Consider the following 93,559-nt stretch of genomic DNA (forward strand, 5'->3'; position numbering starts at 1 on the left):
AAGCCTGGCGAGATTTGCCACCAGTATATGGTAATTGGAAAAGCGTTTACAATCGATATAACAATTGGTCTAAAAAAGGCTATATCGCTGCGATACTGGCCGAGTTAAAAAAAAGATGGCGATCACGAATGGCACATTCTTGATGGGTCGATTATAAAAGTACATCAGGATGCCATGAGAAGTAGTTATGATAAAGCTGTGGAGGCAATCGGTCGTAGTGCAGGTGGACTCAGCACTAAAATTCATGCAAAAGTTGATTCCTTTGGGCAATTGGTAAATATTCTTTTAACACCAGGCCAGGTTCATGAGAGTCAAGTCGCTCACGAGATTTTTGCCGATGAGGATTGTGAGTTTTTTCTGGCAGAGAAAGCGTATGATATTGATGCTTTTCGGCAAAGTTTAGATAAAAAAGGTATAACATCAGTTATCCCCAGCAAACGAAACCGTTTAAATCCAACGACCTATGATTATCATATTTACAAAGAGAGGAACATTGTTGAGCGCTTTTTTCAAAAAATCAAGCGCTTTAGAAGAATTGCAACAAGATACGATAAAACTGCCAGAATGTATTTGACCGGCGTGATGTTTGTGAGCATATTATTGGCATTAAAATAAGATAGCATTTTTCGTGGTTCAATCTATTTTTCAGATAAAGCTTGCATGATGACTTCGATAACGGATGTGGTTTGTTGCAAAACATCATTGTTCCAAAACCGCAATACTTTAAAACCACGTGCATTTAACCAAACGCTGCGTTCCATATCATAGGCTTGATTCTCAAGATGTTGGCCGCCATCAAGTTCAACGATCAAGCGTTTTTCCAGGCATACAAAATCAACGATGTAAACTCCTAATGGAACTTGTCGCTTGAACTTAAACCCGAGCCGATTTGCACGAAGATTGTACCAAATATGCCTCTCAGCATCAGTACTTTGCTTTCGTAAATTTTTTGCACGCTGTCTCAGAATAGACTGTTCCATTCCCCTCTCCCCAACCCTCTCCCGCGAAAAGCAGCATCATACTATTCAAATTCCTTGCGCGGGAGAGGGGGCAGATTGGAGTAAATGAAAAAATAGGTGTACAGATTATAGTACACAAAAAACTTTAGGGACGTTGCCTAAAAAAAACCAGTATCCTTGTTAAAAATAAATTTCAATACGGTCAGTGAGTACATCTAAACTCTTTCACTGAAATTTAGTTTTACCTCGATCTATAAATCACCCAATACCACTAATCTGTAAAGATGCTGTAAAAATCACCTAAAATAAACCAATTTGTTCAACGAATGAATTAAAATGACTTAATCTTGTTTTGGAGAAATGATCATGGGTGTTAGCAAAAAAGAGATCGATAGATTACTTGAGTTAAAAAAGAAACAGGAACAATCCGAATTAGAAATCCTCGTTAAGCAGGAACTTTTGAGGCTGCAAGGGAGATACTGGCAATTTGCCACCATGAATGCAAAACAAATGGAAAAAGAGTTGCAGGAAAAAGGATATCCAAGCGAAATTCAGGTTAAAAGCAAGCAGATTGGCTCAATTGTTGATGATTATAAAGAAAAATACAGCAAAGAGAGTTGGTATAAAGAACCCCAAATAGAAGAAGGAAAAACAAATCTCGTATTCCCTTCAGATGAAGAGGTAGGAAATTTTTTTAAAGATCAGGCTCAAAACCATAAATGTTTTATAATAATCGATGGCGCTACAAACAAAGTGCTTGCCTATTCCAATGGTGATGGTGTTTTATACAACGGCAATAAAACAGTATACAATGGTGGGAAGTTCAGCCCTTCAGAAGTAGATTTTAGCAATTTTAAAGTGCCTAAAGCAGAAGAACAAACATCAGGGATGCAGCTCGCTTAACGTTAAACGCGACCACACACAATCCCCCATGTGCTATTGTACTAGACTTGAATGAATTGAATGTTCTTCTTTCTTAAAACCATTCAAGGTATTCTGCTTGAAAAAGGCAGGGGTATAGGTTGGCTTGAAATTCATCTCAATTGTTTCTGCTAGATGTTCTATCATATGTCCCAATATCTCTTTTGCATCAATATATTTTATCCATTTTCTAGCCAGTAATTCTTGATTAGCTTGTTGTTCAACCAGCTTAATTAGTCTAAAGCAGGGGGCATTGGGTGACATGGGAAAACAATGGTTTGCTGCAAATCGACTAAGCTCTTGAAATGCTCCTAATAAGCATTTGATTTGATCATTGGTATTGCTGTTTATTGCTAATTTATTGATGTCTTTTATGCTGCTAATGATGCGGAGCTGGGTTTGATAAACCTGTACACTGACATTAAATTGATAGCACATAAAAATATGGCTCATAGTCAATGCCTTATTGGATTCTGCCGTTGCTAAAAAATCAGCCGTGTTTTCACAATAATTGGTGATTGTTTTCGCAAAATGGGTTGTTCCTTGAGGATTCAATTCTTGCTCAGTTTTACTATAGGCGAATACTTCTCGGCTTCTTCGATTGGATTGTTGAAAAAAAGAATCCATGTAATGGGTTAAAATGTCATTAAGAATAAATCGTTGAGAGTTATATGCCATATCTAGAGTAAGAGCTTCGAAAATATTGTCTAACTCGATGTCAGTTACAGTGAATTGTTCCTGATTTGAATAAGTTTGGGACGATTGCACTTCCTTATTGAGTAAGAAAGCTTGATTGGCGATGTTATTGCATAGAATCTGTGGATCTTGGTTGAAGTGTTTTTTTATGAAAGCTCGAATTTGTAATTTCACTTCGTTACGAATGGTTTTGTTTTTTTTATCAGAAAGTGAAGTTAGCTCCTTCAATAATAATGTTCGATAAAGCAAAAACTCATCAGACACTTGTGCTGTTTGTATCAGAGGGTTAAGTCCTAAACCCGGTTTTATTTTGATGCACAAAGAAACTAAAAATGCGTAGGAATTATTCAATAATAGTTCAATGTTTTTGGTTGTAATTGGTTCATTATAATCTCGTCGTGCAATTCCTAGCATTTGTCGATAGTCCGGGTCCCCAAAAAACCGATTGTCTTCAGAATAAGCCGGCTCATGTACTTTGAATAACCGTAAAGCAGTATTGCATAAATGTTCATAAGGATTGGTTTTCTTGCTAGGAGAAAGATAATCTGGTGCTAAACGCCTGATATGGGCAAAGTCGGACTCGTTTCCAGCTAACCCACCCTTGTCTTCGGGAGAGTTGTAGAATTCCAACAGTTCTTGGGGAATGTATTTTACTTGGCTAATAATTTCTAACACTTGCTCTTTAATTTTTTGGCGTAACTCAAATTCCTTGATCACAGTTTGGTGGCTTTCTTCTTTAAGGTACTCCATGGTGCCTTGGACCCATTTGTGCACCAGTTTATGTTTATTACTATTGATTGCTTTAATCAATGTTTGTGTTTGTACTTTGCTTTGGGCGATTATTTTTTTATATTCATGCTCTAGATCGACTGAGATGGCTTTACTGTGCCTATAGCGAGAAGCATATTCTCTGAGCCAGCCGGAGATTGACCCTAAAGCAACGCTACTGCCATGAATGACTTGAATAAACTGTTGATTGATTTCCTGAAAATCTTTAGTGCTCTCAATGTCTTCTAGGGTTGTTTCTTTTACAAACGAACTTTCCTTTTTTAGTCGAATGTATTCATTGTTGATCATATCAATTGATTCTTGAATATGCTGTCGGTTATCCGAACTGCGCTTGTAGGTTAAGGCGCTCAATCTGGTGATTAGTACATGGCTTAAAATACTGGTTAAAGCAAAAACCAACACGGAAAATGCAAGAGCTGCCCAAATCATCGAGCCACCTAAAACAATCATCAAGGTAACGCCTACAATTGGAGCGAGGGTGATGCCGGCCAAGAGCGAAAATAGAGCGGGATAATTGGCTAATAACCCTTTCTGATTCATTTTCTCAACCAGGTAATCTCGAGCCAACATCATAAACTTCAATTGGATTTCTTGCGTGAAGGCAAGCCGTGTTTGTTCCGACTCGGAAATTTGATTTAGCCATTTAATAATTGGTGAATTCTGTTCACTTTGTATTTCCACCTCATGAACCTGATACAGTGAGTTAAAACCCGAGTTAAAAATTCGATTTAACTCGCTGACAAAATAGAGTTCAATTGACAAATGAATATACTCACGTTGTTCATTCTGTAATTCTGCTCGTTTGATAAAATCGTCTTTTGCATCTGGTTCTAAGGAGGATTGGCTTGTTCTACCCATGAATAACATTTCTCTAAAATGAAATAACTTAATGATTTCTATGGAGATTCGCTCGCATTCTTTTTTGATTAGGTTAGATAGTTCAGTATGTTTTTCAAGATTTTCATTAAACTCCTTTTGGACATTTTCAGGTGCCCCAAGAAATTCATGATTAAAATAGTCGAATAATACATCGCTAATGCCCTTGCCAAGGGCTAAAGAAAAAAGCTCTGCGGTGACCCCATTAAATAGGGAGTTTTCATCCATTCCTTTTGAATTAAAGAAAAAGTCCCTAATTGGCTGTGGGAATAACAGGGTTGCTTTGTCAAGATAATAGTTAATCCCAGTAGCTTCCTTTTCTAGTGCAGCAACGCTACTTGGTGCTCTACTTAGTGCGATGGTATCCAGATAAGAATTGACGAGTAAGCGAGTGTCAGCAATCTTTTCAAGCCAGGAATAGATTTTCTCTGGGTGTTCTGTTTGCTTAAGATACCCTGTAAATTGGGTAGTCATTTGATTTTCTAACTGTTTTTTGTGATTTTGATGAATGGCTTTAATAATACTAAGTTCTTTTACCTCCAAGTCAATCATGATGTGCTCCTGTTTAGAGTGATCACGTACAACTTAATGAGTTGAGTTTCCTTACTAAACGGCAAGCAAAAAGACTTTTAAATATCACAGGACTTACGAAAAACTCCAATCTCTTCGTTAAAAGACATTGGGGTTTTTCGTAAGCGTTTCAAGCACCAAGTGCTCTACATAAACTAGATAACTTCGAACAATCAACCCCTCATCTGCCCTTAGGGCACCTTTTCCCCTTTCCTGGGGCGAAGGGGAAGTTGAAGGGAGTTATTTAGAAGTCCTGTATCATCTAATCCAATAATCCTGGAAAAAGCAGTTGAAGTTTTCTGCGCGAGCTATGGGCACTGAATCTTCAACTGCCTTTTCTAGGATAATAATTTTTTACCAATAAATTCAATATAAATTTAGGGCTGTCGAAAAATGTTCTGTTTTGAACAACAAGTTTTAGTTCGTGCTGCTTAAGTTAGAGGTCATTTTAAGTTCTAGGAGTCAAAATTAGTACCTATTTTAATTTATCCTATTGTTTATTAATAGAAAATAATGATTGGATCCTATATTCCATCTATATTCTACCGTGTTAAGCTCGCGTGGTTTTTACATCAATTCTGATTCAAAGAAATAAGCCATTCTTAAAATTCAAAACGGAGTTATCATGCTTGAGAGAGTTCAAGAACTAATCAAAATGATGAGTTGGGCACGTAGTTTAAACGATAAATTATTTGTTTTAGAAGATGACTTAAGAAGGAACGGTCCCACTCATGAATGGTTTTGTGTTCTTGATGAACTGATGTTAAACCCTGATTTCAGAAAGGAAAAAAAATTTATTGCTCTGTATGAAGATGGCATTCACGTATTGTCACAACTATTAATGGAGTTATTCCGTCAGAAATTCATTCATATTGAAAATCCGATCACCAAAGAACAAGAAGAATTGATAAATAGTTTATCTTCTTTGGTCAAAAAAATAGAAATGCTGGAACAAGATAAAGTAAATACTGCAAACAAACAAAAAATCATTGGGTATCAAGCAAAAATCCTACACCGATTAGTTAATTACTGCATGGTTTATATTGACCCTCCTATTGAAGAGGTTTTAATTAGAAAAAAAGAAACCGCTCCTTCGCAAGCCGCAATGATTGATGCGTTGTTAGCAATGATTCTCATCATTAAAAATCAATCCTTGTTCGATCTAGAGTTATGTATTGCTCAATTACCAATGAACATCCTACCTGAAGTCATGATTGATGAGTTATCAAAATTAGTATTGGCACCCTTTGAAGAAAATGATTTTATCTATCAACGAACTGAATACGTAATCGATAAGAAAACGGAGCTCAGTACGTCAATTACCGTGAAAAAAACCTCTCGAGAGCAGTATGATCATTTTTTTGATTGGGTTTCAAGGTTTGTTGCAGCGGACATTTTAATCAAGAATAATCTAAATCTAAGTGTGGCACTTATTGCAATCAATCGATGGATCATGATTGCCAACACCCATTTAGAACACCATGACTTTGGTGGATTTAAGGCTATTTATTCTGCGTTCAGTAAACCTGCTGTAATCAGATTGATTGGGACCAGGAATCTTGCTACTGGTGATGAGCTGCGAGAAAATCTTACCGATGAAACTAGAGAGTTATTATCAAAACTCGATATAGCTTCTCGTACAAATCAGGTTCATAACCCGGCGCTAAAATCAGTAATTGATGGGATTGATCACGGGGATGTTGATAGTCGAGGAGATTTTCTATTTATCCCCGCAATTGATACTATTGTCCAAGCTATTGCCAAAGTTGATGGAGTAGCCTCTTTGCGAATGGCAGGAAATTTATACAAGCTCATTTGTTTAGGTAAAATCCTGAGTGACATGCAAAAGATTCAAGGACTTGATGGCCGCGGAATGCCTCTACCCGTAGATATGAAAGACTTTGTGGGTGATAGCTTGGCACAAATGAAAGAATTAGACGATGACGAGATGCATTACAAACTCACCATGTCCTTCTCGTATCAGCTTAAGAAGAAATCTAGATCAAATAGTATCAGCCCAGAAGAAATCCAAGAGGTGAAAGCAGCAAAAACAGCACAGCAAGAATGGACTAAAGCGAGACAAAATAGATCTAAATTAAAAAATTATGCCCCATCGCAATTACAAGTACATGTAGCTATCAGAGATAAACTTAAAGTGCTGGATACCACACAACCCCTGTCAAGAAAGAACAATGAAAAAAAGCTAGAAACTAGTATCGCACGAAATCTTAACAGCCTTATTACTAAATTGGATATGGAAGTGCTTGATATTCTTATGTATCTCCAAGCAAATGAGCATAGGCGAATTTACAAGCATTCCCTAACCTCAGCTCAACGCGAACAGTTACTGAAAGCAAGAAAAAAAATGCATTCATTTATGGACGACAATGAACCTATTCCTCCTGCACTAAAAATAACACAATCTGCTTCTCTTGAGTTTGTAGACGACAATCCGGGTGGGGAAGATGATCAAAATCCTATAAGTCGAATCCCATCAAATTTATCAACAACCGACAATGTTTCTAATAGCAGCATGAGTTTGATTACGGGTGACACGGCTGGGTTCCAACAACCAATAAAACAATATCAAGATGATCTGGATGGCATTATCATTCAAGAAGTATCGAACGATTTGTTATCAGTGGCGCCCGCACAACTCGAGGATGTGAATAGCAGCGACATGAGCAAGGAGGGTAATCGACTGAGTCTGCCGTTTCCAAATACGATCGATCATGCTGCTGATGGGCAAGGTGAGTTACAATCGACCACAGCACTTCTGAGTACACTCTCAAACTCAAGATTACATTATACTAAAAATCATGAATTCAGAGCAGGTGCAAAACGATTTTTTGAATTGGCAGCGAAAAAAAGCCAGAAAAAAATGGGGGATAATGATCCAGTTGAACTCGCCTTAATGAGTAAATTAGATCCCATTGCTCGTGGTGCAATTGAAGAGTTTTTTCAATCGGAGCAAAAGTTTCATCAGATCATACAGCAGTTTGTTGAGGTCATTGATGAACACATGCTTCCAAATAGTGAGTTTTCAGAAAAGGTACAATTTACCTTAACTTATTTGTTAGCCCCTTACCGGCTTTGTATTCATAATCCTTTTTTGGTGGTTGATACTTCAGGATCACTTGAAGCGGAATTATTATCTAAACTGAACATCATTAAAAGCACTTTAAATAATAACAAATACTTTAGGTCCATGTTAAAAGGGATCGAATTTTGTACGATTAATTATGATTTATTGAATCAATTGATTCGAGAAAAAAAACCAATTTGGTCCAAATCATTGAATAAAACGAGCTCTATTTTTTCATCCATTGATAGAAAATTGATGGAATCACAATTGAGGTCTAATCGTCCTGCTTTTAAGCTTGCTGACGCACATATAGTTCCGACGCAACGCTTAATGCGTATCAAGTTGTTATTAGTACAAATTCTTGGCGAGCCTAAAATGGAGCGCGGGGTCCTTATTTATAAAAATGGACTCAATGGATTGCTAAGACGCTTGAAAAATGAGCTGGATACGATTACTGAATCGGAGGAGGGGCCGGATTTAACCACTAAAAAACAATACGTATTGGCGGAAATAAAAGCTTGTGGAGGTTTGTGTGATGAATTCAATGAGGTGATGAATTTTATTGATTATGAAATATCCAGAATAAACCAAACAAAAGATGTGTATAAGCATTCATTTGAAATTAATCATGTCATTGATTTTATTATTAAATTTGAAAAATGTAATTCCAATGACATTGAATTGCTCAATGATTTAAAACGAAGCATAGAAACAATTCGTGATCGACGATTGGCTGAGGAATTATCAGTTAACTCCACAATGGGCTATCATCAAGCAAACATACGTTATTTGAAGGAAATGAATTTAGTGCTTCAAGGGCAAAAATGGCATTTTCAAAATAAATCCATTTTTGATAAATTGGTATATCTTCAAGAATCAATCTACTCAACCCTCGGAAAGATTGAATTATCATTAGTAATAAAAATCGAGGAGTTACGCGCTCCAAACCCACAGCCAGTGAATCAACCGAACAATAATAACAACAATCGTAATGCACTGATAACTCCGGCTGGGACATCGACTCAGCATAATCCAGAACGATTTTTTTCTCTTAGTGATGAAGTTGAGTTTAATCGAGTTGCCCAATTAAGAAGGGAGCTCGGAGATAGAAGTCAAGTTGCAATAGAATATCCATTCCCAAAGCCTTAACAAAATTACCGATTTAGTTAGTTATGCGTTGCTTGTATTGGTCAGAGTGACAGCAATAGATTCTGCCGCCCTAAGATTGCTATTGCTGGAGCTTGATGCATGACAATAAATGAATACAAATGGTTCGATTTACGAGTGATTCAAAAACCAAAAACGCAGAACTGCGTAGAAATACGTATTAGTACATAATTTAATCAATCCTTAATAATCCCTACGTATAATTTTTTAAAGAGGAGATTTTTCCAGGAGGTATCACTCAAAAAAGTAGATTAAATCATGTTTAAAAATATTTCATTTTTCGGTTTAAGACAAAAACCAGCAGTATCCTTTAGTAGACCCTATAGCGACTTCCAGCTAGTAACAGATAAACATGTACCAGCAACAGATGTAGTCTGGCATCGAGTTCATGGACAAGTTTCGGAAGCGGTTTTTAAAGATGGTTTTTCTGGAAGGGAGAATTTACCTACAGATAATCTAAAATCTTATATCGCCTTTAATACGAAATTTGGTGGATTCGGAGGGACAGTGAGTATTGAAAAGGCTGTAGAGTTTGCTAAAAGTGGAGCAAATAATATAAAGAACTTTGTGTATTCTTCTGTAAATCCTAATCAAAAAATTAGCATACCTGCCTTTATACGCGAAATGACCGATACAATCTCTGAATCAGCAACTGCTTCAAAAATAAACGAAATGGAAGTGATGGCGTTAGGCGATATAGAACCCGAGTTTGTTTTTTATGCCACAGATGACCTTGAAAATTTAGCTCGAGGCAACGAAGTAGAGAATTTAATGCACCGTGCTAATCCAAAATTACCTGCAACTTATAGAAGTAGTGATGTGGCTACACCTGCATCCATATTGTTGCACTTAGCAAAATCGGGATGTACTGATATTATTGCGGAGTTCGTACAGAAACAATTATTTAGTGTAGATGATTTGGTACAGCTTGCAAAACAAACAGGGTCCTCTGAATTATCTGGATGCCTTGACTGTATTCATCTTGGTGATAATTTTGGCAGATTAAGCGCGAATTGAAAATAGAAAATCTCACTACTGCCAGCCTAAAAACGTACTGATTTTTGGGCTGGTTAGTTCGGTTAAGACAGCGGGAGTGACAAGCATCAAACTTGCGACCCCTATCTCACGAATGATCAAGTACAAACATTGTATACGGAGGGGATATGTGTATATTTATTCGACCTAATGCGGACTTCATCCTAATTCCTCTATTTATATGGTCGGAGTGACAAGAATCGAACTTGCGACCCCTGCCTCCCGAAGGCGATCCCGATTGTTTCTTAATGTATTTCTATATATCTCCATGAACAATAACTCCTTGTAATACGAGGGTTAATGGCATTTTCATGATGTACAGTGATATATTGTTATGTTACATTCCACAATGAAAATGCACCCTGCATGCACCCTGTAATTAAAAAATAGGATTTTTATTACATGACTGTGATATTAACTATGATAAAGTCCAGGGTATTAAAAAAGCAAGGATTAAGCAGTAGAAGAATTTCGTTGGTGCTATAAACCAAAAAACCACCGAAAAGGTGGTTCTTGGTCAACTGCTAAAAGGGGCGCTTTCGCGGATCCCTAAAAGCTTACGATGTAATTATGAGTCATTTTACATGGATATGTCAAATTTTTGGGTTATTTTTTGGATAACTATTCTAATTTGATGCAACAGGATAGGGTATGAAAGAATATATTAGTGCATTATCAATAGATAGGCTTACAAGTTATGAAATATTATGTCCAAACAGAGTGGATACGGATATTATAGGGGCTTATCATTGGAATTTATTAATAAGCCAAGCATTTTATCCCTTTATACATTCAGTAGAGGTTGCATTACGTAATTCAATTCACAACGCAGCTACCAAAAAGTTTGAGGATGAATTTTGGTTCGATATCGTTCTAACTGATGGTAAGTCAAAATCAATTCTTGAAGATACCAAAAACGATTTACATCGCAGATTTGGGCAAGTAACAGCGTCAGACATTGTTGCAGGATTAACATTTGGATTTTGGACGAATTTAATAAAACAAAAAACATACACTGATCAATTTAATCCAAACCGACTATGGCCTGACCTGATTCCTTCGGTTTTCCCTCATTATGCAAGAGGGCATGATGATAGAAAGAATATTTCCAAGCGATTTGAGGAAATAAGGCTGATTAGAAATCGCTTGTTTCATCACGAGCCTATCTGGAAATTTAAAAATGCCCAAACACCGCAAGAATGTATCGCTGAATTGCGTCGTAAATTCAATGACACATTTAAAGCGATTGGCTGGATATCAAAATATAAACGAAATTGTTTAAGAGAATTTGGTTTTGTTGAATCGTTTAAAAACAATTGCACTCTTGAGATTTTGGAAAGCTATAAAGTGAAGGGTGCGGAAATATTACAAAAATTAGCAGATTAATTATGAAGGCAAAAATCAATAACACGCTTATTAAAAAACTACTTCCTAGAGATAAAGAATACGAAGTTCATGATCTTGATCTAAAAGGATTCATGATAAGAGTATTTCCATCAGGAACCATGCGTTACGTCTGCCAGTACAAAAGAGGCAAAAAAATTAATCTTGGAACAGTCGGGGTTATGACAGCAGCTCAAGCTCGTGAAAAGGCTATTGAAGTGCTAAGTAATGCTAATAAGGGGATTGAGCCAATTGCACAAAAAGGGATAAATAAACCTAAGACACTGCAAGAATTTATTGAGAGTGATTATAAGCCATGGGTTCTATCAACGCATAAACGAGGCCAAGAAACGCTAGCAGGGCTTATTAGATGTTACAAGGCTTTTTTTTCAAAGCCATTGGTTGAAATTACGCCCGCTCTTGTAGAACAATGGCGTGTTAAGCGTCTTAATGACGGCACTTCCCAGGCAACCTTAAATCGTAATATTACCATGCTGAAATCACTGATGACTAAGGCAGTAGAATGGGGCTTTATAAAGGAGAACGCACTTGGTAAGTTAAAACCATATAAAATAGATCGGTCACCTAAAATTCGATACTTGTCATTTGAAGAAGAGACACGTTTACGCGAAGCGTTAATCGAACGAGACAATCAACTTCGACTGATGCGAAAAAATGGAAATATCTGGCGAGAAACGCGAGGTTATGATTTATTGCCTGAGCTTTCAGAAGACAATGCCTGTGATTACTTAATGCCGATGGTGCTATTGTCGATTAACACAGGATTAAGACGAGGCGAATTATTTCATTTGACCTGGGATATGGTGAATTTGTCAGAAGGTTCATTGATTTTGTCTGGTGAAATCACTAAAAACAAACATTCTCGTTTTATTCCGCTTAATGATGAGGCTTATAAAATTTTGGATCATCTACATAAAAAAGCAGAGATAAAAGAAGGATTGGTTTTTCTAAGTAAAAATAATCAACCATTTAACCATGTGAAACGCTCATGGGGATCGTTATTGAAAAAAGCAAATATTACGCAGTTTCGATGGCATGATTTACGGCACCATTTTGCGAGTAAGCTGGTGATGGCTGGGGTAGATCTAAATACGGTTCGTGAGTTATTAGGACATTCCGATATTGCCATGACGCTGAGGTATGCGCATTTGGCGCCGGAACATAAAGTGAATGCCGTTAGAAAAATAGATTGGTCAATGCAGGGATAGGAAATGAATAGTCATACTTCAAAATATGCAGAAAGAAACAGGCCCATAAGAAAAGTTGAGCGATTTATTCTCAAGATAATGATTTTTGTGGTCATACCTATTAGCTGCGTATTGGGAATAGTTTATCCAACTGGCAAAATAAGTAACTCGTTACCGGTATTATTTTCATTAGCTGGTTTGATCCAACTCGAAGTGGCAGGCTTATTTGAGTATATAGATTATCTGGGTAAAGAATTAGAAAAAATATACGACGAATCTGGCCGTGTTCCTAGTAACATTACAAGAGCAATCTATGAGTATTATAATCCTGAGCCAACTGTAAAAGCATTTATTAATAACCAACTTTACTTAAATAAACGAGTTGGCTTCTATCTATTGTTGATTGGTGGATTGATTCAATTATTCACTATATGGCTTATATAGTGATTCCTTCTGTATTAATTGGGATTTGTGATCCATTCGTGTCGGAATATGCAGAAACGAGCTAGGTGATTTTAGGGGTAGTTTAGATTGATCGTTTGCCCTAGTTTGATATGGTATCAAATTTCCATCGATGCCAAATAACTGGAGCAATGGATAAAATTAAATCTGGCGAGATAACTGGATCACTGACTGAAGTTCTATTGTTATTACAAACTAATAAATATTTATCTTCACTTTTTATAAATCGTCGAAAAAAGATGCCTTCTGTGGTTTCGACTATACAATTATTACCTACGCATTGATTTTTTTTATCTTGATTTATAAATTTAATCCCACCAACAATGTCGCCAACCTTATACTCTGGCTCCATTGAATCATCTGAGATTCTTATAACAACAGCATTGGGGTTATTCGTTTTAAAGAAATCTATCTCTTTTTGTATGGCTTGTTCTGAGGCGATAAGATCACCAACTGTATCTGCAAGAGATGGATAATTTTGAAATTCATTTTCGATCACTGATGGGCCTTTTCCTATGCCTTCTAGTAACCAATCAATCGAACAAGTCACATCATATTGATGAAGTATTTCTATTAAAGAAGCAGCTTTGGTTTTATTTATTGGGTTTCTTCCAAGCTCCCATGATTGAAGTGTATGGATACTGATTCCATGCTTTTCTTCTAAATCTTTTCGAGATAAGCCAGCAAGCATGCGCGCTCTTTTGATGCGATGCCCCATTGCAGAACTATCTTCATTTACTTTAATAGCATTTTTCATAAATATGTATTTACATTTATACGTGATATATGTATATAATAAATCAATATACGCGATTTGCGTATATTTTATGTGAATTTATACGCGTTATAAGTGTAAGGATGCCTCTAAAATTAATTATTTTCAACACTTTAAACAAAATCAGTCTTTAAAGGTCAATTTCAAATAGGAATGTAAGTAACTAATGGACATGTCAATAAACCATGATGAGCTGGAAGCAATGAGTGGCTTACTTCATATCCAGCAATTGGCTTATTTAAGAGGAATTAGGCCGTATATGGATGTTAAAACAAGAATAACAGGTATCAAGCGGCGAATTAGTTATCAGTCGATATCTGAGCAGCTCTATATCGAGCCTCATCAAGGAATTAAAAGCCAAAATTTTTCACGTGATCAAGTTCGTCGAGCTGTTTATGGATTGGTTCGTGCTGGTTTGATTGAGGTTCAATCGGAAGGTATGCAGCTGATTTTAAAATGCTTATTGGCTTCTACGGATTATTCTGTCCGAAATAAAGCCGCCATAAACCCACCACAGAAAGCCACCACAAAGTCGCATGAGGAACTTATTGAAAATATTAGGTTTTCTGAAGATGAGACTTTGAAAGCCGACATAGCTAATACTCAGAAAGCCGCCATACCTCTAATAAAAGATAATTATATTTATTTATTACAACGCTTCGACCATTTTTGGCTTATGTACCCCGAGAAAAAGTCACGTGAGCGTGCTTTTGAAATTTTTCAAAAAATTAATCCAGATGAGCATTTACTGCAAACCATGTTGCAAGCACTGGATAGCCAAATTAAATCTCGTAAAACAAAAGAAGCGCATGGCGAATGGGTTCCAGCCTGGAAATTTCCAGCGAACTGGTTATCACAGAAGTGTTGGGAAGATGAAATCAGAATCGAATTAAAGCCGGAGAAAAGGAATGAGAAGTGTCGCACAAGTACTGGAACAGCCCATGATCCCTTCTGGAATCCAGAAGCAGAAGACTCAGCAAGCACCGGAGAGGATGAATACCAGCAAGACAATGTCGTCAGCATGCAACGCTATCGACAAGCGGATTGAGAACTTGTTTACCCGTTTTGCTGTCTTTTATGGGCATCTGTGGCGCAGCCAGTTTAAAAGCGATGGATTTTTAGAGTTTGCAAAAAAAGAGTGGTCGGAGGGTATAGAACCATTTAGCGATGAGATTTTGAATCAGGCCATTTTAATGTGCCGGGATTATTGTGACATGCCGCCTAGCCTACCCCAAATGATTGGATTTTGTCGTGGTATCAAAAAGCGAAGTTCCTTTTATGTTGCAAACAAGGGGCATAGGCCTGCCACTAAGGCTGTAGTCGAAGAACATATCAAGCAATGCAAAGCATATTTACTTTAATAAAAAAAGGAGAAACACCATGTTGGTTTTAACAAGAAAAGTCGGGGAGTCAGTGGTTATCAGTGAAAACATATACTGTACGGTGGTGGATTACCGGCACGGAGAGATTCGTCTGGCTTTTGATGCGCCCCAGACTATTCCTATTCATAGGGATGAAATTCAGCGCCGCATTTATCTTAATCGTGAACAAGAAGGGGGGTATTGCGACAACAAATCCAGTCAAGAAAGCGTGGTTGATCGCCTAATCAATCAATTCAAACATGGGGTGAGTCCAGCTCAGGGCCATCAATAACTGTATGAAGGTGAACCCAATGATAGAGCTGGAAGAACATGAAATATCGGTTAAAGACCGTGCCAAAGAAAAGCTGAAGCGTGATTTAGGTGAATTGATTGTAGGGACGCTTAATGATCCGAAAACAGTAGAAATCATGCTCAATGCAGATGGCAGGCTTTGGCAAGAGCGTCTGGGTGAAACGATGCGCTGTATTGGAAGTATTACCGAGGCGCGGGCGGAAAGCATTATCAAAACCGTCGCAGGGTTTCATGGAAAAGAAGTTACTCGTTTTAAGCCTTTGTTGGAAGGGGAGTTGCCTTTGGATGGATCTCGTTTCGCAGGTCAGCTGCCGCCTGTTGTCTCACACCCAACTTTTGCCATTCGTAAAAAAGCTTTATCAGTTTTTACTCTGAATCACTATGTTGAGTCAGGAATAATGACGGAATCTCAGTGCGAGGTCATTGAGCAGGTGGTGGTGGCACATCGCAATATTTTGGTCATTGGCGGTACGGGATCGGGTAAGACTACTTTGGTCAACGCCATTATCAATGAGATGGTTATTCATGCACCTGAGGAACGTATTTTTATCATTGAGGATACCGGCGAAATTCAATGTACTGCTAAAAATTGCGTCCAATATCACACCACTCTTGATGTCAGTATGACCCAGCTTTTGAAAACCACACTCAGGATGCGGCCAGACCGAATTCTTGTTGGTGAAGTTAGAGGTAGTGAAGCGCTGGATTTACTTGATGCTTGGAATACGGGCCATGAGGGTGGCGCTGCCACTTTGCATGCCAATAACTGTCTTGCAGGACTTCATCGCTTGAAATCGCTCATTACCCGTAACCCCGCAGCGCCTACTGAAATTGAACCTTTGATTGGTGAGACGGTTCATTGTGTGGTGCATATCGCAAGAACCCCGCAAGGACGCAGAGTTGAAGAAATTATATCGGTTAATGGATATGAAAACGGTCATTACAACATCGAACAACTTATTTAAGGAGAATATGAATGAATCAAGCAGTCAATATAAATTATCGAAGTCTATGGATGATGGGAGTGATTGTGTTATTGCTTCTGTTTATAACAGATCCTGCATGTGCCTCTAGTGCTGGTGGAGGCTTACCCTTTGACTCCTATCTCACCAAAATACAAAAATCCATTACAGGACCATTTGCATTTACCGCAGCGATTATTGGTTTGGTTGGCGCAGGAGCCACGCTGATTTTTGGTGGTGAAATGAATGGCTTTTTGCGAACCCTTCTCTTTATTGTACTGGTGCTTTCATTCTTGGTTGCAGCACAAAATACCATGACAGCAATTACAGGCAAAGGAGCCGAAATTGCTAAACCTTCCGTCTCAAAAATAGCTATGGAGACACAGCCATGAGTCTTCGCACCATTCCTATACGCAGATGTGGTAATCGCCCAAGCCTTTTTATGGGTGGTGACCGCGAGCTGGTTATGTTTTCAGGTTTACTCTCAGCAATTTTAATATTCGCAGCTCAGGACTGGCTTGCCGCACTTTTTGGTTTAGCACTTTGGTTTTTATCTTTAAAAGGTCTAAGGCTTATGGCAAAAGCCGATCCTTATATGAGAGCAGTTTATCTGAGACAAAGAGGCTATCAGGCCTATTATCCAGCACGTTCAACCCCTTTTCGTAATAATAAAGGGGGGTATTTATGATTGAATTCATTACCTTTTTGATCAGTATTACTGGGTTGTTGTTATTAGGTATTTTGTTTAGCGCAGCTCAAATGAAAAGTCGTAAACACCATGTCAAAAAACATCGAAGTCATACTGCAGGATTGGTTGATTTACTAAATTATGCTGCGGTAGTCGATGATGGCGTGATTATCGGTAAAAATGGATCGTTTATGGCAGCCTGGCTTTATCAAGGTGAAGATATAGCCAATACTACCGATGAAGCGCGTGAAATGATGGCTTTTCGTATTAATCAGGCATTGTCCTCCTTAGGTAATGGCTGGATGATTCATGTCGATGCCATAAGACGTGCTGCTCCTGGTTACAGTGAGCAGAGTGCTTCATACTTTCCCGATGTTGTATCAAAAGCTGTTGATGAAGAAAGAAGACAATACTTTGAAAGTATTGGTGCTTTGTATGAAGGCTATTTTGTTATCACCCTAACCTGGTATCCACCTGTATTGGCTCAAAAGCGTTTTGTTGAATTGATGTTTGATGATTCAGGGGAGAAATTAAACCACAAAGAAAAAACCCATCAATTGATTGAAACATTCAAGCAATCATGCAGAAGCTTTGAGTCTCGTATGAGTGCTGCACTTCACCTGGAAAGGTTGGGTTCAGAAATATTGAACAATGAAAACCATAAAGTCACTCAAGATAACTTTTTAAGACACATCCAATATTGTGTCACGGGAATTAACCATCCCGTTAATCTACCTAAAAATCCAATTTATCTGGATGCTTTAATAGGCGGTCAGGAATTAACTCCAGGTATAACACCCAAAATTGGCCGAAAGTTCATTCAGTGTGTTGCTATTGAAGGATTTCCCATGGAGTCTTACCCAGGTATTTTAACACTGTTGACTCAATTAGCTGTGGAATATCGCTGGAACTCTCGCTTCATATTCATGGATCCCCATGAAGCTGTAGCTCATTTCACTAAGTTCCGTAAAAAGTGGAAACAAAAGGTCAGAGGTTTTTTTGACCAAATGTTTAATACCAGCTCCGGTATCGTTGATGAAGATGCACTCAGCATGGTTAATGACGCGCAGGCAGCTATTGCCGAAACCAATTCAGGAATGGTGGGTCAAGGCTACTATACATCCGTTGTTGTATTAATGGATGAGGATAGAGCAAACGTTGAGAAAGCCGCGCTATTTATCGAAAAGAATATCAATGCGTTAGGTTTTAGCGCACGAACAGAAACCATTAATACCATGGATGCCTACATGGGCAGCTTACCAGGTCATGGTGTTGAAAACATCAGAAGGCCTCTGATGAATACCATGAATCTGGCTGATTTATTGCCAACATCCAGCATTTGGACAGGTGAAAATAAAGCGCCTTGCCCACTGTTTCCTCCTCAATCACCGCCTTTGCTGCACTGTGTCACCAGCGGTAATGCTCCATTTCGTTTGAATCTTCATGTCAGAGACTTAGGTCACGGCATTATGTTTGGTCCAACACGCTCAGGTAAATCAACCCATCTTGGTTTATTGGCATTGTCCTGGCGTCGCTATAAAGATGCGCGTATTTATTCTTTTGATAAGGGTATGTCTATGTATCCAACCTGTAAGGCAACAGGTGGGGAGCATTTCACTATCGCAGGCAAAGACTCACGCCTTGCCTTTGCGCCATTGCAGTTTTTAGAAACTAAAGCAGATCGGGCTTGGGCTATGGAGTGGATTGATACGATTCTAGCTTTGAATGGTTTGAATACCACACCAGCTCAGCGCAATGAAATCGGTCATGCCATTCTAAGCATGCATCAAAGTGGCTCTAAAACCTTATCTGAATTTGTCATGACGATTCAGGATGAACCCATTAGAGAAACATTAAAGCAGTACACCATAGATGGATTAATGGGGCATTTATTGGATGCAGAAAGTGATGGGCTTGGTTTTTCTTCCTTTATGACCTTTGAAATCGAGCATTTAATGGGCTTGGGTGAAAAATTTGCATTGCCTGTGTTGCTTTATCTCTTTAGGCGGATTGAAACCTCATTAGATGGTCGCCCCACCTTAATCTTGCTTGATGAAGCCTGGTTAATGCTGGCGCATCCTGTGTTTAAAAACAAGATTGCTGAATGGCTTGATTCTATGGCTAAGAAAAACTGTGTGGTGTTTATGGCAACACAACATTTATCTCATGCAGCCAACTCTGGAATCTTAGATATTATTGTTGAATCAACTGCCACCAAAATCTTTTTACCCAATCTGTATGCAAGAGATCCTGAGACCCGACTCATTTATGAGCGCATGGGCTTAAATCCACGCCAGATAGACATCATAGCCTCTGCCCAACCCAAACGTGATTACTACTACGTCAGTGAAAAAGGCCAAAGACTTTATCAATTGGCATTAGGTCCTTATGCCTTAGCGTTTGTGGGTGCAACAGATCCCGATTCGATTGCGCGTATGAAGCAATTGGAGTCGAAATATGAAGATGGATGGGTCTCTCAATGGCTTTCAGAAAAAGGTATTCATTTGGCTCAGTACGGAGAAGCAGCATGAAAAAAAGTATAACGAATAACCCCTACCTCAACGCCAGACGCACCTGGAATGTTCATACCGCAGGTCTTATGAAATCAGTACAAATTTGGCAATTAGTGGGATTAGGTAGCCTGTTAATCGCATTGGCAGCAGTTGGTGGGCTCATTGCGATAGGTAGCCAATCCAAATTTATCCCTTTGGTGTTTCAACAAGATGCCAATGGCAATACCTTGTCAGTTACTCGTGCTGATAAGGTTGGTGACGCAAGCATTGACGATTATCGTGCTGCAGCTGCCCATTTTATTGAAAACGTTCGCATGGTAAGCCTTGATACGGAACTGCAAAAGAAAGCAGTTTTTCAGGTGTATTCCTATTTAAATGCCAATGATGCGGCTTTAGCTAAGATTCAAGAGTTCTACAGTGACAAACAGCAATCTAATCCCTTTGAAAGAGCTGCCTTTGAGATTGTGAGCATAGACATTCGCTCAGTACTTCAAGAGTCGAATGAGACTTGGCAAGTCGACTGGATTGAAACGGTGAGAAATCGTGACGGATCGCTTAAAGAAAAGCCTCGCATGATGAAAGCGATGATTACGATGTATCAGGAGAATGAAATCAATGATGCCACCAGTGAGTCCATTTTGAAAAATCCCCACCTAATTTATGTACGTGATTTTAACTGGTCCTACGAATTAAAGCATGGAGAACAGCAATGAAAAGAATAATGCAGCTATTTTGTTTATTAACACCGCTCACAAGTTTTGCATTGGATAACACTATTCTGGCTGAACATTATTTTTCGGAAACTGTACCCAAGCTATCGAGTCAGGAAAAACAAGGTTTAGATATTGCGGAACGTACACAAAAAGGAGAAAAAACAAGTAAACCCTTTGCATCAAGCGATGGTTCAGTCAGTTTTATTTATGGATCAGGTCAAATCAGGGTAGTTTGTGCGCCTTTACAAGTGTGTGATATTGCCCTCCAACCAGGAGAGCAATTTAATGACATGAACGTTGGTGACCCACGCTTTGTCGTTGAACCATCCATCACAGGAGCAGGTAGCATGCAACAAATCCATCTGCTCATAAAACCTAAAGATGTAGGGCTTGATTCTTCTTTGGTAGTCACCACAGACAGAAGAACGTATCACTTTAGATTAAAGTCAGATAGAACCGAATTTATGCCTTACATTTCATTTACTTATCCTGATGAGGCAAAAGCCAAATGGCAGTTACTACAACGTATTCAGGCCGAAAGAAGAAAAGTAGATACCTTACCAGAAACCAATGAATATCTAGGCGATCTTAACTTCAATTATCGAATTCAAGGCAATGCCCGATTTAAACCAGTTAGAGTTTATAACAATGGTGTCAAAACGATTATTGAGATGCCAGGAACCATGGTTCAAAGTGAAGCGCCTGCGCTGCTAGTTTTAAGAGGTCGAGGACTATTTAAAAAATCAGAGACCGTGATGGTCAATTATCGACTTCAGGGTTGTCGTTACATCGTGGACGGGGTTTTTGATAAAGCCATATTGGTTATCGGCAGCGGTTCCTCTCAAGAAAAAATTACGATTACAAGGTGCTAAAGATGAAAAAATTAAGTGTTTTATTGGCTGCCGTCTTGTTATCAAGCTGTGCCAGCATGCGTTATGGCAATTTCACTCAAATGGCTCAGGGCAAAGATGCTTATTTGGCGACAGATGCAGCTACTCAATTAACCCGAGTCTATCCCCCTGCTCAAAATACATTTTGTATTGGTCAGGCAGTCAACGATGGCTTTGGCTTAAGTCTTATTCAAAACTTGAGAAAAAAGGGTTATGGCATCAATGAAAATCAATGCCCTAAGAATAAAGCTAATTTTTTCTATGTGCTTGATGAGCTTAAACCTCAAAGTTACAGAGTAAGCCTTTTTGTAGGAATACAAACATTGAGCCGTCTGTATGCAAAAAACAATAAAAATATCATTCCTGTCAGCGCATGGACTCATAAGGAGTAAGAACGATGAATCAAAACAATGATTATTTGTCACCAGACAATTCACCGCAAAAGCTTCAAACCACAGGTGTAAAACGAGTAAATAATGTGCCACTCATGATTGCAATTGGTATTTTAACTCTTTTTGTGGTGCTCATCGCATTAGTTGCCAATAAACGGGCTAATGCGCAAAACCAGCCACCAGAAATAGTAAAGGTTAAGAACCCTAAGAAAAATACCATGAGCCTTGCCAATGAGGTGGTAGGAAATCATAAAACAGCAGTGATTCCTCCCCAGAGTGACACAATAGCTAATAATGAAGCAGGTCCTTTGCCCATTCCTGAACGACTTCCACATCAAGGAGATGCTCTGACACAAGAGGTATCTGAAGCTGAAATCGAGCGTATTCGTCAGGAAAAAACTCAAGAATTTGAAGAGGCTGTCAAAGCTAAGTCATCCGTAATGGTAGATAACCCACGATTGAATAATCGCGACACTACTAAAACTTCCATGAATAGCAATGAGATGACATTAAACATCGACTCTTCATCAGCGTTTAAAGAGCAGCTCGCATTATTACAAGGAAGACAGGCCAAACCAATGCCACAAACTTTAGGTGGTGAAGAAAATGAAATACGCTGGCATTTAAACTCAACGCTGCAAAACCCAAACAGTCGATACGAACTAAGAGCTGGCAGTGTGATTCCAGGGGTAATGATTAGTGGTATTTCTTCAGAATTACCAGGTCAAATTATCGCTCAAGTATCACAAAACGTATATGACACCGCTACCGGAAAATATCTTTTAATACCTCAAGGAACGAAGATATTGGGACTTTATTCCAGTGATGTCCCTTTTGGTCAGTCTTCCGTATTAGTGGCTTGGCAACGCCTGGTGTTTCCAGACAGTAAAGCACTGGATATCGGCTCTATGCCCGGTGCTGATAGTGCTGGATATGGTGGTTTTCGCGATCAGGTAGATCATCATTATGCACGAATTTATGGCTCAGCACTTTTAATGTCAGGCATTATTGCTGGCATTACTTATAGCCAAAATACCAATCAATCTAATCAATTCGGTTATGCCCAACCCACAGCGGGCAGCGTGATGAGTCAAGCTTTAGGGCAACAGTTGGGCGAGGTCACTTCCCAACTGGTTTCAAAAAACCTGAATGTGTCTCCCACCATAAACGTTCGCCCAGGTTATCGGTTCAATATCATCGTGGTGAAGGATTTAACGTTTAAACAGCCTTATCGTCAGTTTGCATAACAAAAAAGAGGAAATGTGATGAAACTTCGAATTCTATTTGTTTATTTATGGTCATTTAATGCCTTCTCAAATATGCCAGTGTTTGATTTACCCAATTATGTACAAAATGGAAAAATGCTACTGAATCAGATTAAAGAGTATAAAACGCAAGTCGATCAATACAAGAATCAGATGGACCAATATCAAAACATGTTAGACAACACCAAGTCACTGACTTCGTTTGAATGGGATAATGCCAACTCAGTTATTAATAATTTGCTTGAATCGACTGATACCATTGATTATTACAAGCAGGAAGCTGGCAGCCTCCAAGGGTACCTTGACCGATTCCAAAGTCAGGAATACTACGAAAAGACTCCTTGTTTTAATGGTAATGGCCAATGTTCTTCTGAAGAACTTAGAAAAATCAAACAAAGCAGATTAGCTGCTTCTGTTGCTGAAAAGCGTTCCAATGACGCCATGCTTAAAGGGATTGATAAACAACAACAGAGCTTAAAAAATGATTCTGCAAAACTGCGCACTTTGCAATCTCAGGCACAAAGTGCTGCAGGCCAGAAACAGGCTCTTCAAGCAGCTTCTCAACTAGCTAGTAATCAATCCCATCAATTGCTTCAAATCAGAGGCGTGCTATTAGCGCAACAGAATGCCCAGGCAGTCAAAGATGCAGCGAGTGCCAACAAAGAAGCAATACAAACTGCTGGAGATGAGCATTTCAGATCTGGGGCATACCATAAAAGCTCAGGAAAAAAATGGTAATCCATCATAAATAAGGAGAGGAAATGAAAGTTATATGTTTATCAATTTTGGTTCTTACTTTTGTCCTGTCAGGTTGCGACAGCGCTGAAACCGCAGCTCAAAAAAAGGCTGAACATTTAGCTTCGCTAAGATGCGACAGTTCAAGAGAAGGTCGAACTAAAGAAGAACTCCAAGTGATTGGTGATGCGTGCTTCCGAGGAGGTAGTTATTCCAAAAGCTCTGGTAAGAAGTGGTGATAGTATGAATAAAAAAATAACTCCTTATTTTATCCTTTTCTGTTTACTTGGGTTTTCTGCTTGCTGCCATGCTCAAGGGCATGGCATGGATAGTCGTGACTTACTGGATAATATTTTACAACGGTTTGCCAGCACATCCGCGCTATGGAGCAAAACCATGTTGAGTTACGCAAGATATTTGTTCTGGTCTTTGGCCTCAATCAGTATGGTGTGGACTTACGGCTTGATGGCATTGCGAAGAGCAGACATTCAAGAATTCTTAGCTGAAACAGTACGGTTTTTTGTGGTTATCGGTTTTTTCTATTGGATTTTGGACAATGGGCCTGCAATTGCAAAAGCGATAATAGATTCCATGCGGCAACTTGCAGCCAAGGCTTCTGGGATTAATGAGCATGTCTCTCCTTCTGATATTGTGGATGTTGGGTTTGATATTGTTTCAAAAGCCATAGACAGCTCATCCATCTGGTCTCCTGCAGCAACTACAGTAGGATTACTCGTTGCAGGGGTTATTCTGATTATATTGGCTTTAGTCAGTATCAATATGCTCATTATCTTAATCACCGCATGGATTTTAACTTATGGTGGCATTGTTTTATTAGGGTTTGGCGGTGGCCGTTGGACTCAGGACATTGCAATTAATTACTACAAAACTGTGTTGGGGATTGCATTACAAGCTTTTGCCATGATTTTAATTATTGGTATTGGTAAATCCTTTGTAGATCAATATTACGCTGCAATGTCTGAAAACATCATGCTTAAAGAAATGTTTGTCATGCTGGTAGTTGCCGTACTGTTACTGGTTCTTATTGATAAAATTCCACCTGCTTTAGCAGGGATTGTGTCAGGAGGTGGTTCTGGTGGTGGCGGTGGACTCGGTCTGGGTGGTGCTATGGGAGCTGCTGGAATAGCTGGGGCTGCCATGGCGGGGGCTGCAGGTAGTGTACTTGCCCAAAGCGGTGGTGGATTATCTGCACTTAATGCTGCGTTTAAAGCAGCCAGTCAATCAACCAACGCTGGCGATACAAGTGCACTGCCAGGAATGGATAAAGGCTCTAAAACCGGTGGTTTAGCCGAAGCTATGGGAACAGCTGCCAAATTTGCAGGTTCTTTTGGTTCGCATTTAGCATCAGGCACTATGGATGTGGCTCGTGAAAAGGCAAACTCGATTAAAGAAGCAATTGCTGAAAAAATTGCTGACACAACGGGTGGGAAAATTGCCGAGGCAATTCAGAACAAGGTAGATTCACCTGTTTCTGAATCGCAAGAATCCAACGCACAAAATATTCTGTCTATGGGTACTCCTGCAGGTAGCTTTAGTTCAGGTATTGATACATCAGATGAGGTCAGTCAGTTTGTGAACCAAAAGGCATCTGGAGAGAGCAAATGAGCCTAAACAAACTGAATAAAGCCATAGGCCCTCAAGTCAGAGAAAAAAATCCCGGCAAGATAAATAAAACGTTAGTCTGGTTAGTGATTTGTTCGTTTTTAATCAGCATGCAAATTGGCACGCAGTTTTTCGCACATCAATTTCACTATGCTGATGTCTTAGGGACTTCATTCGCTCATATTTATAGGCCTTGGCAGATTTTTATTTGGGCTATTAAATATCAATCCTATTACCCAGATTCTTTTAATGCCGCCTTTGGTCTGATTGTCATGATTGGCTGTCTCTTTTTAATGATGATCGTGGTGGCTTCCAAATATTTTAAAAAGAACAATGTGAGTGATTACCTCCATGGTTCAGCCAGGTGGGCTAATTGGGAGGATTTAAACAGCGCAAGCCTCATTGGACATGATGAAGGGGTTTATGTTGGAGCATTCGAAGATGACAAAGGAGAGATTCATTATTTGCGCCATAATGGACCCGAGCATGTTTTAACCTATGCACCAACACGCTCAGGGAAAGGAGTTGGTCTAGTGATCCCTTCCCTTCTATCCTGGAAACAATCTTGCGTCATTACCGATTTAAAAGGTGAACTTTGGGCAATGACTGCTGGATGGCGGCAGAAACATGCTAACAACAAAGTCATTCGATTTGAGCCTGCAACGTTAAAAGGAAGTGCACGCTGGAACCCACTAAATGAAATCAGAGTAGGTACGGAATCAGAGGTCGGTGACGTGCAAAATTTGGCAACACTTGTAGTTGATCCCGATGGTAAAGGATTGGAAACGCATTGGCAGAAGACCTCTCAAGCCCTTTTGGTTGGTTTTATTCTGCATGCGATTTATAAACTGAAAACCCAAGGAGAACCAGCCACATTTCCCAACATTGACCGTATGCTCGTTGATCCCAATATTAATATTGCCGACCTGCTTATTGAAATGACGCAATACCCACATATTGAGGGCAAAACCCATCCTGTTATTTCAGCCTCTGCGCGTGACATGATAGACCGCCCCGAAGAAGAAGCAGGATCTGTATTATCTACTTTAAAATCTTATTTGGCGTTATACCGAGATCCAGTGGTAGCACATAACGTCTCGTCTTCCGATTTTTGTATTCGAGATTTGATGAACCATGAAAATCCCGTGAGTCTTTATATTATTACTCAACCTAATGACAAGGCCAGGCTTCAACCTCTGGTTAGAGTCATGATTAATATGATAGTAAGACTATTGGCTGACAAAATGGAATTTGAGCGTGTATCCGATGACAAAGGATTATCTTATGTGAGCGCTAAAAAAACGTATAAACATCGACTGCTTTGCATGATTGATGAATTTCCTAGCCTTGGAAAACTCGATATTCTGCAAGAGTCATTAGCCTTTGTTGCAGGTTATGGTTTAAAGTTTTACTTAATTTGCCAGGACATTAATCAGCTTAAAAGCCGTGAACGTGGCTATGGCCCTGATGAGACCATTACTTCTAATTGCCACATCCAAAATGCTTATCCACCCAACCGAGTTGAAACGGCAGAACATCTTTCCAAGCTGACAGGTCAAACGACGATTGTTAAAGAACACATCACCACCAGCGGTAAACGTTTTTCTACGTTCTTAAATCAAATATCAAAAACCATTCAGGAAATATCGAGACCACTTTTAACCGTTGATGAGTGTCTTCGCATGCCAGGGCCTAAAAAAGATTCTAATGGCTTGATTATTGAAGCTGGTGATATGGTTGTTTACGCAGCGGGCTTCCCTGCTATTTATGGTAAACAACCGCTTTATTTTAAAGATCCAGTCTTCATGGCTAGGGCTTCTGTAGAGGCTCCTGCTCACTCAGATATTTTACGTGTTCGATTAAGTGAAAATGAGGTGATCAGGTTATGAAAAAACTGTCCATCATAATCGCTATTTTTCTGATAAGTACTATTGCTGCAGGCATGTTGTTCCATTCTATGGGCTTTCGGATAAACCTGACTGAATCAATTCCTGTAGGCTTATATCGCATCACCGGCACAGAGCCGCTAAAAAATGCTTATGTGATTATTTGCCCAGATGATAGGCAAACTTTCAGATTAGCCAAGAACAGAGGTTATATAAACCATGGTCTTTGTTGTAATGGGTATGGCTATTTAATGAAAAAAGTAGTGGCTGTATCTGGCGATATCCTCTCTGTGACAAATGAAGGGGTTTATGTGAATCAAATGTTAATTCCTTATTCAAAACCAAAATTACAGGATGGAATGAACCGCACTTTACCTCAATGGCAGGTAATGAATTATCAACTTCGAGAAGATGAAATCATGACGATGACCAGTCAAAGCGAATGGTCATTCGATGGTCGATATTATGGTCTTGTTCACACAAGACAAATCAAGGGAATGATCACACCCATATGGGTAATTAATAAACGGGAGAAAACCACATGAGTCAAGAAACCGAGTTAATGGATGTGATTTCAGAAAAGTTCGAGGATTTAGTAATCCCTGGCTTTCTTGTCGAGGTCAGTCCGATAGAAGCAGACATCATGGGCGCTTTTTTTGAAGATGCACTCAATGAGGCTGACGCGATGGAGGCCATTTATGACTAAAATGCCTTACCATCAAGTTGTTGCCAATCAAATTATTGAAAGCCTGAAAGCAGGAACAGCGCCCTGGCTAAAACCATGGGAACCAGGTACAGGTAATGATCAAGTTCCTTATAATCCGATAACAGGTAAACGTTATCGCGGGATTAATGCATTGTATTTAATGCTGAACCAAAGTGATGACAACCGCTGGTTAACTTACAAACAAGCACAAAGCATGGATGCTCAGGTTCGTAAGGGCGAAAAAGGCACCACAATTCAGTATTGGAAATTTCATGAAGAACAAACCAAACACGATGATGCTGGTAACCCTGTACTTGATGCGCAAGGTAATTCATTAAAAGTGCAGGTGAATCTTGAGCGACCCAAGGTGTTTTATGCAACGGTATTCCATGCCTCGCAAATTGATAATATGCCTGAACTCATTCCAAAAGAGCCAGACTGGTCCTTAATTGAAAGAGCAGAAAAACTATTGCATAACTCCGGCGCTACCATTATTCATTCTGAGGCTGATAGAGCCTTTTATAGATTGTCGACAGATAGCATCCATCTCCCATCGAAAGACCAATTTAAATCCGCAGCGAACTATTATGCTACTGCCCTGCATGAACTAGGGCATTGGAGCGGTCATCCTTCAAGACTGGATAGAGATTTAGGCCACCCCTTTGGTTCAGATGCTTATGCCAAAGAAGAATTGAGAGCAGAAATTGCAAGCATGCTTTTAGGTTCTGAGCTTGGTATAGGTCATGACCCTTCACAACACACTGCCTACATCAAATCATGGATTCGAGTTCTGGAAAACGAGCCTTTAGAAATATTCAGGGCATCCGCAGATGCGGAGAAAATAGTGAATCACCTGTATGCGTTAGAGCAATCCCAAGACATTCAACTAGCAGAACTCATTGAAATCAAGGATGAGAAACTTAAAGAGGTAGCCTTTATGACGTCTGAAAACATCACTTCTGAAAAGGTCTGGTTAAGCATTCCCTTCAAACAAAAAGAGATAGCTAAATCCACAATAGGAAAACTCCCTGATGGAACACCAGGTATTGCCTGGGATAAAGTTCAAAAATGTTGGTATGCAAATCCTGGTGTTCCTGTTGAGAAAATCAAAGCCTGGCTTCCTGAAAATCAAATACTGACTCAGGATAAAGCGCTTATACCTGCCGATGAATTTAAAGCAGCATTGATAAACCTTGGTGCTATTGTTTCAGGTGGGCATCCAATTATGGATGGTAAACCTCATCGCATAGCTACAGAGGGTGATAAAAACGGTGAAAAGGCAGGATTTTATGTAGCCTATTTAGATGGTATTCCGGCTGGATATATTAAAAATAATCGAACTGGTGCTGAGCTTAATTGGAAATGTAAAGGTTACATTTTAACTGATGAACAGAAGGCAACACTCAAAACAGAGGCGTTTGAGCATCAACAGACTCGCCAACGTGAGCTTGAAGCTAAACAAAAAAATACTGCATTAAGACTCAAGGAAAAATTATCTATGATGGCAGAGATTGTGGAACCAACACCTTATATGCAGGCCAAGGGTATTGAGGTTCATTCTGGCGTATATACTGATGAAGAAAGAAAACTAACCTGTATTCCAGCAACAGATTGCGAAGGAACACTTTGGACTGTTCAGTACATTGCCGAAGATGGAACCAAACGCTTTGCAAAAGATTCAAGAAAGGAGGGTTGTTTCCACGTGCTAGGTGGTTTGGAAAAGCTTGCTGATACACCTGTAATTATAATTGCCGAAGGTTATGCTACTGCTGCAACGATAAAAGAAGCATGTGAGCTGCCTGCTGTCGTTTCTGCCTTTGATTCAGGGAACCTAAAAGCAGTAGCTAAAGTATTGCATGAAAAGTATCCACATACTCCAGTTATCCTGGCCGCGGATGATGACAAGCATCTGGAGTTATCGAAGGGTATTAACCCCGGTAAAGAAAAAGCTGGCGAAGCTGCTGATGCTGTCAATGGTTTTATTGTGCTACCAACCTTCGCATCGAATGAGCAGTCATCAAACCCTAAAAAATTCAGTGATTTTAATGACTTGGCAAATCATAGCAAATTGGGTTTCGAAGGGGTTATACGTCAGATCAAACCAAAGGTTGAAAAAATTGCTAAACGGTATAATCGTATGCGATTGTCAAAGAACAGTAATGTAATTCATATTTCCTAGATTCAACATAATGGGTAAAAGTTCAAGCCATCAGGTTTGAACCTTTACCTGTTTTATTACAATGAGCCATTACTAACTGTTATTTCTCCGTCTTCACAAAATGAATAATTACTCAGAAACTCTTCCAGATATTCAATGTTTAATACCAGTATTGAAATTGAGTCAAATTCTCTTTCATTTTTGGGAGCAATATATAAATTATTTTTAGTTGGTATTTTATGTAAAGCCCATTTATATTGGCTAACTTGTGGGGCTGAGGAATTATTGTAATCAATAACCCATAACTTAGCATTTGTAATAATAATGGGGATGATGATGGGAAAGTCTCTTGATTTATTTTTATCTACATCTGTTACTGATATAGCCTTTATAGCCGACAACATTTGATTCTGAGCCTTAAAGAAATTATTTTCAAAGTCATTCTTAGCTGCTTTTTTTAGTTGATTACCTGTTTTATTAAAAAAATCACCAGTAAACGTAAAAAAATACTGATTTTCATCTGGTTTGAATTGAGCAATTCGATAGTTAGAATCCTTAATAGCATGTCGCCTTGTATTATACATTTTGGGGTCAATGCCATTATCTTCTTTAATCAAAATCAGATATGATGAGTTTGCGGCCCCTTTACACTCAATTAGCCATTCCCTACCTTGATATTGCGCTGCTTTAATATCGACCTCTACAAATTCATCCTCATTCTTTATTAACTGATTCATTAAAACAGAAAAACTCTTTTCTTCCAGTATCTTTTTTGCTCGGAATTCTAAATTAAAACCATAGCTATTAGCCGCATCCAAAATTAATTTATCATCGTCCATAGTTTTCCCTAAGTTACTTAAAACCCTGGTTATTCATAATATCAGTGTGGTTTTTCTTAATTACCCCATCTAATAACTATAGGATAGATGGAAAATTAACCCCAATTTATTTATTTTTGCGGCTTTTGCTTTTGTCATTTATTCCAAAAATTTTCCATCGCACATGGTTATCAGATTTGAATCCTTTCCGCTCCAGGTGATCATGTGCATTATCCGGCAATAGCACTTGACCTCCTCCGGTGAGCTGAACCAGATCGCATTTGGACAAGTTTCGCAAGCTGTCGTGATCTTTGGCTGGCGAGCCTTGTCTAATGCTGAAAGAGTTGGGCTTTGTACTCCCCCTTCTCTTTCCAGTGGCTGTTCCAGCAGCCTCATGGCCTCCTGAAGTTCTTCCTCGATGGCTGTGTCGGTTTGCTCTTGATTGATCATGGGATTTCTCCTGTTCAAAATTTAGTTTTTGACGTTGATTTTCCAAATCCAAATCAGCAAAAGTGATTGGCATTTGATATTGAATAACAATCTGCAAGATAATCTTTTTAAATAATGGAGACCCATTCACACAAATACAGTCACCATAGCGCTGTCTTGCCATTTCCAAGGCTCTTTTAAGCGCAGGAATAGACCCGCCTTTAGAAATGATAATTTCCTTTCCATTGTCCCTAATAACACTGTTATCTTTTTTATAAATCTCAGTACCTTCTTTAGTAACAGAGTCGATTTGTTCAAAATTTGAAGAGGAAGAAAAAGAAGAGCCTGATCCTGAAATGGTGTAATTATGCTTATTTTTACGATTACGATACCTCATTGCCATTAAAGCATCCTGGTTGCCACTCTGTGCTTTTTGTTTCAGCCAATCAGCCCAGGTTTTGTTTTGATGAGAACCTAATAACTGGCAACGTTCTTTTGCATAATTTTTCCTTATGTTCTCAATCTCATTAAGCAGCGTTTTGTTTATGTGCTGATAAAGGTACTTTTTCTGTGCTTTAGAAAGGTTCATTAACTTCAAAGCAGCTCGTTTAATTCGACCTCGCTTTTTCGCCTTTTCAATAAGTTTTTTTCTGGCCTCACGCAACTTTTTAAGTTTGTCTGAAACAAAACATTTATTGTGTGATTTTTCATGCTGATATTTGGCATATAGCGCGGAACCAAGTACCTTTTTATTTAATGGTTCATAATGATAAACATTTGATGCAGGTCCATCGTCTTCTGGGTAGGATGGTACGAATGAACCTAGCTTGGATTCGAGATTTTTTTTAGAAAAGGTTCTGGAAATTGAGCTTGCTTTAACAGTAAGCCCTTGGACATTGTGGAACACAAAACCATTGGCTTTAATACGAACCATCAACGCATGTTCTGCCAAAATACTATGAATCTCTTCCCAACTACTAGCTGCCTCTATTTTTTCTTTACAGTGACGCTTCATCCAATTAATTAAACTTTCAATACCAGAATGATGTTCCATATCGTCAGCAAGATTCTCTGAATGGTTTTTACGGGTTTGATGATTGGTTATTTGAAGACCTAATTCAATTTCTAGCTTGGATGCGACCTCAGCAAAAGTCTTATATGCTCTGAAAGGTTCAATCATATTAAAGGTTTGAGGATGAATTTTATTAATCGCAACATGAATATGAAGATTGTCTGTATCATGATGAGCAACTGAGATTCTTTGATGTTCTTTAAATCCAATCGACAATGCCACTCTATCTTCAATTTCCCGTAAAACTTGTGGGGAAAGGTTTTCTCCTGGAGCGAAAGAAATAAGCATATGGTAAGTTTTATCTCCGGTGGCTCTTTGGTTTTTAGTTTGTGTTGCTAATACCTCTTGAACAGCCCAAATAGGATCGAGGCTATTACAGTTTGATAATCTGATTTTACCCACTCGCTCCTGTTTGTTTTGTTGATTACACAGGTATTGAACAAGGCCGGAAAAACTACTAAGTCTAGTTTTTTTCATAGGTATATGGCGAATAATCATATTTTTTTCACCACTGCCAACATTGCATCCTGAGTGGTTTGAATACGATTTAATAATGTTTTTACTGTTTGGAGGTCAAAATGCGCAACGCGTTTATCTTGAGTCAACCATAGTTTTAACAATCCACCAAGACGTCCTAAGTCTCCATTAATTTTGACTAGTTGCAGTACATAATCTTTATCAACACTACTTTGAATTTGATATCCGAGACTGATCCGTCTTAAGTACTCGGCAATTGAAAGGCCAGCCATTGCTGCATTCGATTTAATTTGAATTTCTTCAGAAGGCAAAACAGGTACGCGAAGATGGCGACCATTTTTTCTGGTAGGGGTTTTCTGTTTCTCGTCCATAAGGATGCCGACCTCTTAATTAAGTGGTTATGCAATCCTTTGGGTATTGATTTGACCTCAAAACACAGGTTTTTCGTTGAGCACCGAAGGTGCGAATAAGACTTGTGAGGTTTGGTAGCCAGCTTGCTGGTTAGCTAACTTCACCTATCTTGCCCTGCGTTTCCAGATCACTTTTAAGAATCATAGCAGGAACTTTTTGGAATTTGCAATGATTTTTAAGGAACTTTCACCTTAATAGAATCAAATTAATCCTAATTATTCCTAAAAGTTCATTTATTAGAATTATAAAATCATTTTAATATCCCGTAAAATTCCTTTTTGCTCCAATTTATTCTTTTTCCTTGTTCGAACTCAAATTATGATTTAGACTTTTTAAAATAAAAAAAATAACGCCAAAGAAGAATGAAAAAACCACTTTCCGAACGAGTAATCCAAAATCAGTCAGAAAAAAGGAATGGGCGAACCAATGCCAAGATTCAATTTATTGCTCTGAAAGAAGATATTCGAGAAGCCCTTGAAAAGGGCTGTTCGATGAAAGCTGTTTGGGAAACTTTATCTGATGAAGGCCAAATAACATTCGGCTACAAGGCATTTAGACATTACGTACTTAAGTTAATTAAGTCAGCGCAGGAAAATACCAGGGATGATAAACTGAGCAAAAGTAAAGCTACAAATGCAATTAAAGGTTTTACTTTTAATCCAATACCCAACCCGGAGGAACTCTTGTAATGGCAAAAATACATATCACGATGCAGGGCAAAGGTGGTGTCGGTAAATCCTTTGTCTCGGCGACTACCGCTCAGTACAAATTTAATAAAGGACAATCTCCTCTGTGTATTGATACTGATCCAATTAACGCCACTTTTCATGGGTTTAAGTCACTTAAAGTTGAACGCCTGAATATTATGGAGGGCGATGAAATCAATCCGCGCCATTTTGACGTTTTAATTGAAAAAATTGCAAATACGCAAGACGACGTAATTATTGATAATGGTGCCAGCTCTTTTGTGCCTTTATCGCATTATCTCATCACCAATCAGGTGCCTACCTTGTTAAAGGGCATGGGGCATGAACTTATCATCCATACCGTTATCACTGGTGGTCAAGCGTTGCTGGACACAATAAACGGCTTTGCTCAGCTGGTAAACCAATTTCCAGAAGATGTTCGATATGTTCTATGGTTAAATCCTTATTGGGGAAGGATTGAGAGTGAGGGAAAATCATTTGAGCAACTGAAGGTATACAAAGAGACAAAAGACCGAATCGCAGCAATAATTAATATCCCTGATTTAAAGGAAGAAACTTTCGGCCATGACCTCTCAAATATGCTTCAACAAAAAATTACATTTAATGAAGCAATCGATTCCCCTGAGCGAAATATTATGACCAGGCAGCGATTAAAGCTAATACGGGATCAACTATTCAACCAGATTGATAACGCCATGGTGCTCTAATGTCAGATACAATTAATGAAGCCATTAAAACCATTGCAGTAAAACATGGTGTGGTTTTGGGAAAAGATGATCCGATACTCATTCTCCAAACCATGAATGAAAAATTGCTAGAGGAAAACCGAAAGGCTCAGCAGGTTATGCTAACTCAGTTCAAAGAGGAAATGGAGAACATTTCCTCTCAATGGAAGGTTGATGCTAAAGAAAAAGCAGAGAAACTACTCAATGCTGCATTGGCTAGTAGTAAAGAAGCTATGAACAAGCTACTGAGGGATGCTACCAATGAATTCGTTCATGCTATGAAAAACGTGATATCAGATTCATTGGCAAAAGCAAAGGATTTGACTCAACAGACGAGCAAAGCAAGTCGATTTACATGGTTAACATCAGTAACAATTTTTGCTGTTTCTTGCACATTTATGCTGTTCATACTTATTAATTTTTTGAGGTAACTCATGCATTCAATTGGAACAAAATATGAAAAATGAAAATAATAAAAAGATAGAAAATCTGAGTACATTTTCATGGTCCATAGCTGAAATACTGCGAGGTGATTTCAAGCAGTCTGAATATGGTAAGGTTATCTTGCCATTTGTTGTTTTGCGTCGATTGGATTGTATTTTAGAACCTTCTAAAGATGCGGTAGTTAGTGCGAACGAAAAGTTACCTGAAGGGATAGATGATCATACTAAAGACATGATGCTATTTAGTGCTGTTGGAGGTGGTCTGAAAGTTTATAACTACAATACACTCACCTTTAGTAAAATTCGAAATCAAGATCCAGGTGATGTACATAAGAATTTATTAGACTATATTACCAGTTTTAATAGTAGTGTTCGTGATATTTTTCTTGAAAAATTCCTCTTTACTGATCAGCTGAAGCGCTTAAAGGATGGAGGAATTTTATGGCAAGTATTCGATCTCTTCTGCCAGATAGATTTGCATCCTGATAATATTTCCAATATTGAGATGGGGTATCTCTTTGAAGATTTGATTCGCCGTTTTTCTGAAATTTCGAATGAAACAGCAGGGGAACATTTCACACCTCGTGAAGTTATTCGTTTGATTGTTGATCTTTTGTTGATTAATGATGCTGAAGCATTGGCTGGTTCGGGAATCATTCGCACAGTTTATGATCCTGCCTGTGGAACAGGTGGTATGCTTGCACTTATGGAAGAGGCAATGAAGGAATATAACTCTAAAATTCGTGTTGAGCTCTACGGGCAGGAACTAAACCCAGAATCCTTTGGTATCTGCACATCTGACATGTTGGTGACAGGTCATAACCCAGAGCAAATTGCTTTCGGTAATACGTTAACAGAAGATGCTCACAAGGATAAAAAATTTCACTACATGCTTTCCAATCCTCCGTATGGGGTAGATTGGAAAAAATACCAAGATCCTATTAAGCAAGAAGCACAAGAAAAAGGTATGGATGGTCGTTTTGGTGCTGGATTACCCCGCATATCTGATGGGCAGTTGCTTTTCTTGCAGCACATGATTTCAAAAATGCGAGATGATGAAGTAGGCTCACGCATTGGTATAGTGATGAATGGTTCGCCTCTTTTCACTGGTGGGGCAGGATCTGGCGAGAGTGAAATCCGCCGATGGATGCTGGAAAATGATTGGGTAGAGGCGATTATCGCATTACCTACTGATTTGTTTTACAACACCGGCATACAAACCTATGTTTGGATGCTTACGAATAAGAAGGACAAGAACCGTTGGGGAAAGGTACAGCTAATTAATGCAAGTAGTGAACGATTTTGGCAATCCATGCGAAAAAGCCTTGGTAGCAAGCGTCGAGAGATTCCAGATCATGCACGTAGTGAAATAGTGAAAATTTATTATGAAATGCTTAATGGTGGTGGTGATTGGAGCGAATTTTCTAAAATTTTTGATAGGGAAGAGTTTGGTTATCGAGAAATACGCATTGAGCGACCTTTGAGGCTAAATTTTGAAGGGAGTAACGAGCGCTTAGAATTGCTTCAACATGAAAAAACGTTTCTAAATCTTTCTAAAATTGAGCAACAAGAGCTAATAGTAGCACTTAATCACAATACATTAAAACAGCAATTCAAAAACCGGGATGCATTTGAAGAAGCACTTAAAACATCATTAAAAAATTTAAGTTTCAAGTTAACTACTCCATTGAAAAAAGCGATTCTTTCAACTCTTTCAGAGAAAGATGAAACTGCTGATATTTGCTATGATGCTAAAGGCAATCCTGAGCCTGATGCTGATTTACGCGATCATGAATTAGTGCCACTTACAGAAGATTGGCGAGAATATGTTGAGCGAGAAGTAAAGCCTTTTGTTGCAGATGCTTGGGTAGATGACAGCTACAAAGATATAACCGATGGCAAAGTGGGGCGTATAGGCTATGAAATTAATTTTAATCGTTATTTTTATAAATATGTTCCACCGCGCTCTGTGACTGAGATTGATGAAGAGCTTAAACAATTGGAAGCAGATATTGCTAATTTGCTGAAAGAGGTAGTGGAATGAACCATCAGACTTTCTTGGACAAATTTGCAATTAATTATCGATGGAAATCTGTTCCAGCAAAACGAAATTTTAGAAATATAAAACAGGTAAACAAAGGCATGATAGAAGAACATCGCCTTGCACTTACGCTCGGAGGCGTAATAGATAGATCGCTAGATGATGTAGAGGGATTACAGTCGTCCGATTATTCGACCTACCAAATTTTTGAAAAGGACGATCTTGTTTTTAAATTAATAGATTTGGAAAATATCAAAACTAGCCGAGTTGGATATGTTCCACGACGAGGTATAATGAGTCCCGCATATATTCGATTATCACCTACATCCGAACTAGTGATACCAAGATACTATTATTGGCTTTTTTATGCTGCATACATAAATAACATTTTTAATGGTATGGGTGGAGGTGTCCGACAGAATTTAACTCCAACAGACTTATTAGAATTTCCTATACCTCTTGCCCCCAAAGAAACTCAAAAAGAAATCACAATTTTTTTGGATCGTGAAACTGATCGTATTGACCAGTTGATTGAGAGGAAGCAAAGATTAATTGTTGTTCTTCAAGAAAAGCAAGCTAACCTAATTAATCATATTGTTCGTCAAGGTATTCAATCTAATATAACCATGAAAAGAATTGATTTTCCTGGGATAGAATTAATTCCTGAACGTTGGGAGGTTAAGAAACTTAGATATTTGGGGAGTTTTCAAAATGGTGTAAGTGAGGGTGCGGAGTATTTTGGTGAGGGTTATCCATTTGTTGGCTATGGAGATGTTTATAATCATTTCGCACTGCCAGCAAATGTGAACGGGTTAGCAAAATCTAGTGATATAGATAGAAAGCGTTATTCTGTTCTTGCTGGTGATGTATTTTTTACTAGAACATCAGAAGTGGCTGAAGAGATCGGCATTTCTTCAGTGTGTCTAGAAACTATCGATAACGCAACATTCTCTGGATTCTTAATAAGATTTCGTCCAAGTGCAAAAACTTTTTTACCAAATTTTTCAAAATATTACTTTAGAAGTGATATACCTAGATTATTTTTTGTTAAAGAAATGAATCTAGTTACTAGAGTCTCTTTGAGCCAGGGATTACTTAAGAGTTTGCCTGTAATTATTCCTCCAATTGAAGAGCAGGAAGAAATATCCCACTATCTTGATACGAAAATTGAAAAAATTAACTTGCTGATTAAGAATGTAGAACATTCAATCAATCAACTTAAGGAATTCCGAATTGCCTTAATCACTGAAGCAGTTACAGGCCAACTAGACATCAATTCATGGAATAAAAGAGGTAGCACTGATGAGAGCATCGATAATATCGAGGAGGCAATGCGGGCATGACGGATACAACTAAGCATAAGCGAACCTACTCTCAGGACACTATCCGTCGGGAAAATGTGCTGCAATATCATGTGATCGATCAGCTAGTTAAAAATCTAGGTTATGTCCATCGTAGTACAGAAGATTTTGATCGTGCTTCAGCACTCGACAAAGTGCTGGTAATACAATTCATTAAATCCACTCAGCATGATGAATGGAAACGGTTGGAAGAGCAATATTCTGCTAGCGCTGAAGCCGAATTTTTTAAGCAATTGGAAAAGGCGCTGAAAACTCGCGGAACGCTGGATGTGCTGCGCCAAGGTATTAAACTCATCCCTGGTATTAAATTCTCCCTTTGTTTTTTTAAACCGGCTTCAGGTATAAATAAAGAATTATTACAGCTCTTTGAGGCAAATATTCTTTCGGTGATTGACGAACTAAAATATAGCAGTAAACAAGATAACCGTATTGATATTGGTCTGTTTGTTAATGGCATTCCGTTAGCGACTATCGAATGTAAAAATCAATCAACAGGTACGACGTTCCGCCATGCTGAAAAACAATACCGTTCTGATCGCTCACCAGCAGGTGAACCATTACTAACTTTTAAACAAGGCGCATTGGTACATTTTGCAATGGATGAAGACAATGTTTCCATGACGACGCGATTAGCAAATGGTAAAACTCGATTTTTACCATTTAACCGAGGCCATAATGGTGGTGCAGGAAACCCTGATATCGCCGATGAGTTTCGTGTTGGTTATTTGTATGCTGACCAACCTGAAGGAAAAGCTATCCTCTCGCGAGATATTTTGCTTGATATTGTTGGAAGATTTATGCATCTGGAATTAAAAGATGGTAAAGAGGTCATGATATTTCCGCGCTTTCAGCAGTTAGATGCCGTATTAAAGTTATTAAGACATTCAAAACAATATGGCTCAGGTCATAGTTATTTAATTCAGCATTCAGCAGGTTCAGGTAAATCTAATACCATTGGTTGGACTGCCCATAGAATGGTTACTTTACATGATGAAAATGACCAACCAGTATTTAACACCGCCATTATTGTGACTGATCGTATTGTTTTAGATCGCCAATTACAAAATACTGTGGCTCAGTTTGAGCAAACTAAAGGCGTGGTAAAAAAGATTGATGGCACGTCACGACAGTTGAAAGACGCCATTAAGCAAGGTGCGCGTATTATCATTACTACAATTCATAAATTTTCGACTGAACATTTAAAGGAAATCTCTGGTCAAAGCAAGCGTCGATTTGCTGTACTGATAGACGAAGCGCATGGTTCTCAGTCAGGTAAGCATGCTGATAATCTTTCAAAAACGTTGACACGTGAAGAAGGCAATAATAGTCCATCTGATATAGAAGATATAATCGCTGATTATCAACGACAACGTGGACCACAGGCTAATATCAGTTATTTCGCTTTCACGGCCACACCGCGTAATGTCACACTAGAGCGATTTGGCACAAAAGGACCGGACGGGTTGCCATATCCATTCCATCTTTATTCCATGCGTCAAGCTATTGAAGAGGGCTTTATTCTTGACGTGTTGCAGAATTATATGACCTACAAACAATACTATAAGCTGGAAAAAGCCATAGAAGATGATCCAGAATTGCAAGGGAGAAGGGCGCATCGCCGCGTTGCCAGATTTGCGATATTACACCCCACAGCAATTGCTCAGAAAGTAGAGGTAATTGTTGAACATTTTCGTCGCCATGTGATGCAAGAGATAAATGGTGAAGCTAAAGCAATGGTTGTCACTCAAAGTCGTGAACATGCACTTAAATATTATTTCGGTATAAAAAAATATATTGAGGAGAGGCAGTATGTAGGTGTGAAAGCCTTGGTTGCTTTTTCAGGTGAGCTAGAAATCGATGGTGAAACCTACACCGAAGCAGAATTAAATGGCTTCGCTGAAACTCAATTACCGGAAAGGTTTGATAAAGATTTTCAATTATTGATTGTGGCAGAGAAATATCAAACAGGTTTTGATCAGCCAAAGTTATGTGCAATGTATATTGATAGAAAACTTGATGGTTTACAAGCAGTACAAACCCTATCAAGGCTAAATCGCACTACCTCAGGAAAAAATAATACATACGTGCTCGATTTCCAGAATACGATGGAAGACATTCAAAATGCATTTCGACCATTTTATGAAGTCACGTCGCTGGAGGAGATATCTGACCCTAACCAAATTTATGAGTTGGAGGGGCGCATTAAGTCTTTTTCTATTATCGACGAAGATGAAGTTAACCGTTTCTCAGAAGTTTTCTATAAAGGAGCGCTTGATCCCCACGATAGAATTGCGCTAGAAAAATTGGTTAAGAACGCTGTTCAACGTTTTGAATATGAAGAAGACGAAGGAATGCGTGATGAATTTCGACAACTACTTAAGAGTTATATGCGGTTTTATTCGTTTGTTGCGCAGGTAATGAGATTGCAGGACACTTGGTTGGAAAAACTTTTTTCCTATGCATCTTGGCTCAATAGATTATTACCAAATCGGGAAGTGCCAGCGGAAATTGAGATTACAGATGACATGATTCGTTTACAGGCATTCAGAATAGAGAAGAAAGAACAGGGTTCAGCTTCGTTATCTCCTGGCACAACTTCAACCCTGTCTGCTATCAAAGAATTTGGTGCTAACTCATACACGGAAGAGGAGGAGCGTTCATTATCTGAAATTATTGAGTCTTTTAATCAGCGTCATGGCACTGAATTTACCAAAGAAGATTTTTTGCGTTTTGAGAAAGTTAATCAAGAAATACTAAATGACGAAAATTTGAAAGATATGTTGAAAAATAACCCGCCCGATGTGGTTTTCAGTGCTTTTTCTCAGGCATTTTTTGAAAGTGCGATTCAATTGTTTCAGCGCGATAATCAATTGCAAAATATAATCATGACGGATGCCGATGCACGAAATCAGGCGATTAAACATTTCTTTGGACGGGCCTTAAAAGAGGCAAAAAGTGGTTAAATTAAAGATTCCTGTTATTTTCAGCAAAGAAAATAAATATACTGATTGTGAGTAAAATTTTCGAAATGGCCAAAAATGAAAGCATTTCCAAGCATGTTTATTCGAGTTTTGATGAATGTAATAGCAACGTATAAATTTATTAATACCTAAGCATGAGCAAGTCATCGATCGATAGATGTTATACAATCATGTATTAATTTTTTTAGTACATAATTTTTTTCCAATAACAAATACCTTGCTAGATCATGATCTCTATGTTCGGTCGCCATCACAAATATATATTTTTTGTCATTAAATTTACTAACAATAGATAAACCATTATAAAGTCCAAAAGAGGAACGGCCAGCCATGGTTCGTTTCTCACTTTTATTCATAAAACTGACCTGATTCCATGGAAGTATTGAATTGTTTGAATTTTCTATAATTCTTTTTAATGGATCATTGTCGATTAATTTTTCTTCATAATAGAAATCCATCCAATCCTCATGGGTGCAGAATCGGTACGAATTTTTTTTTGAGGTTTGATCTGAGACTAGATAATAGAAATAATTACATCCCAAGACATTTAGTGGTCGGTATTGTTTGTTGAAAAGAAGTTCTTGATTTTCATCAAAAGAGTGGTACATCCTTGAGCATACATCATGTAACATAATAAATCCTTAAAGCTACAACTTAAATCCATAAAATGCTAAAATAATGTACGACACAATGAAGTGAATGTAAATGACAAATTTGGTTAGGATATCCGTTTTTATCAGTACTGCTATTGAAGTTTTTGATTTAAGTATCTTTGCTTTTCTTATTCCTGTTTTGTCATCCGTTTTTTTCTCGTCCCATTCACAAAGTTCAGCGATTAATTTTACTGTTTTAGCTTATGTAGTCAGCTATGCAGTGAAACCCTTTTCTGGAATGGTTTTTGGGTATCTGTCTGATGCTTATGGTCGTAAACAGGTACTGTCCGTTACTACTTTGTTGATGACTGTTTCCACAGCGATTATTGGTTTATTACCCACCAGCTTATCTGACATTGATTTATGGGTAGCGTTATTTAGTTGCCGGATTATTCAAGGGCTATCAATATCAGGGGAATTTTCTAATGGTTTAATACTCGCTGTTGAACAAGGAAAAGATCGTCCGGCATATTCTGGCAGTATGGCATTTATGGGGGGTATTCTTGGCTTGTTATTGGCAAATATCTCAGTTTTTATATTACTAAACCTTTTACCTTATGAGCAGATGATTCAATATGGCTGGCGTATACCTTTTTTACTCAGTGCTATTATTTGGCTTGCATTATACCAGATTAGGAAGTTTATTAATGAGCCATTTGTTCATAAGCCAAATGATAACAAGCGTTTTTCATCTTTGGTAAAAAAATATAGGAAGGAGCTGGTTATTTGCTTTGTAGCTGCAAGTTTATCTGCTTCTGCTTTTTATATGACCTTTGTTTACATGCCAACTCTTTTATCCTCAGTGGTTCAAAATCAGACTCATCATAAATCCCTATGGGTGACGTTGGTTGCTTTGTCGGTTTATTTTGTGTGTTTGCCAGTGTTTGGCGCTTTGGCGGACCGGGTAGGTATTACTAAGCAAATTACTGCTGCTTCAGCGTTGTACCTTTTATTTTCCTATATCTGTTTTGAATATATTAGCCATTTCAACTATGTTGTTATATTTTGTAGTTTGATATTACTGGCGTTGATTCAATCATTATATAATTCGGCTTTGCCTGCATTTATGGTTTCATTGTTTCCAGCGATTCATCGAGGTAAGGCTTTAGCAATATCTTATAATACCAGTCTATCCATTTTTGGTGGGTTAATGCCCTATATCATATTAAGCCATAAAAATTTTATAAATCCGGGAAGCGTTATTAGTATTTGTGCACTATTAACATTGATTGTATTACGTTTTGTGAGGGAGTGATCATGGTTGTATACGAAGTGAATCTGTCTATTGATAATGATATATATAACGAATATAAGGGCTGGTTAGATGAGCATATTCAAGAGATGCTTAAATTTCCCGGATTTATAAATGCTACGGTGATGCACCAAGCACTGGATGGTGATAGCTCTGATACTCAAAAACATTTAACTGTTCAATATCAAATTGAAAGTGTCGAGGATTTGAAAAATTATTTTGAAGAGCATGCACCAAAGATGAGAGGGGATGGAGTGAATCGATTTAAGGGGAGATTTTCAGCTACTCGTCGAACATTTGAAGTGGAGTCTGTTATGACTGTCAGTAAATACGCGAATCACGTATAAAACAATTGATAAATACTTGATGCTGGTATATTATGGTGTTGTTTGATGATGTTACACCAAAATATACGGAGGTATTTATTGTGGAGAAGAGAGTTTTTAAAGAAGCTGAAGCTGCTAACTATATATGCATGAGCCGTTCTTTTCTTTCTCAAGACAGGGTAAATGGAACTTTAGCCAATAGAACTCCAGGCCCTAAATATATAAAAATTGGACGCTCGATACGCTATTTGAAGGATGACTTGGATTTATGGTTGGAACAGCACAGAAAGTTTGGTTAGTACCATTAAAATACCCGCTCATTGAGTTAGTGCAATAATCCTTTTACGCTAACTCATACAATTAGATCGATTCTTATATTTTCAATTGTTTCTGTAAATGTTCTTTTTTAAATTAATACGAATATAATTATAATTGGCCTACACAAATCTGATACCATTAAGGGCTAGGATTACTCCAGGGCATTGTAATGACTACGAAAAATAATCTGGTTGCTCACTCATTGGAAGAAAGTATTCTTGGTACTCATCCAAGTGATGGCTTATTCGGCTGCCATACAATTGCAAGTGAGGGGTATACTCAATCAAATGTACTTCACAGAGCACTAGATATGGAGGAAGCTAATAGTAGTCAAATGGTTGCCCAATTAAGACCAGCCTTAATAAAACACCATGCCGATGAAGACAAGATTTCTCGCATTAAGCAACAGTTAGAGAGGCTTGGTTATGATTATTCAAAACTCTCTCTTAGCCCATTTCCAACAAAGGATAAAACTCGGAAGGGCAATTTAGCTGAAATTTTTTTAGCCGAGTATATTACAGCATCTACAACTTTTGACCTCCCAATTTATCGTTTACGCTTTAATCCTAATGTTGAGCAATCAATGAAAGGAGACGATCTCCTTGCGTTTGACTTTAGCAAAAACCCCATAAAGATAATTGTGGGAGAGGCTAAATATCGTACTAATCCAGATAAAACTGGCGTTCAAGATATGATCAATGCATTGGCATCATCGAATCATGCTGGGATACCTGCATCAATACAATTTATAGCTAACCGCTTATTTGAAATAGGAAGAGCTGATCTTGGCCAACAAGTTGAAAGTTGTGCTGAAGGAATAGTAAATGGCAAACATGACATAATGTATGTAGGATTTATGATGAGCAGCAACAATTGTAAAAACAATGTTGATAAACATACTGAGTCCTTATTGCCAAATCTAGCTGTATTATCTTTTTCATTACGAAATTTAAATCAGTTTTATGAAGACTGTTTTATTCAACTTGAGGAGGAAGCTTTTGGCCCTCCCAAATGAAGTTTCATTGAATGTATTGAAAGCACATGATACAAAATGGATTCGCAATCTTTTTGCACAGTCCAGTGCAAGTTATGTTTTGCAGGAAGTTAATGAAAACCACAATAATTTTCCACAATTTGATCCACTACTAGGGGAGAAAGTTACTACCTCTGCCTATGCTATACTTGCTGCTGGAATCAGCCTACATGAAAAACAACCCTCATTACAATCAGCTGCTGCGATAAAGGAGGCAGCATCACTTTTAACTAACATTCATAGTTCCCAAGCTAAAGCAGAGAAGGTTAGTAGTCATCATATTTTAATTGCTGCGATGGCTTTTTATTCGTGTGGTGAATACTCACGCTCTTTTATAACTATATCCTCGGCTAAATTTACATCCATTACAGCTATAATGATAAGTTTGTTTTTAAGGCGAGATAGGAATGAATTGATATCCTTTCTTAATAAAGTATTTTTTGCTAATAAAGAGGAAATTACCTGTATTTCAATGGTATGTGAACCCGCTGTTGAATTAGCTGTAGCCCAAGCGCTATCCCAAGTACTTTTATTTCAGATCACAGGAGATAATCATTATCTTGATTCGGCATTAGATGCAATTGATGCAGGAATGAATATAGCTGCTGAATTGATGTCGCCTACACTTTGGTGGATTGCTCGCTTGTTGAAGCTTATGCTAAGAAATTTGGGGAATGGATCTCTTTGGAAGTGTCTTCCACCATTTTTCCAGGATGCTCCAGATATACTTCGACAATATATTCAACTATCTGCATTTTTACCAAAGCCTTTAGTTGAATTGTGGAATTCACAAATAAGTGCTCTTCCTATCGTTCTTGATCTGGATAGGTCTGGTGCTGTAGTTAATATGCGGACAAGTTCTGGTAAAACAAGAATTGCTGAATTAGCTATACTTCAAACTCTTGCACTTAATCCACAAGCAAAAATACTATATATTGCACCTTACAGATCTCTTGCACTAGAAATTGAACAATCCTTGTGCCAGACTTTTGATTTGTTGGGATTTCATGTTTCACATTTATATGGTGGCTTTAGATTTAGCTCAGCTGATAAACGTCTTGCTAATGATGCGTCAATCACAATTGCAACTCCTGAGAAAACTAGAGCTATAGTTCGTACCTTTCCAGAATTACTAGAAGAATTTAAACTTATTATTGTCGATGAAGGTCATTTAATCGGTGTTGATCCACGCCTAGTAAAAAATGAAATTTTTTTAGATCACCTCAGAGTTGTAGCACATTCCATTGGAGCAAAAATGCTTCTTCTTTCTGCAGTACTACCAAATCCAGCTGATTTAGCTAAATGGGTTACTGAGTCTCCAACCAATGTAGCAAAATCTGAATGGAAACCGTCTGCTGAGCGTTTTGGACTTCTCCTATGGGATGGGAGTCGAGTGAAAATAGAATGGAAAGGGGAGTTTGAATGCTTTAATCCTAATTTTGTAGAGTCTAATCCTATTAACTTAAAAGGACGTCGTCGTCATTTTCCTGGAAATAAAAACGAAGCTATTGCGGCTACAGCTATACGTCTCTCATCCATTGGGCCTGTAATGATTTTTTGTGGCAAAACAAATAGTGTTTCAACTATGGCTAAATCAGTTTTAATTGGATTGGGTACGAATCCAAATATTCATCCTTGGCCTCAGTATGTTTGGGATGTATTTGCTTCTTCTTGTCAGGAAGAATTAGGTTTAGATACTATTGAGTATAAGGCTGCACGAGTAGGGATAATTTGTCATAGTAATAAACTACCCCCTTTAGTTCGTATGGCAACGGAAAAGTTGATGAGATCTATACCACCCAAGATAATCATCGCAACAAGCACACTAGCTCAAGGCGTTAATATTGGTATATCAAGTGTAATCATTGCTTCGCCTTACATTGGGCGGAACGCGATTAATCATAGTGATTTTTGGAATATATGTGGGCGTGCAGGTAGGGCTTTTGTCGATAATGAGGGAAAAATTCTTTATACAATAGATGAGACGGATAAACCCAGAAAAATTCAAAATAATAAAAAAATGGCTGAAGCCTACTTCAATATGGTCAATTACGAATCAGTTCGCTCTGGTCTGCTTTCATGCATGATAAATATCAGAAAAATAGCTAATTCGGCTGGGATAGATTTTGAAACGCTATTAGGGCTTGTCGCCGAGAATGATTTTTCAATTTTCGGTGAGAATCAAAATGCATTTAATTCTTTATGTAGTATGATTGATGATGATCTATTAGCCATAATAGAAGATCAAAATGTCCAATCTGAAGAAGATGATCCGCTGCATACAATCGATCGGGTATTTAGAGGGTCTCTAGCGGCTATCCAGGCCCAGATCTACGGCGAGGGGTTGGACGAAAATGAGGTTGTGAGTATTTTGCAACACAGACTTTTTTATTTAATAAATAATTGTCCTGATAAAAGTGAGCGTCAAATTTGTGTGGCTTCGGGTCTGCCATATAAATGTGCAAAAAAACTATACTCTGATCATTTGGAATTGAAAGCAAAATTGGATGAAATGTTTGTTGATGGCTATGAACTAAATAAATTTTTTGCGTTTGTGGAGTGGATTGAGAGCTGGGTTCGGTCGAATGGTGAGCAGATTATCGATGGGAAATGGCCAGAACAATCAGAATTCAATCTTATACGGAATGGGTGGATTATCGGAACACCATTATATGAATTAACTAATTTATCTAAAAATGCACTAAAAATATGTAAAGACGTTTACGGTTATCAATTACCATGGATTATACATGGAGCGGCTCAAATATTAGCTAAAAAAGGCTATAAAGAAGACTCTGATGTTTTGGATGCCCTTGCAGCTATGTTGGAGTTTGGTTTACCCAATCCAATAGCAGTAAATATTTTTCTAGCCGGAATTAGATCACGAGTTGTGGCATGTGAATTAGTTTCTTTAAATGAGGAATGGGAATCAACTCCTGCTGCTATTAGAAAACAATTATGTAATTCCGAAATAGTGCTGCGTATTACACCTCAAATTTCAGATAATGCTCTCTCTTGGTTGAGGGTTTTAGAAGCGGATACAACTAAATCAGAGGTTATAATTCCTACCTTTCCTACTTTTACGTTAAATGATTGGAAAGACTCTCCTGAACGAATTATAGTAAGAACTTTCGATGGTTCAACTTATCTGTGCACACCTGATGGTCGACAATTCATGGCAGTTAAAACTAATGAAAAATGGCCATTTGATACTATAGCAGATGATTTGCGATTTGCATTTATATTAAATGATGGTACTTATCATTTAGAAATCCTTGATCCACATCAAACTTTATAATCAATTTTAATACATTCGACCAGGGGTGATTTGATGTTTCCTTTTACCAAATCATCTAGGGCTGTTCTATCTAACTTCAAAATAATGTGAGGTTAAAATTTAATAGTATGGATATACAGTTATGACTATCAGGGCACATTTAATTTGCACCCTGCATGCACCCTGTAATTGAATTTTGTTTTTGTGAAAACGCTTATAACCCTTTATTTTTATGGTCGGAGTGACAAGAATTGAACTTGCGACCCCTGCCTCCCGAAGGCAGTGCTCTACCAGGCTGAGCTACACTCCGAATTTATGAACAGGACTTACGCAAGACCTTGATCTTTTCGTTAAAAATGGGTGAATTCGGTCATTTAGCCCTCACTCAAACCATTTTTTGTCTCGACCTCAGGGTTTTGCGTAAGTCCTGATGAACCAAAACAAAATGAGGTCCGGGATGTCCTCCTGAAAGTTTGATTTTACAGCTTTTTTACCAATAGTTAACATACTCTAGGTGTTCTATTTCAAATTTTGGGCTAATATAAGATTATCAATAAAACCAGTTCGGATACAAAAATGCCCGATCCTGAGAACCCAGAAATGCCTGAGAGACAGGGTGAATTTGAAATCAGTCTCAATGACCGTAAAATCGCTATGCTAGAGGATTTAAATAATCCCTTGGCTATGGTGGATAAAGTGTATATGTTGTGGTGGAATTGGGCGGATTTTCACATACAAATCATTTCTCCACATTTTGATTTTATTCATCCTCCCAAAATCATTGAACCAGAGTTAATACCAGGAACGAATGAACATGAGTTTGTTTATCCCATTCATGATTTTGGCTCAAGACTCTCAACGTCTAAATCCCAAGATATGTTCAGTGCTGGAATGTCGATGTGTAAAATGCACTTTACTATCGAAAAAATAATTTTCATTATTATTGAGCGATTAAAAGAAGGTGGAATTAGCACAGAAACAGAGGTTCAAGTCTCTTTTTCAGGACATGAGCTAGCCCAAAGAAAAGCATTTGAATCAGTCATTAACCTTGCTTATAACCTTGTGGTTACCAATTTTGACCCAGGAATTTGGGGAGAACGATACCTTCAAAATGTGAAACGTTTAGCTGATAAAGGGTATGGTTATCCTCCAGAAGCTCCAAGAGAAACATTTAAACATTCGTATTCTGCAGGTGGAGGCCCTTCATCTAAGAAATAGTAATAATTATAAGCACTGTCTATCAATAAGGCTAGAATTTGTCCATTGATTTAGCAGCGAATAAGACCACTTTAAGCATACAAAACTTGCAATGATAGAAGGAATAAAGCCAAAGAACCGGACTAGAACCTGCCCGAATGACAGTTTGATATTTATTTTATCGACTAATTTTAATCCCCAAGCCTTCATGCCAATGGTTTGACCACCATTACGCATGGACAAGAAATAATAAAGAAATGATACGATCAAGAGTGAAAGTTGGTACCAAAGAGTAGACGGAGGGATCGCTTTATTATGATTTAAACTCAGTACAAGAGCCGTATAAGCGAAAAACAACACAATTAATACGATTAAATCATAGACTATTGAGCACAGGTATTTAATAGTAAACATTTGGCTTAGTTATTCTTTCATTTCTTTGGAACTATTACTAACAAAGGCCAGGCTGTCAATATATAATTTACTCAAATCCAAACCATTAATTTGTTGTTGGGCAACTTCTTCCCACTTGCCAGCTTCATAGGCAATAACCAAAGAAATCAGGTTTCCTAATGGCCCAGTCTGATCAATTAAAGCCGTTTTTATTTCATCAGCAATGGTAATTTGATCTAATAATTCTGTCATAGGCTTATTAAGCAAGCAATCTAAAATGGATAATAATCCCGCAGTGTAAGCACTTTGGCACACTAAGCCTGAACTCACTTTGGCAATCTCTTCTGCCATATGTGCTCTAATAAGACCTGATTCGAGAATTTCTTGGGGCTTATCGGATATATTTTTTAGAGAGAAGAACATGACCCATTTCCTCAGATTAACTAAGCCCAAGCGCGCGACGGCATGATCAATAGATTCTATGGTTTGTCCACATGAAAAAGCGACAGAGTTTGCAACTCTAAGAAGTTGAAAACTCAATAAGGGATCAGATTGAATGATGTGCGAAATTTTTCCTAAATCGGAATCCTCTTGTTGCAATACTTGTATTAAATGCAGAAGATTCAATTTGTTTGCCGCAATATCTTTTGAATCATCTACAATAGGTTTAAACAAGAAATCACCACAAAAATAATCCATCGACATGGCTTTACATTTATCAAAATTGATGGGTTGACCCAAGCCATAGGCCATGACCTTTCGCTGCTTTGCTTTGCTGTATTGTACTATTTTAGATACATCAGCTTGGCTCATCAGATGTTCTGTTAATCCGATATAATCAGCAAAATTTAACCATGAAAGTTGTTGCGGAGTATTGATTAACAAAGCAATGGAGAAGGAAGAATCCTGTATATCAGAAATTGGTAATGTTGAACCAATGTCTTCAGCATACAACTTTAAAATAATAGGATTATTAATGGGTTCACTTAATTGTTCCAATAAGGCCTTTAGGGTAAATGGAATAAATAAAGGGAGTTGGTCGTCTGAATGACTTACTAACTCTTGGATAATTGGAACAAGTTCAGGGCTTTGTACTAACTGCTGATAGGATAAGATTTCAAAGGCCACACATTGTAATTGTTGATTAAATATAGGTCTTTTTATGATCATTTTAAATCCATTTTATCCATTTTAATTAATGATAGTACTGGTTTTTGGAATTGGCCAGTTGGGCGCGCATTTTCCTTGTACACTTAACTTTGCGTGACAAAAACAGAGTGTTATACTTGATAAGTTTGATTTGTAATTTTGTTATTTCTAGACCATTTTTATCTAGTTAAGCTCAATTAATTCAAGTTATCTAACGAGGAAGACATCAACAGTGAACACTAATAAAAGACCAATAAATCTCGATTTACTGACGTTAAAGTTCCCTCCTATGGCAATTGTTTCGATATTGCATAGAATTTCAGGGGTACTTATTTTTGGGTTATTCCCAATGATTCTATGCCTTCTCGGACATTCATTACACTCTGAAGAGACATTTCAACAAGTGGGGTTTATGTTGGACAATCCCTATTACAAATTGATGGTTTGGGCCTTTAGTTCGGCAATGATTTATCATGTTATAGCTGGAATCAGGCATATTATCATGGACTTGGGTATTGGAGAGAGTCTCTGTGCAGGAAAAATGTCAGCTATTTTAGTGATTGCTCTTGCGTTCATTTCAATTATTTGTCTAGGAATTTGGATATGGTAAACAACGTCACCAGTTTAACCGGAAATGGTTTAAAAGATTGGTTAATCCAACGAGTAACAGCAGTCTATTTTGCTGGTTATAGTGTATTTTTGCTTGTTTTCTTTCTCATGCATCCGGGTTTAAATTTTGGACAATGGCATGCTTTATTTGCTAATCAAGCGTTCAAACTCGCGACTGCAATCGCTTTGATCGCGATGACGCTTCACGCTTGGATTGGTATTTGGACAGTAACTACTGATTACATGAAATGCACGATCATTCGCCTTTCAGTACAGATGCTGGTTGTTTTGTGGCTCCTAAGTCAATTTATTTGGGGCATGATGATTGTGTGGGGACAATAAGAATGACAATTGCACGTTACAAATTTGATGCAGTAATTATTGGTGCTGGTGGTGCAGGTATGCGTGCCGCATTGCAACTGGCTAATTCGGGCCTAAAGGTGGCTCTTTTATCCAAAGTGTTTCCTACTCGTTCTCATACTGTGTCTGCCCAAGGTGGAATCACTGCAGCACTTGGGAATGCCGATGAAGATGATTGGCGCTGGCATATGTACGATACTGTAAAAGGGGCGGATTATATTGGCGACCAAGACTGTATCGAGTATTTATGTAAAACAGGACCTGAAGCTGTTTATGAGCTTGAGCATATGGGCTTGCCATTTTCTCGCATGGATAACGGTAAAATTTACCAAAGGCAATTTGGTGGTCAATCTAAACATTTTGGAGGAGAACAAGCAGCTAGAACTTGTGCAGCTGCCGACAGAACGGGACATGCTTTACTACACACCTTATACCAGCAAAACGTAAAGGCTAAAACTCACGTCTTCAGCGAATGGTATGCCTTAGATTTTGTTAAAAATTCACAGGGCCGAATTGTGGGAGTGACGGCTTTAAGCATTGAGTCTGGAGAAGTGGTGTTTTTTGAAAGTCGCACCTGTATTCTTGCCACGGGTGGTGCAGGTAGGATCTTCCAATCCACAACGAACGCATTTATCAATACTGGAGATGGTTTTGGCATGGCTTTAAGAGCAGGATTGCCACTCCAAGATATGGAAATGTGGCAATTTCATCCCACAGGAATAGCTGGAGCAGGTACTTTAGTTACAGAGGGATGTAGAGGAGAGGGTGGTTATTTAATCAATAAAGACGGTGAACGATTTATGGAGCGTTATGCTCCGAGAGTGAAGGATCTGGCCTCTCGAGATGTTGTTGCACGGGCGATGGCATTAGAAATTAGAGCGGGTAAGGGTTTTGATCCCAAAGGTGTTGATCATGTCAAATTAAAGCTAGATCACCTTGGTGCTGACTTGATTATGTCAAGATTGCCTGGAATTCGTGAACTCTCGATGAAATTTGCTGGGGTTGATCCTATTGTTGAACCGATTCCTGTAGTGCCCACATGCCATTACAGCATGGGTGGTATACCCACTAACATGCATGGTCAAGTGATAACAAGGGACAAAGGAAAAGAGCACGTTGTTGAAGGTGTATATGCTGTGGGTGAGTGTGCTTGTGTTTCTGTGCATGGCGCGAATCGTTTAGGTGGTAATTCCTTATTGGATCTAGTGGTATTTGGACGGGCAGCAGGTTTGCATGTGGAGGAGCTGTGGCAATCCAACCAATTACCTGATTTCTCTTACGTCAGTGAAGAAGACATCGATGCTTCATTAGCACGTTACAATCGTTGGGAAAATTCAAACGATGGTGAAGGACCTGCTGTGATCCGTGATGAGATGCAACGAGTGATGCAGGAGGATTTTGGAGTATTCCGTACTGGTGAAGTTATGGAGTCCGGGATTAAGCGCCTTCAAGCCCTTCGTGAGAGGTTAGCTCATGCTAAGCTTGAAGATAAAAGTCGGATTTTTAATACAGAACGAATCACGGCATTAGAGTTAGATAATTTAATGGCGACAGCTTATGCTACTGCTCTGTCTGCAATTGCAAGAACAGAGAGCCGAGGAGCACACAGCCGGGAGGATTTTCCCAAGCGTGATGATGCAAATTGGATTAAGCATACTCTGTATTTCGAAGAGGGTGAGGTCATTGACTATCGTCCAGTGAATACATCACCTAAATACATTGAGCCGTTTGAGCCTAAAGAACGCGTTTACTAGAGAGGATATACTATGGCTGATATTAGAAATTTGGTGTTGTCGATTTATCGCTATAATCCTGAGGTGGATGCGAAGCCTTATATGAAAGATTATAAGCTAGAAATCCCAGCGAAAAGCGATCCTATGTTGCTTACCTTGCTTGAAAGATTAAAAGCAGAACAAGATCCATCAATCACTTATAGACGGTCGTGTCGAGAGGGTGTATGTGGATCAGATGGAATGAATATTAATGGAACCAATGGGCTGGCTTGTATTACTCATATTTCTCAGTTGAAAACAGATAAAATTGTAATCCGTCCATTACCAGGATTTCCAGTCATTAGAGACCTGGCTGTTGATATGACTCAATTTTATCAACAATACGAGCGAATCGAACCCTACTTACAAAATGATGAAGTAGCACCTGCGAAGGAAAGATTACAGTCCCCTGAAGAAAGAGCGTTGCTCGATGGATTATATGAGTGTATTTTATGCGCTTGTTGTACTAGTTCGTGCCCGTCATTTTGGTGGAATCCGGATAAGTTTGTAGGCCCTGCCGGGCTCTTACAGGCAAGACGATTTTTGGCAGATAGTCGAGATAAAGCAACGCAACACCGCTTGGATAAATTACAGGATCCTTTTAGTGTATTTCGTTGTCGTACCATCATGAATTGCACTAATGTTTGCCCGAAGGGACTCAATCCAACGCAAGCGATTGCGCAAATCCGTAAACAAATGATACAGCAGGAAACTTAATTGATAATTTCTTGTGATTCAGATGGATGCTGAGCGAACCCTTTGGAGAGAATAAAAATGAGCAGTTCTGATCTGCAAAAAGAATGGGCTTCTTCCTACTTGTCTGGAGGAAGTATGGCTTACGTTGATAGCTTGTATGAGGACTATCTTGCTGATCCTAATTCCGTTACTGAAGAATGGCGCTCCATTTTTAGTGCTCTTCCAACAGTGAATGGATCCACAAAGGATGTTTCTCATAGAGATATTCGAGACTACTTTCTGCAAAATGCAGATAGAAAAATAAGCCAAGTGATTCAATCTGCTGATAGTCAACAATATCAAGTTGCAAATTTAATTAATGATTTTAGATTATTAGGACATTTAGCTGCAAAACTGGATCCTTTAGGTATGACAGTGCGTCCACCGGTTCCAAGGTTAGAGTTGTCCTATCATAATTTAGATAATGTGGATAAAAATAGAACTTTCTTTGCAGGTACTAGTTTTAATGGTCCTGAAATGGCTTTGGAAGACATTTATTCAGCCTTAAAAGAAACCTATTCTGGTAGCATTGGAATAGAGTACATGCATATGTCTGATACTCAAGCCACTGAGTGGATACAACATAGAATGGAATCTGTACGCGGTCGCCCAGCCTTTGATTCAAAACAAAAATTGCGCATATTGAAAGACTTAATAGCGGCAGATGGTTTGGAACGCTATCTAGGAACTCGTTATGTGGGACAGAAGCGCTTCTCATTAGAAGGTGGAGATTCATTAATTCCAATGATGAATGAAATTATCCGCAAGGCAGGACAAGAGGGTGTAAAAGAATTGGTCATTGGAATGGCTCATAGAGGTCGTTTGAACGTGCTGGTAAACGTTCTCGGAAAAGAACCCGGAATATTATTCCAAGAATTCGAAGGGAAAATTAAATACGACAGAACAGGAGATGTGAAATATCATCTTGGTTTCTCATCGGATATTAAAACTGAATCAGGTGCTATTGTGCACTTGGCATTAGCATTTAACCCTTCGCATTTGGAAATTATTGGCCCAGTAGTCGAAGGATCCGTTCGCTCTAGATTGGGGCGCCGGCATGACTTGGAGAAAAAGGATAAAGTAATTCCAGTAGTGATCCATGGGGATGCTGCATTCGCAGGTCAAGGTGTGGTCATGGAAACGTTCAATTTTTCCCAGGCAAGAGGGTATTGCACTGGTGGTACAGTCCATATTGTCATTAACAATCAGATAGGATTTACTACCAGTAATCCTTTGGATGCTCGTTCTACAACCTACTGCACGGATGTTGCAAAAATGGTTGAAGCACCAGTCATTCATGTGAACGGCGATGATCCAGAAGCGGTAGTCTTTGCTACCCAATTAGCATTCGATTTTAGAATGAAATTTAAGCGTGATGTAGTGATTGATTTAGTCTGTTACAGACGTCAAGGACATAATGAAGCCGATGAACCCGCTGTTACTCAACCTACAATGTACAAAAAAATTAAATCCATGCAGGCTTTGCGTGAGATATATGCACAACAACTCATCGATGAAAAACTACTCACACAAGGTGATGCAGATAAACTCGTTGAATCCTACAGAGATGCTCTCGACAAAGGCAAAGCCATCGTCGAATTAGTCCATGAAGACTATGAAGGTAAATACATATTAGACTGGGCGCCTTATATCAATGCAAAGTGGACTGATAAAGTAGATACTACAATAACTCCAAAGTTGCTTGAAAAGTTAACAAAACAACTGCATAAACTGCCAGAGGGATTTAAATTACATCCTGTAGTGGATAGATTGTTGCAAGAACGCACTAAAATGACAGCAGGCGAAATTTTAATGAACTGGGGTTATGCAGAAACGTTAGCCTATGCCAGCTTACTGGATGAAGGGTTCGGTGTTAGGATTTCAGGACAAGACAGTGGTAGAGGAACTTTTGCACATCGACATGCAGTGCTTCATGATATAGAAACTGCAGAAACTTTTGTTCCCCTAGAACACATTACAAATAATTCCAAGCGTTCATTCGCGGTTATCGACTCCGTTCTTTCTGAAGAAGCGGTTTTGGCATTTGAATATGGCTTTGCATCCTCTGAGCCTTCTTACCTGGCGATCTGGGAAGCCCAATTCGGTGACTTTGCCAATGGAGCCCAAGTCGTTATCGATCAGTTTATAAGTTCTGGAGAGCAGAAATGGGGGCGATTATGCGGACTAGTGATGCTATTGCCACATGGGTATGAAGGCCAAGGACCAGAACATTCATCCGCGCGGTTGGAGAGATACATGCAATTGTGTGCTCAACATAATATGCAAGTGTGCACACCAACAACACCTGCGCAAATTTTTCATTTATTAAGGCGACAAGTCATACGAAATTTCCGTAAGCCATTAATTGTGATGACTCCTAAGAGCTTGCTCCGCCATAAATTAGCGGTGTCACCTTTAGAAGATTTATTTAAAGGTAAATTCTATACGGTAATTCCTGAGGTAGATCCTTTAACGCCGCAAAAGGTGACTAAAGTCGTATTGTGTTGTGGTAAGGTATACTATGATCTACTACAAGCTAGGCGTGATAAGAAGTTAGATCATGTAGCCATTGTGCGCATAGAACAATTGTATCCATTTCCGAAGAAAGCACTTATCGCAGAACTGGATAAATATCCACAAGCTAAAGAAGTGATTTGGTGCCAAGAAGAACCACAGAACCAAGGGGTATGGTTCTCTTCGCAGCATAATATGCGTGATTGCTTGAAGTCTGATCAGACATTAAACTATGCCGGTCGAGAGTTTGCAGCTGCTCCCGCTGTTGGAAGCGCTGCCTTGCATGCTAAACAGCAAGCTGAATTAGTTGAGCAAGCTTTATTTGGAAATAAATAACTTAAACAAACTTATAAGAGAAGGTATCACCATGTCCATTGAAGTCAAAGTACCTGTTCTACCAGAATCCGTGGCAGATGCTACGGTTGCTACATGGCATAAAAAAGCTGGGGATAAAGTCGCGAGAGATGAAAACTTAGTTGATTTAGAAACAGATAAAGTGGTACTTGAAGTGCCTTCTCCTGTGGATGGAGTGTTAAGTGAGATACTGTTTAACGTCGGTGACACAGTAGGTTCTGGAGAGCTATTGGCAAAAATTTCTGCTGGGGAAGCTGCTACAGCACCTGTTACCACTCCAGTTAAAGAAGAAAAAACAGCATCGAAAGAAGAGTCCGTAGCTCTAAACGAAGACAAATCGACAAGCCCAGTAGTGCGAAGAATGTTAGCTGAAAACGATTTATCTCCAGCACTAATACAAGGAACGGGTAAAGATGGTCGCATCACCAAAGAGGACGTGATCGCTTATATAGAAACAAATAGAGGCAAACCTACTTCAGCTTCTGAACCAGCCAAAGATATAGGTGTTAAATCAACTCCTATGAGTACTCGGGAAGAAAAACGTGTTCCTATGACTCGATTAAGAGCAAAAATTGCAGAACGTTTATTGCAAGCTCAACACAATGCGGCAATGTTAACGACCTTTAATGAAGTGAACTTAAAAGCAGTTATGGATGTGCGAGCTCAATACAAAGATCAATTTGAGAAAAAGCATGGAGTGAAATTAGGGTTTATGTCCTTTTTCACTAAAGCGGTCGTTGAATCATTAAAACGATTCCCAGCAGTAAATGCTTCGATTGATGGGCAGGATATTGTTTATCATGGATTCTACGATATAGGTATCGCAGTTTCGACTGAGAGGGGTCTTGTTGTGCCTGTAGTAAGAGATGCTGATCAGTTGAGTATGGCTGAAATTGAATTGGCTATTAATGATGCTGCAGCAAAAGCAAGAACTGGAAAATTATCCATGGAAGAAATGCAGGGTGGAACATTTACCATTACTAACGGCGGTGTATTTGGTTCCTTGCTCGCAACACCAATCATCAATCCCCCACAAACTGGTATTTTAGGAATGCACAAAATCGAAGAGCGACCCGTTGTTGAAAAAGGACAAATCGTTATTCGCCCAATGATGTATGTTGCTTTATCGTATGATCATCGCTTAATCGACGGCAAGGATTCAGTACAATTTTTAGTAAGTGTGAAAGAACTATTAGAGGATCCATCCCGTCTATTACTAAATGTATAATAATCAAATTTAACCGCAGACCCGCATTGACGGGTTTTGCTATTTTTAAAAGGTAATGAGAATGAATTTACATGAATATCAAGCAAAACAATTATTCGCGAGTTACGATCTGCCTGTTCCCAAAGGAGAGGTAGCTTATCATGTTGATGATGCTTTACAGGTAGCTTCGCAATTATCAACTCCTCGGTGGGTAGTGAAAGCTCAAGTTCATGCTGGCGGTAGAGGAAAAGCAGGTGGGGTAAAGCTGGTATCTACCAAAGAAGAACTGGCTGCAGCTGCTAAATCATTACTAGGCACTCGATTGGTTACTTATCAAACAGATGCACATGGACAACCTGTGAATGCCCTGTTGATCGAAGAAACCTGTGATATTGATAGAGAACTTTATCTAGGGGCTGTTGTTGATCGCTCTACTCGACGAGTTGTATTTATGGCTTCAACTGAGGGTGGGGTTGAAATTGAGAAAGTAGCAGAAGAGACCCCTGAGAAAATTGTTAAGATCATCGTAGATCCTTTAGTCGGAGTAATGCCATTTCAATGCAGGGAAACTGCGTTTAAATTGGGCTTGAAAGATGATCAGATAAAACAATTTACTCATTTAATGTTAGGTTTGGGTAAGATGTTTGAAGAGTGTGATCTGAGCTTGCTTGAAATTAACCCATTGGTGGTTACTAAAACAGGCCAATTAATCTGCCTGGACGGAAAAATCAATATAGATGGCAACGCCTTGTATAGACAACCTAAATTAAAAGCGATGCGTGATGTGTCTCAAGAAGATGCCAGAGAAAATAGAGCCAGTGATTGGGAACTTAATTATATTCCTCTTGATGGAACAATTGGTTGCATGGTGAATGGTGCAGGATTGGCAATGGCAACCATGGATGTGATTAAACTTCATGGTGGTGAGCCCGCTAATTTCTTAGATGTCGGGGGTGGTGCTACCAAGGAACGGGTCAGTGAAGCATTGAAAATTATTGTATCTGATGAAAAAGTGAAAGGAATATTAGTGAATATTTTCGGCGGAATCGTACGTTGCGATTTGATTGCGGACGGTATTCTCGCTGCAGTGAAAGAAGTGGACGTTAAAATCCCCGTAGTTGTTCGATTAGAAGGGAATAATGCTCAATTGGGCGCAGATATTTTGAACAAAAGTGATTTAAATGTCATTGCCGCAACTGGTTTAACCGATGCAGCGAAAAAAATTGTAGCGGCAGTTTCTAAATAAAATAATTGAGCTTATTTGGCAATAGTACGTGCTGAAATGCCATTAAATAAAGAGGTTAAGAATGAGTGTATTAGTAAATAAGCAGACGAGAGTATTGTGCCAGGGCTTTACTGGTAAGCAAGGTACATATCATACCGAGCAAGCATTAGCTTATGGTACCAAAATGGTGGGTGGTGTAACTCCAGGCAAAGGAGGACAAACGCATTTGGGACTACCTGTGTTCAATACCATGCGTGAAGCAGTTGAAGAAACAAAAGCAGAAGCTAGTGTTATTTACGTGCCTGCCCCATTTTGCAAAGACTCCATTTTAGAAGCTGCGGAAGCTGGCGTGAAATTAATTGTTTGCATTACTGAAGGTGTTCCAGTATTGGATATGTTACAAGTAAAAGTGTATATAGAGAATAACACTCAAGCACGTTTAATCGGTCCAAACTGCCCTGGTATAATTACTCCAGGTGAGTGCAAGATCGGGATCATGCCAGGGAATATTCATTTGCCTGGAAAAGTAGGCATAGTTTCGCGTTCAGGCACATTGACCTATGAAGCAGTAAAACAAACCACGGACAAAGGATTTGGACAAAGTACTTGTATCGGAATCGGTGGTGATCCAATACCTGGAACTAATTTTATCGACGCCCTGACTCTGTTTGAAAAAGATCCTCAAACAGAAGCCATTATTATGGTAGGTGAAATTGGTGGATCGGCAGAAGAAGAAGCTGCTGAATACATTAAGCACCATGTTAAGAAACCTGTGGTATCCTACATCGCAGGGGTTACTGCACCAGCTGGTAAACGTATGGGACATGCTGGAGCTATTATATCAGGCGGTAAAGGTACTGCAGCGGAAAAATATGCTGCTCTAGAATCTGCTGGCGTAAGAACAGTTCGTTCTCCAGCTGATTTAGGAGATGCAGTAGCTGAAGTTACTGGTTGGTAATTAAAAACATCTAGTATCATTGTTGAGGATTGTTCTTTATCAGGGTGTATTATGAGTAAATTTCGCAGTATAGCTGATATTAGGCGTGAGTATGGTGAGTTGCAACTCAATGAGGTTTCAGCTCAAAACGATCCAATTGCTCAGTTTAAATTGTGGTTTGAAGACGTACTGCAAAATGAAAAGAACGATCCTACAGCAATGGTATTATCTACTGTGGATGAAAGGGGCTTTCCTGATTCCCGAGTAGTACTGCTAAAAGGCATTGAAGAAGGAAACTTTATTTTTTATACGAATTATTTAAGTATAAAATCGATCCAGTTGCAAAATACACCTTATGCTGCACTTAATTTTTATTGGCCTCAAATGGCTAGGCAGGTGCGTGTAAGAGGGCGAGTAAAAAAAGTCAGTGATGAGCAATCCGATCAATATTTCTCAACAAGGCCAGTCAAAAGCCAAATGAGTGCAGTAGTATCGCCTCAAAGTAAGGTCATTTCTGATCGAGGATATTTAGAGTCAGCATTAAATGAATTGATCAAAGAATATGGTCAAGAACCAGTGTTGCGTCCCGAATATTGGGGGGGCTACATGGTCATTCCAGATGAAGTAGAGTTCTGGCAAGGGCGAGACAATCGATTGCATGACCGTATTCATTATTATCGTGAAAGAGAGCATTGGCTCCATCGTCGTCTAGCTCCTTAAGCGGCAGAATTTGCCGGCAAATGGCCGGTTCATTTTGATTAAAAAATGCTAGTTTTGATTGCCGCTTAGTTTCTCTCCTCAATTTCAATACTTATCGTCTAGCACTTAACAAAAGTGACTCTCACAATTTGTGATATTTTTTATATCCTTCGAAACAGATTCTGTTCAAAACTAACAAAATTAATCTAAGTTACACTAGGATAAAAGCCCCATTTCAAGAGAAAACAAAATATAACTCATTGATTTTGAATGAAAATAAAGTTGGCATGATGGTTGCTTGGTTTATTATGTAGTGAGCAGTAATGGTATGCTGATCTACAAAAAAGCACAGAAGATAAAAATTGTCAAAATTGCGTAAATATTTTATATGCGAATGTTGGAAGTGTGTTTAAGTCGTAAAATAGCTTTAAGTGTTGGAAAAAGTATTTGGAAACAAACTAATTCGACACATAGCTTTATTATTTATCTTTTAGGAGTATGTGAGTTGAAAATTGGAAAGTTTATTTGGGATACATAAAAGAGGGTAATATTATGAATGACATTACAGCCTTACTACCACATGTGAAATTACGATTTAATATAGAACATCCAAATTATGAAGAATGCTATTTATTTGGGTATGAGTGTGCAATAGCTGAGTTATCAGAAGATGATAATCCATTTCCTGAAGGATCCCAAGAAGCTGAACAATGGCAAGAAGGTTGGTGGGCAGGCTTTTATGAAGAAAAACCCTTATTTGATATGAGTTCTATGGATGAAATTCAATTGGATAAAGAAACAGCAGCTAATGATCAACAATATTGCCAAAAAAACAGCTTTCTTACCTTGGTATTTGAGATTAGCGGTGCGATAGCAGCTTCAGCAATAGTTGGATACCAATTACTAGAGCTTGTAGCATGATCTTCGCATTCAATTGAAGAGCATCAGAAAATGCTTCTTCAATTGGATACAGGACAAGGTATACAAACTTAATCCTTGAATAGCTTTAGGATCATGGATCGCATTCTTTCAATTTCTGAAGGATTAAACTCTTTATAGTGATCTGAACCTATATCTAGGCAAACGGTTACGTTTTCTCCTATGCCTTTAAGCAGATCGACTCCAGATAGCTTAAGTAGCTTTATTTGGCTTGCGATTTCTGCAGCCCAGCTATTTAAATAGCTCATTTCAGTAAATACCGGTAAATAGGTATTTTGTCCTTCTTTGATAAAAAGAACTTCGGGTTCTTCCTCAAGTGAATTTAATTCAATTGGAACAATAAAATTTGCTTTTATAAATTCTAGATAGGCTTTATTGGCTGCTTTGGACTCACCTTCGGATTTTAAAGCGGATTCCACCGCAAGACTAAGTGTGTTCATAGAGGAGTTCTCTTAAAATCTAAAATTATACCTAAATACTCCTGGTAGTGCGAATGGAACTAAATCCCGACTGAAACAAAAACCGAATTAATAGGTTAAGACTAGCGCTTAATTCAGTCATTGAATTCGGCAAAACTGTCTCATCATACTATTTAGGCATGAACTTAGGTGAATTTGAGCTAAATGTTGAAAAAAGCTTCAGTGCCAGTATAATGTAAAGCTGTGAGTACTGTTTTATTGATCGATACATGATAAAATAGTGCATTAATTGATCTTTTTGTCATATTTAAGAAGAGTGCTAATGAACGAAATTAAAATGTCAAATGATGTAAATCAGAAAAATCACTTAGGGTTTGCATGGTTGGTTTGGGGGTTGGCTGCCGCTTTTTATTTTTCTGATTACATGGCTAGAGTTGCTCCAGGAGTTATGCATCGATTTTTGCAAATTGACTTCGGGATCAATGAAGCTGGATTTGGGATTTTAACAGCCTCTTTCTATATACCTTATATTTTGATGCAAATTCCAGTTGGTCTAACGGTTGATCGCATTAGTATTCGCTGGTTATTAACCATTATGTCCATAATTACAGCCTTTGGATGTTGTGTATTTGGTTTAGCAAATGGATTATTTACTGCTTCGATCGGAAGAATGTTAATAGGATTTAGTGCTGCATTTGCTTTTGTGTGTTCATTAAGACTAGCAACTTCTTGGTTCCCACCAACAATGTTAGGTCTATTAGCCGGTTTAACTCAAGCCCTCGGGATGCTTGGAGCTGCTGCTGGTGAAGCACCTGTTTCATTTTTGGTGAGTAATGTCGGTTGGCGACATAGTATGCTGATTATTGCATTCCTCTTTATCGCCTTAGCTGGATTATTGTATCAATTCATTCAAGATAAGCCTGGAGAACAAAGAAAGGAAATTAAATCAGTACAACAAGTTAGTATCTTCCAAAGTTTAAAGATTATTTTGTCCAGCAGACAAACGTGGCTTAATGCACTCTATGCAGGCTTTTTATTTGGACCAACTGCTGTAATTGGTGAGGCCATTGGTCCTGCTTACTTACAGTTTGGACGAGGACTAGGTGCTCATGCTGCGGCTTTTGCTACAGGTTTGATATTTATCGGCTGGGGTATAAGTGGACCCATATCAGGTTGGATTTCTGATAAAATCGGACGTCGTAAACCATTGATGATTTTATCAGCACTATTTGGTGTAGTATTTACTTCAATCTATGTGTTTATCCCTGAGATGAGTGAAACAACGGCCTATTTGTTGTTTTTTGCATTTGGAGTCACTAATACAGGTGTGGCAATCGCCTATGCAGTATCAACAGAGATTCATAGTCGCTCAGTCATAGGAACTTGTATTGGGTTTACTAATATGACTTCTATTTTCATAGGGGCATTATTTCAGCCATTAGTGGGTCGAATAATTGATATGGTTTCTGGTCCTAGAGCCTATAATGTAGAAACCCTACTCCTTTCTGATTTCCAAGCAGGCTTAAAATTATTGCCTCTCTGTTCTTTGGTCGCGTTAATATTGGCATTCACTGTGAAAGAAACCTATTGTAAGCCAATTAAAGAATAAGATTCATAGTCATTAATATTGGGTGGAGCGGGAGCGATGCCCAATATTATTACAAACATAAATCGATTGAAGCAATAGCGCTCTTTTAAGAGCAATCTTTATTGCATTTGTTTATCGCATAAATAGTCCATTTGCTGCTATACTTTCTCGAGCACTTCACTGCGCTAAAAAGGCTATTTGCATTTTAATAACATGGAGAAAATAATGAAAAAACTTACAGGATTAATCATTATCCTGGCTGTTTTAGTCCTTGGTGGTTATTATGGTATGGGAATGTTAACTGAACGTTCAGTTAAGAATACAGTCGAAGTAATTAACCAATCCAATGGTCTATTTGCCGATATTGAGCAATATAATAGAGGTTGGTTTAATTCAGATGCGACCATCAAATGGCGTTTACATATTCCTGAGCGGGTAGTTACAGACAGTGATGGCAACTCAAAAACAGTAGCGGCTCAAGATTACCAGATGGATATGCCTATTAAAATCTATCATGGCCCATTCATTTTTGCTAACCATCATTTGAGTTTTGGAATGGGTTTTGCTCAAACTGTAATTCCTTTCCCCCAAACTTACATTCAGCAGTTTAATGAGTCTTTTTCGAATGATTCTGTTAAGCCACAATTGGATTTAAATATTTTTGTTAACTACTTAAATAAAAGTACAGTAGAACTGTCATTACCTTCTTTCAAGCTTATTTCTAAGGACGGAAGTGGTAATTTCAATTGGCTAGGCATGGAAAGCTCAACATCAATGTCTTCGAAGCTAAGCAAAATTGAAGGTGAGTTAGTATTTGATGGTATGAATTACTCTAAAGAAGACACCAAAGTGACTTTAGGTAAAGTAACCAGTGAATACAATCTTCACAAAACAACTTCTGGTTTATACCTTGGTGAAGCAAACTTATCTTTGCCTTCTTTTGATGTTGCAGTAAAAGATAAAAAAATGTTTGAACTAAGTGACTTATCAGTTAATTCAAGCAGCGATATTGATGATAGTTTATTTAACACGCATTTTAGCGCTTCTTTAAAGTCAGTATTAGCTAATGGGCAAACTTTTGGTCCTGGCGAATTGGAGATTTCAGTTCGTAACTTGGATGCTGACGTGTTAGCAAAGATCAATCAACAAGCTAACTCAATGCAAAATGGTAGCGATGCAGAAAGACAACAAGCTTTAATGCAGTTACTGCCAGAAATTCCAAAGTTATTCACTAAGGGAGCTGAGTTTGAAATTTCTAAATTAAACTTTAAGTTGCCACAAGGTACTATCGATGGCAATTTATTAATTACCTTACCAAAAGGGGACTCTACAAACCCATTTGAATTAATTCAAAAAACTCAAGGAAATGCTAAGTTAAAAGTGCCTGTTGCTGTAGTGAAGCAGTTATTGCAACAAACTGTAATGCAGCAAATGGCGAATCAGCCCGATATGCAAAAGGCTTTAGTGGCTCAATTACAAGGGACTGACCAAGCCAATTCAACGCCTCCAACTCCAGAGAAGTTAGCTTCAATGCAAGTTGATAAGCAAATCGCTGAGTTTCAACAGGCTGGTTTTATCCAAGTTGATGGGGATGATTACACCGTTGAAGTAAGCTTAGAACAAGGAAAATTGACGGTTAATGGTAAGCCATTCGATCCAACTACTATGAAGTTTCAATAGTACGTTTACTATGGAACAAGCGTATCATTACCGCTTGTTCCACTTTCCTTTCAAAATGAATTTTATTGTTGCAAAGCTGTAAGAACTTAACTGAATTTATTGAATATTAACGTGGTTTTTATCGATCTACCCTTGTTTCAGGGGGTTCTATTCGGTAATATACTGCTTTTAAAAGGAGGAGCTAATAATAATGACAACAATCAGTAATGATGCAGGAGATACAACTGCTTCACTAGCCGAAAGCGTGACTCAGTCAGTACAAAAATATTTTTCAGAGCTTAAGGGGACTGATCCTGTTGACTTATACCAGTTCGTGCTTGAGGAGATTGAAACTCCTCTATTTCGCGCAGTGATGGAACATTGCAAATACAATCAATCTCGTGCTGCCATCATGCTGGGCATTAGTCGCGGAACGCTAAGAACCAAATTACGACGTTATTTTGATGATAAATATGTCGGTACTAGAGATTAGTTAACATTTAAAAAGAAAAAAGGGGGCACATGCCCCCTTTTTCATTTGGGTTTATTAATTCGCTTTATTCAGCAAACATTGAACTTACAGACTCCTCCACGTTTACACGTTTTATCGCTTGGGCAAGCATATCGGCAAGACTAACCACACGAATTTTCTCGCATTGTTGTGCTTCTTCAGACAGAGGAATAGTATCAGTGACTACTACTTCATCAAGACTAGAGTGCTTGATGTTATTTACTGCAGGTCCAGATAACACAGCGTGAGTAATATAAGCTCTTACGCTCTTAGCACCATTTTTCTTAAGCTCATGGGCAGCTGTACATAATGTACCTGCTGTATCAACAATGTCATCAACAATAATACAATTCTTATCGGCAGGCTCTCCAATGATATGCATAACTTCCGACTTGTTGGGCCCACTACGACGTTTATCAATAATAGAAAGCTCTGCATCGTTAAGTCTTTTAGCGACTGCTCTTGCTCTCACTACACCACCCACATCAGGAGATACTACCATGATATTATTTAGCTGTTTCTGGGTAATTTCTTCGAGTAACACTGGGGTTGCATAAACGTTATCAACAGGCATGTAGAAAAAACCTTGGATCTGATCAGCATGTAAATCAACAGTAAGAACCCGGCATATACCAACAGAAGCCATCATATCTGCAACAACTTTTGCTGTGATAGGAACTCTAGCTGAGCGAACTCGTCGATCTTGCCTTGCATAACCAAAGTATGGAACAACGGCCGTAATACGCCCCGCAGAAGAGCGCCTTAAGGCATCAGCCATGGTTAGCAATTCCATAAGGTTGTTATTGGCGGGTGCACAGGTTGATTGGAGAACAAATACGTCCTTTCCACGAACATTTTCAAGGATTTCCACCATGGTTTCGCCATCGCTGAATGTACCTACAGTTGCCTTACCAATAGGGGTTTGCAGGTGAGAGGAAATTTTGAGTGCTAATTCAGGGTTAGCATTCCCTGTAAATATCATCATTGTTGACATGTGTAAGAAGCCTTAGATTTAGTTAATCAGTTAACTTAAACACATAGCAGAAGACAGCCAAAAAGATATTATTATTATTTAAGCGATACGATGTCCGCATCCTTCCAGGGTATCTTCTGCCGTCTGTTTACTTGTACCTAGATTCAACATTATATTCTAGATTGAATCAACAAGAAAGTGGCAGGGGTGCTAGGATTCGAACCTAGGTATGCAGGGATCAAAACCCTGTGCCTTACCGCTTGGCGACACCCCTAAATTGTAGATTCTTATACATCCATGATTTAAATTCGTGTACATCCCTTTAATGTGTTGCGTATTTTGCAGTGGTTTTGGATTGATGTCAACTTTAGACTGCAAAAATTTATGAACTTTATTTACCCAGATTGGAGGAGGTCACAATCTGGGTTTCAAGAGTATTAGACTAACCAGTTTTTGATCACTACTTTTACCATGACTCCATTGCCTTCTAAGCGAATCATGCTTGGTAGGTCAATACCTTTCACTGAAGTGTATTTGGTAAAGTCGATGGTATATCCAGCTTGTTTTAACTGAATAAGATGATTATAGGTATCATGTTTTTCAGATTGTACACCACCAGGTGCGGGTAATCCTCTTACCCAATAATAAAGATTGTTAACGGGTAATCTAATTCCTGTTTGTTTTAATAAAAGCTCTTCTGCGTTTGAAGAGGTTGAGGTTTTTGGTCCATCTTGGAAGGTGATCGTACCGCCTTGTCTACTGATAAGAACACTGCCTCCGCCCAATGGCCCCATTAATCGTAAAGTATAAGAGCTAGCACCACGTTGTACCCAATTCATTGTGGCTGACCAACCTTTGGATTTTGTTTTGGCCGCCATTGCGCCCTTTATTTCCCATGAGGATACAGTGGAAGTTTCTTTTTTTCGCTCTTCTAAAGGCATCACTTTGTTAACAGGATCTTGTTCTGCAGGTCTAGGGGGGGCACAAGCCGTTAAAAAACAAATTGATACAATCAGTAAACGTTTCATTGCATTCATTGCTCACCTCAATTCCGTTTTTGTAGTTTTTCAATTTACAATACGCTAGACTGCTCTTATATGCAATTGATACTTAAAGACATGAAACAAAAAGCAATCTACCCAGGTACCTTTGACCCAGTCACGAATGGGCATGTTGATATTATTACTCGGGCCAGTCGTATTTTCCCTGAATTAATTGTAGCGGTAGCCAGTAATCGGGTTAAAAAACCATTTTTAGGCTTAGATACCAGAATAAAGTTATTAGAGGAGTCTGTTGGACATCTACCTGGAGTGAGGGTTGTAGGGTTTGATATTTTGCTTATAGATTTCGTAGAGCAGCAGCAAGCGGGAATTATACTTAGGGGACTTAGGGCTGTTTCTGATTTTGAGTATGAATTTCAGTTAGCAGGCATGAATCGAAAATTGTCTAAAAAGGTCGAAACATTGTTTCTTACGCCTTCAGAGCACTTGATGTTTATCTCGTCTTCATTGGTTAGGGAAATTGCGTCATTGAATGGTGATGTTTCTCAGTTCGTCCCTCCTGGAGTAGTCAAAGAATTACTGAAGAGACAGCATGAGCGATAAATCTAGATGCCTTTTTTGGTCGCTATTTTTTATTCTTGGCATCAATTATTCTTATGCTGATCAACTTCCTTCCCACCCAGATGGATATGCAGTTGCAAGCGCACATCCATTAGCAACCAATGCTGGTTTAGAGATTCTAGCGGCAGGAGGAAATGCCTTTGATGCAGCTATCGCTGTTGCTGCTACTTTAGGCGTTGTAGAACCCTATCATTCAGGATTAGGCGGTGGCAGTTTTTGGTTATTGCATCATGCAAAAGATGGATCAAATCAATTCCTTGATGCTAGAGAGGTTGCACCTTTAGCTGCCAAAAGAGACATGTATCTGGGCTCTGATGGTGAAATTATCGAAGGCAAATCCTTGAATGGAGGATTGGCTGCAGCAATTCCAGGTCAACCAGCTGCTTTGGTTTATCTTGCAAAACATTATGGTCGTTTACCTTTAACTAAAACTTTAGCTCCAGCCATTCAATTAGCTCGTGAAGGATTTCCAGTGGATCCTCAATTCAGGTATTTTTCAACCATGGATGATCGCTTGCAATATTTGCAAAAATACCCCGCTACTGCAGCCATTTTTTTAAAAAATGGTCAAGCAATGAGGATTGGAGATAAGTTAGTTCAAAAAGATTTAGCAAAGACCCTAACATTAATTGCTGAAAAAGGAGAAGCTGGGTTTTATTCTGGAGAAGTGGCTAAAAAATTAGTACATGGAGTAAATCGCGCCGGTGGAATATGGACTTTGGACGATTTATCCAAATACCAAATTAAGATTAGAGAGCCATTGGTTAGCGCGTATCATAACATGTTAATCATTACCGCACCTCCACCTTCAGCTGGGGGAGTAGCTTTAGTAACGATGTTAAATATTTTATCTAAATTTCCTTTATCAACGATGACAAAAATTGAGTGGATCCATTACGTTACTGAGTCCATGAAATTAGCGTTTTGGCAACGAGCACAATTTTTAGGGGATCCTGATTTTGTTCAAATCCCCATGGATAAATTAACTTCCTACGACAATGCTACGATGTTAAGCCAGTTAATTTCGCCTAAAAAGGCCATTGACAGCAAAGTATTACAAGGTTCCTCCTCAAAATCCTCCGATGCTTCTAACACTACCCATCTATCCGTTATTGATGCAGATGGAAATCGTGTAGCTGCAACAATGACGATTAATTATATTTTTGGCTCTAGTGTAGTCGCAGAGGGAACAGGTGTCCTATTGAATGATGAAATGGATGATTTTTCATCAAAAGTAGGTTCTCAAAATGTATTCGGTCTTGTCGGAAGTGAGTCTAATTGCATAGCGCCTGGAAAGCGACCAGTTTCAAGCATGACTCCAACCTTTTTGGAGATGCCAGGAAGAACGGCCGTATTAGGAACCCCAGGGGGTAGCCGAATTCCTACCATGGTATTGATTGCATCTTTAATGTTTTATGAAGGTTATGGAGCCATTACTATGGTTTCAACAATGCGATTTCATCATCAGTATTTACCGGATGAGTTGGTGTATGAGCCCGACACATTCACGCACTCTATAAAGGAAGGTTTAAGTGCTTTAGGGCATCATTTAAAGGAATTGCAACAGTATTATGGTGATATGCAAGCAATAACCTGGGACAGAACAAATAACCTACTCACGGCAGCATCTGATCCACGTCATATAGGAATGGCCATTAAGGTAGAGAAGCGTTCTGAAGGTTATGGTGTGAAGCATTGATGGGTGGACTGAGCAATGACATTAAGTTAAGGACGCTGCTTTCCCTCGCAAGTGGGAACTCTCCAGAAACTGGTGTGATGCAGCGAGCCCTACAGAATTTTCCTTAGCCTGCCTCTTCTCCAATTAAGCATTTGATTGCGGCATAAGTTTTGGCAATTAACTCGTCTTTATTTGCAATAGTGTATTCCGCAGCATCAATGGGAAGGCCAACGTGAATTTCAGCTTTTTGATTTAAATGAATATTAAAAGTGCGGGCGGGTAAAATATTAAAAGCTCCTCGGATTCCGATAGGGATAATCGTCGCTTTGGACTCTATGGCTGTGATAAATCCTCCTTTTTTAAATGGAGTTAACTTTCCATCTTTTGAACGTGTACCTTCAGGAGCTATCCAGAGAATGATGCCACTTTCCATTAGCTTTTTTGCATATTCTAAGTCTTTGATTGCTTGATAACGATTTTTTCTATCAACGAAAGGGAATTCAGAGGCGACCATTCCTTTGCCTAATAATGGAATTTTGGAAAGTTCTTTTTTAGCCAACATACGAATTGAATGATTTGGAAATACTTTAAAACCAAGTGGTATATCATAGGCGCTTGAATGATTACACATGAGGATAGTTGGTTTTCCCGGCACTGGCTGAACGTTATGTGGATTGATCACTGTGTAGTGTACTTTGACTTTGTTCAGTAGCCTGTCGATCCATTGGTGAATCACTTTATCCACCCAAGGTCTTGTTGGAGTGCTAAAAACGTATTTTAAAATTGATTTAGTACTCGCTATCCCTGTGTAAAAAAACAAACAGAGAGTTATCCAAAGCGTTCTTAAGCGATTAATCTTCATTGTTCTATGAGTTGTTAGTCACGGAGAGGCATCATACATCAAGTCGAAGAAGTATGAAAAGCCTCAAGGGTCAGAATAAACCGAATAGATTACTTAAGCTTTTGGCTTTAACCTGTGGAGCAGCATGAATATTGAAGCCCACCGACATGAAGAGCTCTTCATTCCATCGTTCCTTTTGCCAATCGATGTACTTTGCATGCTGTAAATAGTCAAGACTATCAATGTCCTGGATAACCTGGAATCGAGCCTCATTTTTAGTGAGTTCATAATATTTGAGTTTATAATATAAGTTGGTTGGTACAGTTTCGTGGGCTTTTTGGAATAATGGTAATGCAGCTTTTTCATCTTCATAGAAAAATAAACGTATGTCTGCTTGTAAATAGTAGATTCTTCCAAGGGCCAATTTGATCTGAGGTGATTTATCTCCGAAATTTAGTTTCTCAAAGGTTTCTAGGTTAAGTAATAAGAGTTGCAAATACTTTTCCTTTTCTTTTACGATGGCAGGTCGACTTCTAAAATCACTGGTAAAATTAAGTGGTACTCTCACTTTTTCAATAAGGCAATCGATAGCCCGCAGACGCACATCATTTCCCGTCTTTTTTAGATCAGGAGATTGATTAAAAAACTGGTTCTCCTTGATGAATTGAAGCAACTTTGCTAAATCTGGTAGGCTAGCCTCTTTAACGTTAGGGTGCTCTTTAATATCTACCTCTAGTAAGGATTGTACATAAGTGTTCATGGTTGCTCGAAGGGGATTGTCTTCTGGTGACAATTTGGCGATTTGTCTAGCAAAATGCAATGCTTGTTCAGCCAGTTGTCTCGCCTCTTCAGTATTTGAGCGAACAAGGTTGGACTTGAGTTTTTTCTCTGTAGTTTCCAATTCTGTTTCATAGTGTTCAAGTAAAATGCCTAAATCAGTACTATTAAATTGAAACTCAGGGTTTTTCTCATAGAGCTCTCTAGCATGCTCTAGTCTTTTGTGCTTAATATCCTCCTTAAATTGGTACGTTATCCATTCCTTTTTCAATGTCATGTCATTCATGAGTGAATCATGTTCTAAAATCGAATCATCTAAGTTTACCGCATGAGTCAGTAAAGGAAGTAAATTGTTTCCGGTGAAAATCTTAGTCAACACCCATTTATTTTTTTCCTTCCTCGCATCTTCTAAGTAGGATTTAGCGAGCTCATGACGAAGTTTGGGTTTGGCTTTTAGGTATCTGAGCTGTTCATCTTTACTGAAATTTTCCTTAAGTGCCTCTATAACAAATAGTTGATCTTGGGTGGAAGGTGATTGAGATAACTTATCCATCAACTCGATACTTTTCTCTAGTGCGTTTTGATCATCCAATGCAATGTAGTAGTTAATAAATCCTTGCTTATAGCGATCTGTTACTGAATCTGACCACATCAAGGCACGTTCAAATTGAGCTCTGCTTGCTAAATAATCAGCATACGCTTCAGCGTATTTGCTGCCAGCGAAAAAATACGCATGGGCTGGATATAAAAATTTATCATACAGTGAGTGCGTTGAATCACGAATAAGTTCAGCATTTTGAGGATCCAAAGTAGGTATTAGGCTCAGTAGCTCATTTTGGAGAAATCCATCGCCAAAGCGATAATTTTGTTGGCGATAATTTAAATAAGGAGCAATCTCTGTAGAGTGGGCATAAAAATAGGTAATGAATTGATGCTGCAACTCTGTAGTGGTCTGATCATTTCGTTTCTTTAGCAACGAGTCCATAAATGATTTGGAGATAAGCGGAGGATTAAATTGTGCAAAATCCTCAGATTTAAATCCGTGCAAGTAGCCAATGTAAGCCACTTTAGCTAAAGTAAAGTCCACCTTTTTGGGATGACAGTGGTTTTCAAATCCAAGCCATCCTTTAAATCGTTGAAATAAGGATTGTAACCAGCTAACCCTATAGATTTGCACTCCGTCAGTATACAACTGCTCTTTAGGATGGCCAGCAATGGAATGCCAAAAGGATTGATAATCCTCTTCATCCATATCGTATATAATAAAATCAGGAAGGTAGACTGTTCCTTCATGGATGAAGTTCTTAAGGGAGTGGCCATTGACGCGTAAACGAAACATGAATTCAATCCGTGCAAAAATGCGTGAGGCATTATATCCATAGGTTGGCCTATGTTCAATTAGTGATTACTTTGAGATTTAGTGGCTCATCTAAGCCATAAAAATTTTACCGCCACATGAAAAAAGTCCTGTTTAAAGAGGGGCAGGACATCTGAGCCAATGACAGTCAAAAAAAATCGATATGTTCACTTAGTGATTATGTTGATGTCTAAATGTTTATTTATTCGTAAGGACTTGGCAACTAGGACAAAAAGCGGATTGACGACCTCCGATAGTGATTGAATCGATTGGTGTGTTGCATTGATAGCAAGATTTATTTTTTCGCCCGTACACGTTCAAAGACAAATAAAAGTACCCTGGTTTTCCATCCGAACCATAAAAATCTCGCAGGGTTGTCCCGCCACGTTGAATAGCCTGTTCAAGAACAGTTTTGATTTGAGAAACTAATAGGTCTGCCATTTCTTGATTAAGGTTTTTGGCTGGTGTTGCTGGATGAATCTTGGCAAGAAATAGACTCTCTGACGCGTAAATATTTCCGACGCCAACCACTATTTGGCTATCCATAATAAACGCTTTAATAGGTTTTGATTTTTTTTGGATTTTTTGCATTAAATAGTCACTATTAAAGTCCTGAGATAGGGGCTCAGGGCCTAAGTGAGTTAGGAGAGGGTGATTAAACGGATCGCTTTCAACATAGACTATCATTCCAAATCGCCTGGGATCACAATACCTAAGAACTGTTCCATCATTCAGTTTAAAATCAACATGATCGTGTTTGTTAGCAAGAGCGTTTGTTTGAACAATTCTTAAATGACCAGACATACCAAGATGAATAAGCACATAGCCTTCGTTCAAATAAATAAGAATATATTTGGCTCTACGGCTAAGCTTGGTGATTAGTTTGCCTTCACACATCTTTTTGAAATCACCAGGAATGGGTATTCTTAGTCTTGGATTACGAACAACTACTTCGCAAATTCGCTGATCGATAAGGTACGGTGCTATTCCTTGCTTAGTCGTTTCTACTTCAGGTAATTCAGGCATTACTTCTTATCATCATGCTCAATGATTCGACCTTGCTCTTGTTGATCAGGCTTAGGAGAAGGAAAGAAATACTCTTTAGCCATCATACCTACCCAGAGAGCGCCGCCGATAATTAGACCCCAGATAGCCACATAAAAGAACATGAATAGCAATGCTATGACAATAGCAATTCCAACGCCAATCACAACAAAGGGTATTATGTTTTCTATAAATTTTTGAACTTTATCACTCACTGTATTATCCTGTTTCAATGAATTATTCATTTAATTATTATCTACATCGAGAAATGATGCAATGTAATCAGAAAAAATGTGTTATGATTAAACTAAATGGATATTTACTTGTAGTTCTAAATGTTGTGAATTTTTTGGAGGCATCATGCTTTTTGGCTTTTTAAATTTGTCCTTCTGGGGGTATGTATTTGCAACCCTGGTTTTAACTCAAATCACTATTGCCGCAGTAACGATCTACTTGCACCGGAACCAAACGCATAGAGCATTGACCTTGCACCCAATTATTAGCCATTTCTTTCGCTTTTGGCTTTGGCTGACCACTGGCATGGTGACTGCCCAATGGGTGGCTATTCACCGCAAGCATCATGCAACAACGGATATCGAAGGTGATCCACATAGTCCAGTCGTTCTAGGACTTAAAAAGGTGTTTTGGGAGGGCGCAGAACTTTATCGAACAGCATCAAAAGATAAAGAGATGATCGCTAAATACTCGCACGGAACACCCGATGATTGGGTAGAACGAAAGGTATATTCTCGCTTTTCCAGCAAAGGGATTCTACTGATGTTCCTTGCCGATTTATTTTTATTTGGTATACCTGGTATATCAATATGGGCTATCCAAATGATGTGGATCCCACTCTTTGCCGCTGGTGTAATTAATGGTGTTGGTCACCACTGGGGCTATCGCAATTTCGAGTGTCCCGATGCCGCAACAAACATTATACCTTGGGGATTTTGGATTGGTGGTGAGGAGCTGCATAACAATCACCATACGTTTGCTTCTTCAGCTAAGTTCTCTGTTAAATGGTGGGAGTTTGATATTGGTTGGATGTACATTCGTATCCTGTCCTTTTTAGGTTTGGCTAAAGTCAAGAAATTACCACCAAAATTGGCCATGGAAGAGGGTAAATTGCAGGTTGATTTAGATACAGTAAAAGCAGTGGTTTCAAACCGGTTTCAAGTCATGTCTAATTATTATAAAAAAGTCATTAGACCTGTTATGAAGCAAGAAAAAAACAACGGTAGTGAAACTAAAGAATATAAGAAGTTGTTTCAGCGTGCTGGAAGATTGTTACGTCGCGAAGATAAGCTGTTAAATATCAACGCTAAAAGCCGATTAAAAAGACTCTTGGATGCCTGTGAGCAATTGAGAATCGTATACTCTTATAAACAGTCTTTGCAGAACATTTGGCTAAAAACTGCTTCAAGCCAAAAGGAGCTCGTCGAAGCTCTGCAAACATGGTGTCGTCAAGCTGAAGAATCAGGCTTAGAGGTTCTAAGGCAGTTTGCTCAGCAATTGAAAGGGTACGTTCCTGTTTACATGAAATAATTTTGCGCTTTATCTAGGGGGGCCAGCATGGTCCCCTAGAGTCTTAATCCTTTGCTGCGTTACGGTCTCAGTTCGGTTGTAAAGGTAAAAATCCAAATTTAGCACTGATGAAATCCGAGCCGCGACTGGAAGGGAGCAGATAAAAATGCAAATAGAGCACAACTCTCATTCATCCATTAATTGGTCACTCTACTCCAAATATAAATATTTTGTACAAGCATTGTGTTTGTTCTTAATAAAATCTAAAATGCCCTCTTTTTTAAAGAGAGAAAGATAAGTATGCCATCAGTATTTGAGTTAATAGGAATCAAAGGCCAACAAAATTTCACACCTATTCCGCAACTTGGAATCAACAGTTACCTAAGCACACTCGAAACTGAATCACAAAAGTACTTCTTCATTGAAAGAGAGGCTCAGGCAGCTGATGGCAATCAGCTTGGAATTAGAGTCGTACATGGACAAGATTTTTTAACTTCAAAACACGATCATATTGATTTTATAAGTAAATGCACCGCATTAGTTAAAGAAAAATCAGCACAATTAAAGAGTGTGGATTTAAAATTAATGGCAAGTGTAGGGTTTGCGGTAACAGCGACAGCCTTATCATTTCTACCCGTGATTGGGTTTATTGGTTGGATAGGGTGGGCTGCTACAGCGTATTACATTAGTCAAAGAGCGACGGCATATGCTGAATACCACGAGGCACTAAAGCTATTGGTTGGTGCATGCAATTGGAGTCTTGGACAAGGCCCAGATGATCGCAAAGATACCACTAAGAACTTAACTGGTAATGAAACGATTCGCCATATGATGGCAGAACTTTACCCCGTTCTTACCAAGACACAAGTTAAACACCTGATTGCAGATGATATCGAAGAGATATTTGCTAAAGAGTTGGACGAGTACGAGTCAAAATTCCAGTTAGGATTTAACCCTAATCGTTTATTCTCGAATAAGGATGACATCATTGCGCTTAGTAAAAAAGGTGCTGAGTTTAAGCGTTGCATTTATGGATTTAACAAAGGTGGGTTTACCGATTTTCTTGATGCCATTGCATCTATTATCCCCGATTTATATAACGCGACGATGCATGGAATACAGAAGCTTAAATATTGGTGGAATGAAAAATCACATTCTGCGGCACAAGACAAGGTTGAGTCTCATCCAGAAAACGCACAAAAGGCCTCAATGAATTAAGAAACGTGATTGTCGAATTCCAATGATTTTTTGTTTTTGAGACAATTCCTCTTCACTCTCATTGACAAGTGAGATAATTTGCTTTGTAGTAAGAATACAACAAATATTTGTTTTAAAACAAAAGGAGTTGTTATGGATAAGAGAATTGCGATAGTTACTGGAGGAACTGGTGGAATAGGTTCAGCAATATCCCAGCACTTGGCTACTCAATACAAAGTAGTTGCTTGCTATTTTAAAGATGGACGTCATGAGGAAGCCAAGCAATGGCAGGAGGAGCAACGACGTCAAGGCTATGACATTGATGTGGTCTATGGAGATATTGCTCAATATTCTGATTGTGAAAAAATTACTTCTTTAGTCATTGAGCGCTATGGGCGTATCGATGTCCTTGTGAATAATGCTGGAATTACTAAAGACAGCAGCTTAAGAAAAATGACACCCCAACAGTGGCAGGATGTCTTAGATGCTAATTTAACCAGCGTCTTCAATATGACCCGTAATGTTATTCCAGTTATGCTTGAAAAAGGATACGGGCGCATAGTTAGCATTTCATCCATCAACGGCCGAAAAGGGCAATTTGGGCAGTGCAATTATGCTTCAACAAAAGCCGCATTATTTGGCTTTACCAAAAGCCTTGCACTAGAGGTTGCCAGCAAAGGGATAACAGTTAATACCATATCACCAGGATATATTGAAACCCCTATGCTAGCGGCTATGAAAGAAGAGGTGCTAAATTCAATTATTGCTCAAATTCCAGTGGGACGTTTAGGGTATCCTAAAGAAATTGCAGAGGCAGTCGCCTTTTTGGTTTCTCAAGAAAGTGCTTTTATTACCGGAGCAAATTTAGATGTGAATGGTGGTCAATACATGTAATGCGTTCTTATCAATAACATTAGGCCTGTATTATGGACTAGGTACAGGATAAAATAACCAAATAGAGAAGAGTATGTTAAATAATAACGTCGTATTAATTACTGGTGGAACTGGAGACATAGGTACAGCGGTAGTTAAGGAACTGAATTCCTCCTTTAAGCATGTTGTTGCTTTGGATTTACTTTCAGAAGAAAAAGGCATTGCATGGCATCAAGATTTAGTGGAGCAGGGTTATAAAAATTGCTATTTCAGACACATGGATGTTACGGATTATGACGAATGCTCAGCCGTAGTTGGAAAAATCATCAAAGAGTTTGGCAGTGTGGATGTGTTGATTAATAATGCAGGAATCACTCGTGATGCAGTTTTTACTAAGATGACCAAACAACAATGGGATGAAGTATTAAGAGTTAATTTAGATGGCATGTTTAATGTGACCAAACAAGTTGTAGAAGGCATGAAAACACAAGGTTCAGGTCGAATAGTCAATGTTTCTTCTGTGAATGCACAGAAAGGACAATTCTCTCAAGCAAACTATGCGGCCTCTAAAGCGGGTGTGTATGGGTTTACAAAAACATTGGCGCAAGAGTTGATGAGTAAAAACATTACGGTGAATAGTATTTCTCCTGGTTATGTAAATACTCGTTTAATGCAAGGAATTCGACCCGATATTTTAGATGGGATTATTAACTTAATTCCAGCGAAGCGTTTGGCTGAACCACAAGAAATTGCTTGGGCAATTGAATTTTTAATCAGTGAAAAAAGTCGATATATTACTGGCGCAAACCTAAGTGTGAATGGTGGTTTGCATATGTATTAGCACTAGCAATGAATGTTTATTCTGGTTGCGATGAATGGAAAATGCTTTGAGATTAATAAAAAAATATAAAAACAGAAGACTCTATGATACTGAAATTAGCCAGTACATTACTTTGGAACAACTACAAAAGTACGTGGTGGATGGAGTGGACTTTAAAATTGAAGACTCCGAATCCAGTAAAGATCTGACTAATTCAGTGTTATTGCAAATCATCGTGGAAATGGAAGCAGGACCCACTCAGTTCTTGTCTGCGGGAATTTTAAGGCAGATCATTGCCTTAGCAAATCATCCTATGCATGTGGCTTTTAAAGCAATGATGGAGCAGATGTTCCAAACTATGGAAAAGCCAATGCATGATAATCCTTATCAAAAAGCATCTGATGCATGGAATAAACAAATGCAACAGATGATGCAACAATGGCAAAACCTATTCAAAACCTAATTCAACGATTTTATTGTGCACCGCAAAAATATTTTTAATAATCTATTGACAAACATTAGATATATTTACTAATATTAAATTGTGCAATGCAACAAATCGGAGATAATCATGATGCAACATAACTATGAAAAGTGGAGTGAAATGGCTAAAAAACTCCAAGAACCCTTTCAAGCCATTGCTGAGCTCAATGTAAAAACCTTACAAGGCTTAAGTTTTTTAAAACCAGAAGAGTTAGCTCAAGTTAAAAAGCCAGAAGAGTTTCTAGAAAAGCAAATTGGTTTAGCCGTTGAGAATGGTCACAAGGCTTTGGATTATATGCAAAAATCTTTCCAAATCCTTGAAAAAGCCATGCTAGGCTTAGTTCAAGAAACTAAAAAAGCTACTGCTGAAATCAAAAAATAATTTCAATTGTAAATTGGGTCATTGACTCAATAAACGATAGAATTGGTAGAGAGGCTGTAGGTCCCAGTGGCAACCTTCTATACCGCGCTTCAGGCGCGGTATACTAATTTATACAATTGGCATTAATTAGGGGGGGGCCCAACCACCAGATCCGTCAGATGCTTCTCTGTCCCCACATACAGTCACACCCATTAGAAATCGATATGTGGAATTTTTCGATCTTTCATATCACCAATGACTATAGTTGCCGGCTGAGTATCAGTCTGTGTATTCGTGCCATCCATACCAAGAAAGTCATCATAGGAAAACGCATAGGAGTTTAAATAGCTTTGTTGCGGGTGTTCAATGTACTTATCAAAACTTAAAGCATGCATCGCTTCAGAGTAAATATTCACACAAGGTTCGTCTTTTGAGGATCCACATTGATTTGCAGCATAATCAACTGAGCTTTCCACATTGTTAAAATAGAATTTTAATAAACCTTGCATTTGTTGCTTATTTTTAAAAACCGGATTTCCTTGGGCATCAAAGAAATCTTTTCCTATGAAAGCAGATTCTTTTCTCATTAACATACCCGAAACAATCGCAGAAGTAAGATCTCTAGCAATCGTTGAATCTATCGCATTTCGATTATTAAATGGGGCTTGTGATCCCATCAAAATGGCATTACTCGCTTGAGGCGAACTAAGGTTGTAGGCGTATTTCTCAGAGCCAGTACCTCCATCACGAGAAAAGACTATGTTTTGTGTGTCTGGAACAAAATATCCCGACCAAATACCTTGATTTAGTTCTTTTAAATCAATTTTAATTGAACGGTTTCTAGCAGAAGAATAGTAGCGGCTTAATTCACGAAGGTAGTTATTGAAGTACCCACTGAATCGATTCCCACTCCTGCCTGGAGCATCAATACGCATCAAAGAGTTTTCTGAGTTGTAGACAACAAGGCTAGACCATTCAGAGTTCTTCCAGCGCATAGAACATTCAGCTGAATTGATAGATTCACCTGAAGCATGGCAAATGATGGATTTCATGTTTTTAACGACTCCGTCAAGACCACCAAAATGGCCATACTCATGTCCTGCTTGTTTAATGGTGTATGGGATAGCAATAAAATCAACACCAGTAGGGTTAATGACTGTTTCACCACTCGAACTGTAGTTAAACTCGACTTTATCAAAAAGAGTTCCATTCGTGGTCGTTTGCGGGTTGTTTACATCGGGTTGCTGTGGAGTTAAGGAATTCTTTTCTGTAGGCATGTCCAAAGGGTTTCCTAAGGATATGTAAACTCTACCCGATGTGAGGTGCGGGATGCATGCTTGTGTCACACCATCTGAGTTAGGCATCAATTCAGACAATGAAATTCCATAGTCCCTTGCGTTCATGCTCTTATCGGTAATATCAACCAAAGTTCCAATATGATTTCCGTCATTAAATTTTACATAAGCGTGTTTTTTCGTTGCTGGATCAATACCTAGAACGACGATGTATGTGTTCCGATTTTGAATACTTGCATTATTGGTTTTTGATAAATCAAAGCGAATAGACATACCTCCGCCAATACATGGATTCTGTGAAAATGTTTGGTTACATATGGCTAATAAGCCAAGCAAACTAAAGATTAAATGGCTTAATTTATTCATATTGATAACTCTCATTAAACAATCGCATAAGTCAAAATTTGTGTTCGTAAGATTATACAATACGATCCATGTGATTCAAAATAGATCAAAGTAGATTGTATATGTGCACAAATGGGGGGCAACTGTAGCGGGGACCTTAGTCGGTGTAGCAACTGGCATTGGAGTTGCACAGACGGTTGAGGAAATGGCATATAATCAATACAAAAAAAGTGAGTTTGGTGACGAAGTACCTGCCACTTATCTTTATCTGCAACAGATGCTGCAACTCAGTTTGCAAGAACAACTGCGTGTGTATAAAGCCACTGTAGAAGAGTCTTCTCAACCGGAGCGTAGTCGAAATCTACAAAAATTAGTACTTGGTGAAGCCTCTTCAGGCTCACGGCATGCTGAGGGGCTTGTTGTACAGTTGCGTACAAGTGATAATCTTGATGAAAATACCCTTAAACTCATGGAGGATCCTAAATTTCCAGATAACCATTGGAAATGGCTACTAAGAAAAATACTGGGCGCTTTATAAAAAGGACCCTAAAGTTATTCAATCGGAGTATGATCGGGTCGAAAAAGAACTAATGTCCTTGAATGGTGGTAATGTATTAACAGCTCAAGAAAGAAGAACATCAAAAGAAGATTATAATATAGGGGGCGGAATAGATGTACATAGACCTCCATTGGAAGCGCATATTCGAGAAGTAGAAGCAACTAAGATTCGCGCAAATATGAAAGTAAGAAATATCATCTCTGAAGAAATCTTGCAAGCCGCACATTCTTTGCAAGAGGCGGTTACACATAGAACAAGCAAAGAGTTGGACGAAACAACCGTCATTAATCGAAAATCTGTGCTCAATCAAGATCAACTATTTTTTAAAAAAACTTCAGGGACGTTGCCTAGTAGTTTCGTTGTAGCGGAACAACACATTTTGATTTTTTGGTAGGAAGTAATGTTGCATCACTTTTGCAGTCTTTGGCATAAAACATTTGTTGATATAATCTCATGTTCAAAAATTTTCCTTCTTCATTTTGATCAGAAAACACCCAGAGATTCGTTTTTAGAGGCTCTAGGGCAATCGAGCTTTTGCTTGGCGGGGTATTAGGAAAATACTTGAGTAGAGGAATAAATTGTTTAAATGGAACTTTAGACTCGGGCTCCTGGAGCCAGGTCATTAACTTCATATACTCTGCTTCTGAAGGGTTCATGCCTTGCTTATCCCAGGCAATCACGACAGAATATTGGGCTGAATTTCCACTGTAATCAAACAATTGTTTTTTTGCATCCGCATTCCATTGAAAGCTACTCCAATATTGGCTTTGATCGTTGTAGGTAGTAATGGGGAGCCCTAGGTCATGACCAAGCTGTTTTACGGTATTATAAGGGTTTGGACTCGGGTTACGATTAGGGTTTCTTGGGGAAATATCACTACCTTTATCACTTATGCTTATAATTTTACCAATAGGACATACGCAAGCTTGGTCCTTTTTCAAGCCTATACTATGAGTCCCACCCCACACATAGTGATTAAATAACATGAAGTATAGCTCTGCATGCCTCTTTCCTTCAGCAGTCAGCTCATGGGCACCTGATGACGTATCTTCAGCATGTCGAATCACAAATACCACAGGCATGCATCCATTATTTATTCGAAAAGAACCTTGAGGACTACATGCCGAATCAGCAGGCCAAGCGTAAGTAGAGATTAGCCCCAAAAAAAGAATACTCAGAAACCTCATGATCGCAACTCTACAACTGAAGGCGTTTTAATTAGTTTAGTTGAAGTCCTGTTATTTATCATCGCCAATCTGGAAAGTCGAATCAATTGCGGAGTGATCAGAGGGATTTCCTTGTGCTCGAGTATAAAGAACAGCATTTGTTAAGGAAGCCTTGCGAAAATAGACGAAGTCAATGACAGCGTTTCCAAAAGTCGGTCCAATGAAAGTTCCATTCGATTTGACGGCAGCTAAGCCATAGTTTACAAAAGTAGATTCCAACAGTTGAGCCTGATTTAAGTTATCTTGCATCGTATTAAAATCACCCGTGACAAACGTGGGAATTTTTTCTAGTGCTGGGTAATTCTCAAGGAATTCACTGATTGTTCTGGCGTCTTTATTATGAGCAGTTATCTGTCCACCGGTGCAATCTGCATGCCCACCCCAGGCAATGCATAGATGGGTGGTGGCTAGAGCGATGATCTCACCCGTTTTTATATTTTTAAATTGAGAAAACACAGCGGCTCGTTGACCGCCTCCATCAGGTGTCATGGCTAATTTTTTTTGACGATCTTTTAGCACAGACCATCGTGAACTATCATAAAAAATAGTAGCGTCCTCTCTATTTCCTGCCATTTTATACTTTTTATCAAGCTTATAAATCCCATCCAATAACGAGTAATCATTTTCTTGGGCAGCTATAAAATCAAAATTATGGTCGTTGATGTAATTGGTCATGCGAACAATCGGGGGAGGAGTCTTTTTAGTATCCATCGTGGACCAAGAGTATAGGTTGGCTTGCAGAATATGTATTGTCGTTGCATTGACCTTTAATGTAACCAATAAACTCGACAATACTGCCGCAATAACCCATTGAACAAAGCGCATACTAACTCCAAGAACGACAACTCAACAAAGAATCAAATAAATCCAAAATGAATAATAATAAATCACATTATGCGGATTATAGGCCTATCTGTCAAATTAAATAGCTAATCAAGTCCTGACCCTATTTTTAGTGTTGTTTTTCGTTTTTATTTTAGCGAAATGGTATTCAACTGCTGTTGAAGCACTGGTTCACCATGACGCTCTTCATCTGCTCCAACCTGTAATAAATGTCAGGTTTTCAATGAGTTAGTGACAAATTATGATGACTTTTCTGAACGAGTTCTGGTTTCAAAACAAAATTACATAAGGAGATGTTATGAATAAATTTAAATTCTCTTCCCTTGTTTCAGGGGCTGTTATTTTTTCCATGTCAGCGCACGCAGCCAAGATAATCTACGTTGATGATAACAACTTAAATAACTATTTAACCGTTGGTAAAAACACACTGGCTGGAAAGAATGATGATTATCAGTTCAACTTATCAAATAGACTAGTATTGCCGAATGGCGTGGTGAAAAAGAAGTACAATTTATACTACAAAGGTGTTCCAGTTTTTAACTCCATTTTGACCAGTTCTGAATTAAATAACGATCAGATGTCTTGGTATGGTCAAATGACAACGGATATCGAAGCAGATTTGAGCTTTACAAGTCCGGCTATAGATGAAATGACTGCTTTAGAAATCACTAAAGGTAAAGTACGGCTGAAAAAAAATGATTTCATTAAGAATGAGAAAGCTGAACTTTATATACACTTGGATGATAACAATAAAGCCGAATTAATCTATTTAGTTTCCTTTAATGTGGAAGGTTCCAATACACAACGCCCATTCTATATGGTTAATGCGCAAACAGGCAAAATTATTAGCTCATGGGATGGCTTAACAACACGAGATGCCGAAGGACCTGGTGGAAACCAGAAAGTTGGAAGTTATTATTATGGACATGATTTTAGCTATCTGAATGTTTCCGACAGTTGTCAAATGACCAACGCGGATGTCGACACTTATGATATGCAAAATCAGACGATTGGAGGTAGCATTTATCGTTTTGCCTGTCCAGGAACTAGTAGTGAAAGAGCGGTAAACAATGGCAGACCAGCAAATGGTGCATATTCACCACTCAATGATGGTCATTATTTCGCCAGCATGGTTCTTGACATGTATCGTAAATGGTATTCATTAAATCCACTCAATTCAAAATTTAAAGTTCGTGTCCATTACGGTAGAAACTACGAGAATGCCTTTTGGGACGGTCAGCAAATGACTTTCGGAGATGGTGGAGTCAATTTGTATCCATTAACCTCTTTAGATATTATGGCTCATGAGGTAAGCCATGGGGTCACTGAATTTAATTCTGGGCTTGTTTATAAACGCCAATCTGGGGGAATTAATGAAGCATTCTCAGACATGGCGGGAGAAACAGCTGAAGATTATATGAACAAGCAAATTGGTAAGGAAAACGATTGGCTGTGCGGAGCCAGCATCATGAAAGCGCAGGGCGCATTGCGATATTTTATGAATCCAAGCCAAGATGGTGTATCAATAGACAATGCAAAAAATTACAACGATTCTATGGATGTCCACCATACTTCTGGAGTCTTTAATAAAGCATTTTATAATTTATCCATGACACCTAACTGGGATATAAGAAAAGCCTTTGGTGTGTTTTTACTTGCGAATCAAATGTACTGGCAGAAAGAAGCAACGTTTAATAGCGCAGCCTGTGGTGTTGCTAGGGCAGCAGCAGATCTAGGGTATGAAGTGAACGACGTAATTGTTAGCTTTAAAGGCGTAGGTGTAGACGCTAATTGTAATGTGACAGATCCTCAATCTGATGATGAAGTCGAGATAAGTAATGGTACAATAGTCAATGACATCAAAATAACAGCCGGCGATGAGCATCGCTATTTTATCAAAGTACCCGTACTCAATAGATACCCATACACCTACGACCTGCTTTATATACAAGCATATAACAACCAAAATAATGCGAAAGCTAACGTGCAGTTGTATGTTCGTTATGAAAATGGAAGTATGAAAAAAGTCGATACAGTAAAAGACGCTAGTACTGGCAATGAATATTTTACTATCAAAAGGCCAGCTGCAGGAAATTACCATATTTTACTTAAAGGGGTTGCTGCTGGATCAGTAAACTTGAATGCATTTTATGGCAATTTGTAGTAATTAGTTTGTAAGGTACAGATCCGATTGTAATACTACCTAAGGTAAGCTCCAAATGTAGGATTGCTCATTGGTTTTAATGACCAATCCTTATTTGAACATCTATTCACCATGTGCTTGTTTCAAGTATGCATATCCTCTGTATTTCTTATCATAAACAGCCCATTCAGAGTTGATAAGTTCGACATTTTTGAACTTATGACTCAATTGCTTTTTAATTGAGGTTATTAGCAATGCATATCATTAAAAAACAGATGTCTGAAGTAAAGACAATCGAAGAGTTAAATTCATTACTAAAAAATTATTTTGCAAGCATAAATATAAAAAGTTTTGCTTTCACTTATTACAATCAACACACTAAAACGGGCAGTAAATTAGTGTATGACTGGGCAACTACTGCACTAGAAGCTTGGCATAATTTTTATTTGCAAGAGGGTTATGCTGATATAGACAGGATACTCGAGTCTACAGAGCAATCTCTTTTGCCTGTTTTTTGGGATGTCAAAGAGCAACTGCGTTTGGCAACAAACAAAAGAGTGCAACGTTTTAAACAAGAATCCATTAATTTTGGTTTGGACAAAGGGCTATGCATTCCTTTACATGGACCTAAAGGTGAGTTTGTCATTTTAGTTCTTCATCAACGCATCAATGAAAGTGGACTAACAAATTGGGAGGATCATTTAGATACTTGGCTAGGCCTTTTACATACGTATTTTCATTTCCTAAGATTACTGTTGCAAGAGAAAATGATAGGAGAAATCCCGCTTACTAAAAGAGAGCAGGAATGTTTAAGATTAACCGCTGAAGGATTTCGCTTAGAACTGATAGCAAAATCATTAAAGATTAGTAAACGTACTGTTAATTTTCACCTACAAAATGCCAATAAGAAGCTGGGTGTTTCGAATAAATATTTAGCCATCATGTCCTTGAACACAAAAGCATGATTAGTAGGGTTTTTTCTCAACTTTATTAGTCCAGTAAATAATCAAAGGAGTGATTAATACAGTGGGTCCTAACCATAATACAATGGGTGGGTTGAATGAAACATTTGTCACTAAAAATGCAGTATAGGCTGCAATAGTCCCTCCTAACATAGCCGCCAAATGCCGGCTAATTCGAATAGGATAAGGAAGCGAGCCTTTAGAAAATAATCTGAAATCGTTCAGGCTAAAGCTTGCTCCCAGAAGTCCAAAAACAATCAACACTTGGCCGTGAAAGTTCTTAATATCGTATAGCAAAAAACCAGTAAGAATCATTGAAATTGAAGCCAGAATCATGATCAGGCTAACACACCAATCAGTTTTAGATGGTTTTTGATCACGACGCCGTGCATACCTTAATCCGCTATAGGCCAAATAGTAGCTGAATACAGCAATTAAGAATAAAAATAAATTGGATTTAATAATAGCCATAGGAATTGCAGTTAGAAGAATTCCAGTCATACCATAGAAAAAATAGCGCCCGTATTTTCTATGCTGTTGACCACCCTTTTTCGTAGCAATAGCAGCTAAGGAACAGGACATACTGACACTGCCACATAAAATATGAATTAGTAACAGGCCATAAAATATCTGCATGGATTCTCACTCATTGATAAATTGCACACAGGAGTTTGCGGTGGGCTTTGTGGGCACTACCACTTGAATATTAATCCCTTTAATGGTCGGACTCTTACGAGCATCATTCAAGTAATCAATTAAAGGAGTATCGACAACCTGACCATATTGTGAAGATGCTTGCCTAAAATACAGGACATTGTTGAACCAAATAGCAAAACCCAAGTGAGATATGTCTAAATTGGTGCCTATTTGCTCGTGTAGGTTCCAGTTTGGTCTTACAATTTCAATAATTGCTCCATTGGGAATTTGTGAAAAGAGTTTTTTATTGGCTTTCCCATTCTCAAATAAAACAGTCAATGGTATGTACGGTAAATTGGATGGAACGATATCTAATTTTTTTCCTTTATCTTTTAGCTCAGACAATCGATTATTTGTCTCTTGATCACTTGGGTTTTGCAGACGAATGGTGTCTGTGCTTTTAAAATCATACCAGCCTGGTTTATTAATTAAAGCGTAGGCATTTAATGCAACAGGGTGGTTTTGGTTGTCTTTAATATTCAGAGTAATGTCTTTAAGGACACCCCTGTTTTGATTGTTTTTATTCCAATCGATGGACGTAAAATGGTTTCGTTGAATATAAGTTATTTTACCATCCTTATACCGCGTATACCTTAAGCATTCTTTGAATGCATCCATGGAATTAGCTAAGGCTAAAGACAACACAGTATTCACGTAAGTATCACAGTCAAAGGCATCTACTCTATAACGAGGGAACTGATCGTATCGGGCCTTAGGTCCTTCTCCTAATGAGCCAAGGACATATGGGGTGCCTTTGAAGTGTCCGCTGATCCAACTAATCCTATCTGTCATAGAACTGTTCGGCATTGTACTGAGGGTGTGATATAGTTCCTGGATAGATTTATCAGCCTCGGCTTCTATTTTTGCTGAATCAAAAGCAAAGCTCGGCGAGCTGGAAATTAAACATCCACAAAGTAGTGAAAATGTTAATAAGGTATGTGCAAATTTCATAGGCCTGAATTAGTAGGGTGTTTTAAAATTGCATACATTTTAACCTTTAGATGGGCTTGGAGGCAAGAATGCTAAATATCATTTGGTTAGGGATGATACTTATTTCAGTCCTAGTAGGTTTTATAGAAGGGCGTCTAGATGAAGTGGTAAAAGCCGTCACAGATTCGGCAAAATTGGGATTTGAGTTGGCATTAGGTCTAGCCGGTATGATGACTTTGTGGTTAGGCATCATGTCCATTGCCTCTGAATCTGGGTTGGTTGCCATTTTGGGCAGAGTTCTTAGACCAATTCTTCGGCGATTATTCCCAGATATTCCTGCGGAACACCCGGCTATGGGGGCTATGGTCATGAATATTGCAGCCAACATGCTTGGATTAGCAAATGCCGCTACACCCTTTGGTTTACAAGCCATGAAAGAGCTCCAGAGCTTAAATCAACATGTTAAAATCGCTACCAATTCGATGTGTACATTCCTAGCTATAAATACTTCGAGTGTACAACTTATTCCAGCAACTGCGATCGCTTTTCTTGCTGCTAACGGAAGTACTAATCCAAGTAGCGTAATTGTTAGTTCACTGATTGCAACAATTGTTTCTACAGCAGTAGCTATCATTGCCGTAAAACAATTGGCCAAATTACCTAGTTTTAAAGTCGAAGGGACAAAAAGTTTATGAGTGGATTTGCTAACCAATTATCAAATGGGATTTTTTTGCTGTTTATTGTCGGTATTCCATTGTATGCAACAATCAAAAAAATCAATGTATTTGATGCATTTATTGTTGGGGCTAAACAAGGATTTGAAACAAGTGTTAACTTGATTCCTTATTTGGTTGCAATGATGGTAGCCATCGGCATGTTAAGAGCTTCTGGATTTTTTACATTGATGAGTGATTTATTAGCTCCTGCTTTGTCATTTATAGGAATGCCTAGTGAGTTGTTGCCGCTTGCATTAGTAAGGCCTTTTTCTGGAAGTGCTTCCACCGGGATTATGGCCGAATTGATTCATAAGTTTGGAGGTGATTCCCTTATTTCTAAAACAGCAGCAACCATGATGGGAAGCACTGAAACGACTTTCTATGTGATTGCTGTTTATTTTGGATCTATAGGTATAAGGCGGACAAGGCATGCTATTCCAGCTGGGTTGCTGGCTGATTTAGCAGGTATCATTGCTGCCGTAATCGTTTGTCGCTATTTATTTATCCAATCCTAGGCTTTTTCTTGCCTTTGCTTGCCAATTGAGCCGATTCATACAATTTCAATTGGGCGATCAGTTTGCCAGCTTTCGCTTTAAACCCAGCCAATTCTCTTGCTGGAACGGGCGATGCTGTTGGTAGAGGGATTGTGGTTGGGTTTTTAGGTTGGTTATGCACATGCAGCTCATAGTGACAATGAGGTCCTGTTGCAAGCCCTGTCTGGCCTACATAACCAATCACTTGACCACGTTTAACTCGGCTCCCTTTGTACAAGCCTTTTTGAAACTTCAGCATGTGTCCATATACGGTGCTGTAGGTTTTATCGTGCTGAATTTTAATCATATTTCCATAGCCATTATGCCTATCTATGATGGTTATCACTCCATCTCCAGTTGCACGTATAGGGGTACCAATTCGCGCAGCTAAATCAATTCCTTTATGTGCTCTTCGATAATGAAGAATCGGATGATATCTGGATATGGTAAATGTTGAACTGATATGGCTAAATTTAATCGGATAACGGTTAAATGCTTTTTTAAAGCTATTTCCTTTGGGAGTATAGTAGTCTACTTCTCCTCGGGCATTTTTGTGTCGAATAGCCTGATAAGTTTTGCCTTTATTGGTATAAGAAACTGCAACAATATCACCTATCCCTACACGCTTATTTTCAACATAAAAAGCATCATAGATTATCGAGAATTGATCTCCGGATCTTAGTGAGTGAGAAAAATCAATTTCCTTATTGAATATAAGTACCATTTGTCGAATAAGTTTTGATGGGATATTTAGTCTTTGTGAAGTGCTGTATAAAGAGCCCTTTACTGTTGCTGTAAGATAAAGGTTCTGTGTCGTGGTTTTTTTAGAGTCCATGCGGGTTTTGTACTTATTACCAACTCTGTAGATTGTTAGGGTCTTAACAAAATCAACAGGAATAACCAACTTTTCTAGTCTGTTTTTGTTGATTAAAAATTGCAGTTTTTGAGAGGGTTTTATTCTAGATAGTACCTTAGCATGGGGATTCTTATTCACAACAGCATGTAAATTTTGAGCACTTAAACCCAAGCGTTTGAATATAGCTGCCATTGAATCCCCCGAGCGAGGCGTAATGGTTTGCCATTCATTGTCTTTAACAAGCTTTGGAGCTTCTTTAACAATTGGATTTGTTTCTTTAAGTGTATTTGTATCTTTCGATGAGGCCAGTTGCTCTCTATTTATTTCACGGGTGTCTTCTTCAGCAGACTCATCAGCAAATTCTTCTTCATCACTGCTTGAGTATTCTTCTTCATCACTTGGATCTGAGGACTCTGTTTCTTGATGCTCAGTAATTTGGTTGTATTTTGAAAAATGACTTTCTAAATAATAGGGCAAAGAAAAAGCAACAATTAGCGCAATAATAAACACTATCTTTGAAGGCTTACCAGTTTTTCTTTTTATATTTTTTGGTCGTTTATCCATTCTTTGCCTATGTAGCGGTCTTCCCAAAAAGGCGAATATATAATCTCGTTCATTATAATCACCCTCAATATTTGGAAGGGACTGCTATTATAAAGTCAATTAATTCGACTTTAAATTGGGTATTTTGTAATATTTTATGTAATTTAGCGTAATAAGTTATCTTATAAATGTCATTTGGTATAGCAGGAATTTGCTAACCGGGCTAAGATACTAGCTGTTAGAAGATAGGTCAATCATTTAGATAGGTTTTAATCACATGATAGTTCAAGATTCAGCTTACATAGAATTAATTCGTGGATGCGATGAAGTGCTTCCATCCCCTGAGTTAGAGAGAAAATTGGAAAAGAAAGGTTCATTAAAAATTAAGGCTGGATTTGATCCTACTGCCCCTGATTTGCATCTTGGACATACTGTTTTATTAAACAAGTTGCGACAATTTCAACAATTGGGACATGAAGTTATCTTTTTAATTGGTGATTTTACAGCGATGATAGGCGATCCTACTGGTAAAAATGTGACAAGAATGCCATTAAGTGAAGAAACCGTTCTTGAAAACGCTAAAACCTATCAGCATCAAGTGTTTAAAATTCTAGATCCAGATAAGACAACGGTAGCTTTTAACTCACAGTGGTTAGCTAAATTTAATGCAGTAGATTTAATTCGTTTAGCTGCAACACACACTGTGGCGCGAATGTTGGAACGAGACGATTTTAATAAACGTTATACTTCCGGTCAGCCAATCGCTATTCATGAATTTCTATATCCATTATTGCAAGGTTATGATTCAGTTGCATTAAAAGCAGATGTTGAACTAGGTGGGACTGACCAAAAATTTAATTTACTGATGGGTAGAGAACTACAAAAACATTATGGTTTTGAGCCTCAAGTGGTGATGATGCTACCTTTAATTGAAGGTTTAGACGGAGTGAAAAAAATGTCTAAATCACTCAATAACTATATTGGTATTACAGAGACTCCTGACCAAATGTTTGGTAAATTGATGTCTGTTTCAGATGAGCTAATGTGGAGATACATTGATTTATTGAGTTTTAAAACAGGCGCTGAAATTCAAAAACTAAAGCAATCAGCCGCTGAGGGAGCAAACCCTAGAGACATTAAAATTGATTTTGCTAAAGAAATAGTAGCTCGATTTCATGATCAAGCTCAAGCCGAACATGCCCATAAAGAATTCATCGAGAGGTTCCAAAAAGGAATTATCCCAGAAGATTTAGAGGAGATAGAGCTAAACCTAGTGGAGCCGATTGGATTAGCTCAATTATTAAAACAGATTCATTTAACGGCAAGTACCTCTGAATCAATGAGGATGGTTAAGCAAGGTGCAGTTAAAGTAAACGGGAATAAGATAGATGATCCTTCCATAACTTTACCTTCTGGAAACAGTTATATCATTCAGGTTGGTAAAAGAAGGATTGCTAAGTTGGCAATTAAAAAAGCACAGTGAAATAATTTTAAAAAAAGACAAAAATGATTTGACAAAACAATCGAAATCAGTAGAATACACAACACGCCAAAGGGCAAGAGTTCATTAAGAAGAGAGAAGACAAACTGTGTGGGCACTTTGATGAGAATGAGTGCTTGAGACGTATAGAAGTAGAAGAA

At 38.5% G+C, this 93,559-nt stretch carries 87 protein-coding genes, 2 tRNA genes and 1 pseudogene; 66 read left to right on the plus strand and 24 right to left on the minus strand.

From position 1 onward, the window contains the following. Nucleotides 1-143, plus strand: a 143-nt coding sequence (locus Lwal_RS18215) for a transposase (RefSeq protein ID WP_193787234.1), incomplete at its 5' end; no start/stop codon positions are given. Further along, a pseudogene (locus Lwal_RS12775) lies at nucleotides 130-615 on the plus strand (IS5 family transposase); the annotation flags it as partial. The gene Lwal_RS18215 and the pseudogene Lwal_RS12775, both read left to right, overlap by 14 nt. Nucleotides 616-638: 23 nt before the next feature. On the opposite strand, the gene Lwal_RS12780 reads toward Lwal_RS12775, so the two are convergent. After that, nucleotides 639-980, minus strand: a complete 342-nt coding sequence (locus Lwal_RS12780; protein ID WP_083500099.1) for an endonuclease domain-containing protein — start codon at nucleotides 978-980, stop codon at nucleotides 639-641. A 345-nt stretch (nucleotides 981-1,325) separates the two neighbouring features. Here Lwal_RS12780 and Lwal_RS12785 point away from each other — a divergent pair, with 345 nt between their 5' ends. Beyond that, nucleotides 1,326-1,862 (plus strand): hypothetical protein, encoded by a 537-nt coding sequence (locus Lwal_RS12785; protein WP_058481190.1) that lies wholly within the window; start codon nucleotides 1,326-1,328, stop codon nucleotides 1,860-1,862. A 33-nt stretch (nucleotides 1,863-1,895) separates the two neighbouring features. Here the strand turns inward: Lwal_RS12785 and Lwal_RS12790 are convergent, their stop codons facing one another. Then, nucleotides 1,896-4,793, minus strand: coding sequence for a hypothetical protein (locus tag Lwal_RS12790; RefSeq protein WP_058481191.1), 2,898 nt, complete (start codon nucleotides 4,791-4,793; stop codon nucleotides 1,896-1,898). Nucleotides 4,794-5,436: 643 nt separating this feature from the next. On the opposite strand from Lwal_RS12790, the gene Lwal_RS12795 reads away from it, so the two are divergent. The 5 genes from Lwal_RS12795 (at nucleotide 5,437) to Lwal_RS12815 (ending at nucleotide 13,133) form a co-directional block, all read left to right on the plus strand. Continuing rightward, on the plus strand, nucleotides 5,437-9,045 hold the full coding sequence (locus Lwal_RS12795; RefSeq protein ID WP_058481192.1) for a RasGEF domain-containing protein: 3,609 nt from the start codon (nucleotides 5,437-5,439) through the stop codon (nucleotides 9,043-9,045). 276 nt (nucleotides 9,046-9,321) lie between these two features. Then, nucleotides 9,322-10,080, plus strand: coding sequence for a hypothetical protein (locus tag Lwal_RS12800; RefSeq protein ID WP_058481193.1), 759 nt, complete (start codon nucleotides 9,322-9,324; stop codon nucleotides 10,078-10,080). A gap of 669 nt (nucleotides 10,081-10,749) precedes the next feature. Then, complete coding sequence (locus Lwal_RS12805; RefSeq protein ID WP_058481194.1) at nucleotides 10,750-11,484, plus strand: Abi family protein; 735 nt, start codon at nucleotides 10,750-10,752, stop codon at nucleotides 11,482-11,484. A 2-nt stretch (nucleotides 11,485-11,486) separates the two neighbouring features. Further along, entirely contained in the window at nucleotides 11,487-12,710 is a 1,224-nt protein-coding gene (locus Lwal_RS12810; RefSeq protein WP_058481195.1) for a site-specific integrase, read from the plus strand. Between the two features lie 3 nt (nucleotides 12,711-12,713). Continuing rightward, complete coding sequence (locus Lwal_RS12815) at nucleotides 12,714-13,133, plus strand: hypothetical protein (protein ID WP_058481196.1); 420 nt, start codon at nucleotides 12,714-12,716, stop codon at nucleotides 13,131-13,133. Nucleotides 13,134-13,233: 100 nt separating this feature from the next. Here the strand turns inward: Lwal_RS12815 and Lwal_RS12820 are convergent, their stop codons facing one another. After that, nucleotides 13,234-13,908 (minus strand): XRE family transcriptional regulator, encoded by a 675-nt coding sequence (locus Lwal_RS12820; RefSeq protein WP_058481197.1) that lies wholly within the window; start codon nucleotides 13,906-13,908, stop codon nucleotides 13,234-13,236. Nucleotides 13,909-14,092: 184 nt separating this feature from the next. On the opposite strand from Lwal_RS12820, the gene Lwal_RS12825 reads away from it, so the two are divergent. The 18 genes from Lwal_RS12825 to Lwal_RS12910 are packed head-to-tail and all read left to right on the plus strand — an operon-like array spanning nucleotide 14,093 to nucleotide 30,151. Beyond that, on the plus strand, nucleotides 14,093-14,974 hold the full coding sequence (locus Lwal_RS12825) for a hypothetical protein (protein WP_058481198.1): 882 nt from the start codon (nucleotides 14,093-14,095) through the stop codon (nucleotides 14,972-14,974). Between the two features lie 4 nt (nucleotides 14,975-14,978). After that, a complete protein-coding gene (locus Lwal_RS12830) occupies nucleotides 14,979-15,287 on the plus strand; it encodes a hypothetical protein (protein WP_058481199.1) in 309 nt (102 codons plus the stop codon). Nucleotides 15,288-15,306: 19 nt separating this feature from the next. Next, on the plus strand, nucleotides 15,307-15,579 hold the full coding sequence (locus Lwal_RS12835) for a carbon storage regulator (RefSeq protein ID WP_058481200.1): 273 nt from the start codon (nucleotides 15,307-15,309) through the stop codon (nucleotides 15,577-15,579). A 19-nt stretch (nucleotides 15,580-15,598) separates the two neighbouring features. Next, nucleotides 15,599-16,564: a P-type conjugative transfer ATPase TrbB gene (trbB, locus tag Lwal_RS12840; protein ID WP_058481201.1), complete on the plus strand. Its 966-nt coding sequence runs from the start codon at nucleotides 15,599-15,601 to the stop codon at nucleotides 16,562-16,564. Nucleotides 16,565-16,575: 11 nt separating this feature from the next. Next, the gene (locus Lwal_RS12845; protein ID WP_058481202.1) at nucleotides 16,576-16,953 is read left to right on the plus strand and encodes a TrbC/VirB2 family protein; all 378 of its coding nucleotides are present in this window, start codon (nucleotides 16,576-16,578) and stop codon (nucleotides 16,951-16,953) included. After that, entirely contained in the window at nucleotides 16,950-17,249 is a 300-nt protein-coding gene (locus Lwal_RS12850) for a conjugal transfer protein TrbD (RefSeq protein ID WP_058481203.1), read from the plus strand. The genes Lwal_RS12845 and Lwal_RS12850 overlap by 4 nt, the downstream gene beginning before the upstream one ends. Beyond that, the gene (locus Lwal_RS12855) at nucleotides 17,246-19,780 is read left to right on the plus strand and encodes a VirB4 family type IV secretion/conjugal transfer ATPase (RefSeq protein WP_058481204.1); all 2,535 of its coding nucleotides are present in this window, start codon (nucleotides 17,246-17,248) and stop codon (nucleotides 19,778-19,780) included. The genes Lwal_RS12850 and Lwal_RS12855 overlap by 4 nt, the downstream gene beginning before the upstream one ends. Further along, a complete protein-coding gene (locus Lwal_RS12860) occupies nucleotides 19,777-20,475 on the plus strand; it encodes a conjugal transfer protein TrbF (RefSeq protein ID WP_058481205.1) in 699 nt (232 codons plus the stop codon). Before Lwal_RS12855 ends, Lwal_RS12860 begins: the two co-directional genes overlap by 4 nt. Then, complete coding sequence (gene trbG / locus Lwal_RS12865) at nucleotides 20,472-21,347, plus strand: P-type conjugative transfer protein TrbG (protein WP_058481206.1); 876 nt, start codon at nucleotides 20,472-20,474, stop codon at nucleotides 21,345-21,347. Before Lwal_RS12860 ends, trbG begins: the two co-directional genes overlap by 4 nt. A gap of 2 nt (nucleotides 21,348-21,349) precedes the next feature. Continuing rightward, nucleotides 21,350-21,757 (plus strand): conjugal transfer protein TrbH, encoded by a 408-nt coding sequence (locus Lwal_RS12870; RefSeq protein WP_058481207.1) that lies wholly within the window; start codon nucleotides 21,350-21,352, stop codon nucleotides 21,755-21,757. Between the two features lie 5 nt (nucleotides 21,758-21,762). After that, a complete protein-coding gene (locus Lwal_RS12875; protein ID WP_058481208.1) occupies nucleotides 21,763-23,004 on the plus strand; it encodes a TrbI/VirB10 family protein in 1,242 nt (413 codons plus the stop codon). 18 nt (nucleotides 23,005-23,022) lie between these two features. Beyond that, nucleotides 23,023-23,760 carry a P-type conjugative transfer protein TrbJ gene (gene trbJ, locus Lwal_RS12880; RefSeq protein WP_058481209.1) on the plus strand — a complete coding sequence of 246 codons (738 nt, stop codon included), beginning with the start codon at nucleotides 23,023-23,025 and terminating at the stop codon, nucleotides 23,758-23,760. Between the two features lie 23 nt (nucleotides 23,761-23,783). Next, nucleotides 23,784-23,996 carry a hypothetical protein gene (locus Lwal_RS12885; protein WP_058481210.1) on the plus strand — a complete coding sequence of 71 codons (213 nt, stop codon included), beginning with the start codon at nucleotides 23,784-23,786 and terminating at the stop codon, nucleotides 23,994-23,996. Between the two features lie 4 nt (nucleotides 23,997-24,000). Continuing rightward, the gene (gene trbL, locus Lwal_RS12890) at nucleotides 24,001-25,383 is read left to right on the plus strand and encodes a P-type conjugative transfer protein TrbL (protein ID WP_058481211.1); all 1,383 of its coding nucleotides are present in this window, start codon (nucleotides 24,001-24,003) and stop codon (nucleotides 25,381-25,383) included. Then, complete coding sequence (locus Lwal_RS12895) at nucleotides 25,380-27,269, plus strand: type IV secretory system conjugative DNA transfer family protein (protein WP_058481212.1); 1,890 nt, start codon at nucleotides 25,380-25,382, stop codon at nucleotides 27,267-27,269. Before trbL ends, Lwal_RS12895 begins: the two co-directional genes overlap by 4 nt. Continuing rightward, on the plus strand, nucleotides 27,266-27,811 hold the full coding sequence (gene traF, locus Lwal_RS12900) for a conjugative transfer signal peptidase TraF (protein ID WP_058481213.1): 546 nt from the start codon (nucleotides 27,266-27,268) through the stop codon (nucleotides 27,809-27,811). The genes Lwal_RS12895 and traF overlap by 4 nt, the downstream gene beginning before the upstream one ends. Then, nucleotides 27,808-27,972, plus strand: a complete 165-nt coding sequence (locus Lwal_RS17655) for a hypothetical protein (RefSeq protein WP_058481214.1) — start codon at nucleotides 27,808-27,810, stop codon at nucleotides 27,970-27,972. Before traF ends, Lwal_RS17655 begins: the two co-directional genes overlap by 4 nt. Continuing rightward, nucleotides 27,965-30,151: a zincin-like metallopeptidase domain-containing protein gene (locus Lwal_RS12910; protein WP_058481215.1), complete on the plus strand. Its 2,187-nt coding sequence runs from the start codon at nucleotides 27,965-27,967 to the stop codon at nucleotides 30,149-30,151. Before Lwal_RS17655 ends, Lwal_RS12910 begins: the two co-directional genes overlap by 8 nt. A 56-nt stretch (nucleotides 30,152-30,207) precedes the next feature. Here Lwal_RS12910 and Lwal_RS12915 read toward each other — a convergent pair whose 3' ends face one another. From Lwal_RS12915 to traJ, 3 genes are all read right to left on the minus strand, one after another. Then, nucleotides 30,208-30,969: a hypothetical protein gene (locus Lwal_RS12915; protein WP_058481216.1), complete on the minus strand. Its 762-nt coding sequence runs from the start codon at nucleotides 30,967-30,969 to the stop codon at nucleotides 30,208-30,210. A 106-nt stretch (nucleotides 30,970-31,075) separates the two neighbouring features. Then, entirely contained in the window at nucleotides 31,076-32,947 is a 1,872-nt protein-coding gene (gene traI, locus Lwal_RS12920) for a TraI/MobA(P) family conjugative relaxase (protein WP_058481217.1), read from the minus strand. After that, nucleotides 32,944-33,297: a conjugal transfer transcriptional regulator TraJ gene (gene traJ / locus Lwal_RS12925; RefSeq protein WP_058481218.1), complete on the minus strand. Its 354-nt coding sequence runs from the start codon at nucleotides 33,295-33,297 to the stop codon at nucleotides 32,944-32,946. Before traJ ends, traI begins: the two co-directional genes overlap by 4 nt. 402 nt (nucleotides 33,298-33,699) lie before the next feature. Here traJ and Lwal_RS12930 point away from each other — a divergent pair, with 402 nt between their 5' ends. Genes Lwal_RS12930 through Lwal_RS12955 form a run of 6 tightly spaced genes read left to right on the plus strand, consistent with a single transcriptional unit; the run spans nucleotide 33,700 to nucleotide 41,577 of the window. Continuing rightward, the gene (locus Lwal_RS12930; RefSeq protein WP_058481219.1) at nucleotides 33,700-34,026 is read left to right on the plus strand and encodes a TraK family protein; all 327 of its coding nucleotides are present in this window, start codon (nucleotides 33,700-33,702) and stop codon (nucleotides 34,024-34,026) included. Then, entirely contained in the window at nucleotides 34,026-34,751 is a 726-nt protein-coding gene (locus Lwal_RS12935) for an ArsA-related P-loop ATPase (protein WP_058481220.1), read from the plus strand. Before Lwal_RS12930 ends, Lwal_RS12935 begins: the two co-directional genes overlap by 1 nt. Next, a complete protein-coding gene (locus tag Lwal_RS12940; RefSeq protein ID WP_058481221.1) occupies nucleotides 34,751-35,200 on the plus strand; it encodes a conjugal transfer protein TraM in 450 nt (149 codons plus the stop codon). The genes Lwal_RS12935 and Lwal_RS12940 overlap by 1 nt, the downstream gene beginning before the upstream one ends. A gap of 25 nt (nucleotides 35,201-35,225) precedes the next feature. Next, the gene (locus Lwal_RS12945) at nucleotides 35,226-37,256 is read left to right on the plus strand and encodes a type I restriction-modification system subunit M (protein WP_083500100.1); all 2,031 of its coding nucleotides are present in this window, start codon (nucleotides 35,226-35,228) and stop codon (nucleotides 37,254-37,256) included. Then, complete coding sequence (locus Lwal_RS12950; RefSeq protein ID WP_058481222.1) at nucleotides 37,253-38,596, plus strand: restriction endonuclease subunit S; 1,344 nt, start codon at nucleotides 37,253-37,255, stop codon at nucleotides 38,594-38,596. Before Lwal_RS12945 ends, Lwal_RS12950 begins: the two co-directional genes overlap by 4 nt. Then, nucleotides 38,593-41,577: a type I restriction endonuclease subunit R gene (locus Lwal_RS12955; RefSeq protein WP_058481223.1), complete on the plus strand. Its 2,985-nt coding sequence runs from the start codon at nucleotides 38,593-38,595 to the stop codon at nucleotides 41,575-41,577. The genes Lwal_RS12950 and Lwal_RS12955 overlap by 4 nt, the downstream gene beginning before the upstream one ends. A gap of 161 nt (nucleotides 41,578-41,738) precedes the next feature. On the opposite strand, the gene Lwal_RS12960 is transcribed toward Lwal_RS12955, so the two are convergent. After that, complete coding sequence (locus Lwal_RS12960) at nucleotides 41,739-42,227, minus strand: autoinducer binding domain-containing protein (protein ID WP_058481224.1); 489 nt, start codon at nucleotides 42,225-42,227, stop codon at nucleotides 41,739-41,741. 73 nt (nucleotides 42,228-42,300) lie between these two features. Here Lwal_RS12960 and Lwal_RS12965 point away from each other — a divergent pair, with 73 nt between their 5' ends. The 5 genes from Lwal_RS12965 to Lwal_RS12985 all read left to right on the plus strand — a co-directional run bounded on the left by Lwal_RS12965 (nucleotide 42,301) and on the right by Lwal_RS12985 (nucleotide 48,475). Then, on the plus strand, nucleotides 42,301-43,503 hold the full coding sequence (locus Lwal_RS12965; protein ID WP_058481225.1) for an MFS transporter: 1,203 nt from the start codon (nucleotides 42,301-42,303) through the stop codon (nucleotides 43,501-43,503). 2 nt (nucleotides 43,504-43,505) lie between these two features. Then, nucleotides 43,506-43,847 carry a DUF4286 family protein gene (locus Lwal_RS12970; protein WP_058481226.1) on the plus strand — a complete coding sequence of 114 codons (342 nt, stop codon included), beginning with the start codon at nucleotides 43,506-43,508 and terminating at the stop codon, nucleotides 43,845-43,847. A gap of 32 nt (nucleotides 43,848-43,879) precedes the next feature. Continuing rightward, the gene (locus tag Lwal_RS12975) at nucleotides 43,880-44,125 is read left to right on the plus strand and encodes a helix-turn-helix domain-containing protein (RefSeq protein ID WP_231951013.1); all 246 of its coding nucleotides are present in this window, start codon (nucleotides 43,880-43,882) and stop codon (nucleotides 44,123-44,125) included. 188 nt (nucleotides 44,126-44,313) lie between these two features. After that, entirely contained in the window at nucleotides 44,314-45,159 is an 846-nt protein-coding gene (locus Lwal_RS12980; protein WP_058481227.1) for a Hachiman antiphage defense system protein HamA, read from the plus strand. Nucleotides 45,160-45,166: 7 nt separating this feature from the next. Beyond that, nucleotides 45,167-48,475, plus strand: a complete 3,309-nt coding sequence (locus tag Lwal_RS12985; RefSeq protein ID WP_157737779.1) for a DEAD/DEAH box helicase — start codon at nucleotides 45,167-45,169, stop codon at nucleotides 48,473-48,475. Between the two features lie 212 nt (nucleotides 48,476-48,687). Here the strand turns inward: Lwal_RS12985 and Lwal_RS12990 are convergent. Then, nucleotides 48,688-48,764 (minus strand) — tRNA-Pro (locus tag Lwal_RS12990). 266 nt (nucleotides 48,765-49,030) lie between these two features. On the opposite strand from Lwal_RS12990, the gene Lwal_RS12995 reads away from it, so the two are divergent. Then, complete coding sequence (locus Lwal_RS12995; protein WP_058481229.1) at nucleotides 49,031-49,672, plus strand: hypothetical protein; 642 nt, start codon at nucleotides 49,031-49,033, stop codon at nucleotides 49,670-49,672. 6 nt (nucleotides 49,673-49,678) lie between these two features. Here Lwal_RS12995 and Lwal_RS13000 read toward each other — a convergent pair whose 3' ends face one another. Together Lwal_RS13000 and Lwal_RS13005 are read right to left on the minus strand one after the other, a co-directional pair. Then, nucleotides 49,679-50,065, minus strand: a complete 387-nt coding sequence (locus Lwal_RS13000; protein ID WP_058481230.1) for an RDD family protein — start codon at nucleotides 50,063-50,065, stop codon at nucleotides 49,679-49,681. A 9-nt stretch (nucleotides 50,066-50,074) separates the two neighbouring features. Next, nucleotides 50,075-51,214, minus strand: a complete 1,140-nt coding sequence (locus tag Lwal_RS13005; protein ID WP_058481231.1) for an EAL and HDOD domain-containing protein — start codon at nucleotides 51,212-51,214, stop codon at nucleotides 50,075-50,077. Nucleotides 51,215-51,425: 211 nt separating this feature from the next. On the opposite strand from Lwal_RS13005, the gene sdhC reads away from it, so the two are divergent. From sdhC to Lwal_RS13055, 10 genes are all read left to right on the plus strand, one after another. Further along, nucleotides 51,426-51,803: a succinate dehydrogenase, cytochrome b556 subunit gene (gene sdhC / locus Lwal_RS13010; RefSeq protein ID WP_083500102.1), complete on the plus strand. Its 378-nt coding sequence runs from the start codon at nucleotides 51,426-51,428 to the stop codon at nucleotides 51,801-51,803. Then, on the plus strand, nucleotides 51,797-52,144 hold the full coding sequence (gene sdhD / locus Lwal_RS13015) for a succinate dehydrogenase, hydrophobic membrane anchor protein (protein WP_058481232.1): 348 nt from the start codon (nucleotides 51,797-51,799) through the stop codon (nucleotides 52,142-52,144). Before sdhC ends, sdhD begins: the two co-directional genes overlap by 7 nt. Before the next feature lie 2 nt (nucleotides 52,145-52,146). Beyond that, on the plus strand, nucleotides 52,147-53,916 hold the full coding sequence (gene sdhA, locus Lwal_RS13020) for a succinate dehydrogenase flavoprotein subunit (protein ID WP_058481233.1): 1,770 nt from the start codon (nucleotides 52,147-52,149) through the stop codon (nucleotides 53,914-53,916). 12 nt (nucleotides 53,917-53,928) lie between these two features. Further along, complete coding sequence (locus Lwal_RS13025) at nucleotides 53,929-54,651, plus strand: succinate dehydrogenase iron-sulfur subunit (protein ID WP_058481234.1); 723 nt, start codon at nucleotides 53,929-53,931, stop codon at nucleotides 54,649-54,651. A gap of 57 nt (nucleotides 54,652-54,708) precedes the next feature. Then, a complete protein-coding gene (locus Lwal_RS13030) occupies nucleotides 54,709-57,519 on the plus strand; it encodes a 2-oxoglutarate dehydrogenase E1 component (protein WP_058481235.1) in 2,811 nt (936 codons plus the stop codon). 31 nt (nucleotides 57,520-57,550) lie between these two features. Further along, nucleotides 57,551-58,765, plus strand: coding sequence for a 2-oxoglutarate dehydrogenase complex dihydrolipoyllysine-residue succinyltransferase (odhB, locus tag Lwal_RS13035; RefSeq protein ID WP_058481236.1), 1,215 nt, complete (start codon nucleotides 57,551-57,553; stop codon nucleotides 58,763-58,765). Nucleotides 58,766-58,826: 61 nt separating this feature from the next. Continuing rightward, nucleotides 58,827-59,990, plus strand: coding sequence for an ADP-forming succinate--CoA ligase subunit beta (gene sucC, locus Lwal_RS13040; protein ID WP_058481237.1), 1,164 nt, complete (start codon nucleotides 58,827-58,829; stop codon nucleotides 59,988-59,990). A 61-nt stretch (nucleotides 59,991-60,051) separates the two neighbouring features. Next, nucleotides 60,052-60,927 carry a succinate--CoA ligase subunit alpha gene (sucD, locus tag Lwal_RS13045; RefSeq protein WP_058481238.1) on the plus strand — a complete coding sequence of 292 codons (876 nt, stop codon included), beginning with the start codon at nucleotides 60,052-60,054 and terminating at the stop codon, nucleotides 60,925-60,927. Between the two features lie 51 nt (nucleotides 60,928-60,978). Continuing rightward, a complete protein-coding gene (pdxH, locus tag Lwal_RS13050) occupies nucleotides 60,979-61,626 on the plus strand; it encodes a pyridoxamine 5'-phosphate oxidase (RefSeq protein WP_058481239.1) in 648 nt (215 codons plus the stop codon). A 531-nt stretch (nucleotides 61,627-62,157) separates the two neighbouring features. Next, nucleotides 62,158-62,526 (plus strand): hypothetical protein, encoded by a 369-nt coding sequence (locus Lwal_RS13055; protein WP_058481240.1) that lies wholly within the window; start codon nucleotides 62,158-62,160, stop codon nucleotides 62,524-62,526. 68 nt (nucleotides 62,527-62,594) lie between these two features. Here Lwal_RS13055 and Lwal_RS13060 read toward each other — a convergent pair whose 3' ends face one another. After that, nucleotides 62,595-62,984, minus strand: a complete 390-nt coding sequence (locus tag Lwal_RS13060; RefSeq protein WP_058481241.1) for an SseB family protein — start codon at nucleotides 62,982-62,984, stop codon at nucleotides 62,595-62,597. Nucleotides 62,985-63,285: 301 nt separating this feature from the next. On the opposite strand from Lwal_RS13060, the gene Lwal_RS13065 reads away from it, so the two are divergent. From Lwal_RS13065 to Lwal_RS13075, 3 genes are all read left to right on the plus strand, one after another. Beyond that, nucleotides 63,286-64,572 carry an MFS transporter gene (locus Lwal_RS13065; RefSeq protein WP_058481242.1) on the plus strand — a complete coding sequence of 429 codons (1,287 nt, stop codon included), beginning with the start codon at nucleotides 63,286-63,288 and terminating at the stop codon, nucleotides 64,570-64,572. A gap of 204 nt (nucleotides 64,573-64,776) precedes the next feature. Then, nucleotides 64,777-66,231 (plus strand): YdgA family protein, encoded by a 1,455-nt coding sequence (locus Lwal_RS13070; protein WP_058481243.1) that lies wholly within the window; start codon nucleotides 64,777-64,779, stop codon nucleotides 66,229-66,231. 190 nt (nucleotides 66,232-66,421) lie between these two features. Next, entirely contained in the window at nucleotides 66,422-66,703 is a 282-nt protein-coding gene (locus Lwal_RS13075; RefSeq protein WP_010946289.1) for a helix-turn-helix domain-containing protein, read from the plus strand. A 64-nt stretch (nucleotides 66,704-66,767) separates the two neighbouring features. Here Lwal_RS13075 and Lwal_RS13080 read toward each other — a convergent pair whose 3' ends face one another. The 3 genes from Lwal_RS13080 to lolB form a co-directional block, all read right to left on the minus strand. Continuing rightward, nucleotides 66,768-67,715 carry a ribose-phosphate pyrophosphokinase gene (locus tag Lwal_RS13080; protein ID WP_058481244.1) on the minus strand — a complete coding sequence of 316 codons (948 nt, stop codon included), beginning with the start codon at nucleotides 67,713-67,715 and terminating at the stop codon, nucleotides 66,768-66,770. 178 nt (nucleotides 67,716-67,893) lie between these two features. Further along, nucleotides 67,894-67,968, minus strand: a tRNA-Gln gene (locus Lwal_RS13085). 163 nt (nucleotides 67,969-68,131) lie between these two features. Further along, nucleotides 68,132-68,731 carry a lipoprotein insertase outer membrane protein LolB gene (gene lolB / locus Lwal_RS13090; RefSeq protein WP_058481245.1) on the minus strand — a complete coding sequence of 200 codons (600 nt, stop codon included), beginning with the start codon at nucleotides 68,729-68,731 and terminating at the stop codon, nucleotides 68,132-68,134. Between the two features lie 81 nt (nucleotides 68,732-68,812). Here lolB and coaD point away from each other — a divergent pair, with 81 nt between their 5' ends. Further along, nucleotides 68,813-69,298 (plus strand): pantetheine-phosphate adenylyltransferase, encoded by a 486-nt coding sequence (gene coaD, locus Lwal_RS13095; protein WP_408607311.1) that lies wholly within the window; start codon nucleotides 68,813-68,815, stop codon nucleotides 69,296-69,298. Continuing rightward, nucleotides 69,288-71,015, plus strand: a complete 1,728-nt coding sequence (gene ggt, locus Lwal_RS13100; RefSeq protein ID WP_083500103.1) for a gamma-glutamyltransferase — start codon at nucleotides 69,288-69,290, stop codon at nucleotides 71,013-71,015. The genes coaD and ggt overlap by 11 nt, the downstream gene beginning before the upstream one ends. 103 nt (nucleotides 71,016-71,118) lie before the next feature. On the opposite strand, the gene Lwal_RS13105 is transcribed toward ggt, so the two are convergent. The 4 genes from Lwal_RS13105 to Lwal_RS13120 form a co-directional block, all read right to left on the minus strand. Next, nucleotides 71,119-71,856: a lysophospholipid acyltransferase family protein gene (locus tag Lwal_RS13105; RefSeq protein WP_058481247.1), complete on the minus strand. Its 738-nt coding sequence runs from the start codon at nucleotides 71,854-71,856 to the stop codon at nucleotides 71,119-71,121. A gap of 70 nt (nucleotides 71,857-71,926) precedes the next feature. Beyond that, nucleotides 71,927-73,951 (minus strand): hypothetical protein, encoded by a 2,025-nt coding sequence (locus Lwal_RS13110; RefSeq protein ID WP_133141249.1) that lies wholly within the window; start codon nucleotides 73,949-73,951, stop codon nucleotides 71,927-71,929. A 216-nt stretch (nucleotides 73,952-74,167) separates the two neighbouring features. Next, complete coding sequence (gene mutM, locus Lwal_RS13115) at nucleotides 74,168-74,995, minus strand: bifunctional DNA-formamidopyrimidine glycosylase/DNA-(apurinic or apyrimidinic site) lyase (RefSeq protein ID WP_058481249.1); 828 nt, start codon at nucleotides 74,993-74,995, stop codon at nucleotides 74,168-74,170. Continuing rightward, complete coding sequence (locus Lwal_RS13120) at nucleotides 74,995-75,228, minus strand: hypothetical protein (RefSeq protein ID WP_058481282.1); 234 nt, start codon at nucleotides 75,226-75,228, stop codon at nucleotides 74,995-74,997. The genes mutM and Lwal_RS13120 overlap by 1 nt, the downstream gene beginning before the upstream one ends. A 145-nt stretch (nucleotides 75,229-75,373) precedes the next feature. On the opposite strand from Lwal_RS13120, the gene Lwal_RS13125 reads away from it, so the two are divergent. The 6 genes from Lwal_RS13125 to Lwal_RS13150 all read left to right on the plus strand — a co-directional run bounded on the left by Lwal_RS13125 (nucleotide 75,374) and on the right by Lwal_RS13150 (nucleotide 80,292). Continuing rightward, entirely contained in the window at nucleotides 75,374-76,558 is a 1,185-nt protein-coding gene (locus tag Lwal_RS13125; protein ID WP_058481250.1) for a DesA family fatty acid desaturase, read from the plus strand. A 279-nt stretch (nucleotides 76,559-76,837) separates the two neighbouring features. Then, entirely contained in the window at nucleotides 76,838-77,755 is a 918-nt protein-coding gene (locus tag Lwal_RS13130; RefSeq protein WP_058481251.1) for a hypothetical protein, read from the plus strand. A 132-nt stretch (nucleotides 77,756-77,887) separates the two neighbouring features. Then, nucleotides 77,888-78,628 carry an acetoacetyl-CoA reductase gene (phbB, locus tag Lwal_RS13135; protein ID WP_058481252.1) on the plus strand — a complete coding sequence of 247 codons (741 nt, stop codon included), beginning with the start codon at nucleotides 77,888-77,890 and terminating at the stop codon, nucleotides 78,626-78,628. A 73-nt stretch (nucleotides 78,629-78,701) separates the two neighbouring features. After that, nucleotides 78,702-79,448 (plus strand): acetoacetyl-CoA reductase, encoded by a 747-nt coding sequence (phbB, locus tag Lwal_RS13140; RefSeq protein WP_058481253.1) that lies wholly within the window; start codon nucleotides 78,702-78,704, stop codon nucleotides 79,446-79,448. 34 nt (nucleotides 79,449-79,482) lie between these two features. Then, on the plus strand, nucleotides 79,483-79,890 hold the full coding sequence (locus Lwal_RS13145) for a polyhydroxyalkanoate synthesis regulator DNA-binding domain-containing protein (RefSeq protein WP_058481254.1): 408 nt from the start codon (nucleotides 79,483-79,485) through the stop codon (nucleotides 79,888-79,890). A gap of 108 nt (nucleotides 79,891-79,998) precedes the next feature. Next, nucleotides 79,999-80,292, plus strand: coding sequence for a phasin family protein (locus tag Lwal_RS13150; protein WP_058481255.1), 294 nt, complete (start codon nucleotides 79,999-80,001; stop codon nucleotides 80,290-80,292). A 191-nt stretch (nucleotides 80,293-80,483) separates the two neighbouring features. On the opposite strand, the gene Lwal_RS13155 is transcribed toward Lwal_RS13150, so the two are convergent. Then, complete coding sequence (locus Lwal_RS13155) at nucleotides 80,484-81,932, minus strand: beta-1,3-glucanase family protein (protein WP_231951015.1); 1,449 nt, start codon at nucleotides 81,930-81,932, stop codon at nucleotides 80,484-80,486. 103 nt (nucleotides 81,933-82,035) lie between these two features. On the opposite strand from Lwal_RS13155, the gene Lwal_RS13160 reads away from it, so the two are divergent. Both Lwal_RS13160 and Lwal_RS13165 read left to right on the plus strand, forming a co-directional pair. After that, complete coding sequence (locus tag Lwal_RS13160; RefSeq protein ID WP_058481256.1) at nucleotides 82,036-82,449, plus strand: hypothetical protein; 414 nt, start codon at nucleotides 82,036-82,038, stop codon at nucleotides 82,447-82,449. 52 nt (nucleotides 82,450-82,501) lie between these two features. Then, a complete protein-coding gene (locus tag Lwal_RS13165; RefSeq protein WP_058481257.1) occupies nucleotides 82,502-82,864 on the plus strand; it encodes a hypothetical protein in 363 nt (120 codons plus the stop codon). On the opposite strand, the gene Lwal_RS13170 is transcribed toward Lwal_RS13165, so the two are convergent. Both Lwal_RS13170 and Lwal_RS13175 read right to left on the minus strand, forming a co-directional pair. Next, the gene (locus Lwal_RS13170) at nucleotides 82,818-83,657 is read right to left on the minus strand and encodes a hypothetical protein (RefSeq protein WP_058481258.1); all 840 of its coding nucleotides are present in this window, start codon (nucleotides 83,655-83,657) and stop codon (nucleotides 82,818-82,820) included. The two genes, Lwal_RS13165 and Lwal_RS13170, sit on opposite strands and share 47 nt — an antisense overlap. A 51-nt stretch (nucleotides 83,658-83,708) precedes the next feature. After that, a complete protein-coding gene (locus Lwal_RS13175) occupies nucleotides 83,709-84,521 on the minus strand; it encodes an endonuclease/exonuclease/phosphatase family protein (RefSeq protein WP_058481259.1) in 813 nt (270 codons plus the stop codon). Between the two features lie 316 nt (nucleotides 84,522-84,837). Between Lwal_RS13175 and Lwal_RS13180 the strand changes: the two genes are divergently transcribed. Further along, the gene (locus Lwal_RS13180) at nucleotides 84,838-86,703 is read left to right on the plus strand and encodes a M4 family metallopeptidase (RefSeq protein ID WP_058481260.1); all 1,866 of its coding nucleotides are present in this window, start codon (nucleotides 84,838-84,840) and stop codon (nucleotides 86,701-86,703) included. Between the two features lie 233 nt (nucleotides 86,704-86,936). Further along, entirely contained in the window at nucleotides 86,937-87,647 is a 711-nt protein-coding gene (locus Lwal_RS13185) for a helix-turn-helix transcriptional regulator (RefSeq protein ID WP_058481261.1), read from the plus strand. Here Lwal_RS13185 and Lwal_RS13190 read toward each other — a convergent pair whose 3' ends face one another. Both Lwal_RS13190 and Lwal_RS13195 read right to left on the minus strand, forming a co-directional pair. Next, nucleotides 87,648-88,280, minus strand: a complete 633-nt coding sequence (locus tag Lwal_RS13190; protein ID WP_058481262.1) for a hypothetical protein — start codon at nucleotides 88,278-88,280, stop codon at nucleotides 87,648-87,650. 6 nt (nucleotides 88,281-88,286) lie between these two features. Beyond that, the gene (locus Lwal_RS13195; RefSeq protein ID WP_058481263.1) at nucleotides 88,287-89,291 is read right to left on the minus strand and encodes an N-acetylmuramoyl-L-alanine amidase-like domain-containing protein; all 1,005 of its coding nucleotides are present in this window, start codon (nucleotides 89,289-89,291) and stop codon (nucleotides 88,287-88,289) included. Between the two features lie 68 nt (nucleotides 89,292-89,359). On the opposite strand from Lwal_RS13195, the gene Lwal_RS13200 reads away from it, so the two are divergent. Then, nucleotides 89,360-89,965, plus strand: coding sequence for a nucleoside recognition domain-containing protein (locus Lwal_RS13200; protein ID WP_058481264.1), 606 nt, complete (start codon nucleotides 89,360-89,362; stop codon nucleotides 89,963-89,965). Then, complete coding sequence (locus tag Lwal_RS13205) at nucleotides 89,962-90,501, plus strand: spore maturation protein (protein ID WP_058481265.1); 540 nt, start codon at nucleotides 89,962-89,964, stop codon at nucleotides 90,499-90,501. Before Lwal_RS13200 ends, Lwal_RS13205 begins: the two co-directional genes overlap by 4 nt. Here Lwal_RS13205 and Lwal_RS13210 read toward each other — a convergent pair. Further along, nucleotides 90,488-91,939: a peptidoglycan DD-metalloendopeptidase family protein gene (locus Lwal_RS13210; protein ID WP_058481266.1), complete on the minus strand. Its 1,452-nt coding sequence runs from the start codon at nucleotides 91,937-91,939 to the stop codon at nucleotides 90,488-90,490. The two genes, Lwal_RS13205 and Lwal_RS13210, sit on opposite strands and share 14 nt — an antisense overlap. Before the next feature lie 256 nt (nucleotides 91,940-92,195). Between Lwal_RS13210 and tyrS the strand changes: the two genes are divergently transcribed. Beyond that, entirely contained in the window at nucleotides 92,196-93,401 is a 1,206-nt protein-coding gene (tyrS, locus tag Lwal_RS13215; protein ID WP_058481267.1) for a tyrosine--tRNA ligase, read from the plus strand. The last annotated feature ends 158 nt before the right edge of the window (nucleotides 93,402-93,559 follow it).

The organism is Legionella waltersii (assembly GCF_001468085.1).
Lineage (GTDB): Bacteria > Pseudomonadota > Gammaproteobacteria > Legionellales > Legionellaceae > Legionella > Legionella waltersii.

Coding starts and splice junctions, on each gene's coding strand:
- Lwal_RS12845 (WP_058481202.1), top strand. CDS start 16,576: ATGAATCAAGCAGTCAATATAAATTATCGAAGTCTATGGATGATGGGA.
- traI (WP_058481217.1), bottom strand. CDS start 32,947: ATGATTATTCGCCATATACCTATGAAAAAAACTAGACTTAGTAGTTTT.
- Lwal_RS12810 (WP_058481195.1), top strand. CDS start 11,487: ATGAAGGCAAAAATCAATAACACGCTTATTAAAAAACTACTTCCTAGA.
- Lwal_RS12805 (WP_058481194.1), top strand. CDS start 10,750: ATGAAAGAATATATTAGTGCATTATCAATAGATAGGCTTACAAGTTAT.
- Lwal_RS12860 (WP_058481205.1), top strand. CDS start 19,777: ATGAAAAAAAGTATAACGAATAACCCCTACCTCAACGCCAGACGCACC.
- tyrS (WP_058481267.1), top strand. CDS start 92,196: ATGATAGTTCAAGATTCAGCTTACATAGAATTAATTCGTGGATGCGAT.
- Lwal_RS12885 (WP_058481210.1), top strand. CDS start 23,784: ATGAAAGTTATATGTTTATCAATTTTGGTTCTTACTTTTGTCCTGTCA.
- Lwal_RS12820 (WP_058481197.1), bottom strand. CDS start 13,908: ATGAAAAATGCTATTAAAGTAAATGAAGATAGTTCTGCAATGGGGCAT.
- Lwal_RS13210 (WP_058481266.1), bottom strand. CDS start 91,939: ATGGATAAACGACCAAAAAATATAAAAAGAAAAACTGGTAAGCCTTCA.
- pdxH (WP_058481239.1), top strand. CDS start 60,979: ATGAGTAAATTTCGCAGTATAGCTGATATTAGGCGTGAGTATGGTGAG.
- Lwal_RS13130 (WP_058481251.1), top strand. CDS start 76,838: ATGCCATCAGTATTTGAGTTAATAGGAATCAAAGGCCAACAAAATTTC.
- Lwal_RS12790 (WP_058481191.1), bottom strand. CDS start 4,793: ATGATTGACTTGGAGGTAAAAGAACTTAGTATTATTAAAGCCATTCAT.
- coaD (WP_408607311.1), top strand. CDS start 68,813: ATGAAACAAAAAGCAATCTACCCAGGTACCTTTGACCCAGTCACGAAT.
- Lwal_RS12835 (WP_058481200.1), top strand. CDS start 15,307: ATGTTGGTTTTAACAAGAAAAGTCGGGGAGTCAGTGGTTATCAGTGAA.
- Lwal_RS12965 (WP_058481225.1), top strand. CDS start 42,301: ATGACAAATTTGGTTAGGATATCCGTTTTTATCAGTACTGCTATTGAA.
- Lwal_RS13060 (WP_058481241.1), bottom strand. CDS start 62,984: ATGAACACACTTAGTCTTGCGGTGGAATCCGCTTTAAAATCCGAAGGT.
- trbJ (WP_058481209.1), top strand. CDS start 23,023: ATGAAACTTCGAATTCTATTTGTTTATTTATGGTCATTTAATGCCTTC.
- Lwal_RS13175 (WP_058481259.1), bottom strand. CDS start 84,521: ATGCGCTTTGTTCAATGGGTTATTGCGGCAGTATTGTCGAGTTTATTG.
- Lwal_RS13190 (WP_058481262.1), bottom strand. CDS start 88,280: ATGCAGATATTTTATGGCCTGTTACTAATTCATATTTTATGTGGCAGT.
- Lwal_RS13150 (WP_058481255.1), top strand. CDS start 79,999: ATGATGCAACATAACTATGAAAAGTGGAGTGAAATGGCTAAAAAACTC.
- Lwal_RS12935 (WP_058481220.1), top strand. CDS start 34,026: ATGGCAAAAATACATATCACGATGCAGGGCAAAGGTGGTGTCGGTAAA.
- Lwal_RS13205 (WP_058481265.1), top strand. CDS start 89,962: ATGAGTGGATTTGCTAACCAATTATCAAATGGGATTTTTTTGCTGTTT.
- Lwal_RS12940 (WP_058481221.1), top strand. CDS start 34,751: ATGTCAGATACAATTAATGAAGCCATTAAAACCATTGCAGTAAAACAT.
- Lwal_RS12930 (WP_058481219.1), top strand. CDS start 33,700: ATGAAAAAACCACTTTCCGAACGAGTAATCCAAAATCAGTCAGAAAAA.
- Lwal_RS12850 (WP_058481203.1), top strand. CDS start 16,950: ATGAGTCTTCGCACCATTCCTATACGCAGATGTGGTAATCGCCCAAGC.
- sdhA (WP_058481233.1), top strand. CDS start 52,147: ATGACAATTGCACGTTACAAATTTGATGCAGTAATTATTGGTGCTGGT.
- Lwal_RS13000 (WP_058481230.1), bottom strand. CDS start 50,065: ATGTTTACTATTAAATACCTGTGCTCAATAGTCTATGATTTAATCGTA.
- Lwal_RS13145 (WP_058481254.1), top strand. CDS start 79,483: ATGGAAAATGCTTTGAGATTAATAAAAAAATATAAAAACAGAAGACTC.
- Lwal_RS13170 (WP_058481258.1), bottom strand. CDS start 83,657: ATGAGGTTTCTGAGTATTCTTTTTTTGGGGCTAATCTCTACTTACGCT.
- traJ (WP_058481218.1), bottom strand. CDS start 33,297: ATGGACGAGAAACAGAAAACCCCTACCAGAAAAAATGGTCGCCATCTT.
- Lwal_RS12855 (WP_058481204.1), top strand. CDS start 17,246: ATGATTGAATTCATTACCTTTTTGATCAGTATTACTGGGTTGTTGTTA.
- Lwal_RS13185 (WP_058481261.1), top strand. CDS start 86,937: ATGCATATCATTAAAAAACAGATGTCTGAAGTAAAGACAATCGAAGAG.
- Lwal_RS13080 (WP_058481244.1), bottom strand. CDS start 67,715: ATGTCAACAATGATGATATTTACAGGGAATGCTAACCCTGAATTAGCA.
- Lwal_RS12795 (WP_058481192.1), top strand. CDS start 5,437: ATGCTTGAGAGAGTTCAAGAACTAATCAAAATGATGAGTTGGGCACGT.
- Lwal_RS12875 (WP_058481208.1), top strand. CDS start 21,763: ATGAATCAAAACAATGATTATTTGTCACCAGACAATTCACCGCAAAAG.
- Lwal_RS13180 (WP_058481260.1), top strand. CDS start 84,838: ATGAATAAATTTAAATTCTCTTCCCTTGTTTCAGGGGCTGTTATTTTT.
- Lwal_RS12950 (WP_058481222.1), top strand. CDS start 37,253: ATGAACCATCAGACTTTCTTGGACAAATTTGCAATTAATTATCGATGG.
- phbB (WP_058481253.1), top strand. CDS start 78,702: ATGTTAAATAATAACGTCGTATTAATTACTGGTGGAACTGGAGACATA.
- trbG (WP_058481206.1), top strand. CDS start 20,472: ATGAAAAGAATAATGCAGCTATTTTGTTTATTAACACCGCTCACAAGT.
- Lwal_RS12960 (WP_058481224.1), bottom strand. CDS start 42,227: ATGTTACATGATGTATGCTCAAGGATGTACCACTCTTTTGATGAAAAT.
- phbB (WP_058481252.1), top strand. CDS start 77,888: ATGGATAAGAGAATTGCGATAGTTACTGGAGGAACTGGTGGAATAGGT.
- Lwal_RS13105 (WP_058481247.1), bottom strand. CDS start 71,856: ATGAAGATTAATCGCTTAAGAACGCTTTGGATAACTCTCTGTTTGTTT.
- ggt (WP_083500103.1), top strand. CDS start 69,288: ATGAGCGATAAATCTAGATGCCTTTTTTGGTCGCTATTTTTTATTCTT.
- Lwal_RS17655 (WP_058481214.1), top strand. CDS start 27,808: ATGAGTCAAGAAACCGAGTTAATGGATGTGATTTCAGAAAAGTTCGAG.
- Lwal_RS12970 (WP_058481226.1), top strand. CDS start 43,506: ATGGTTGTATACGAAGTGAATCTGTCTATTGATAATGATATATATAAC.
- Lwal_RS12915 (WP_058481216.1), bottom strand. CDS start 30,969: ATGGACGATGATAAATTAATTTTGGATGCGGCTAATAGCTATGGTTTT.
- odhB (WP_058481236.1), top strand. CDS start 57,551: ATGTCCATTGAAGTCAAAGTACCTGTTCTACCAGAATCCGTGGCAGAT.
- Lwal_RS12800 (WP_058481193.1), top strand. CDS start 9,322: ATGTTTAAAAATATTTCATTTTTCGGTTTAAGACAAAAACCAGCAGTA.
- Lwal_RS13195 (WP_058481263.1), bottom strand. CDS start 89,291: ATGAAATTTGCACATACCTTATTAACATTTTCACTACTTTGTGGATGT.
- Lwal_RS13075 (WP_010946289.1), top strand. CDS start 66,422: ATGACAACAATCAGTAATGATGCAGGAGATACAACTGCTTCACTAGCC.
- Lwal_RS12955 (WP_058481223.1), top strand. CDS start 38,593: ATGACGGATACAACTAAGCATAAGCGAACCTACTCTCAGGACACTATC.
- sdhD (WP_058481232.1), top strand. CDS start 51,797: ATGGTAAACAACGTCACCAGTTTAACCGGAAATGGTTTAAAAGATTGG.
- Lwal_RS13070 (WP_058481243.1), top strand. CDS start 64,777: ATGAAAAAACTTACAGGATTAATCATTATCCTGGCTGTTTTAGTCCTT.
- Lwal_RS12910 (WP_058481215.1), top strand. CDS start 27,965: ATGACTAAAATGCCTTACCATCAAGTTGTTGCCAATCAAATTATTGAA.
- sucC (WP_058481237.1), top strand. CDS start 58,827: ATGAATTTACATGAATATCAAGCAAAACAATTATTCGCGAGTTACGAT.
- Lwal_RS13030 (WP_058481235.1), top strand. CDS start 54,709: ATGAGCAGTTCTGATCTGCAAAAAGAATGGGCTTCTTCCTACTTGTCT.
- trbL (WP_058481211.1), top strand. CDS start 24,001: ATGAATAAAAAAATAACTCCTTATTTTATCCTTTTCTGTTTACTTGGG.
- Lwal_RS13155 (WP_231951015.1), bottom strand. CDS start 81,932: ATGAATAAATTAAGCCATTTAATCTTTAGTTTGCTTGGCTTATTAGCC.
- traF (WP_058481213.1), top strand. CDS start 27,266: ATGAAAAAACTGTCCATCATAATCGCTATTTTTCTGATAAGTACTATT.
- Lwal_RS13200 (WP_058481264.1), top strand. CDS start 89,360: ATGCTAAATATCATTTGGTTAGGGATGATACTTATTTCAGTCCTAGTA.
- Lwal_RS13065 (WP_058481242.1), top strand. CDS start 63,286: ATGAACGAAATTAAAATGTCAAATGATGTAAATCAGAAAAATCACTTA.
- Lwal_RS12785 (WP_058481190.1), top strand. CDS start 1,326: ATGGGTGTTAGCAAAAAAGAGATCGATAGATTACTTGAGTTAAAAAAG.
- Lwal_RS13055 (WP_058481240.1), top strand. CDS start 62,158: ATGAATGACATTACAGCCTTACTACCACATGTGAAATTACGATTTAAT.
- sucD (WP_058481238.1), top strand. CDS start 60,052: ATGAGTGTATTAGTAAATAAGCAGACGAGAGTATTGTGCCAGGGCTTT.
- mutM (WP_058481249.1), bottom strand. CDS start 74,995: ATGCCTGAATTACCTGAAGTAGAAACGACTAAGCAAGGAATAGCACCG.
- Lwal_RS12995 (WP_058481229.1), top strand. CDS start 49,031: ATGCCCGATCCTGAGAACCCAGAAATGCCTGAGAGACAGGGTGAATTT.
- Lwal_RS12980 (WP_058481227.1), top strand. CDS start 44,314: ATGACTACGAAAAATAATCTGGTTGCTCACTCATTGGAAGAAAGTATT.
- Lwal_RS12945 (WP_083500100.1), top strand. CDS start 35,226: ATGAAAAATGAAAATAATAAAAAGATAGAAAATCTGAGTACATTTTCA.
- Lwal_RS12780 (WP_083500099.1), bottom strand. CDS start 980: ATGGAACAGTCTATTCTGAGACAGCGTGCAAAAAATTTACGAAAGCAA.
- Lwal_RS12975 (WP_231951013.1), top strand. CDS start 43,880: ATGGTGTTGTTTGATGATGTTACACCAAAATATACGGAGGTATTTATT.
- Lwal_RS12870 (WP_058481207.1), top strand. CDS start 21,350: ATGAAAAAATTAAGTGTTTTATTGGCTGCCGTCTTGTTATCAAGCTGT.
- Lwal_RS12825 (WP_058481198.1), top strand. CDS start 14,093: ATGGACATGTCAATAAACCATGATGAGCTGGAAGCAATGAGTGGCTTA.
- Lwal_RS13165 (WP_058481257.1), top strand. CDS start 82,502: ATGTCCTTGAATGGTGGTAATGTATTAACAGCTCAAGAAAGAAGAACA.
- trbB (WP_058481201.1), top strand. CDS start 15,599: ATGATAGAGCTGGAAGAACATGAAATATCGGTTAAAGACCGTGCCAAA.
- Lwal_RS13110 (WP_133141249.1), bottom strand. CDS start 73,951: ATGTTTCGTTTACGCGTCAATGGCCACTCCCTTAAGAACTTCATCCAT.
- Lwal_RS12895 (WP_058481212.1), top strand. CDS start 25,380: ATGAGCCTAAACAAACTGAATAAAGCCATAGGCCCTCAAGTCAGAGAA.
- Lwal_RS13125 (WP_058481250.1), top strand. CDS start 75,374: ATGCTTTTTGGCTTTTTAAATTTGTCCTTCTGGGGGTATGTATTTGCA.
- lolB (WP_058481245.1), bottom strand. CDS start 68,731: ATGAATGCAATGAAACGTTTACTGATTGTATCAATTTGTTTTTTAACG.
- Lwal_RS13005 (WP_058481231.1), bottom strand. CDS start 51,214: ATGATCATAAAAAGACCTATATTTAATCAACAATTACAATGTGTGGCC.
- Lwal_RS12815 (WP_058481196.1), top strand. CDS start 12,714: ATGAATAGTCATACTTCAAAATATGCAGAAAGAAACAGGCCCATAAGA.
- Lwal_RS13025 (WP_058481234.1), top strand. CDS start 53,929: ATGGCTGATATTAGAAATTTGGTGTTGTCGATTTATCGCTATAATCCT.